General features: G+C 64.5%; 95 protein-coding genes and 2 pseudogenes (1 of these 97 only partly in view). 62 read left to right on the top strand and 35 right to left on the bottom strand.

Going from position 1 to position 108,940, the window contains the following annotated elements:
• On the top strand, positions 1-1,333 hold the 3' portion of the coding sequence (locus K289_RS47765) for a family 16 glycosylhydrolase (protein WP_051310654.1). The gene continues 3,650 nt to the left of window position 1, outside the view; only the last 1,333 of its 4,983 coding nucleotides appear in the window; the start codon falls outside the window, past its left edge; its stop codon occupies positions 1,331-1,333.
• Between the two features lie 610 nt (positions 1,334-1,943).
• Positions 1,944-2,222 (top strand): hypothetical protein, encoded by a 279-nt coding sequence (locus K289_RS0118530; RefSeq protein ID WP_245283950.1) that lies wholly within the window; start codon positions 1,944-1,946, stop codon positions 2,220-2,222.
• 255 nt (positions 2,223-2,477) lie between these two features.
• Here K289_RS0118530 and K289_RS50545 read toward each other — a convergent pair whose 3' ends face one another.
• Entirely contained in the window at positions 2,478-2,768 is a 291-nt protein-coding gene (locus tag K289_RS50545) for a hypothetical protein (RefSeq protein WP_156918043.1), read from the bottom strand.
• 448 nt (positions 2,769-3,216) lie between these two features.
• Here K289_RS50545 and K289_RS50550 point away from each other — a divergent pair, with 448 nt between their 5' ends.
• The 4 genes and pseudogenes from K289_RS50550 to K289_RS0118555 all read left to right on the top strand — a co-directional run bounded on the left by K289_RS50550 (position 3,217) and on the right by K289_RS0118555 (position 6,697).
• Entirely contained in the window at positions 3,217-3,510 is a 294-nt protein-coding gene (locus tag K289_RS50550) for a hypothetical protein (RefSeq protein ID WP_156918044.1), read from the top strand.
• 883 nt (positions 3,511-4,393) lie between these two features.
• Positions 4,394-4,708 (top strand): annotated as a pseudogene (locus tag K289_RS0118545) (GDP-mannose 4,6-dehydratase); the annotation flags it as partial.
• Positions 4,709-4,841: 133 nt separating this feature from the next.
• The gene (locus K289_RS0118550; RefSeq protein WP_027552904.1) at positions 4,842-5,729 is read left to right on the top strand and encodes an aldose 1-epimerase family protein; all 888 of its coding nucleotides are present in this window, start codon (positions 4,842-4,844) and stop codon (positions 5,727-5,729) included.
• 155 nt (positions 5,730-5,884) lie between these two features.
• Complete coding sequence (locus K289_RS0118555; protein ID WP_027552905.1) at positions 5,885-6,697, top strand: response regulator transcription factor; 813 nt, start codon at positions 5,885-5,887, stop codon at positions 6,695-6,697.
• A 41-nt stretch (positions 6,698-6,738) separates the two neighbouring features.
• Here K289_RS0118555 and K289_RS0118560 read toward each other — a convergent pair whose 3' ends face one another.
• Positions 6,739-7,881, bottom strand: coding sequence for a S9 family peptidase (locus tag K289_RS0118560; protein WP_027552906.1), 1,143 nt, complete (start codon positions 7,879-7,881; stop codon positions 6,739-6,741).
• 346 nt (positions 7,882-8,227) lie between these two features.
• Here K289_RS0118560 and pgm point away from each other — a divergent pair, with 346 nt between their 5' ends.
• The 5 genes from pgm to K289_RS0118585 all read left to right on the top strand — a co-directional run bounded on the left by pgm (position 8,228) and on the right by K289_RS0118585 (position 13,775).
• The gene (gene pgm / locus K289_RS0118565; RefSeq protein ID WP_027552907.1) at positions 8,228-9,874 is read left to right on the top strand and encodes a phosphoglucomutase (alpha-D-glucose-1,6-bisphosphate-dependent); all 1,647 of its coding nucleotides are present in this window, start codon (positions 8,228-8,230) and stop codon (positions 9,872-9,874) included.
• A gap of 144 nt (positions 9,875-10,018) precedes the next feature.
• On the top strand, positions 10,019-11,068 hold the full coding sequence (locus tag K289_RS0118570; protein ID WP_027552908.1) for an aromatic ring-hydroxylating dioxygenase subunit alpha: 1,050 nt from the start codon (positions 10,019-10,021) through the stop codon (positions 11,066-11,068).
• Between the two features lie 4 nt (positions 11,069-11,072).
• Complete coding sequence (locus K289_RS0118575) at positions 11,073-11,825, top strand: GntR family transcriptional regulator (protein ID WP_008139252.1); 753 nt, start codon at positions 11,073-11,075, stop codon at positions 11,823-11,825.
• Positions 11,826-11,836: 11 nt separating this feature from the next.
• On the top strand, positions 11,837-12,817 hold the full coding sequence (locus tag K289_RS0118580) for a PDR/VanB family oxidoreductase (RefSeq protein ID WP_027552909.1): 981 nt from the start codon (positions 11,837-11,839) through the stop codon (positions 12,815-12,817).
• A 127-nt stretch (positions 12,818-12,944) separates the two neighbouring features.
• Positions 12,945-13,775 carry an LssY C-terminal domain-containing protein gene (locus tag K289_RS0118585; RefSeq protein ID WP_027552910.1) on the top strand — a complete coding sequence of 277 codons (831 nt, stop codon included), beginning with the start codon at positions 12,945-12,947 and terminating at the stop codon, positions 13,773-13,775.
• A 572-nt stretch (positions 13,776-14,347) separates the two neighbouring features.
• On the opposite strand, the gene K289_RS0118590 is transcribed toward K289_RS0118585, so the two are convergent.
• Entirely contained in the window at positions 14,348-16,309 is a 1,962-nt protein-coding gene (locus K289_RS0118590; RefSeq protein WP_027552911.1) for a bifunctional diguanylate cyclase/phosphodiesterase, read from the bottom strand.
• Positions 16,310-16,716: 407 nt separating this feature from the next.
• Positions 16,717-17,082, bottom strand: coding sequence for a nuclear transport factor 2 family protein (locus K289_RS0118595; RefSeq protein WP_027552912.1), 366 nt, complete (start codon positions 17,080-17,082; stop codon positions 16,717-16,719).
• A gap of 101 nt (positions 17,083-17,183) precedes the next feature.
• Here K289_RS0118595 and K289_RS0118600 point away from each other — a divergent pair, with 101 nt between their 5' ends.
• The 3 genes from K289_RS0118600 (at position 17,184) to hemC (ending at position 20,534) form a co-directional block, all read left to right on the top strand.
• Positions 17,184-17,774 carry a TetR/AcrR family transcriptional regulator gene (locus tag K289_RS0118600; protein WP_027552913.1) on the top strand — a complete coding sequence of 197 codons (591 nt, stop codon included), beginning with the start codon at positions 17,184-17,186 and terminating at the stop codon, positions 17,772-17,774.
• Between the two features lie 53 nt (positions 17,775-17,827).
• On the top strand, positions 17,828-19,453 hold the full coding sequence (locus tag K289_RS0118605; RefSeq protein ID WP_027552914.1) for a GMC family oxidoreductase: 1,626 nt from the start codon (positions 17,828-17,830) through the stop codon (positions 19,451-19,453).
• A gap of 100 nt (positions 19,454-19,553) precedes the next feature.
• Positions 19,554-20,534 (top strand): hydroxymethylbilane synthase, encoded by a 981-nt coding sequence (gene hemC, locus K289_RS0118610; RefSeq protein ID WP_027552915.1) that lies wholly within the window; start codon positions 19,554-19,556, stop codon positions 20,532-20,534.
• A gap of 484 nt (positions 20,535-21,018) precedes the next feature.
• Here the strand turns inward: hemC and hemE are convergent, their stop codons facing one another.
• Positions 21,019-22,053, bottom strand: coding sequence for a uroporphyrinogen decarboxylase (hemE, locus tag K289_RS0118615; RefSeq protein ID WP_027552916.1), 1,035 nt, complete (start codon positions 22,051-22,053; stop codon positions 21,019-21,021).
• A 103-nt stretch (positions 22,054-22,156) separates the two neighbouring features.
• On the opposite strand from hemE, the gene K289_RS0118620 reads away from it, so the two are divergent.
• Both K289_RS0118620 and K289_RS0118625 read left to right on the top strand, forming a co-directional pair.
• A complete protein-coding gene (locus K289_RS0118620; protein ID WP_027552917.1) occupies positions 22,157-22,378 on the top strand; it encodes a hypothetical protein in 222 nt (73 codons plus the stop codon).
• Between the two features lie 174 nt (positions 22,379-22,552).
• The gene (locus K289_RS0118625; RefSeq protein WP_027552918.1) at positions 22,553-24,457 is read left to right on the top strand and encodes a diguanylate cyclase domain-containing protein; all 1,905 of its coding nucleotides are present in this window, start codon (positions 22,553-22,555) and stop codon (positions 24,455-24,457) included.
• A gap of 9 nt (positions 24,458-24,466) precedes the next feature.
• Here K289_RS0118625 and K289_RS0118630 read toward each other — a convergent pair whose 3' ends face one another.
• Both K289_RS0118630 and K289_RS0118635 read right to left on the bottom strand, forming a co-directional pair.
• Positions 24,467-24,685 (bottom strand): SlyX family protein, encoded by a 219-nt coding sequence (locus tag K289_RS0118630; protein WP_027552919.1) that lies wholly within the window; start codon positions 24,683-24,685, stop codon positions 24,467-24,469.
• Positions 24,675-25,457 carry a rhodanese-related sulfurtransferase gene (locus K289_RS0118635; RefSeq protein ID WP_084788645.1) on the bottom strand — a complete coding sequence of 261 codons (783 nt, stop codon included), beginning with the start codon at positions 25,455-25,457 and terminating at the stop codon, positions 24,675-24,677. The genes K289_RS0118630 and K289_RS0118635 overlap by 11 nt, the downstream gene beginning before the upstream one ends.
• A gap of 201 nt (positions 25,458-25,658) precedes the next feature.
• Between K289_RS0118635 and ggt the strand changes: the two genes are divergently transcribed.
• Both ggt and K289_RS0118645 read left to right on the top strand, forming a co-directional pair.
• Complete coding sequence (gene ggt / locus K289_RS0118640) at positions 25,659-27,245, top strand: gamma-glutamyltransferase (protein ID WP_027552921.1); 1,587 nt, start codon at positions 25,659-25,661, stop codon at positions 27,243-27,245.
• Positions 27,246-27,324: 79 nt separating this feature from the next.
• A complete protein-coding gene (locus tag K289_RS0118645; RefSeq protein WP_027552922.1) occupies positions 27,325-27,789 on the top strand; it encodes an FKBP-type peptidyl-prolyl cis-trans isomerase in 465 nt (154 codons plus the stop codon).
• A 186-nt stretch (positions 27,790-27,975) separates the two neighbouring features.
• Here the strand turns inward: K289_RS0118645 and K289_RS0118650 are convergent, their stop codons facing one another.
• Positions 27,976-28,194, bottom strand: a complete 219-nt coding sequence (locus tag K289_RS0118650; RefSeq protein ID WP_027552923.1) for a CsbD family protein — start codon at positions 28,192-28,194, stop codon at positions 27,976-27,978.
• 127 nt (positions 28,195-28,321) lie between these two features.
• Between K289_RS0118650 and K289_RS0118655 the strand changes: the two genes are divergently transcribed.
• The 3 genes from K289_RS0118655 (at position 28,322) to K289_RS0118665 (ending at position 29,863) form a co-directional block, all read left to right on the top strand.
• Positions 28,322-28,831 (top strand): cupin domain-containing protein, encoded by a 510-nt coding sequence (locus K289_RS0118655; RefSeq protein ID WP_027552924.1) that lies wholly within the window; start codon positions 28,322-28,324, stop codon positions 28,829-28,831.
• 86 nt (positions 28,832-28,917) lie between these two features.
• Positions 28,918-29,346: a VOC family protein gene (locus K289_RS0118660; RefSeq protein ID WP_027552925.1), complete on the top strand. Its 429-nt coding sequence runs from the start codon at positions 28,918-28,920 to the stop codon at positions 29,344-29,346.
• A 28-nt stretch (positions 29,347-29,374) separates the two neighbouring features.
• A complete protein-coding gene (locus tag K289_RS0118665) occupies positions 29,375-29,863 on the top strand; it encodes a VOC family protein (RefSeq protein ID WP_027552926.1) in 489 nt (162 codons plus the stop codon).
• A gap of 118 nt (positions 29,864-29,981) precedes the next feature.
• Here K289_RS0118665 and K289_RS0118670 read toward each other — a convergent pair whose 3' ends face one another.
• Together K289_RS0118670 and K289_RS0118675 are read right to left on the bottom strand one after the other, a co-directional pair.
• Positions 29,982-31,094 (bottom strand): hypothetical protein, encoded by a 1,113-nt coding sequence (locus tag K289_RS0118670; RefSeq protein WP_027552927.1) that lies wholly within the window; start codon positions 31,092-31,094, stop codon positions 29,982-29,984.
• A 2-nt stretch (positions 31,095-31,096) separates the two neighbouring features.
• On the bottom strand, positions 31,097-31,795 hold the full coding sequence (locus K289_RS0118675; protein WP_027552928.1) for a FecR domain-containing protein: 699 nt from the start codon (positions 31,793-31,795) through the stop codon (positions 31,097-31,099).
• A 128-nt stretch (positions 31,796-31,923) separates the two neighbouring features.
• Here K289_RS0118675 and K289_RS0118680 point away from each other — a divergent pair, with 128 nt between their 5' ends.
• Positions 31,924-33,276, top strand: a complete 1,353-nt coding sequence (locus K289_RS0118680; protein ID WP_198024734.1) for a phospholipid carrier-dependent glycosyltransferase — start codon at positions 31,924-31,926, stop codon at positions 33,274-33,276.
• A gap of 54 nt (positions 33,277-33,330) precedes the next feature.
• Here K289_RS0118680 and K289_RS0118685 read toward each other — a convergent pair whose 3' ends face one another.
• Complete coding sequence (locus tag K289_RS0118685) at positions 33,331-33,972, bottom strand: OmpA family protein (RefSeq protein WP_027552930.1); 642 nt, start codon at positions 33,970-33,972, stop codon at positions 33,331-33,333.
• A gap of 501 nt (positions 33,973-34,473) precedes the next feature.
• Between K289_RS0118685 and K289_RS0118695 the strand changes: the two genes are divergently transcribed.
• The 3 genes from K289_RS0118695 (at position 34,474) to K289_RS0118710 (ending at position 37,672) form a co-directional block, all read left to right on the top strand.
• On the top strand, positions 34,474-35,898 hold the full coding sequence (locus K289_RS0118695; RefSeq protein ID WP_027552931.1) for a caspase family protein: 1,425 nt from the start codon (positions 34,474-34,476) through the stop codon (positions 35,896-35,898).
• Positions 35,899-36,142: 244 nt separating this feature from the next.
• The gene (locus tag K289_RS0118705) at positions 36,143-36,388 is read left to right on the top strand and encodes a hypothetical protein (RefSeq protein WP_027552932.1); all 246 of its coding nucleotides are present in this window, start codon (positions 36,143-36,145) and stop codon (positions 36,386-36,388) included.
• A 117-nt stretch (positions 36,389-36,505) separates the two neighbouring features.
• The gene (locus K289_RS0118710) at positions 36,506-37,672 is read left to right on the top strand and encodes a winged helix-turn-helix domain-containing protein (RefSeq protein ID WP_027552933.1); all 1,167 of its coding nucleotides are present in this window, start codon (positions 36,506-36,508) and stop codon (positions 37,670-37,672) included.
• 144 nt (positions 37,673-37,816) lie between these two features.
• Here the strand turns inward: K289_RS0118710 and K289_RS0118715 are convergent, their stop codons facing one another.
• Positions 37,817-38,245 carry a DUF2809 domain-containing protein gene (locus tag K289_RS0118715; protein ID WP_027552934.1) on the bottom strand — a complete coding sequence of 143 codons (429 nt, stop codon included), beginning with the start codon at positions 38,243-38,245 and terminating at the stop codon, positions 37,817-37,819.
• 81 nt (positions 38,246-38,326) lie between these two features.
• Here K289_RS0118715 and K289_RS0118720 point away from each other — a divergent pair, with 81 nt between their 5' ends.
• From K289_RS0118720 to K289_RS0118765, 10 genes are all read left to right on the top strand, one after another.
• Entirely contained in the window at positions 38,327-39,658 is a 1,332-nt protein-coding gene (locus K289_RS0118720) for an MFS transporter (RefSeq protein ID WP_027552935.1), read from the top strand.
• 332 nt (positions 39,659-39,990) lie between these two features.
• Complete coding sequence (locus K289_RS0118725; protein ID WP_027552936.1) at positions 39,991-41,097, top strand: efflux RND transporter periplasmic adaptor subunit; 1,107 nt, start codon at positions 39,991-39,993, stop codon at positions 41,095-41,097.
• 234 nt (positions 41,098-41,331) lie between these two features.
• Positions 41,332-44,469 carry an efflux RND transporter permease subunit gene (locus K289_RS0118730; protein WP_027552937.1) on the top strand — a complete coding sequence of 1,046 codons (3,138 nt, stop codon included), beginning with the start codon at positions 41,332-41,334 and terminating at the stop codon, positions 44,467-44,469.
• Between the two features lie 31 nt (positions 44,470-44,500).
• Positions 44,501-45,100: a TetR/AcrR family transcriptional regulator gene (locus K289_RS0118735; RefSeq protein ID WP_027552938.1), complete on the top strand. Its 600-nt coding sequence runs from the start codon at positions 44,501-44,503 to the stop codon at positions 45,098-45,100.
• A 175-nt stretch (positions 45,101-45,275) separates the two neighbouring features.
• The gene (locus K289_RS0118740) at positions 45,276-45,899 is read left to right on the top strand and encodes a flavin reductase family protein (RefSeq protein WP_027552939.1); all 624 of its coding nucleotides are present in this window, start codon (positions 45,276-45,278) and stop codon (positions 45,897-45,899) included.
• Positions 45,900-46,216: 317 nt separating this feature from the next.
• Positions 46,217-48,484, top strand: a complete 2,268-nt coding sequence (locus K289_RS0118745) for an acyl-CoA dehydrogenase (RefSeq protein WP_027552940.1) — start codon at positions 46,217-46,219, stop codon at positions 48,482-48,484.
• Positions 48,484-49,767 carry an acetyl-CoA C-acetyltransferase gene (locus K289_RS0118750; protein WP_027552941.1) on the top strand — a complete coding sequence of 428 codons (1,284 nt, stop codon included), beginning with the start codon at positions 48,484-48,486 and terminating at the stop codon, positions 49,765-49,767. The genes K289_RS0118745 and K289_RS0118750 overlap by 1 nt, the downstream gene beginning before the upstream one ends.
• Before the next feature lie 2 nt (positions 49,768-49,769).
• Positions 49,770-51,866 carry a 3-hydroxyacyl-CoA dehydrogenase NAD-binding domain-containing protein gene (locus K289_RS0118755; RefSeq protein WP_027552942.1) on the top strand — a complete coding sequence of 699 codons (2,097 nt, stop codon included), beginning with the start codon at positions 49,770-49,772 and terminating at the stop codon, positions 51,864-51,866.
• 7 nt (positions 51,867-51,873) lie between these two features.
• The gene (locus K289_RS0118760; protein WP_027552943.1) at positions 51,874-52,284 is read left to right on the top strand and encodes an acyl-CoA thioesterase; all 411 of its coding nucleotides are present in this window, start codon (positions 51,874-51,876) and stop codon (positions 52,282-52,284) included.
• Between the two features lie 220 nt (positions 52,285-52,504).
• Positions 52,505-52,696: a hypothetical protein gene (locus K289_RS0118765; RefSeq protein WP_027552944.1), complete on the top strand. Its 192-nt coding sequence runs from the start codon at positions 52,505-52,507 to the stop codon at positions 52,694-52,696.
• 225 nt (positions 52,697-52,921) lie between these two features.
• Here K289_RS0118765 and K289_RS0118770 read toward each other — a convergent pair whose 3' ends face one another.
• Entirely contained in the window at positions 52,922-53,392 is a 471-nt protein-coding gene (locus K289_RS0118770) for a nuclear transport factor 2 family protein (RefSeq protein ID WP_027552945.1), read from the bottom strand.
• A 154-nt stretch (positions 53,393-53,546) separates the two neighbouring features.
• On the opposite strand from K289_RS0118770, the gene K289_RS0118775 reads away from it, so the two are divergent.
• From K289_RS0118775 to K289_RS0118815, 9 genes are all read left to right on the top strand, one after another.
• Positions 53,547-54,221 (top strand): HAD family phosphatase, encoded by a 675-nt coding sequence (locus K289_RS0118775; protein ID WP_027552946.1) that lies wholly within the window; start codon positions 53,547-53,549, stop codon positions 54,219-54,221.
• A 90-nt stretch (positions 54,222-54,311) separates the two neighbouring features.
• Positions 54,312-55,160 carry a DeoR/GlpR family DNA-binding transcription regulator gene (locus K289_RS0118780; protein ID WP_027552947.1) on the top strand — a complete coding sequence of 283 codons (849 nt, stop codon included), beginning with the start codon at positions 54,312-54,314 and terminating at the stop codon, positions 55,158-55,160.
• A 397-nt stretch (positions 55,161-55,557) separates the two neighbouring features.
• The gene (gene glpD / locus K289_RS0118785; RefSeq protein WP_027552948.1) at positions 55,558-57,108 is read left to right on the top strand and encodes a glycerol-3-phosphate dehydrogenase; all 1,551 of its coding nucleotides are present in this window, start codon (positions 55,558-55,560) and stop codon (positions 57,106-57,108) included.
• Positions 57,105-58,181 (top strand): ABC transporter ATP-binding protein, encoded by a 1,077-nt coding sequence (locus K289_RS0118790; protein WP_027552949.1) that lies wholly within the window; start codon positions 57,105-57,107, stop codon positions 58,179-58,181. The genes glpD and K289_RS0118790 overlap by 4 nt, the downstream gene beginning before the upstream one ends.
• A 12-nt stretch (positions 58,182-58,193) precedes the next feature.
• Complete coding sequence (locus K289_RS0118795; protein ID WP_027552950.1) at positions 58,194-59,279, top strand: ABC transporter ATP-binding protein; 1,086 nt, start codon at positions 58,194-58,196, stop codon at positions 59,277-59,279.
• Entirely contained in the window at positions 59,279-60,259 is a 981-nt protein-coding gene (locus K289_RS0118800; RefSeq protein ID WP_027552951.1) for a carbohydrate ABC transporter permease, read from the top strand. The genes K289_RS0118795 and K289_RS0118800 overlap by 1 nt, the downstream gene beginning before the upstream one ends.
• Positions 60,259-61,065 carry a carbohydrate ABC transporter permease gene (locus tag K289_RS0118805; protein ID WP_027552952.1) on the top strand — a complete coding sequence of 269 codons (807 nt, stop codon included), beginning with the start codon at positions 60,259-60,261 and terminating at the stop codon, positions 61,063-61,065. The genes K289_RS0118800 and K289_RS0118805 overlap by 1 nt, the downstream gene beginning before the upstream one ends.
• Positions 61,066-61,076: 11 nt before the next feature.
• A complete protein-coding gene (locus tag K289_RS0118810; protein WP_027552953.1) occupies positions 61,077-61,406 on the top strand; it encodes a DUF2160 domain-containing protein in 330 nt (109 codons plus the stop codon).
• Positions 61,407-61,535: 129 nt separating this feature from the next.
• Complete coding sequence (locus K289_RS0118815) at positions 61,536-63,278, top strand: ABC transporter substrate-binding protein (protein ID WP_027552954.1); 1,743 nt, start codon at positions 61,536-61,538, stop codon at positions 63,276-63,278.
• A gap of 349 nt (positions 63,279-63,627) precedes the next feature.
• On the opposite strand, the gene K289_RS44670 is transcribed toward K289_RS0118815, so the two are convergent.
• A complete protein-coding gene (locus tag K289_RS44670) occupies positions 63,628-64,329 on the bottom strand; it encodes a TetR/AcrR family transcriptional regulator (protein ID WP_051310659.1) in 702 nt (233 codons plus the stop codon).
• A 152-nt stretch (positions 64,330-64,481) separates the two neighbouring features.
• Between K289_RS44670 and K289_RS0118825 the strand changes: the two genes are divergently transcribed.
• Positions 64,482-65,684 carry an ABC transporter substrate-binding protein gene (locus K289_RS0118825; protein ID WP_027552955.1) on the top strand — a complete coding sequence of 401 codons (1,203 nt, stop codon included), beginning with the start codon at positions 64,482-64,484 and terminating at the stop codon, positions 65,682-65,684.
• Positions 65,685-65,693: 9 nt separating this feature from the next.
• Positions 65,694-66,737 carry an aromatic ring-hydroxylating dioxygenase subunit alpha gene (locus K289_RS0118830; protein ID WP_027552956.1) on the top strand — a complete coding sequence of 348 codons (1,044 nt, stop codon included), beginning with the start codon at positions 65,694-65,696 and terminating at the stop codon, positions 66,735-66,737.
• A 257-nt stretch (positions 66,738-66,994) separates the two neighbouring features.
• On the opposite strand, the gene K289_RS0118835 is transcribed toward K289_RS0118830, so the two are convergent.
• The 6 genes from K289_RS0118835 to K289_RS0118860 all read right to left on the bottom strand — a co-directional run bounded on the left by K289_RS0118835 (position 66,995) and on the right by K289_RS0118860 (position 74,503).
• Positions 66,995-68,098 carry an alkene reductase gene (locus tag K289_RS0118835; RefSeq protein ID WP_027552957.1) on the bottom strand — a complete coding sequence of 368 codons (1,104 nt, stop codon included), beginning with the start codon at positions 68,096-68,098 and terminating at the stop codon, positions 66,995-66,997.
• 188 nt (positions 68,099-68,286) lie between these two features.
• Entirely contained in the window at positions 68,287-68,790 is a 504-nt protein-coding gene (locus tag K289_RS0118840; protein ID WP_027552958.1) for a DUF1993 family protein, read from the bottom strand.
• A 106-nt stretch (positions 68,791-68,896) separates the two neighbouring features.
• On the bottom strand, positions 68,897-70,198 hold the full coding sequence (locus K289_RS0118845) for a lytic murein transglycosylase (protein ID WP_027552959.1): 1,302 nt from the start codon (positions 70,196-70,198) through the stop codon (positions 68,897-68,899).
• A gap of 58 nt (positions 70,199-70,256) precedes the next feature.
• Complete coding sequence (locus K289_RS0118850; RefSeq protein WP_027552960.1) at positions 70,257-71,018, bottom strand: SURF1 family protein; 762 nt, start codon at positions 71,016-71,018, stop codon at positions 70,257-70,259.
• A gap of 186 nt (positions 71,019-71,204) precedes the next feature.
• Positions 71,205-73,145, bottom strand: a complete 1,941-nt coding sequence (locus K289_RS0118855; protein ID WP_027552961.1) for a glycosyltransferase — start codon at positions 73,143-73,145, stop codon at positions 71,205-71,207.
• Entirely contained in the window at positions 73,142-74,503 is a 1,362-nt protein-coding gene (locus K289_RS0118860; RefSeq protein ID WP_035685159.1) for an HlyD family secretion protein, read from the bottom strand. Before K289_RS0118860 ends, K289_RS0118855 begins: the two co-directional genes overlap by 4 nt.
• 291 nt (positions 74,504-74,794) lie before the next feature.
• Between K289_RS0118860 and htpX the strand changes: the two genes are divergently transcribed.
• Positions 74,795-75,730, top strand: a complete 936-nt coding sequence (gene htpX, locus K289_RS0118865; protein ID WP_027552963.1) for a zinc metalloprotease HtpX — start codon at positions 74,795-74,797, stop codon at positions 75,728-75,730.
• Positions 75,731-75,902: 172 nt separating this feature from the next.
• A complete protein-coding gene (locus tag K289_RS0118870; protein WP_027552964.1) occupies positions 75,903-76,544 on the top strand; it encodes a tetratricopeptide repeat protein in 642 nt (213 codons plus the stop codon).
• 921 nt (positions 76,545-77,465) lie between these two features.
• Here K289_RS0118870 and K289_RS0118880 read toward each other — a convergent pair.
• Complete coding sequence (locus K289_RS0118880; RefSeq protein ID WP_027552965.1) at positions 77,466-77,840, bottom strand: hypothetical protein; 375 nt, start codon at positions 77,838-77,840, stop codon at positions 77,466-77,468.
• A 177-nt stretch (positions 77,841-78,017) separates the two neighbouring features.
• A complete protein-coding gene (locus K289_RS0118885) occupies positions 78,018-78,827 on the bottom strand; it encodes a hypothetical protein (RefSeq protein WP_027552966.1) in 810 nt (269 codons plus the stop codon).
• A gap of 230 nt (positions 78,828-79,057) precedes the next feature.
• On the opposite strand from K289_RS0118885, the gene K289_RS0118890 reads away from it, so the two are divergent.
• Positions 79,058-79,351 (top strand): antibiotic biosynthesis monooxygenase, encoded by a 294-nt coding sequence (locus K289_RS0118890; RefSeq protein ID WP_027552967.1) that lies wholly within the window; start codon positions 79,058-79,060, stop codon positions 79,349-79,351.
• 97 nt (positions 79,352-79,448) lie between these two features.
• Here the strand turns inward: K289_RS0118890 and K289_RS0118895 are convergent, their stop codons facing one another.
• The gene (locus K289_RS0118895; RefSeq protein WP_027552968.1) at positions 79,449-80,894 is read right to left on the bottom strand and encodes a short-chain fatty acyl-CoA regulator family protein; all 1,446 of its coding nucleotides are present in this window, start codon (positions 80,892-80,894) and stop codon (positions 79,449-79,451) included.
• A gap of 442 nt (positions 80,895-81,336) precedes the next feature.
• Between K289_RS0118895 and K289_RS0118900 the strand changes: the two genes are divergently transcribed.
• The 3 genes from K289_RS0118900 to K289_RS0118910 all read left to right on the top strand — a co-directional run bounded on the left by K289_RS0118900 (position 81,337) and on the right by K289_RS0118910 (position 83,996).
• Entirely contained in the window at positions 81,337-82,965 is a 1,629-nt protein-coding gene (locus tag K289_RS0118900) for an isocitrate lyase (protein WP_027552969.1), read from the top strand.
• Between the two features lie 70 nt (positions 82,966-83,035).
• Positions 83,036-83,245, top strand: a complete 210-nt coding sequence (locus K289_RS0118905; protein WP_008560963.1) for a hypothetical protein — start codon at positions 83,036-83,038, stop codon at positions 83,243-83,245.
• A gap of 196 nt (positions 83,246-83,441) precedes the next feature.
• The gene (locus K289_RS0118910; protein WP_027552970.1) at positions 83,442-83,996 is read left to right on the top strand and encodes a hypothetical protein; all 555 of its coding nucleotides are present in this window, start codon (positions 83,442-83,444) and stop codon (positions 83,994-83,996) included.
• 139 nt (positions 83,997-84,135) lie between these two features.
• Here the strand turns inward: K289_RS0118910 and K289_RS0118915 are convergent, their stop codons facing one another.
• On the bottom strand, positions 84,136-85,020 hold the full coding sequence (locus K289_RS0118915) for a metallophosphoesterase (protein WP_027552971.1): 885 nt from the start codon (positions 85,018-85,020) through the stop codon (positions 84,136-84,138).
• A 116-nt stretch (positions 85,021-85,136) separates the two neighbouring features.
• On the opposite strand from K289_RS0118915, the gene K289_RS0118920 reads away from it, so the two are divergent.
• Positions 85,137-85,628, top strand: a complete 492-nt coding sequence (locus tag K289_RS0118920) for an NUDIX domain-containing protein (protein WP_027552972.1) — start codon at positions 85,137-85,139, stop codon at positions 85,626-85,628.
• 156 nt (positions 85,629-85,784) lie between these two features.
• Positions 85,785-86,300, top strand: coding sequence for a GNAT family N-acetyltransferase (locus K289_RS0118925; RefSeq protein WP_027552973.1), 516 nt, complete (start codon positions 85,785-85,787; stop codon positions 86,298-86,300).
• 145 nt (positions 86,301-86,445) lie between these two features.
• Here K289_RS0118925 and K289_RS0118930 read toward each other — a convergent pair whose 3' ends face one another.
• Complete coding sequence (locus K289_RS0118930) at positions 86,446-86,817, bottom strand: hypothetical protein (RefSeq protein WP_027552974.1); 372 nt, start codon at positions 86,815-86,817, stop codon at positions 86,446-86,448.
• 571 nt (positions 86,818-87,388) lie between these two features.
• Between K289_RS0118930 and K289_RS0118940 the strand changes: the two genes are divergently transcribed.
• Positions 87,389-90,070: an arylsulfatase gene (locus K289_RS0118940; RefSeq protein WP_035685088.1), complete on the top strand. Its 2,682-nt coding sequence runs from the start codon at positions 87,389-87,391 to the stop codon at positions 90,068-90,070.
• Positions 90,071-90,247: 177 nt separating this feature from the next.
• Here the strand turns inward: K289_RS0118940 and K289_RS0118945 are convergent, their stop codons facing one another.
• The 6 genes from K289_RS0118945 to K289_RS0118975 form a co-directional block, all read right to left on the bottom strand.
• A complete protein-coding gene (locus tag K289_RS0118945) occupies positions 90,248-92,611 on the bottom strand; it encodes a TonB-dependent receptor (protein WP_027552977.1) in 2,364 nt (787 codons plus the stop codon).
• A 152-nt stretch (positions 92,612-92,763) separates the two neighbouring features.
• Positions 92,764-93,168 carry a DUF2946 family protein gene (locus K289_RS0118950; protein WP_027552978.1) on the bottom strand — a complete coding sequence of 135 codons (405 nt, stop codon included), beginning with the start codon at positions 93,166-93,168 and terminating at the stop codon, positions 92,764-92,766.
• 252 nt (positions 93,169-93,420) lie between these two features.
• The gene (locus tag K289_RS0118955; protein WP_027552979.1) at positions 93,421-95,484 is read right to left on the bottom strand and encodes a membrane protein; all 2,064 of its coding nucleotides are present in this window, start codon (positions 95,482-95,484) and stop codon (positions 93,421-93,423) included.
• Positions 95,485-95,626: 142 nt separating this feature from the next.
• The gene (locus K289_RS0118965; protein WP_027552980.1) at positions 95,627-98,434 is read right to left on the bottom strand and encodes a DUF4159 domain-containing protein; all 2,808 of its coding nucleotides are present in this window, start codon (positions 98,432-98,434) and stop codon (positions 95,627-95,629) included.
• Positions 98,431-99,375, bottom strand: a complete 945-nt coding sequence (locus K289_RS0118970) for a DUF58 domain-containing protein (RefSeq protein ID WP_027552981.1) — start codon at positions 99,373-99,375, stop codon at positions 98,431-98,433. The genes K289_RS0118965 and K289_RS0118970 overlap by 4 nt, the downstream gene beginning before the upstream one ends.
• Positions 99,375-100,373 carry a MoxR family ATPase gene (locus K289_RS0118975; RefSeq protein ID WP_027552982.1) on the bottom strand — a complete coding sequence of 333 codons (999 nt, stop codon included), beginning with the start codon at positions 100,371-100,373 and terminating at the stop codon, positions 99,375-99,377. Before K289_RS0118975 ends, K289_RS0118970 begins: the two co-directional genes overlap by 1 nt.
• A 249-nt stretch (positions 100,374-100,622) precedes the next feature.
• Between K289_RS0118975 and K289_RS0118980 the strand changes: the two genes are divergently transcribed.
• The 5 genes from K289_RS0118980 to K289_RS0119000 are packed head-to-tail and all read left to right on the top strand — an operon-like array spanning position 100,623 to position 104,196.
• Positions 100,623-101,234, top strand: coding sequence for a DUF1285 domain-containing protein (locus K289_RS0118980; RefSeq protein ID WP_027552983.1), 612 nt, complete (start codon positions 100,623-100,625; stop codon positions 101,232-101,234).
• Complete coding sequence (locus tag K289_RS0118985; protein ID WP_027552984.1) at positions 101,231-101,902, top strand: CoA pyrophosphatase; 672 nt, start codon at positions 101,231-101,233, stop codon at positions 101,900-101,902. The genes K289_RS0118980 and K289_RS0118985 overlap by 4 nt, the downstream gene beginning before the upstream one ends.
• Positions 101,899-102,162, top strand: a complete 264-nt coding sequence (locus K289_RS0118990; RefSeq protein ID WP_027552985.1) for a DUF6111 family protein — start codon at positions 101,899-101,901, stop codon at positions 102,160-102,162. The genes K289_RS0118985 and K289_RS0118990 overlap by 4 nt, the downstream gene beginning before the upstream one ends.
• A gap of 10 nt (positions 102,163-102,172) precedes the next feature.
• Positions 102,173-103,429 carry a CCA tRNA nucleotidyltransferase gene (locus K289_RS0118995; RefSeq protein WP_027552986.1) on the top strand — a complete coding sequence of 419 codons (1,257 nt, stop codon included), beginning with the start codon at positions 102,173-102,175 and terminating at the stop codon, positions 103,427-103,429.
• Positions 103,426-104,196, top strand: a complete 771-nt coding sequence (locus K289_RS0119000) for a sulfite exporter TauE/SafE family protein (RefSeq protein WP_027552987.1) — start codon at positions 103,426-103,428, stop codon at positions 104,194-104,196. The genes K289_RS0118995 and K289_RS0119000 overlap by 4 nt, the downstream gene beginning before the upstream one ends.
• Positions 104,197-104,268: 72 nt before the next feature.
• Here the strand turns inward: K289_RS0119000 and K289_RS0119005 are convergent, their stop codons facing one another.
• Positions 104,269-104,739 (bottom strand): hypothetical protein, encoded by a 471-nt coding sequence (locus K289_RS0119005; protein WP_027552988.1) that lies wholly within the window; start codon positions 104,737-104,739, stop codon positions 104,269-104,271.
• A gap of 308 nt (positions 104,740-105,047) precedes the next feature.
• On the opposite strand from K289_RS0119005, the gene K289_RS0119010 reads away from it, so the two are divergent.
• Positions 105,048-106,040 (top strand): ABC transporter substrate-binding protein, encoded by a 993-nt coding sequence (locus K289_RS0119010; RefSeq protein WP_027552989.1) that lies wholly within the window; start codon positions 105,048-105,050, stop codon positions 106,038-106,040.
• A 237-nt stretch (positions 106,041-106,277) separates the two neighbouring features.
• Here the strand turns inward: K289_RS0119010 and K289_RS0119015 are convergent, their stop codons facing one another.
• The 3 genes from K289_RS0119015 to K289_RS0119025 form a co-directional block, all read right to left on the bottom strand.
• On the bottom strand, positions 106,278-106,781 hold the full coding sequence (locus K289_RS0119015; protein WP_027552990.1) for a DUF302 domain-containing protein: 504 nt from the start codon (positions 106,779-106,781) through the stop codon (positions 106,278-106,280).
• Between the two features lie 61 nt (positions 106,782-106,842).
• Positions 106,843-107,718, bottom strand: coding sequence for an alpha/beta fold hydrolase (locus K289_RS0119020; protein ID WP_027552991.1), 876 nt, complete (start codon positions 107,716-107,718; stop codon positions 106,843-106,845).
• Between the two features lie 103 nt (positions 107,719-107,821).
• Complete coding sequence (locus tag K289_RS0119025) at positions 107,822-108,595, bottom strand: alpha/beta hydrolase (protein WP_027552992.1); 774 nt, start codon at positions 108,593-108,595, stop codon at positions 107,822-107,824.
• Positions 108,596-108,771: 176 nt separating this feature from the next.
• On the opposite strand from K289_RS0119025, the pseudogene K289_RS52345 reads away from it, so the two are divergent.
• A pseudogene (locus K289_RS52345) lies at positions 108,772-108,940 on the top strand (AraC family transcriptional regulator); the annotation flags it as partial.

The following is a 108,940-nucleotide window of genomic DNA, read 5'->3' on the forward strand; positions in this document are numbered from 1 at the left end:
GGCGGTCACGGCGGGGCAGTTTGGAACATGGTCGCCCGTGGCCGCGGAGGCGACCTCAAGCGGCTATGACGTGGCCTGGAAGGATTCCGTTACCGGAAATTACTCGGTTTGGGCCACTGACAGCAACGGCAACTTTGCGTCCAAAATCCTGAACAACGTGTCGGCCACCAGTTCGTCATTTGAATCGATCGAAACTGTTTTCCACCAGGACCTGAATCGCGATGGTGTGATCGGTGTGCCGCCGGTCACCTCGACCACATCAAACACGACATCAACGGCGACATCGATCGAAGCGTCCGGCTCGACCAGTCTGGATAAACTCGGCAACACCTACTTGCTCGACTCGATTGGTGGCAGTCGGGGACCGTCGTTGAAGTACGCTGGTGCCGCCGTCGTTGCTGGACAGTTCGGCTCCTGGTCGCCAATCGGCGCGGAAGCGACGTCAGGAGGCTATGACGTAGCTTGGAAGGATTCGGTCTCCGGCCAGTACTCCGTCTGGAGCGCCGACAGCAACGGGAACTTCACCTCCAAGATTCTGAACAGTGTCTCCGGAGCCGACGCGTCACTCAAGTCGATTGAGACCGTCTTCCACCAGGACCTCAACGGCGACGGCGTGATCAACACACCATCCACCGTCCTCGATATTTCGGGACAGGTCGTCCTGGCCTTGGGCAATATGAGCCAGTCAGTCACGATCGAGGCCGGGGCCAAGCTCGAATTGACCGGCGCCGTTTCCGGGTCGATCACCTTCAATGCTGCAACTGGAACGCTGGTGCTCGATCATTCATCCCAGTTCGCGGGAAAGCTGATCCATCTGAGCGGCGACGGAACAACGTCCAACTCGAACCAGATCGACCTGAAGGATATTGCCTTCGGATCCGGAACGTCGGCCTCCTATTCGGGTAACACATCCGGAGGCGTGCTGACCGTGGTCGATGCTCAAAACAACGCGGCGCATCTGTCGCTGGTCGGCGACTACACTCACTCGACGTTCAATCTTTCCAGCGACGGAAGCGGCGGCACGTTGGTCATCGATCCTCCCAAGGATGGGTTTGATTTCAACTCAGCTACACCGCAGCCGATGCCGCCTGCACTGGCTCCGATGTCCGTGCGGCTGGCCGGCGACGGCTTTGCCTTCGATCACGCCAATTCATCGGCAGGCGCAACCCATCCAGGCCTTGAGACCTACAATCACCAGGTGGGTCCGGCAGTACCGCTGCACGACAGCCTCCAAACAACATTGCCACCGACTGACCATCCCCAGCTACTCCACTTTGCGACACCGGTGGATGCTCACCTTGCGGAGTTTTACAACTTCATGCTTCACCAATAGCGCTCGGAAGCGCACCTACCGCCACCGACCCCGGTAGGAAGCTGCACGTCGCCGCGAATGCACGGACGAAAAGCGGCGGCGTCTCTTTCACCGATTGGTCCGGTTGCTGTTCAGGTTGGGGTTGACCGATACAGCCGGAGGCACACCCTGGCCGATGGGATTTTGGAAGGGATGGTTGCTCGGCCGGGTTGCTACGGGACTACGCGAACCCGTCGTGACATTCTGTGAGCGGTTCTGAACACCCTGATGTTGCTGCGTGCCTTGCGCAAGTGCTGGCGTTGCCACAGCGAGCGGAGCAATCAGCAGGAGTCTGAGCGTTAGCATCGGAGATCTCCATCTGCCGAACCCGAGGCAGTCAAATGACAAGTCTGTTCATCTCAATTGGTTTCCCCAGCTTCGAGGGGCAAGGTTTCCTGCAGTCGGAGTAAACCGTGTCGACGGTTCAACAATCCGCTCTTTTGCTGCGCCGCTGACTGCACAAATCGCGATGGGATCGACTTGCGGCCCGGAACATGATCTTTCGTTCGGATCAATATCCGCTAAGATCATCGAAGCATTGACGGGGAAAGATGGCGCGCTCAATCGAGCGGTATCAGCACGGAAGGGTGTCATGTTCGCCAACTGGAAGTTTACGTGCGTGCTGGTCGCGCTTATTTGCACGCTGTTTGGCGTGTTGCCGGATCGAGCGACGGCAATTACCGCGGAACTCGCCAGAAAATGCAGTGCTTTGACTGCAAAGCAATTCCCTCCACGCGAGCCCGGAAATCCGGCCGCGGGAAGCGCCAAGGGATCGGGAAGTGATCAGCGCGCTTTTTACAGCAAGTGCGTCGCGAATGACGGCAAGATCGACAATGAGGCCAAGTCATCTGACAAGTCATCTGACAAGTGATCTGACAGGTGATCTGACCAACGTGACCCTCGGAGACGCGGCTCAAACAGACAGGCCGATTGTCTGGCCCAAAAATCCCGGCCGGTTCCCTGATCTGGGCCGCTGTTTACGAAACGGTTAAAAGTGCGCGGGAACCATGGATCATCCGCATCGCACGCTCGTCAGCAGGCTCAGAGCTGGCGCGAATTGAGGCAAGTCGCAATGCAGGCTACTGCCACGCGACGAAATCCTCAGCTATCGCGGCCAACGATTCGGCTAAAACGCGGCTCGTGTTTCAGGCAGCGGTGGAGATGCTTCCGACTGCACACTGTCGATCACCGAGAGGTTTTCGATGAGCAGATATGTCAGCAGGCTGCCGAAATAAAGGAGCTGCATGACGACCGCGCTGATGACGAAGGCCATCACGCCAGTGGCGAAGCCATACTCAAGGCCCAGATACCATGCTGGAACCACAATCAGAGCTGTCGCTGGAATAAGCGCGTATGCACGAATAAAACGTCCCAAAAAAAGACCTGCCGCGCCGCTTGCTATCATCAGCAAGATCAAGATCCGTTACTCCTTGCGTTGGCGACTTCTCGGACCACGGACGTCACCGCATTTCCACCACACAACTGCTAGAAAGATATCACTTTCTGGCTGAGCCGGCTAGCCGATCGGTAAGCTGGCTGGCTTCGTTCGGCGGACAGCGGAGTTGTTTCCCAATACATCCTCAACCGTCTACTAACTTCATCCTGCGGACTGCAGCCACATTAGAGTGCATTTTTTGCGCGAGGCCGTGGGCGGAGGGCACGGGATCCGTTCGGTTCCATTCCTGTCCGCCATCCCGGAACGATACGCAGCGATGTGATCAGCCGGCCCACTGGGCGGACGCAGCACGCGCCGGAAGTAATCGGCGCAACCGCATCACATCGTAGGAAGCATTGACGCTTTTCAACTATGAGACGCGGTTCGGGCCAGAAGATTTATCCGCAAAGCATTTTTTGGACACAAAAATATGACGATCGAAAATTGCGGCGCTCCTTTGGATGTGCACGATGTCCGGCCTCAGCCGACGCACCTCTGCGACGGTCTGGCGCGCCAGCTGGAAGAAGCTCGTGAAGTTTCTGCCGGTGCGTTCGAACGGCGAGATGTGCCTGTCGTCGATCTCGACGAGCTCGCTGCGGTGGAGGGCCGGAACGACGTAGTGAACTTGCCTGAAAGTCGTGCGCTGGAGCGCGTGGAGCTCATTGAAGTAGGTCGCGATACCGCCACGAATGGTCTCGGCAGCATGCAATATCGTCAATGGTAACTGCGTTTCCGCCATGATCAAAGTAGATGCGTGTGTGAACGACGATGAGTCAATCGAGCGCTCTGAAAAAAATTTGAAGCGATCGCACGGAATGGGCCTCTGAGGGTCACGTTTTCGCCGCGAGGAGTAGGCACAGAGAAGGAAGAGGTGTGGCAAGAAGTCAGCGGGCCGCTCCGCTCATCCGAAGCGGCTAAGGCGAAGAAAGTGGCGTTGGTCCGATCCGGCGGACCGGAGTCCGTCTTATCTCGCCGCTGCACCTGGCCTTGCGTTTCGAAACTTCCCGAAACTAGTCATCGCCGAAAGCTGTCGTGACTTTGCGGATTGAGGCGTTGATCTGTCTGCGCAGGTCAGTCTCATCTACTCGCTGCTCCGAAGCCCGGCTCGATTCTCACTGGATATCGAAGTCGCGGGGTTGATGGCTCCAGGCGGATGCCGCAAATCCTGGAATGCACAAGCGACTGCTTGGCGATTGTCGCGGCCTTGTTGCATGTTTGTTTGTCGAATGGAAGCGTCAAGACATCCGACGCATCCTGTGCGTCATGGTTCCGATCCTTTGCGATATAACGTGGCGACATCGAGACGCGTCGAACCAACGCGCGAGCTTTTCAATTCGCATGCTGCTCCTTGCGTGCGATCGCTCGGCGCATTTGCGACCGGCGTCAGCTCGGACGATGTTGGACCGGCGAGTTCGCCGGGGCTGTCGCTCGCAACGGATGACGAGCCGGACCGTCTCGTCCGGCGGCCGTCATCTTGTCCAGGGTTGACCGGAACGGACGACATGTTCCAAGAAAGGCCGCCTGCGTGCGGAATTCGCCCTGCCGGGACGGTCGGTCCGGGCCGTATATTCGCCGGACTTCTTGAAGGAATTGTGAGGCTTCAGGCCATGCGTGAGCGGATCGCTCTGATCACCGGCGTGACCGGCCAGGACGGTGCCTATCTCGCCGAGCACCTGTTGTCGCTCGGCGATGTCGTGCATGACATCAAGCGGCGCTCGTCGTCGTTCAACACTGCGCGCGTCGATCATCTGTATCAGGACCCGCATGTCGGCAACGTGCCGTTCCTGATGCAGTACGGCGACATGGCCGACTCGACCAATCTGATCCGCCTGGTGCAGCAGATCCGGCCGACCGAGATCTACAATCTCGCCGCCCAGAGCCACGTCGCCGTTAGCTTCGAGAGCCCCGAATACAACGTCAACCGTCTCGAAAGGCTTGGATGGCGCGCGACGATCTCGCTCGAGGACGGTTTGAAGCGAGCCTATGAGGCCTACATGTCGAGCCATCCAATCGCCACCCAATAGTTCACCGACGCTGTTTCGGAAACTGCGACCCATGACCGACGACACTCACGTGATCCAAAGTGGAGGCCTCACCGCGACCATCAAGGCGCATGGCGCCGAGCTGTGCTCGCTCAGGGATGAAGACGGCGTCGAGTTCATCTGGCAGGCGGGGCCGGCCTGGCCGCGCCATGCGCCGCTGTTGTTTCCGATCGTCGGTCGCCTGGCCAATGACGAGTTGCGGCACGGGGGCAAGACCTACCGTATGACCCAGCACGGCTTTGCGCGCGACCAGCGCTTTGCGTGGGCCGAGCGCGGCGAGAGCCGCTGCGCGCTGGTGCTCGATGACAGCGAGGCGACGCGTGCGTTCTATCCGTTCGCGTTCCGCCTGATCGTGACCTATGTCCTCGACGCCGCGGGTGTCGAAATCGCGCTCAGGGTCATCAACACCGGCGACGAAACATTGCCGGCTTCGCTCGGCGGTCATCCGGCTTTCAACTGGCCGCTCCGCCCCGGAGTGCCCAAAGAGAGCTACGCGCTGACTTTCGCAGAGGCGGAGCCGTTTCCGGTCCGGCGTCTCGACGGCGGGCTGTTGCGCGCGGCAACCGAGCACAATCCGATCAAGGGAAGAGTGCTCGATCTGTCCGAAGCGCTGTTCGCCGATGACGCAATCATCTTTGACCGGATCAACAGCACGTCGGTCCGTTATGCGGCCGGGCCGGGCGCATCTCGCGGGCCATGGCTCGCGATGTCCTGGTCCGGCTTTCGCGAGCTCGGCGTCTGGTCAAAGCCGTCGGGCGCGCCGTTCCTCTGCATCGAGCCCTGGCACGGCTATGCCAGTCCTTCGGGCTTCGACGGCGAATTCAGCGACAAGCCGGGCTTGATGCACATCGCGCCGGGCGCGGAAGAGATGCTGTCGTTCCGTATCCAGGTCGGAACGTAGCGTCGCGGCCTGTGCTGAAGGTGACGGACGATGATGCGCTCAATGAGAAATGTGGGGTCGTTCATACTTGGTGCGTCGATATCGTGGTCAATATTGTTTGCGCGTCGCAATACGCCTAGTATCGCGGCAGGCTATTTCGGGGGCTCGAATATATTGTGAATGTTCGTTCACATGGCGGCGCGCCACGCGGCGAGCTGAATCTCCAGTCGGGATCGCCTGCACACGGGACACCTATCGTGGCTGATTCCGCAGTTCAGGACGTGCGCCCCGCTGGCCGCGAGAGGCTGGTCGTCGTGGAGGACGATCCGGTGACGCGGACGATGCTGGTCGGCTATTTCAGCGACCACAATTTCGATGTCGTCGGCGCCGGCTCCTGCGCGGAATGCCGTCAGGCCCTGCGGGCCCGCACCGATCTCGTTTTCCTCGATGTGCAATTGCCGGACGGCGACGGTTTCGAGCTCGCCAAGGAAATCCAGGCCATCAGCAATGCCGGCATCATCTTCGTGACCCGCCGCGACACCGACGTCGATCGCATCCTCGGCCTCGAGATCGCAGGCGACCACTACGTCACCAAGCCGATCAATTTGCGCGACCTGCTCGCGCGTGCGCGCAGCGTGCTGCGGCGGCGCTTGATCGACCGCAAGGCCGCGCGCAACCACAATTCAATCGCCTTCGGCGACTGGATCATCGACCTGACGCGGCGCGAACTGCTCGGCAGCGACGGCAAGCCGGTGGCATTGACACGCGCCGAATTCGACCTGCTTGCGGCCCTCGTCGGCGCCGACGGCCGCCCGCTCAGCCGCGACTATCTGATCGAGGTGGTCAGCAACCGCCAGGCCGACGTCGACATCCGCACCGTCGACGCGCTGGTGGCGCGACTGCGCCGCAAGCTCGTCGGCAGCGGCACGCCGGTCATCGCGACCGTCACCGGAGTCGGCTACAAGCTCGCACTCAGCGAACGTCTCTAGCGCAATTCATCGCGCGATCGCGCGCCACGTTCGCCTCGCAACTATCGCGCGCGGGCGCTCTGATCCGTCGACGTCCTTTGTGGACCGGCCAGCCTGTCATCGACTGTATAGAGCGTGCATGTGGGCGACCATTTCATGCAGGCGGCAAGCGAATCGCGCTGGGCGTCGTCGGTCGTCGCGCGCCCCGAGCGCCAGCCGTAGCCGCCGTTAGGTGATACGGCGAAGGCCTTGTGCGGCATCGTGCTGGCGAGATAGCGCGCGAACTCGCTTCTCGCGGCCTCGCCGAGTTGGCTCGGGGGCGGCAGCGGATCCGGCGGGCTCAGGATGTCGCGACCGCCGAGCCCGCGTTCGTGCAGGAAGGCATCGAGGATCGGCGTCCATTGCGGGCGCCCCACCACCGAATAGAGATAGTGGCCGTCATCACCGTAAGGCGGCGCCGCGACGAATTTCGCGTTGCCGCCGGCGGAACGAAAGCCGTCGTAGAAACGGCGCGCGAGATCGGGTCCAAAGAACAGATCGTTGGTCGCGTAGACCCAAAGCATCGGCACGCGCGAGGTCTTGCCGAACGTGGCGAAGGCCTGGACCAGCCCATCGGGATTGCAGACGTCGTTGTCGTCGCGGGAGCCGCGGCCGCCGGCGAAGTTGATCGCGGCGACGAGGCCGGGCGGCGCCTGCGCGGTCAGCGCGATGGTGGCGAGCCCGCCCGCGGAATGGCCGGCCGCGATCATGCCCGTTGTCGTGACGTCGCTCCGCCGCGCCATCGCGTCGATCGCGGCGCGCAGGTCCGCGACCGCGATCGTCGCCGCCGGAAGATAGGCTGCGTTCGCGCAATTGCCGATGCTGTCGAGGCGTCCGCCCGGCGAGGTGCCGTAGCCGCGCCGCATCACGATCAGGGCGGCAAAGCCGCGCCGGGCGTATTCGAGCGCGATGCCGTAATATTTGTGGGCGGACATCGTTGCCCGGTCGTCGAAGCTGCGCGGCGAGCCGTGGCTGAGCAGAGCAAGCGGATAGCGCTTCGGTGTCGCCGGACGGACGAGGAAGGCTTCCAGCCCCCGCGGCCCGGCCTCCGCCATCGGGATGCGCAGGTCCTCGGTGTAGAATTCCGCGGCCACGGCCGGCGCTGCCGCGTTGGCCACGGCAAGGCAGACGATCAGCAGAAGCGGAAGTCTCTGAAACAGAGTCATGAGCGACTCGAATAGCCCCGATGGCGTGGACCATAGCACGATCGCCCGAAATGCGCGGGGGCGCTTGCAGTGATGGCGAGGCTTATACCGCCGTCATTCCGGGGCGCGCGAAGCGCGAGCCCGGAATCCATCGTGCAGCGGACGAGGTGGTGAAATGGATTCCGGGCTCGCGCCAAGTGGCGCGCCCCGGAATGACGGCGGAAAGACCGTGCGCCCGCCCGCTGTTTCGGATCGTAGTCTCGGCCAAGGAACGGCCACCCCATCGCGCGTGTTGTGCCCTTGGCGGGCGCCCGGCCGATGCTATGGTGTCCCACAATCTCTGCACGACAGGACGAGGATATTTCCAGTGGCTGATGTTCACCCCGCGGCGGGCAAGCAGGTCTCGCCAGACGCACTCGCCAACATACCGCGGCTCGTCACCGCCTATTTCGCCAACAAGCCGGATGCCGCCGACCCCGCGCAGCGGGTGGCCTTCGGCACCTCCGGACATCGCGGCACCTCGCTGAAAAACACCTTCAACGAGGGGCACATCCTCGCGACCACACAGGCGATTTGCGACTATCGCCGCGAGAAGGGGCTCAACGGTCCGCTGTTCATCGGCATCGATACCCATGCGCTGGCCGAGCCGGCGCTCGCGAGCGCCATCGAAGTGTTCGCCGCCAACGGCGTCGACATCATGATCGACAAGGACGGCGGCTATACGCCGACACCGGTGATCTCGCACGCAATCCTCACCTACAACAAGGGCCGCACTTCGGGTCTTGCCGACGGCGTCGTCATCACGCCCTCGCACAATCCGCCGGAGGATGGCGGCTACAAATACAATCCGCCGCATGGCGGTCCCGCCGACACCGATGTCACCGGCGTGGTCGAGAAGCGCGCCAACGTGTATCTGGCCGACGGGCTCAAGGGCGTCGCGCGCATGGACTATGCCAAGGCGCGCAGATCCGCGACCGTCCACGCCTACGACTTCATCACGCCCTACGTTGCCGATCTCGGCAGCGTCGTCGATCTCGATCTCGTCAAATCGGCCGGCATCAATATCGGCATCGATCCGCTCGGCGGCGCCGCCGTGCATTACTGGCATCCGATCATCGAACGCTACGGCCTGAAGGCCACTGTGGTGAACGAGGCGATCGATCCGACCTTCCGCTTCATGACGGTCGACTGGGACGGCAAGGTCCGCATGGACTGCTCCTCGCCCTACGCGATGGCGAGCCTGATCCGGATGCGCGACCGCTTCGACATCGCGTTCGCCAACGACACCGATGCCGATCGGCACGGCATCGTGACGCCGACCGGCGGCCTGATGAATCCGAACCACTATCTTGCGACCGCGATCGCCTATCTGTTCGCGCACCGCCCGAACTGGGGCAAGGACGCCGCGATCGGCAAGACGGTGGTGTCGAGCTCGATCATCGATCGTGTCGCGAAGAAGCTCGGCCGCAAGCTGGTCGAGACTCCCGTCGGCTTCAAATGGTTCGTCGATGGTCTCCTCAAGGGCGCCTTCGGCTTCGGCGGCGAGGAGAGTGCGGGGGCCTCGTTCCTCAGGCGCGACGGCGCGGTCTGGACCACCGACAAGGACGGCGTCATCCTCGGCCTGCTCGCCGCGGAGATCATGGCCAAGACCGGCCGCAATCCGAGCCAGCTCTTCAATGATCTCACAGCCGAACTCGGCGTGCCGCATTACGAGCGCATCGATGTCGCGGCGAACGCGGCGCAGAAGAACGTGCTGAAGTCGGTGACGCCGGAGCAGCTTGGCCTGAAAGACCTTGCCGGCGATCCCGTCCGCGCCACACTCAGCAAGGCGCCGGGCAACGGCCAGTCCTTCGGCGGCATCAAGGTCGAGACCGATTTCGGCTGGTTCGCCGCGCGACCCTCCGGAACGGAGGATGTCTACAAGATCTACGCCGAGAGCTTCCGCAGCACGGAGCACCTGAAGCGGATTCAGCAGGAAGCCCAGGCCGGGCTCGCGAAGGTGTTCGGGGCGTAAGCGTTCTTACCGAGGATCTGCTTCAAATTCTGTATACACTCAAAGACAAAGAGGTATTATAATAAGCATTATTTGGCCTTGAACGATTTTTCTCCTCCGTTATTGTATACATAACGTATTCATAAGCCGGTGGGAGAGAGACCAGTGACAAAACCCTTCCCGATGAACGCCTGGTACGCGGCCGCCTGGGATGCCGAGGTGAAGCCGGCGCTGCTGGCGAGGACGATCTGCGGCAAGCATGTCGTGATGTACCGGAAGGCCGATGGCTCGGTGGCCGCACTGGAGGATGCCTGCTGGCATCGTCTGGTGCCGCTGTCCAAGGGACGGCTCGAAGGCGACACCGTCGTCTGCGGCTATCACGGCCTGAAGTACAACGCGCAGGGGCGCTGCACCTTCATGCCCTCGCAGGAAACCATCAACCCGTCGGCCTGCGTCCGCGCCTATCCCGTGGTCGAGCGACACCGCTACATCTGGCTCTGGATGGGCGATCCCGCGCTCGCCGATCCGGCACTCGTTCCCGACATGCACTGGAACCACGATCCGGCCTGGGCCGGCGACGGCAAGACCATTCACGTCAATTGCGACTATCGCCTCGTGCTCGACAATCTCATGGACCTCACCCACGAGACCTTCGTGCACGGCTCATCCATCGGCAACGAGGCCGTCGCCGAAGCGCCGTTCGACGTCACCCATGGCGAGAAGACCGTGACCGTGACGCGCTGGATGCGCGGCATCGAGGCGCCGCCGTTCTGGGCCAAGCAGCTCGGTCAGTCCGGCCTCGTCGACCGCTGGCAGATCATCCGCTTCGAGGCGCCGTGCACCATCGCGATCGACGTCGGCGTGGCGCCGACCGGCACCGGCGCGCCGGAAGGCGACCGCTCGCAGGGCGTCAACGGCTTCGTGCTCAACACCATCACCCCCGAGACCGAGAAGACCTGCCATTATTTCTGGGCCTTCGTGCGCAATTATCGCATCGGCGAGCAGCGCATCACCACCGAGATCCGCGAAGGCGTGTCCGGTATCTTCCACGAGGACGAGCTGATCCTCGAAGCGCAGCAGCGCGCGATGGACGAGAACCCGGATCGCGTCTTCTACAACCTCAACATCGACGCCGGCGCGATGTGGTCGCGCAAGCTGATCGACAAGATGGTGGCGAAGGAAAACGGGCCGCAGCACCTGCAGGCCGCGGAGTAGGGCCATGGCCGAGCGCGAGGTCGACCGCTCCGTCTCGCAGACCGTGAAGGCGCAGCTCGCGCTGCGCGATCAGATCCTGTCGGGCTCCTTGCGTCCGGGCGAGCGCATTTCCGAGCTTCAGGCGGTGGAGACGACCGGTGCCTCGCGCACGCCGGTGCGCATGGCGCTGGTGCGGCTCGAGGAGGAGGGCCTGCTGGAGGCGATCCCCTCCGGCGGCTTCATGGTGAAGGCGTTCTCCGAGCGCGACATCTCCGACTCCATCGAGCTGCGCGGCACGCTGGAAGGGCTCGCCGCGCGTTTCGCCGCCGAGCGCGGCGTCTCGGCGCGCGAGCTCGAGCCGCTGAAGGAGTGCCTCGCGGCGATCGACGAATTGCTGCGCCAGGTGCCGATCTCGGTCGATGCGTTCTCGTCCTATGTCACGCTGAACGCGCGTTTCCACGCGCTGCTCACCGAATTGTCGCGCAGCCCGCCCTTGATAAGGCAGATCGACCGCGCCTCCGCGCTGCCGTTCGCCTCGCCCAGCGGCTTCGTGATGGCGCAATCGGCGCTGCCCGAAGCGCAGCAGATCCTGATCATCGGGCAGGAGCATCATCGCGTCGTGATCGATGCGATCGAGAACCGCGAGGGCGCGCGCGCCGAAGCCGTGATGCGCGAGCACGCGCGGCTCGCCGTGCGCAATTTGCGGCTCGCGCTGCGCAACCGGACCCATCTCGACCTCTTGCCGGCGCTTGCGCTGATCAAGACCGCAACCGATTGAGGGCAGTAGCCATGCGCTTCATCGAAACCTGGACTCCGGCCACGCTCGTCTCGATGCGTGACCTCGCGCCCGGCATCCGCGAATTCCTGATCCTGCCGGATCAATTCGACGGTGCCGCCTATCCGGTCGGCAGCCACATCAATGTCAGCGTCACCATCGACGGCCAGCCGGAGACGCGGTCCTATTCGCTGGTCGGCGAGGCCTCGTCGCGCGGTTTCCGCATCGCGGTGCGCCGCGCCGAGGATTCCCGCGGCGGCTCGCGCTACATGTGGCAGCTGGCGCCGGGGGCGCGGCTCGACATCACCCAGCCCGCCTCGCTGCTCGCGGTCGATTGGGCGCGTGAAAATTACTGCCTGATCGCCGGCGGCATCGGCATCACGCCGATCGTCGGCGCGGCTCAGGCGCTGGCGCGGCGCGGCGCGAAGGTGTCGCTGCACTACGCCGTGCGGTCGCGCGGCGATGCCGCCTATCTCGACGATCTCGCCGCGGTGCTCGGCGATCGCCTGGTCGTCCACGCCGGCGACGAAGGCAAGCGGCTCGATCTCGCTGCGCTGTTTGCGTCGCTGCCGCAAGGCGCGCTCGCGCTGTTCTGCGGCCCGATGCGGATGCTGGACGCCGCGCGCCACGCCTGGATCGCCGCGGGCCATCCGCTTCCCGACCTCCGCTACGAGACCTTCGGTTCCAGCGGTACGCTGCCGACCGAGACGTTCCGCGTGCGCCTGAAGGGCTCCAATGTCGAGCTCGAAATCCCCCGTGAGCGCTCGATGCTGGACGTGCTCAATGCGAGCGGCCACGAGGTGATGTACGACTGCAAGCGCGGCGAATGCGGGCTGTGTGCTGTCGACGTGGTCGAGGTCGATGGCGAGATCGACCACCGCGACGTCTTCTTCAGCGATCATCAGAAGGAGAGCAACCAGAAGATCTGCGCCTGCGTCTCGCGCGCCCGCGGCACCATCACGGTGGACACCCTGCTTCGGGCGGACGCGATCTGACGCAGGGCGCGTACTGATTAATCCGGGATTGTTTGCTCAGACTGCAATACGGGCGTAGTCTGCCGAGCCAAGCCAGCCTCGAGAAGCTGCCAGCCTGAACGGGTTCTCCACTAGGCGGGGCAAGATCATGAGATTGCTCAAGCGTTTCGTGCAACGTTTGCTGATCTTTGGACTGGGGCTCTTCTGCATCTGGTTGATTGTCTTTGTCGTCTTTGAAACCGCGGACCGCAGGCTACCTTGGATTCTGGCCGTCGCTGTTACCTACGGCCTTGCCGCTTATATCGTTCTGCCGCGTGCCATTCGGATCGGCCTGAAGATCCTCCAAAGCAAGCGAGTGCCGAGTTACGCGATTACCGGCGACGGATTGCCTGGAGACCCCGTGAATGTCGTGCTCGTCGGCACGCTCCAGCAGCTTCGCGAAGCCTTCGCAGCGCTCGGCTGGTCGGAAGCCGATCGGCTCGGTCTGGCCAGCTCATGGGGCATGGTCCGAGCCTTTGTGTTCAATACTCCATACCCCACCGCCCCATTCAGCACCCTCTATCTCTTCGGGCGAGGCCAGGACATCGGTTTTCAAAGGGCGATCGACAACAGTCCGCGGAAACGCCACCACATACGGTTCTGGGCTTTGAGCCAAATGCGTGCGCAGGCGACCTGGGGAACGACTGAGTTTTGGCTCAACACCGAACGTCCGCCGGACAATGAAAGCGTTCTTTGGGTGGGAGCCGGCACCAGAGACACCGGCCTATCCCTCACCCGTCTGTCGTTTCAGATCACCCACGCCACGGATTCGGATACCGTTGCAGAGCGCGAGTATATTGTCGGCGAGTTGAGGAGGAACCGATCCATCGAAGCGGTGAAAGTCTATCAAGCCGGCGAGAATCTCCTCACCGAACGGGTCAACCACTACATTACCGATGGCGAGATCACGTTGGCGATCCTGGCAGCAAATAGCGCTTGATGCCACGGCCGCCGTCGTTAGCTCTTAGCCACAATGCGGCGTCACGATGCGCGGTTGTGACTCGGCGTTCCTATTCAGTTCCGCGTCCGTCAGTCGCCGATCACCACCAGTATGGCCACCGCCACCCCTCATAGCGGACCCACGACGACACCAGGGGCGGGCCGTATGGATCGACCCGGTCGTCCTCAGGGCGATAACGATATCGTGGAACAACATAATAATCCCACGGAGTTGGCGTTATCACGGGCGGCGTAACGACAAGCCTCTGCCGTGGTTCACCAACGACCTGGGCCTTTCGCGCCCGGGCTTCAGCACCAGACGTCCCAAGGTTACACAGCACCAGGGCCGTTCCAACAGCACACGCGACGGTCATTTTCTTCATGCATCGGCCTCCTTGCCAGAGAGTGCTAAAGGACTCAAAGCAACGCAAGCTAATTCGCTCTCTGCTTGCTTGAATGACCGCTCTTCGCCCTTGGCGGACTGCCTTCATCCCCACCGACATCCGATTTCGGGGCAGAAATGACATCACCTGCCCAGCGTCGGGAGGGCCATGAGATCGTACAGGCTCTGGATCAAGCCGCGTAGGTCGCGCGGCGCTTCTTCGGGTCGAGCAGCGCCAGCACCTGCTCGGCCGTCGCCGGCCGGCCGATCAGATAGCCCTGGACTTCGTCGCACTGGGTCTGGCGCAGATATTCCAGCTCATCGGCGGTCTCGACCCCTTCCGCGACCACGCCGATCCGCAAGTCCCGCGCGAGGGCGATCACCGATTTGACGATCGCCGCGCAGTCCGGCTGCGCCAGCATGTCGCGGATGAAGGACTGGTCGATCTTGATGCGGCTGAACGGCAGCTTGCGCAAATAGGTCAGCGACGAGAACCCGGTGCCGAAATCGTCGAGCGCCACGGTGACGCCGAGCTGCAAGAGCGCCTTCAGGATCGAGGTCGCTGAACCATATTTCGACAGCAGCATCGACTCCGTGATCTCGATCTCGAGTCGATGTGGGGCGATCTCGGCCTCGGCGAGCGCCTGCACGATGGTCTGCAGGATTGCCGTGTTGTGAAACTGTGCCGCCGAGAAATTCACGGCGACCCTGATGTCCTCCGGCCAGTCCGCGAGCGTCGCGCAGGCGCGGTGGATGACCCATTCGCCGATCTCGTGGATCAGCCCGGTCTCTTCCGCGATCGGAATGAACTCGCTCGGCGGGACCAGTCCGCGCGAGGGATGCTGCCAGCGCAATAGCGCCTCGAAGCCGGTGATGCGGTTTTCGCCGAGATTGAGGAACGGCTGATAGACCAGAAAAAGCTCATCCCGCGCGATCGCCCCCTCGAGATCCGATTGCAGCGCCTTGCGGTCGCGCGATGCCTTGTCGTCGCTGACCTCGAAGAAGCAGACCGTGCCGGGGCCGGCCTTCTTGGCGCGGTAGAGCGCGGTGTCGGCATTCTTCATGATGTCGAGCGTCGTGTTGCCGTCGCGTGGCGCCAGCACGATGCCGACGCTGGTCGCGCCGACGATCTCGCGGCCCTCGATCGTGAACGGCTCGTCGAAGGCCGCGATGAAGCGTTCGGCGATCTCGAGCGCATCTTCCGGCCGTGCCAGGTTGGCCATCACCAGCGCGAACTCGTCGCCGCCGATGCGGGCGACGTGTTCGGCCGCGCGGGTGCAGCGTTGCAGCCGGCTCGCGACCTGGACCAAGAATTCGTCGCCGGCGGGATGGCCGAACTTGTCGTTGACCTCCTTGAAACGATCGAGGTCGAGGAGAAGCACCGCGAATTCCTCGCCGGACAGGCCCAGCCTCTTGAGGGCGGCATCGAGCGTCTCGTTGAACGCGAAGCGGTTGGGCAGGTGGGTCAGAGGGTCCTGCCGGACCGTGCGTTCCGTCTCGATCTGCCGCATCAGGCGTCGCGCGAACGCAAAGGAATTGATGAACACACCGCGCAACAGCACGGTTCCATAGACTGCCACCAGGACAGCGATCAGCAGATAAGCGAGATCGTTGCTGCGGCCGAGACAGATGGCAATGCCGAGGAAGAGGGGGAACGTGAATGCGATTGCCGCGATCGGGATCGTCGCGAAGGCAAGTGCACCGCCGGCCAGCATGCCCGAGCACAGGCAGGTGATGACGAGTTTCCCGCCGGTGTCGGCGTTTGCGAAGAAAGCGACCGGCACGATGCCCCAGGCGGTGCCGAGGACGAAGGCATTCCGCACCAGCCGGTGCACCGCACGGCGGGATACGAATTGCGGCTTGGTGATGCGGCGCGATGCGTGGGATTGCACGCCGAATGCGATCGCGGCGCCGGCCACGACGACGGCCCAGATCGTCGCCAGCTTCCAGTCCGGCGAATGCCACAGCGCGATGGCCAGCACGGCCGCATTGCAGGCATTGGCGAGCATGATGCCGACGGAATAGCCGAGCACGAGCGACATCTGCTCGGCACGGATATGGCCGGCGACGGCTTCGTCGGTTGCGGGTCCGCCGAAAGCGGACAGATCGCCGGCGAACAGTCCGGCGAAATAGGAACTCAGTTGGGTCCGCATTCCAGAGCCTGCAGCAGCATTGGCCGTTTTCCCGGCTCGAGCCGGAAAATTCGCTGCAAACCTTTGACGAACTATGAATTATCCCCGCTGACCGGCATCGGTGCGATCACTTCTAAGTGCCGAAGCATTCGTATCGATAACAAATCGATACAAATGCGCGCCGCTGGCGTTACGGTGTCGCGGGAAGCAAATCGCAGATGGTCCATTAATAGCTGTGAACATGCTCGGCCTCATGGTCCGAGACGCACCGTAAGGCGGCGCTCCTAACCATGAGGGTCTAGGATTTCGCCGCGGAACAAGACCTCATCCTGAGGAGCCCGCCGAAAGCGGCGTCTCGAAGGATGGGCCGCGAGGAGGTTGCCCACCCGTTCTCTTTCAAATGCGATGACCCAGCAATCGCGGCGAGCTCAGCGCCCCAGCTGCTTGGGATCGTAATAGAACCGTTCTTCGATCAGTTCATCGCCCCGCCAGGTCTGCCAGGCGATCTCCTCGAGCGTGCGCGTGACGCCTTCGGCATTGGTGAACGTGAAGATCCAGCGCGAGGCGACGTTGTCGCCCTCGATCAGGCTCGGTCCGACGCGAACGGCCTTGACCTCCTTGAAAGCGGCGAGCACGCCGCGCTCCTTCGCTGCCAGCTTGTCCCGCCCGACCACCGGCGCGGCGTTGTTTTCATAGGTCGCCGCGTCGGGCGTGTAGAATTGCTCGATCGCGCCGACGAAATCCCCGGCCTCCAGCCGCTTTGCAAAGGCTTCCACGATCTCACGGCTCGGCATGCCACACCTCACGATTAAAAACCGACTGACAGTCGGTAAATACCGACCATCAGTCGAAAAGTCAACTGGCCGCCTGTGCCGAATTCGACTAGAGGAAATCCATGGCGAAACAGGCGGAACGGCGGGCGGCGACATCAGAGGCGATCCTGACGGCTGCGCGCCGCCTGTTCGGCGCGCAGGGCTTCGCCGCCACCACCATGGACGAGATCGCCGAGGCCGCCCACATCGCCAAGGGCGCGGTCTATCACCACTTCAAGACCAAGGAGGCGGTGTTCGAGGCGGTGTTCGATTCTGTCTCGCGCGATCTCGTCATCGAGATCGATCGCGCCGCGCGCACCGAGAAGGACGTGCTTGCAGCGATGGTCGCCGGCACCCAGCATTATTTTGCCGCGACCGCCAAGGGCCCGACCGGCCAGATCATCCTGCGTGACGGCCCGGCGGTGCTCGGCTGGGAGCGCTGGCGCGAGATCGACGCGCAGCATTTTGGCGGCAAGCTGCCGCGCGCCATCACTGCGGCCATGGAGGCCGGCCTGATTGCACGGCAGCCGGTCGAGCCGCTGGCGCGGCTGCTGCTCGGCGCGGTGACGGAAGCCGCGGTCGCCTGCGCCGGGCGTGCGGATATCGCAAGGGCCGGCGCGGAATATGCCCGTGCGTTCAAGTCGCTGGTCGAGGCGCTGCGCCTCCACGATTGATTGTGCTAAGTGACGAAAACGGAAACGCCAACCAACAACAAGAACAGCAAGACATGAACGCAAATTCCTCCCTCGCGCCGTCAGATCCCGAATTCGATTACATCATCGTTGGCGCCGGCTCCGCCGGCTGCGTGCTCGCCAACCGGCTCTCCGCGAACGGCAAGCATACCGTGCTGCTGCTCGAAGCGGGGCCGAAGGACGCCAACATCTGGATCCACGTGCCGCTCGGCTACGGCAAGCTGTTCAAGGAGAAGACCGTCAACTGGATGTACCAGACCGAGCCGGAGCCCGAGCTGAAGGGGCGTCAGGTGTTCCAGCCGCGCGGCAAGACGCTGGGCGGATCGAGCTCGATCAACGGCCTGCTCTACGTCCGCGGCCAGCACGAGGACTATGATCGCTGGCGTCAGCTCGGCAACACCGGCTGGGGCTATGACGACGTGCTGCCCTATTTCAAGAAGGCGGAGAACCAGACGCGCGGCGCGAGCGAATTCCACGGCAGCGGCGGCCCGCTGCCGGTATCCGACATGATCATGACCGACCCGCTCTCGAAGGCCTTCATCGACGCCGCCGTCGAGACCGGTCTGCCTTACAACCCCGACTTCAATGGCGCCAAGCAGGAAGGCGTCGGCCTGTTCCAGACCACGACGCGAAACGGTCGCCGCGCCTCGACGGCGGTGGCCTATCTTGGCCCGGCCAGGACCCGCGGCAATCTCAAGATCGAGACTGGCGCGCTCGGCCAGCGCGTCCTGTTCGAGGGCCGCCGCGCCGTCGGCGTCGAGTACCGGCAGGGCGCCCAACTGCGCCGCGCCCGGGCGCGCAGGGAGATCGTGCTGTCGAGCGGGGCCTACAACTCTCCGCAGCTGCTTCAGCTCTCCGGCGTCGGTCCCGCCGACCTCCTGCGCAAGCACGGCATCGACGTGGTGCTGGACGCGCAGGGCGTCGGACACGATCTCCAGGACCACATGCAGGTCCGCATCGTGATGCGCTGCTCGCAGAAGATCACGCTGAACGACACCGTCAATCATCCGATCCGCCGCACGCTCGAAGGCGCGCGCTATGCGCTGTTCCGCAAGGGCTGGCTGACGATTGCGGCGGGTACCGCAGGCGCCTTCTTCAAGACCAGTCCGCGGCTCGCCTCGCCCGATATCCAGGTCCATTTCCTGCCGTTCTCGACCGACAAGATGGGCGAGAAGCTGCACGATTTCTCCGGCTTCACCGCGTCGGTGTGTCAGCTCCGGCCGGAGAGCCGCGGCAGCCTGCGCATCAGGAGCGCCGATCCGACCGTGCCGCCGGAAATCCGCATCAACTACATGTCGACCGAGACTGATCGCACGACCAACGTCGAAGCTCTGAAGATCCTGCGCAAGATCCTGGCCGCGCCGGCGCTGAAGCCGTTCGTGGTCGACGAGGTCGATCCCGGTGCGAAGGTATCCACGGATGCGGAACTCTTGGATTTCTGCCGCGAACGCGGCAGCACCATCTATCATCCGACCTCGACCTGCCGTATGGGCAATGATGCGCTTGCGGTGGTCGATCAGCGGCTGAAGGTGAAGGGCCTCGAGGGCCTTCGCGTCGTCGACGGCTCGGTCATGCCGGACCTCGTGTCCGGCAATACCAACGCGCCGATCATCATGATCGCGGAAAAGGCCTCCGACATGATATTGGAGGATGCGCGGTAGGCATGATCCGGACCCGAAGGGCCGCGTTAGCGCAAAGTGGGAACCGGTTTTCCGAAAATGTCATGCCTAAACAAGAGAACGCGCCAAAGGAGCATACGACTTGGCTACTCGACTAAAGATCGGCACACGCAAGAGCGCGATGGCGCTGGCACAGACGGAAGAGATCGCGCGCCGCCTGACCGCCGCCATGCCCGATCTCGATGTGGAGATCGTCAAGTTCGACACCACGGGCGATCTCGACCAGACCAGCAAGCTGCTGCCGCATGGCGGCAAGGGCGGCGCTTTCGTGGCGCAGATCCGTGCCGCCGTGCTCTCGGGCGAATTGCAGGCGGCCATGCATTCGTTGAAGGACATGCCCGGCAATGAAGACACGCCGGGCCTCGTGATTGGCGCGACGCTCTCGCGCGATCCGCCGAGCGACGCACTGGTGCTGCGCGATGGCGTCACGCTGGAAGCGCTACGCCAGTCGCGTGGCAAGGGTTTCAAGATCGGCACCAACGCCGTGCGGCGTGCGGCCTATGCGCGGCGGCTGTTTCCGCAAGTCGAGGTGATCCACTTCCGCGGCGCCGCCGACACGCGTGTGCGCAAGCTCGACAATGGCGAGAAGCAGCGTCTGCCGGATGGCGGCGCGGTGGGACCGGCGGACGCGCTGATCATGGCGCGCTCGGGGCTCGACCGCGTCGGCCTCGCGAGCCGCATTGCCTACGAGTTCACGCCTGCGGAAATGCTGCCCGCGGCGGGGCAGGGCATCGTCGCGGTGGAATGTGCGGCGCAGGACTGGCAGACGCGGCGCATTCTCGCATCGATCGATGATCCGGCCGCGCATGCCTGCGCCGATGCCGAGCGCGAGGTGCTGTGGGTGCTCAACGGCCACTGCAATTCGCCGGTCGCGGGCTTCTCGACGATCGACGGCGATCAGATGTCGCTCGCCGCATCCGTGCTCGATCTCTCCGGCAACACCATCATCGAAGCCTCGCGCGTTGGCCCTGCCGACCGGCCGCGCGAGCTCGGCCGTGCGGTGGGCCTCGATCTGCTGGCGAAGGGGGCGGCGGAGATCATCGAGCGCAGCCGGCCGCGCTAAGCCTGCCTACGAAATCACAATCGGCGCGATCATACATTCGTGCTCCTGTTTTGCCCGACGTGTCAAACGCCGTCGCTACAGGCTGCAGGGCTCAAGCCATGCCGGACGAAATTCTTCAGTGATTTCTACTTTGCATGGGGTTGTTTTCGCGTTTTTTGTTGGGGCGCACGATCCCGGCTGGAGCCACATCGAGACATTGGTCGTTACGCGGCACACTGCGCCCTCTCCCACCTTGCGGGGTAGGGCTATCGCATATGCCCTTGTGGCGCGAAAGCGCTCGGCCTTCATGGTTCGAGACGCGCCGTAAGGCGGCGCTCCTCACCATGAGGGTCGAGGATTTCGCCCCGAAATAAGACCTCATCCTGAGGTGCCCGCCTACAGCGGGCGTCTCGAAGGATGGGCCGCAAGGAGGCTGCCTGCCAAACTCTCATATGCGATTCCCCTCCCGCGCAAGGGGGAAGGGAACGGATGGCGCTTCGATACGTCAGCCGCGCACGCGCTTCAGCATCTGCTCGACATGGGTGATCGGCGTTTCCGGCTGGATGCCGTGGCCGAGATTGAAGATCAGCCGTCCCTGCGCGAAGTTCGCCAGCACGGTGTCGACGGCGCGGTCGAGCGCATCGCCGCCGGTGATCAGCACCAAGGGATCGAGATTGCCCTGCACGGCGACTTTGCTCTGCACGCGCTCGCGGATGAAGGACGGCTCCGCGGTCCAGTCGATGCTGACGGCGTTGACGCCGGTTGCCTCGACATAGACCGGTAGCTGCGCGCCGGCGCCGCGGGGAAAGCCGATGATCCTGGCGTCCGGCACCTTGGCGCGCACGCCGGCGACGATGCGCCGCGTCGGCTCGATTGACCAGCGCGCGAATTCGGCCGGCGGCAGCACGCCGGCCCAGGTGTCGAAGATCTGCAAGGCGTCGGCGCCGGCAGCGAGTTGTGCGAGCAGATATTCGACCGAATTGTCGACGAGCACGTCGATGATTTTGGAAAACGCCTCCGGATGCCGATAGGCCATCATCCGCGCCGGCGCCTGGTCCGGCGTGCCGTGGCCTGCGACCATGTAGGTTGCGACCGTCCAAGGCGCGCCGCAGAAGCCGATCAGCGCGACTTTCGGATCGAGCGCGCCGCGCACGATGCGTAAGGCTTCGAACACCGGCGCGAGCTTGGCGAAATCGGCGCGCGACGCCAGCGTGGCGACCTTGCCGGGATCATCCAGCGGCTCGAGCCGCGGACCTTCGCCGACCTCGAAGCGCACGGAGCGGCCGAGCGCGTAGGGGATCACCAGAATGTCGGAGAAGATGATCGCCGCGTCGAAGCCGAACCGTCGGATCGGCTGCAGCGTGACTTCCGCGGCGAGTTCCGGGGAAAAGCAGAGATCGAGGAAGCCGCCGGCCTTGGCGCGGACCTCGCGATATTCCGGCAGATATCGGCCGGCCTGCCGCATCATCCAGACCGGCGGGGTGGCCTGGCGCTGGCCGGAGAGCACGTCGATGAAAGGTTTCGTCGGAGACTGGGGCACGAAAAGTCCTGATGGTTGCGGTTCCTGATACACCGCCGCAGGCGTCAGCGAAACAGGGGAACTGCCGCAAATGGGACGCGTTGATCAGCCAATGGAGGAGATCATGGCTGAGAGATTCAATCCGGCGCCGCATGACAAGCACGCCGAGGACCCGCACAGGGCGCTCGCCGCGGATCGCGAGACCCACGCGAAGCTCGACGCCGGGCTGGTCGACACCTTCCCTGCGTCCGATCCCGTCAGTGCCACCCAGCCGACCCCGTCGAAGGCCGACGCGGAGGCGGAAAACGGCTCGCTCTGGGACAAGGTTAAGGCCATCTTCAGCTAAGGGGTCGGCGCCGCCGGTTTCCGACAGGCTTGATAATACCTTGTTAGCGATCCTCGGACGCTGGCGTCCGTAGGACTACGGAAAACCCGCATATCGCTGTGAATCCCAGCGGTTATTTCAGGGTTCAATCATAGAAGCGGCAGAGTTTCCGAAACGATCGGAGAAGCCTGCCGCATGACCGTCGCTACTCACAGAGCCGGATGGAGCCGTCTGCCGTTGCGGGCGGCGGCATTCGTCGTGCTGACTTGCACGGCGATTCTCGGCATCAGTGCCTGGCGCGAATGGACCGCCCGCGATGCCGTGCTCAGAAGCGCCGAGACAGAGATGGCGAACGTCGCCCGCTCGCTGACGCAGCACGCCGAGGACAGCCTCGATCTCCTGGATTCCGGGGTTGTCGGCGTCGTCAGCCGGCTGGAGATGGACGGCACTGATCCGGCCACGGTCGGCAAGCTGCGAAACCTCCTGGAGATACGCAAGAAGGCGATCCCGCGCATTCACAGCCTCGCTATCGTCGACGACAAGGGCAACTGGCTGACCGGCTCGGGCGCGGTCACCTCGACGCTCAGCGACGACGAATTCTTCCGTCATCACCAGTTCTCGCCGAAGCGCGAGGCCTATGTCGGCCGTCCCGTGAAGAGCCTCCTGGACGGCGAATCGGTCGTCACGCTGTCGCGCCGCTTCAACCGGCTGGACGGAAGCTTCGGCGGCGTCGTCCTGGCGACCATCAGCGCCAACTATCTTTCGCGCTTCTACGAGCAGTTCGAGATCGGCCGCAACAGCTCGGTGGCGCTGGTGCATGGCGATGGGATGATCATCGCGCGCAATCCGAGCAATGACAAATTCGTCGGCCGCAGCGTCGCCGACACGCCGCTGTTCCGCGACCCGAGCCTGCAGCGGCCGGGCGGGGCCTATCATTTCAAGTCGCCGCTCGACGGCACTGAGCGCGTCAGCTTCTTCAAGCGCAGCAGCCGCTACCCGCTCGTCCTGCTCGCCACCGTCGACAAGGAGGAGCTGCTCGCGCCCTGGCGCGCGGCGGCGATCTCCCGCATGCTCTACGTGCTCGCGCTGGTGATGCTGATCGCGATCATCGGCGCCGTGCTGGTGCGGCAATTGCAGCGCGGCAAGCGCATGGCGGCGGCACTTGGTGAAAAGGAAGCCCATTTCCGGCTGCTCGCGGAGGGCTCCAGCGACATGGTGACCCGCATCGGGCTCGACCAGCGGCTGCGCTATGTCTCGCCCTCATCGATCCGCGTCGTCGGCTGGCGCGCCAGTCAGCTGATCGGCACGCCCGCGCTCGCGGGCATCCATCCGGACGATCGGCCGCAGGTCCAGGCGATCGTCGATGCCATGAAGCGCGGCGAGAAGGACGAGGCGCGGGTCACCTACCGCAATGCGCACCGGCAGAACGCCGAGGTCTGGCTCGAATCGAGCATGCGGGCGACGCGCAAGGACAATGGCAATGTCGACGGCGTGGTCGCGATCTCGCGCGACATCACCGAGCAGAAGAAGCTGGAGACCAGGCTCGAGACCCTCGCGATCGAGGACAGCCTCACCGGGCTCGCCAATCGCCGCCGTTTCGACGAGCGCCTGAACGAGGAGTGGGCGCGCGCCTATCGCGACCGTTCGAGCCTTGCCTTGCTGATGATCGATGTCGATCACTTCAAGGCCTACAACGATGAATACGGCCATCCCGCGGGCGATGCCTGCCTGCGCGTGGTCGCCAAGATCCTCGCGGCCGAGATGCAGCGCGCCGGCGATCTCGCGGCGCGCTATGGCGGCGAGGAATTCGCGATGCTGCTGCCGAATACCGACGCCGCCGGCTGTGCGCGGATCGGCGAGCGGATCCGCCGGGCGATCCGCGAGGCGGGTCTCGTCCATACGTCCAATCCGGCCTCTAGCTGCGTCACCGCCTCACTTGGAGGCGCCGTCAGCCGGCCGGCGCTCGAGCGCAGTGCAGGCGGGGCGTCGCTGGTTGAGGCCGCCGATCGCGCGCTCTACAGCGCGAAGGAAGCCGGGCGCGACCGGTTGATGATGTCGGGCGAGGTGATGAACCTCCTGCCCAGAGCCTCTGGTTTCTAGTTCATCCGCTCAGTAATGCGGCGGCCGCTCATTCGCGGGCCCCGGCGCATTGGCCTCGGCCTCCTGGAGCCGTTCGGCAAGCTGTGCGATCTGCCGCGTCAGCGTGTCGATCTGCTTCCATTGCGCGGTGATGGTCTGGTTCAGCGTTTCGATGGTGTCATCCTGATAGGCGAGGCGCGTCTCCAGCGTGTCGATGCGCTCGCTCAGCGCCTTGATGTCATTCGTCACGTGCCTGTCCCTTGTCCCGTTCGCGCAGGCCAAGTTCTCGCAAGCCAAGTTCTCGCAAGCCATGGCCGAGCGCCACGCGCTCGTCGAACACGAAGCATTCGCCGCGCCAGCGGCTCTGCGCCTCCGGCACCTCTTCCAGATATTTCAGGATGCCGCCCTTGAGGTGATAGACCTCGGTAAATCCGCGCGCGAGCAGATGCGCGCTCGCCTTCTCGCAGCGGATGCCGCCGGTGCAGAACATCGCGATCCTGCGGTGCTTGGCCGGATCGAGCTGCCGTGCCGCAAAGTCCTTGAACTGGCCGAAGCTCTTGATGCCGGGATCGACCGCGCCCTCGAACGTGCCCATCTCGACCTCGAAAGCGTTGCGGGTGTCGAGCAGCAGCGTATCGGGCGAGGCGATCAGCGCGTTCCACTCGGTGGCGTCGACATAGACGCCCACCTGGCGCGTCGGGTCGGCAGCTTCATCACCAAGCGTGACGATCTCCTTCTTCAGCCGCACCTTGAGCCGGCCGAACGGCATCTCTTCGGCGGTCGAGAATTTCAATTCGAGATTGTCGAGCCTGCCGCCGAACATGGCTCCGTGTGCCAGTTCATGGGCGAACGCGTCGATTGCATCAGGTGCCCCCGCAATCGTGCCGTTGATACCCTCCCGGGCGAGCAGCACGCTGCCTTTCAGGGACAGGCGAGCGCAGAACGCGCGCAGCGGCTCGCGCAGCTCGCGATAATCGGGCAGGGCGGCAAACTGGTAGAAGGCGGCGACCTTGTAAGCCATGTTCTGACAAGTCATGGCGCCCATTTAGCAGGCGGGCGGCGCCCGGAAAACCCGCAAGCGAGCCGTCTATTCCCGCAGCGGATGGCAGCCTTTCGCTGGTATGCCAGCCATTGCCCCGCCGGGCCTGGATGTGTCATGTAGACCCCGGTTTTTCGGACGGCGCGCGGGACGCGCGCCCGCGGCAAGAGAGCAAGAACAGGCATGAGAAACTTCCATTTCCCCGGCAGGTCCACGGTCCACGCCACCAACGCGATGGTGGCAACCTCGCATCCGCAGGCGTCGCTCGCCGCGATCGAGGTGCTGCGCGAGGGCGGCACGGCGGTGGACGCGGCGGTCGCGGGCTCGGCGGTGCTCGGCGTGATCGAGCCGCAATCGACCGGCATCGGGGGCGACTGCTATGCGCTGATCCAGCCGCGCGGCGAAGGCAAGATCATCGCCTATAACGGCTCCGGCCGGGCGCCGAAGGCGGCGAATGCCGACTGGTATCTCGAGCGCAAGATCAACTCGGTGCCGCTGACCTCGGCGCATGCGGTCTCGATCCCCGGCGTGGTCGACGCCTTCGCCACCGTGCTGCGCGACCACGGCAAGTTCGGCTTCGACCGCCTGCTGCAACCCGCGATCAAGGCGGCCGAGGAGGGCTACGTCGTCGCGCCCCGTATCGCCTTCGACTGGAAAAACCAGTTCGAGAAGCTGAAGAACGGCACCAACACCGAGCGCTATCTCCTGCCGCACGGCAAGCCGCCGGTGGCCGGCGACGTCATCCGCCAGGCGGAGCTCGGCAAGACGCTGCGGGCAATCGCCAAGGACGGACGCGACGCCTTCTACAAGGGCCCGATCGCGGAGGACATGGTCGAGACGCTGCGCGGCATCGGCGGCCTGCACACGCTCGACGATTTCGCCGCGCACACCACCGACGTGACGACGCCGATCGGCACCGCGTACAAGGGCTACGACGTCTGGCAGTGCCCGCCGAACGGGCCTGGCGTCACCATGCTGCTGATGCTGAACATCCTGTCGCGATTCGATCTGACCAAGTTCGCGCCGCTCAGCGTCGAGCGCTTCCATCTCGAGGCTGAGGCCGCGCGCATCGCCTACATGAATCGCGAGATGCATATCGCCGATCCCGATCACATGAAGATCAACGTCGCCGAGATGCTCGCCAACGGCTTTGCCGACGAGTACATCAGCAAGATCCGCATGGACGGCATGCTCGACCTGCCGAACGTCGCGCCGCCGATGAATCCCTCGACCATCTACATCACTGTCGTGGACAAGGACCGCAACGTCTGCTCGTTCATCAATTCGATCGCGCATTCCTTCGGCTCGGCGATCGTCTCCAACAAGACCGGCGTTCTGTTCCAGAACCGCGCCGGCGGCTTCCGCATTCAGCCCGGTCATCCCAACTGCATCGCGGGCGGCAAGCGCCCGCTGCACACGATCATGCCGAGCCTCCTGACCAAGGGCGGCCGCTCCGTGATGCCATTCGCCGTGATGGGCGGTCAGTATCAGCCGACCGGCCAGACGCATGTGCTGACCAACATCCTCGACTATGGCTGCGACGTGCAGGAGGCGATCGATATGCCGCGCGGCCTGCACTACGAGGGCCAATATCAGCTCGAGGACAGCGTGCCGGCGGCGATCGTCGAGGGACTGAAGAAGCTCGGGCACAAGACCACGAGCGTGGTCGGCCCGCTCGGCGGCGCCCAGGCGATCTGGATCGATTGGGACAAGGGCACGCTCACGGGCGGTTCCGACCCGCGCAAGGACGGCTGCGCCCTCGGATATTGATCGGCGAAGTTTTCCAGCAAGGCTGGAAACCCCAACCGCGTTGCGCTAGACACCTTCCGCCTCAAATGGAAGGTGTCTTATGCAGCGTTTTCAGCGCGCGCTTCTCGCCCTGATGTCGGCACTCGCGATCACCGTGATCGGCGGCGTGTCGCATTTCGTTTCCACCACGGCCTCGGCCCAGACCGCAGGAAAGACCATGACCACAGCTTCAGGCTTGCAGATCATCGATAACGCCGTCGGCACCGGCGCCTCGCCCAAGCCCGGCCAGATCTGCGTGATGCACTACACCGGCTGGCTCTATGAGAACGGCCAGAAGGGCAAGAAATTCGACTCGTCGGTCGATCGCAACGAGCCGTTCGAGTTTCCGATCGGCAAGGGCCGCGTCATCGCGGGGTGGGACGAGGGTGTCGCCTCGATGAAGGTCGGTGGCAAGCGCACGCTGATCATCCCGCCGCAGCTCGGCTACGGCGCACGCGGCGCCGGCGGCGTGATCCCGCCGAACGCGACGCTGATGTTCGATGTGGAATTGCTCGCGGTGAAGTGACCGCAGGTCGCGACGTAGCGGTCCGAAGGACGGCGTCGCTTCCGCTGGCCTACGCCCGGGCATCCACGTTCTTGCTTCCGTGCGGCCAAGTCGTGGATGGCCGGGACAAGCCCGGCCATGACGGATAGAGATCAACACAAGAGACCGGCCCTTGTGGCCGGTCTTTTCGCTTTCGGCTCTGATGTCCTACTCGGTACCGCGCTTTGCGGCCCCAGCGGCGCGGTCGATCGCATCCTTCGCGGCGTCCTTGGCATCACCCATGGCCTTCTGGCCCTTGCCCTTGACCTCCTGGACCGTGCCTTCGCCCTTCATGCGCTCGGAACCGGTGGCTTCACCGACGCCCTGTTTGGCCTTGCCGATCGCCTCGTTGGTGGTGCCTTTGATCTTGTCGGTCGTGCTACCCATGAAACTCTCCTTGCGATTTGCTCAGGAAAGCAACGCTGGGCGGCTATGAGCGTTCCGATTTTGGTATGGCTTGATGCTGCGGCTTTGGTTAGCTTGCCGCGCACGGAACCAACAGAAAGCAAGACCGATGACCGGCCACGACCACACGCATTCCCACCATCACGATCACGACGATCGCTGGAAACATGATGGCGTGCGCGTCATTCCCGGCAACCAGCTCGATACGAACGTGCCGTCGACGGCAGGTATGGACCGCGCAGCCGCCATCAATTTCGCACGTGTCGGCGCGCAGAAATTGTGGGCGGGCACCGTCAGCATCAAGCCGGATGCCAAGACCGGCGCGCATCACCACGGCCATCTCGAAAGCGTCATCTATGTGGTGAAAGGCAAGGCGCGCATGCGCTGGGGTGAGAGCCTGCAATTCACCGCGGAAGCCGGTCCCGGCGATTTCATTTTCGTGCCGCCTTACGTGCCGCATCAGGAGATCAACGCCAGCCCCGACGAGGTGCTGGAATGCGTGCTGGTGCGCAGCGACGGCGAGGCGGTCGCGATCAATCTTGACATCGAGCCCGTCGAGAAGCCCGAGACGGTGCTGTGGGTCGATCCCATCCACCGGGATCCGAACGAGACGAAGTAGGCCCAGCGCCAAAAAATATTCGGAAGCCGTGTCGGATGGCCGCCTGGCCGTCCGTCCTTGGGCGGAACCCCTCGAAGGAGCTTCCGATGCCCAAGATGATCTTCGTCAGTCTGCCGGTGACCGACCTCAAGCGCGCCACCGCCTTTTATGAGGCGGTCGGCGCGGTCAAGAACCCGCAATTCAGCGACGAGACGGCGTCCTGCATGGTCTTCTCCGAGACCATTTTCGCCATGCTGGTGACCCACGACAAATTCCGCCAGTTTACGCCGAGGCCGATCATGGATGCGAGGGCCGCGAGCCAGGTGCTGCTCTGCCTGTCCGCGGACAGCCGCAGCGAGGTCGACGATATCGTCGGCAAGGCCGTGGTCGCGGGCGGCATGCCCGATCCCAGCCCGAAGGAGGAGTTCAGCTTCATGTACGGCCGGAGCTTCGAGGATCCCGACGGCCATATGTGGGGCGTGACGTGGGTGGACATGGCGGCCGCGCCTGCGCAGCCCGACATGGCGCACGCCTGATCGAAATCCCGAAAGAGGAGCATTCACGATGTCCAAGGTCACGCCATGCCTGTGGTTCAACGGCAATGCCGAGGAGGCCGCGAACTTCTATGTCTCGCTCATGCCCGACTCGGAGATCCTGCACGTTCAGCGCAACGTCGCCGACAATCCGTCCGGCAAGGAAGGCTCGGTGCTCGTCGTCGAGTTCACGCTGGGCGGTCAGCGCCTCGTCGCGCTGAACGGCGGCATGAAGAAAGAGTACACCCACGCGCTCTCGCTGATGATCAAGTGCGACGACCAGGCCCAGGTCGACAGCGTCTGGGACGCCTTCCTCGCCCATGGCGGCAAGGAAGAGCAGTGCGGCTGGCTGAAGGACCGCTACGGCGTGTCCTGGCAGGTGGTGCCGAAGGCGATGTTCGAATTCTTTTCGAGCTCCGACACCGCAGCAGCGAGGCGCGCGATGCAGGCCATGATGAAGATGGTCAAGCTCGATATCGAAGGCGTGCGCCGGGCGTTCGAGAATAAGTCGGCGGCGTGAGGCCAGGACAAGTGCCGTAGGGTGGGCAAAGACGCGTTTGCCGTGCCCACCATTTCGCCCGAACTGAACGAGAGGCGGTGGGCACGCGTCGCTTTGCCCACCCTACGATCGATGGGCGCTAGTAATTGATACGCAGCCCTACGCCGCCGTGAATGGTGTTGCCGACGGGCTGCGGGCCGAGCGTACCGTTCGCGAAGAGGTCCACGATCCAGCCCTTGGAAACGCGGAAGCCGAGCCGGCCGCCATATTCGAACCAGCCCTGGTTGCCGATCGTCGGCACCACCATGCCGTTGCCGGTCACGGTGGCGACGATGCCGCTATGGGCCGCGAACGACTGCACCCAGCCGCCATTGATGTTGGCCTCGACATTGCTGCCGTAGAGATGGGTCCATTGGCCTCCGATCTTGACCAGGTTGGTGCGGTCGGTGCCGGTTGCGATTGCAGCGTCGAACGGGTTGAACGCCACCGCGCCGTCCGTATAGCCGGAGACACGCTGCCAGAGCTGCCAGACTTCGATGGAGGCGGCGACCTCGTCGCGCTGTGACAGGCGGCTCATCCAGCCGGCGCGGCCATAGACGGCGTAGTTCGAGGCGTTGGTCGAACTCGTGACACTCACCGGGCCGAGGCTGGTGTTGTAATTCCGGGTGTAGCGCGCTTTCTCCCACGGCGTCAGAATCGTGCCGATGTCGAAGAACGGCCGGGACGAGCCCCAGTCGGTGAAGTCGTAGCGCAGTGCGAATGCGCCGATCGGCGCGCTGGTGATGTTGTAGCCGCCCTCGCTGTATTGCGTGTAGGCAATGCCGGCGAGCAGCGACAGGTTGTTGGTGAGCTCCTTGCGGCCGTGGACGCCGGCCGAGAACGAGCCGGCCGAGCCGAACGCGCTGATGCAGTCGCTGCAATTGACCTGCTCGTTGACGCCGAGCAGCACCGTGCCGAGCACCCGGTTGGTGATCATCTGGTTGAAGCGCTGGTCGGCGAGGCCGCTGATCGAATTGCCGCTGGAATCCGCGCCTGTCGGGGATGGGTTCGGATAAGGCGACGGATAGGCGTTCGGTGTGTTCGATGTCGGCGTGGAGGTCGGGGCGATCTGCGTCGGCGTCAGCCCGCCGCACTCGGACTCGCAGGCGACCTGGGCTGCGGCCGGGCGCGTATCAAACGCAGCGACCGCCAGCACGGCGGTTGCGGCCAGGATGCCGCCGATCAGGAGATGCATGAAGCCTAGCTTGGCCATCATCAGCGCCCGCACAGCATGCCGTCGTCATGGACGGCAGGCGGGGTGGTCGAGGCGTCCGCATACTGGTTCACGGCGCACAGGCCGGCATTCGCGGCGCAGTTCGCTGCGAACGTCCAGGGCGGCGTGTTGGTCTTGGTAATGCTGACCTTGCCGCCGGCCGAGGTGATGATTGCGGTGTCGCCGGGCTGGGTGAGCTGCACGCATTGGAAGCTCAGCGTGCAGACGCTGGCCGCACCCTCCTGGAGCACGACGACGGAGCGGCCGCGCTGCGACAGGATGTCGAGCGTGGTGCCGCGCACGCCGATGGTCGCGAGCGGCGTCGTGATCTTGTAGGCGGTCTTCTCCGAATGTCCGGTGACGAAGCGGAACGCGCCCGTGGTCATGCGAATCGCGACGTCGCGATAGCTGTGCTCGTCGTTGAAGACGGTGCGGTCGAGCTTCAAGGTCGCGCTCGGCCCCAGCGACAGATTGGTGCTGTCGGCCATGACGAATCGGGCCGCGCTGTCGGCGCCGGTGCGCACGGTCTCGTCGCGCAGCATGCTGTCGCCGACATTGATCTGCGTCGTGGTTGCGGCCACGCGCACCACTTCGTTTTGGACCAGCACCGCTTCGCCGACACGCGTCTGCGCCTGCGCGCCGGACGTCGCGCACAGGACGGACAAGAATACTGCGGGGTAAAGCAAGAAACGCAAATTCATTTCGCAACCGATCGATGTGTCCCTGATCGTACCGGATCGCGCATGCTTGCGATGTGGCGGAATTATCACAAGGGGCGCGGGACTCGCGTTATGCTTAGTGACAGTTGCGGCAGAATGCGTTCAAAGCAATGCGCGAGTTTATTTTGTCCCGGGGTGACGCAGATTTGTCACGCAAAAAATCTCCACAACCACCACTGGAAGTGCGTGCAGCTCCGCCGTTGTCGCGGAGCGCAGTGATCGCTGTCGTTATTTTCCTGGTTGCGCATCTCGCGCTGCTGGTCGGCCTCACCGCGCCGGAGAAATTCGTCTTCGACGAGGTGCATTATGTCCCGGCTGCGCGGCAGATGATTGCACCGGTGATGTCGCAGCCCGTGCTCAACCCGATGCATCCGCCGCTGGCAAAGGAGCTGATCGCGCTGTCGATCGCGACGTTCGGCGACAATGCACTGGGCTGGCGCTATCCGGGGACGCTGTTCGGCGCGCTCGCGATCGTCGCGATCTATCTCTGCGGTCTCGCACTGTTCGCCGCACAAGGACCCGCGATCGCCGCCGCGCTGATCGCGGCGGCGAACCAGTTGGTGTACGTGCAAGCGCGCATAGCGATGCTCGACATCTTTGCGCTCGCCTTCGGCCTGCTCGCGACTGCCGCCTTCATGCATGGATTCCGAAAAGAGCGCCCGCACGCATTGTTCGCGGTCGCCGGCACCCTGTTTGGTCTTGCCGCGGCCTGCAAATGGAGCGGGCTGTTTCCGCTCGGCGTCTGCATCGTCATCGTCGCGGCGATCCGCCTGATGCAAAGCTGGCGCACGCTGTTTGCCGACGCGAAGCCGGACGACTGGTATCGGCCCGACCTCTGGCCCGACTTCAGGCTGCACCATGTCGCGCTGTGCTTCGCGGTGCTGCCGGCGGTGACCTATCTTGCGACCTTCGTGCCGCTTTACGGGCTGTCGCTGTCGGACCTGATCGAGGCGCAGCGCCGCATCTTCGCCGATAACACCACCACCGCGATCGCGGGCCACACCTATATGAGCGCGTGGCCGTCCTGGCCGTTGCTCGCGCGTCCGGTCTGGTTCCTGTTCGACAAGATCGCCGAGGACCACATCTCCGCGATCGTCTTCCTCGGCAATCCGCTGGTGCTGTGGCCGGCGCTGCTCGCGCTCGCCGTCGTGCTGCGCGACTTCATCGTGATGCGCCGCTGGGACGCGTTCCTGATCGCGGCGTTCTATTTCGGCCCATGGCTCGCCTGGGCACTGCTGCCGCGCACGCTCGGCTTCATCTATTACTATCTGCCGGCCGCAAGTGCGGCCTCGCTGGCGCTCGTCTATGTCCTGCGCAGGGGCGGCCTGCCGCGGTGGCTGCTGTGGGCCTATGTCGGCGTTGCGGCCATTGGCTTTGCGGTGATGCTGCCGATCTCGGCGGCATTCGTCGGCACCTCGATGCAGACGTTCAATCGCCTGATGCTGTTTCAGAGCTGGATCTGACAACAGAAAACCGCCTGCCGCTTCGGGCGGCAGGCGGGTTGTCGATTGCGGCGATCACTTCGACGCCGTCTTGGTGTCCATGTTCACGACCTGGACGCGGCGGTTGATCGGGTCGGCGCCGTTGGCGGCATCCTTCAGCTTGGTCTTGCCGTAGCCGACGGTGACGAGATCGCCGCCGCTGAGGCCGTAGTTCTGCACCAGATACTTCTTGATGGTGTCGGCGCGCCGCTCGGAGAGCCCCTGGTTGAACTCCTCGCCGCCGATTGCGTCGGTGTGGCCGGCGACCACGAAGGTCGAGCCCTTCAGCGCCGGATCGGAGAGCGCCTTGCCGAGTGCCTGCACGGAGGCGATCGAGGTCTTGGCGATGTCGGCCGAGTTGTAGTCGAACTGGATCTCCAGATCGATCTTCGGCTTGGTCGCGGCGAGCTCGGCGATCTGCTCGCGCTCGCCCATCGAGAGAGAGCGGGTCGCGCGGTTGCGCACGGTGTTGAGGAAGGTCGATTCCTTGGCCTGCTGGGCCGTGTCGGCCTGCGTCCCGACGGACAGACCGCGGGTCACCGGCTTCGGCTTCAGCGCGTTCAGGATCTGGTCGGCGGAGATGTTGTTGTCGCCGGCGAACGCCAGGCCCGCGGTCATCGACAGCGCGGCCGCAAGGGTAATCGCCTTCAGTCCAAAAAATTTATGAAAACGGGTCATTGTCGTATCCTCGCTGTTACGCCTGATGGCGATTTGATGCTGCGAGCCTAGGCCGGGTTCAAATGCCCTGATGTGATGCGGGTCACATTCACCACACCCGAATTGCAGGCAGATCTTAGCGCCGGCGCGGGTTGGCATCCATGGCATGTCCAGCCAGTGGCAGTGGCCTACCGCCGGGAAGCAGCGCTGTCTCATACGCGCATCGAAAGCAGAGCGCAGCTCCGGCTCACTTGTTCGAAATCGTTGTCCGTGACGCGCTGGACTCCAGGCCCTCGCGGGTACAATCTCTCTGTTATTGCTCGTCACCAGCCGCTATTGCCCGCTGCGTCAGCAGCCCGAAAAGTAACTGTCGCAGCATCTTCAAGCTCGGTTCGAGCAGCAGAAATCCCCGGGTGATCCAGATCACAGTGCGTTGCCGTGAACTGGATCAGACTGCTCTGATCGGATCGGCTCAGGCCGAACCGATGGCAGCGAAGAAGTTTGGATCAGGGGAGAATGATCATGCGCTTCTTGATCGCAGCAATTTCAATCGCAGCATTTATTGTCAGCGGCAACGCGGCTTTCGCGGACAAGCGCGTCGCCTTCGTGGTCGGCAACGCCGCCTACAAGAACGTCCCGCAGCTCCCTAACCCAGCGATCGATTCCAAGGCGATGGCCAGGGTGCTGCGCAATGTCGGCTTCGATGTCGTCGAGGGCTCCAATCTCACCCGCGACGCCATGACGGAAAAGCTTCTGGAGTTCGGCAAGAAAAGCGAGGGCGCCGACGTCGCCGTGTTCTTCTATGCCGGCCACGGGATTGCCGTGAACGGCGTCAACTATTTGTTGCCGATCGACGCCGACCTGAAATCCGAGATGGACGTGAAGCTGGGCGCGGCTATCAATGTCGACCTCACGCTCGATCAGACCATGTCGGACGCGAAGGTGAAGCTCGTGTTCCTGGATGCATGCCGTGACAATCCGTTCGCGGCAAAAATCCGTTCGGCCAAGGCCACCCGCTCCGTCAACGTGCAGACCGGCCTTGCCGAGATGAAGTCGGGCGAGGGCACGCTGATCGCCTTTGCCACCGGCCCCGGCCAGACCGCGCTCGACGGCGAAGCCGGCACCAACAGCCCGTTCACCCGCGCGCTCGTCGCCAACATCGCCCAGCCCGGCGTCGAGATCCAGCAGGCCATGACCAAGGTCCGCGCCCAGGTCAGTGACGAGACCAACAAGGGGCAATTGCCCTGGGGGCACACCAATCTCACCGGCAACGTCTATCTCAATCCGGTCGGCGCACCGGCTGCGGCCACGACCGATGGGGCGAACGCGGCGGTGTCGACCGCGAGCAAGCAAGGCGCCGACGTCGAGCTCGAGTTCTGGCGATCGATCAAGGACTCCAACAAGGTGGAAGAGCTCAACGCCTATCTCACCAATTATCCGAACGGCACGTTCAAATCGATCGCGCTCGCCCGCATCGCGGCCTTGCAGGATGGGCCGTCCAACACCACCCGCAACCTCTCGGCCGGGATCGATCCGGCGACCTTTACCGAAGAAGCCAGCCAGGTATCCGAAGACCAGGTTGGTCTGGACAAGAGCCAGCGCCGTGACGTGCAGCGCCGCCTCACCGGGCTCGGCTTTGACGTGAAGGCGACGGGCAAGTTCGACGACGAGACCCGTTCGGTGATCAAGCGGTGGCAGGCCGCGCGTGGCTATCCCGCGACCGGCTATCTGAACAAGCTCCAGCACAAGGCTCTGCTGTCGGAGATCATCTCGACCCGCGCGGCTTCCTCCGAGCAGGCCGACGACGAGCCGGTGCGTCGCCGTTCCTCCGGTGGTGGTGGCGCCCGGCGCCATTATGGCGGCGGCGGTGGTGGCGGTGGTAATCCGATGGGCGGCCCTGGTGGTCTGCTCGGCGGCATGATGGGTGGGCTGTTCGGCCGCCGCTGAGAGGCAGGCAGGCAAAGGCGGCCCGGTTCGGGCTGCCTTCGCGTTCCTCTTGCTCGCCGATCGTCGCAAAGCCGTCGCGCGATGGCCTGCCTGCGAACAAGAATTCGGCCAGATGCGCGCCTAGCACGACCTCATCATTCGACAATCACCGAGGAAGGGAGCCGAGTTCCGTCCAGTGCCCAGGCCGAGCGACTATCAATCCTATCGTGGCGGCCCGCCGGATCGGACAGCCTTCCTGAGTTCCATGCCCATCTACATCGGTGCCGGGATGATCGCGTTGGCGATCCTGGTGTCGACGCTGATGACGGGTCTCACCAGCCGCTATGTCGGCCTCGAAGCTCCGACCGACGAGAATATGTGGCTGGTCGATCGCCTGACCGGCGATGTCTATCGCTGCCAGGCGTCGGAGCGGGGCAAGGCCTCCTGCGAGCCCGACATCGCCACCGGCAGCGTCGGCGACCGGTCGAGGGCGCCGAAGGGCAGCCGCTGATCGCTCGCGCTTCGTGCGTGCCGCGCTGTCAGCAGATGGCAGCCGCGGCTTTTCTTGCGCTCGCTTGGCGGCCCGCTTCTTTCGCCCGGCGCGAATCCCGCTACATTGCACCTCGCAATGTCACGCGCGCCCAAACCGCTTCCACTCAGCACCACACAGGCCCGGCAGATCTGGCTGCATGCCCAGCGGCTCGACGTGCGCGCGCCGTTCGGGGAGGGGGCGCAAGCCGTTGCGGATGCGACCGCCCATCTCGGCTATGTGCAGATCGACACCATCAACGTGATCGAGCGCTGCCATCATCACATCCTCTATAGCCGCATCCCGTCCTACCGCCGCGCCGATCTGCGCCATGCCCAGAGCGTCGACAGAAGCGTGTTCGAATACTGGACGCATGCGCTGTCCTACGTGCCGACGGGCGATTTCCGCTTCTTCCTGCCGGCGATGCGCGAGCACCGCCGCGACGGGCACAAATGGTATGCCTCGGTGACGCCGGCCGACATGCGCAAGGTGATGCGGCTGGTGCGGGCCGGTCCGCTGACGATCCGCGACATCGAGGATGACGTGCTCACCGAGAAGGAGCATTTGTGGCAGAGCCGCAAACCCTCCAAGCGAGCATTGCAGCTCGCCTTCTATACCGGCGTCGTGACCATCAGCGAGCGCCAGGGCATGCTCAAGACCTATGAGCTGATGACGCGCCATTTCGGCTGGGACAAGCTGCCGAAGCCGGCATCGACAAAGGACATCACGGCCTATCTGCTGGACAGGGCCCTGCGGTCACAGGGCGTCGTGAGCCTCGATTCGGCCTGCCATCTCGACGCACCGCGTAAGAAAGAGGTGGCGCGCCTGATCGCCGCGCGCGTCCGCCGCGGCGAGCTTGTCTCCGTCGCGCTTGATGGCGCCGGCAAGCACGAGCATTGGACAGCGCCAGCCTCGCTCGAGGCGAACGGCGAGGCGATTTCACCCGATCTCGTCCACATCCTCTCGCCGTTCGATCCCCTGATCATCCAGCGCAAGCGCACCAATCTCTTCTTTGGCTACAACCATCTGTTCGAAGCCTATGTGCCGAAGGAGAAGCGCAAGTTCGGCTATTTCGCGTTGCCCGTGTTGGTCGGTGACGAGATCGTCGCGGCCCTCGATCTCAAGACCGATCGGCAGGACAAGAAGCTCCTGATGCAGAAATGGACCTGGGTCGGGGAGGGGAAGAAAACCGCCGGCCGCAAGGAACTGAAGCGGAAGATCGAGGACGAGCTCGATCGGTTTGAGCGGTTTCAACTCGCGGAGTGAGCGCTGGCAGCGAGGGTGTGGTGAGCGGCTTCAACAATCTCGTCATTGCGAGCGCAGCGAAGCAATCCAGAATCTTTCCGCGGTGACAGTCTGGATTGCTTCGCTGCGCTCGCAATGACGGAGGAGAGAGCCGAACTCACGGTGCTAGGGCGCCTTTGCCCACCCTACGATTCTGTCCAGCCAGACGCCAACCGCAATCCCCGCCGCATACGCCACCAAATTCCACAGCGAGAAGATGCGGCCGAGCAGCAAGGCGCCGGCCGTAGTCAGCCGGAATGCATCGAGCCAGGGTGCATGCACCAGGCGGGAGAACTCGACCACGAGCGCAATCGCGGCGGCAATGGCTGCGATCTGCAGTCGCGTCAGGCGCGGCGCCAAAACGCCGACCAGCAGGAACACCATGGTCGCCCACAACAGCGAGCCGCCGTACTTCACGACGAAGGCGGGGAGGCCGAGCGGAAAGCCGTGCCAGCGCAGGGACAGCCCGCCGGCGATCACGACCAGAACGAGTGCAGCGCGGGAGAGCGCCGTCCGCACCGCCGCAACGGGTTCATGCGGCTGCGTCCCGTGCATTGCTCGCTCCATTGACTCTTTGCCCGCGATGCTCAAAACCGCACTTCTGCCCTAAAAAAGCAACAACCCCGGGGGGAAGCCATGAGCCAGACCACGACCTTTGCCGGTTCCGCCGGCGGCGCCAAAAGCGCAATCGAGACCTCGACCATCCGCGCCATCTCCTGGCGCCTGATTCCCTTCCTGGTGCTGGCCTACTTCTTCTCCTATCTCGACCGCGTCAATCTCGGCTTCGCCGCGCTGACCATGAATGCCGAGCTGAAGTTCACACCGCTGATCTTCTCCTGGGGCGCCGGCATCTTCTTCATCGGCTATTTCATCTTCGAGGTGCCCAGCAACCTGGCGCTGGAGAAGTTCGGCGCCAGCCGCTGGATCGCCCGCATCATGGTGACCTGGGGCATCATCTCGGCGCTGATGGCGACGGTGAACGGGGTGACGAGCTTCTACGTTCTGCGATTCTTGCTCGGCGTCGCCGAAGCCGGCTTCTTCCCCGGCATCATTCTTTATCTGACCTACTGGTACCCGGCCGAATACCGCGCGCGCTTCCTTGCGGCCTTCGCCATCGCCGTGCCGGTCTCGACCGTGATCGGCGCGCCGATCTCGGGCCTGCTGCTCGGGCTCGACGGCGTGATGGGTCTGCAGGGCTGGCAGTGGCTGTTCATCATCGAGGGCATCCCCTCGGTGCTGCTCGGCATCGTCACCTGGTTCTATCTCACCGACAAGCCGGAGAAGGCGGACTGGCTCTCGGCCGAGCAGAAGGCCTGGCTCAAGGGGAGGCTTGATTCCGAGATTGCGGCCAAACAGGCCGTGAAGCATCTGTCGCTCGGCGAAGCGCTGTCCTCGCCCAAGGTGATCGCGCTCAGCCTGATCTATTTCGGCTTCGTCGGCGCGCTCTATGGCATGCAGTTCTGGCTGCCGCAGATCGTCAAGGCGTTCGGGCTCACCAACGCGCAGACCGGCTTCGTCACCGCGATCCCGTACCTGTTCGGCACCATTGCGATGATCCTGTGGGCGCGGCATTCCGATGCCACGCGCGAGCGCGTGATGCATGTCGGCGCGCCGCTCCTGCTGACCGCCGTCGCGCTCGGCACCTCCTCGTATCTCACCGATCCCACTCTCACGATGGTGGCGCTGACGGTGGCGGCGATCGGCGTGTTCTGCTGCTTCGGCGTGTTCTGGACCCTGCCGACCGCCTGGCTCTCCGGCATGGCCGCCGCCGGCGCCATCGCCCTGATCAACTCGATCGGCAACCTCGCCGGCTTCGCCGGGCCCTACCTGATCGGCTGGGTCAAGGAAGCCACGGGACAGACCTCGACCGGCCTCCTGGTGCTCGCCATCCTGCCGCTGATCGCCGGCATTTTGGTCTTTGCCGGCGGCCACGAGAGCAAGCACGAATTCGCCGATCAGGGGCGGTGAGGGGACCTTCGTCCGCGTAGGGTGGGCAACGGCGCGCACCTTGCGCGCCTTGCCCACCGTTTTTCCCCGATGGCGACGATGTGGTGGGCACGCTTCGCTTTGCCCACCCTACGAGTTTCGCACCCCAGAATGGCCTGGCGCGACCCGCTTCAGCGTCGCTACGCCGGCCCTCGAGCTCGTGCGACCTGACGTCACACCCAAGCTAACTCTTTGGCCGGTCTCACATCCTTACCATTCCTTAACGATCACGCTTTCCTGATGACTGACGATTATTGACTTTTATCAGTGATTAGTCGACATTTCTCCGGAACACAGAAGCAGGAGTGTCTCCGATGTTCGTCCGGTCCGTTTTGTCGAGCTATTCCAAGCTCTTGGCAGGCGCTTCGTTGGCCCTGATGGCCGTCGCGCTGGCCGGATGTAATGACACCGTCGCCGAGAAGGCCGAGCCGCCGCGGCCGGTTCTCGTCGCACCCGCCCATTATGAGGCCGAAACGCCGGAGCGCAGCTTCGTCGGCACCGTCAGGCCGCGGATCGAGAGCGACCTTGGCTTCCGCGTCGCCGGCAAGGTCGCCAAGCGCCTCGTCGAGGTCGGCCAGACCGTCGAGGTCGGCCAGGCGCTCGCGACCCTCGACGAGGTCGATCTGAAGCTCCAGGCCGAGCAGGCCGTCGCCGAGCAGACCGCCGCAACCGGCGTGCTGGCCCAGGCTGCCGCCGCCGAGCAGCGCGCCAAGGATCTGAAGGCCAAGGGCTGGACCACCGACGCCCAACTCGACCAGAGCCGCGCATCTGCCGATGAGGCCCGCGCGCGCCTCGACCGCGCCGTCCGTTCGGTCGAACTGACCAAGAATTCCCTTTCCTACGCGACGCTCAACGCCGACGCCCGTGGCGTCGTCACCGCAACGCTGATCGAGCCCGGCCAGGTGGTCGCCGCGGGCCAGGCCTCGATCCGTGTCGCCCGCTTTGCCGAGAAGGAAGCGGTCGTCGCGATCCCTGAGACGCTGGTCGAACGCGCCAAGTCGGGCGTCGCCAGCGTCACTCTTTGGTCGGAGCCCAACAAGAAATACGCAGCGAAGCTGCGCGAGATCGCGCCCGCCGCCGATCCGGCGACGCGCACCTATCTCGCAAAGTTCTCGCTGCCCGAAGCCGACGACAAGGTCGCGCTCGGCATGACCGCGACGCTGACGCTGTCGGATGCCGCGACCGAGCGCGTCGCGCGGCTGCCGCTGTCGGCGCTGTTCAACGAAGGCGGCAAGCCCTCGTTCTATGTCGTCGACGACAACGGCGCGGTCACGCTGCAGCCGGTCGCGGTGAAGTCCTATGAGAGCAACGACGTCGTCATCACCGGCGGCGTGCCGGAGGGCGCCAAGATCGTTGCCCTCGGCGTGCAGAAGCTCGATCCGAGTCAGAGGGTGCGGATCGTGTCGTCACTGTCGTTCTAACGCGTAGCGCATGATCCGGAAAAGTGTGCAGCGGTTTTCCGAATAGATCATGCGCAGAAAACAAGAGTTCCGTCGTTGCGAGGCGAGTTTCGGCCTTGGCCCCTACGCGAAGGCTGAAGCGGCGAAGCGATCCAGAACCTGCCCAGCCCCCTGGATTGCTTCGCTGCCTCGCGATGACGGGTTGAACAAAGTAGCTGTCGTTTTTGGCAATTGGATCGTCTTACGGAGAGTGCGATGAAGCGCTTCAATCTTTCGGCCTGGGCCGTCAGCCATCCGACGCTGGTCCTGTTCCTGATGATCGTGCTCGGTGCCGCCGGCTTCTTCTCCTACCAGAAGCTCGGCCGCGCCGAAGATCCGTTCTTCACGGTGAAGGTGGTCAACGTCTCCGTGATCTGGCCGGGCGCGACCGCGCAGGAGATGCAGACGCAGGTCGCCGATCCCATCGAGAAGAAGCTGCAGGAGCTGCCTTACTTCGAGAAGGTGCAGACCTACTCCAAGCCCGCCTTCACCGCGCTCCAGGTCACCTTCCGCGACAACACCCCGCCGAAGGACGTTCCCTATCTCTTCTATCTGCTGCGCAAGAAGCTCGTCGACGTGCAGGGCCAGTTGCCGTCCGGCATCCTCGGGCCCGTGGTCAATGACGAGTTCTCCGACGTCGATTCCATCCTCTACATGATGACCGGCGACGGCGCCGATTACGCGCAGCTCAAGAAGGTCTCCGAAGGTTTCCGCCAGCGCCTTCTGAAGGTGCCCGGCGTGACCAAGGTCGACGTCTACGGCAACCAGGACGAACGCATCTTCGTCGAGTTCTCGCATGCCAAGCTTGCGACGCTGGGCATCACGCCGCAGGCGCTGTTCGACTCGCTCGCCAAGCAGAACAACGTGACCCCGGCCGGCACGGTCGAGACCTCGTCACAGCGCGTGCCGCTGCGCGTCACCGGTGCGCTTGACGGCGCCAAGGCGGTGGCCGAGACGCCGGTCGAGAGCAATGGCCGCGTCTTCCGTCTCGGCGACATCGCGACCGTCACCCATGGCTATGTCGATCCGCCGAGCTTCGTCGTGCGCCAGGAAGGCAAGCCCGCGATCGGCATCGGCGTCGTCACCGCCAAGGGCGCCAACATCCTCGAGCTCGGCAAGGAGGTCGAGAAGGCGACCGCCGAATTCATGAAGGCGGTGCCGCAGGGCGTCAATGTCGATCTGATCGCCGACCAGCCCAAGGTGGTCGAGCACGCGGTGGGCGAGTTCGTGCACTCCTTCATGGAAGCGCTCGTGATCGTGCTGTTCGTGTCGTTCCTCGCGCTCGGCTGGCGCACCGGCATCGTGGTCGCGATGTCCGTGCCGCTGGTGCTCGGCATCGTCTTCATCGTCATGAACACGATGTCGCTCGACCTGCACCGCATCACGCTCGGCGCGCTGATCATCGCGCTCGGCCTGCTCGTGGACGACGCCATCATCGCGGTCGAGATGATGGTGGTGAAGATGGAGCAGGGCTGGGACCGCATGCGCGCTGCGTCCTTTGCCTGGGAATCCACGGCGTTTCCGATGCTCACGGGAACGCTGGTCACGGCCGCTGGCTTCCTCCCCATCGGCTTTGCCAATTCCGCGGTCGGCGAATATGCCGGCAGCATCTTCTGGATCGTGGCGATCGCGCTGGTCGCCTCCTGGTTCGTGGCGGTGATCTTCACGCCCTATATCGGCGTCAAGCTGCTGCCGGACATGAAGCTGCACCATAACCACGATCCGCACGCGGTCTACGAGACCCGCATGTACCGCGGCCTGCGCGCCATCGTGCAGTGGTGCGTCAATCACCGCATCACGGTGGTGGTCGCGACCGTCGGCATCTTCGTCGCCTCGATCGTCGGCTTCGGCCACGTCCAGCAGCAGTTCTTCCCGCTGTCGGAGCGCCCCGAGCTGTTCCTCCAGCTTCGCCTGCCGGAAGGCACCGCCTTCAACGTGACTGAGAAGGCGGTGAAGAAGGCCGAGACGCTGCTCAAGGACGACAAGGACATCGCGACCTACACGGCCTATGTCGGCCAGGGCTCGCCGCGCTTCTGGCTCGGCCTCAATCCGCAGCTCCCGAACGAGGCCTTCGCCGAGATCGTCATCGTCGCCAAGGGCGTCGAGGCGCGCGAGCGCGTCAAGGCCAAGATCGAGAACGCGGTCGCCGACGGCATGCTGACCGAGGCGCGCGTCCGCGTCGACCGCTTCAATTTCGGTCCGCCGGTCGGCTTCCCCGTGCAGTTCCGCGTGATCGGCCCCGACGCCAACAAGGTGCGCGAGATCGCCTATCAGGTCCGCGACGTCATGCGGGAGAACAAGAACGTCAAGGACGTCCAGCTCGACTGGAACGAGCAGTCGCCCTACCTCAAGCTCGTCGTCGACCAGGATCGTGCCCGTGCCATGGGCCTGACGCCGCAGGATGTGTCGCAGGCGCTGTCGATGCTGATCTCGGGCGCGCAGGTCACGACCGTGCGCGACGGCATCGAGAAGGTCGGCGTGGTCGCGCGTGCGATCCCGTCCGAACGCCTCGACCTCGGCGGCGTCGGCGATCTGACCATAACCTCGCGCAACGGCGTTGCCGTGCCGCTCCAGCAGATCGCCAAGATCGAGTACTCGCACGAGGAGCCGATCATGTGGCGGCGCAACCGCGACATGGCGATCACCGTGCGCTCCGACGTCGTCGACGGCGTGCAGGCGCCCGACGTCACCAACCAGATCACGCCGAAGCTGAAGGCGATCAAGGACAACCTCGAGCCGGCCTACCGCATCGAGGCGGGTGGCGCCTTCGAGGAATCCGCCAAGGGCAACGCCTCGATCTTCATCCTCTTCCCGGTGATGGTCATGGTGATGCTGACGCTGCTGATGATCCAGCTCCAGAGCTTCTCGCGCCTGATCCTGGTGTTCCTGACCGCGCCGCTCGGCATCGTCGGCGCCTCGCTCGGCCTCAACGTCGCCAACGCGCCGTTCGGCTTCGTGGCGCTGCTCGGGCTGATCGCGCTCGCGGGCATGATCATGCGCAACACGGTCATCCTGGTCGACCAGATCGAGACCGACGTCTCGCACGGCCTGACCCGCGGCGAGGCGATCGTGGAGGCAACCGTCCGCCGCGCCCGGCCGGTGGTGCTGACGGCGTTGGCGGCCATCCTCGCCATGATCCCGTTGTCGCGCTCGGCGTTCTGGGGCCCGATGGCGATCACGATCATGGGCGGATTGTTCGTTGCAACCTTCCTGACCCTCCTGTACCTGCCGGGTCTCTACGCGCTCTGGTTCCGCAAGAGCCTGGACGAGGCGGGCGCCCCCGAGCTGACCGCTGCGACGCAGCATGGGAGCGATGCCGAGCCGGCAATTCCGCTTGCTCAGGCGGCTGAATAAATGAAGAGTACCGACTAACGAGTCCTGATAGATGACACTGATTGCGGAACATATCGAAGGCGACACCCGGGACCGGATTCTCGAGGTGGCCGAGCGGCTGTTCCGCCAGATCGGGTATCAGAAGACCACGGTCGGGGACATCGCCAAGGAGCTCAGGATGAGCCCCGCCAATGTTTATCGCTTCTTCGAATCGAAGAAGGCGATTCATCAGGCGGTGGCGCGAGGCTTGATGGGCGAGGTCGAACTGGAGGCACAGCGGATCGTGGCGAGGCCCGGTCCGGTGCTGGAGCGCTTCCGCGAGCTGCTCACCACCATCCACCGCATGAACACCGAGCGCTATGTCGGCGATAACAAGCTGCACGAGATGGTCGCGATCGCGATGGAGGAGGACTGGGACGTCTGCGTCGCCCATATGGAGTGCATTGCCGGGGTGATTGGCCAGATGATCGCGCAAGGCGTTGCCTCCGGCGAGTTCGAGGCGCCCGACCTGCCGCTGGCCTCGCTGTGCGCCTGCACCGCCATGATACGGTTCTTCCACCCGCAGATGATCGCCCAGTGCGCCACCAAGCCGGGCCCGACCATCGACCAGATGATCGATTTCGTCATCGCCGGTCTGTCCCCCCGCCACTGACGGGCCGGGGATTTCTTCCCTATAAGCAGCTTCACCGTCATCCCAGGGTGATGGCGGGCAAGGCGGATCAACAGATTCCGTCATTGCGAGCGCAGCGAAGCAATCCAGGCTGTCTCCGCGGTGGGATTCTGGATTGCTTCGCTGCGCTCGCAATGACGATCAGGGAAAAACCAGCGTGACCGACAAAGACCTGCACTTCTACGAGCCTGCCAAGGGCCACGGCCTCAAGCACGATCCCTTCAACGCCATCATCGCGCCGCGGCCGATCGGCTGGATCTCCTCCCGCGACGCCAACGGCCACGTCAACCTCGCTCCCTACAGCTTCTTCAACGCGTTCTGCTACACCCCGCCGATCATCGGTTTCTCCTCCACCAACTGGAAGGACTCGGTCGAGAACATCCAGCAGACCGGCGAATTCGTCTGGAATCTCGCCACCATGGATCTGGCCAAGCACATGAACGCGACCGCGGCGCATGTCGCCCCCGAGGTCGACGAGTTCAAGATCGCAGGCCTCACCGCCGTCCCGGGCAGGCTGGTCAACGTGCCGCGCGTCGGTGAGAGCCCGGTGGCCTTCGAGTGCAAGGTGTCCGACATCGTCCGCCTCAAGGGCGCCGACGGCAAGGAGGCCGATGCCTGGCTGACGCTGGGTGAGGTCGTTGCCGTCCACATCGACAAGGCCATGATCAAGGACGGCGTCTACCAGACCGCCGCCGCCCGCCCGATCGTCCGCGCCGGCCGCCGCGGCGATTATTTCGAGATCAGGCCGGAAAACATGTTCGAGATGGTCCGGCCGGACTGATCTGAGCCGGGTCACGCTCCCCTTTCAATTTTCGTCATTCCGGGGCGACGCGTCAGCGTCGAGCCCGGAATCCATGCGTCCGCGGATACATGGATTCCGGGTTCACGCTTCGCGTGCCCCGGAATGACGGTGAGGGGACGAGCGCGCCCGTTACCCCCTCCCGGAACTGCCACCACGCCCCGGCCGTTATGGCCCTGGGCGGCCGCCTGGCCGCGTCAATTCGCTTCTTTTTGCGGGCGAAGTGTTCACTTCTGCCGGCCACTTTCCGCTAAAATGCCAGTCATCCGCGCGCTCCGTTCTTGCCATGAGGTTCTGCCATGAGCTTCCGCCGCGACACCCTCACCAAGCCGATCTTCGCTCTCGCCCGCGGCGCCTTGCCGGCGATGTCCGACACCGAGCGCGAGGCGCTGGAGGCCGGCGACGTCTGGTGGGACGCCGATCTCTTCACCGGTAATCCCGACTGGTCGAAACTGCTGAACGTTGCGCCTGCGAGGCTGACCGACGAGGAGCGGGCCTTCCTCGACGGCCCCGTCAACGAGCTCTGCGCCATGCTCGACGAGTGGAAGATCTTTTGGGAATGGCGCGACCTGCCGCTCGATGTCTGGCATTTCATCAAGCGCGAGAAGTTCTTCGGCATGATCATCCCGAAGGAGTTCGGCGGCCTCGGCTTCTCGCCTTATGCGCATTCGGAAGTGGTGCGCAAGATCTCGACCCGCTCGATCGCGGCCGCCGTCACGGTGATGGTGCCGAACTCGCTCGGGCCGGGCGAACTTCTCATGCGGTTCGGCACCAAGGAGCAGCAGGAGCGCTGGCTGCCGCGGCTTGCCGACGGCCGCGACATTCCCTGCTTCGGCCTGACCAGCCCCGAAGCCGGCTCCGATGCCGCCTCGATGGTCGACACCGGTATCATCTGCAAGGGCATCTTCGACGGCCGCGAGGTCATCGGTCTCAGGCTCAACTGGCACAAGCGCTACATCACGCTCGGTCCCGTTGCGACGCTCCTGGGCCTCGCCTTCAAGGCCTATGATCCCGATCACCTCGTGGGGAACAAGGAGGAGCTCGGCATCACCGTGGCGCTGATCCCGACCAGCTTGCCTGGCGTCGAGATCGGCCATCGCCATCTGCCGTCGATGCAGGTGTTCCAGAATGGCCCGAACCGGGGACGCGATGTCTTCATTCCGCTCGACCATGTCATCGGTGGCAAGGAGCTGTTAGGGCAGGGCTGGAAGATGTTGATGACGGCGCTTGCCGCCGGCCGCGGCATCTCGCTGCCGTCGCTGTCGGCCGCGGGCGCGGCCTTCGCGGCGCGCACCACCGGCGCCTATGCGCGCATCCGCGAGCAGTTCGGCATCTCCATCTCCAAGTTCGAAGGCGTCGAGGAGCCGCTCGCGCGCATCGTCGCGACCGCCTACCAGCTCGATGCGGCGCGGCGGCTCACCTGCGCGGCGCTGAATGCCGGCGTTCATCCTGCCGTCATCTCCGGCATCATGAAGCTGCACGCGACCGAGCGGATGCGGACCGCGGTCGACGACGCCATGGACATCCATGGCGGCAAGGCCGTGATCGACGGGCCGCAGAACTATCTCGGCAATCTGCATCGCGCCGTGCCGGTCGGCATCACGGTGGAGGGAGCCAACATCCTCACCCGCAATCTCATCGTGTTCGGGCAGGGCGCGATCCGCGCGCATCCCTATCTGCTCGACGAGATGAATGCGCTTGCCGACACCGACCGCGAGCGCGGGCTCACCGCCTTCGACAAGGCGTTCTGGGAGCATGTCGGCCACAGCTTCCAGACGCTGTTCCGCGCCTTCGGTCGCAGCTGGACTTTTGGCGCGTTCGCGCCGGCGCCGGATGCGGGCAAGGCGACGGGGTTCTATCGGCAGCTCTCGCGCTATTCGGCGGGCTTCGCGCTCTGCGCCGACATGGCGCTGCTCACGCTCGGCGGCGCGCTCAAGCGCAAGGAGATGCTGTCGGCGCGCTTCGGCGACATCCTCTCCGAGCTCTATCTGCTCTCGGCCGCGCTGAAGCGCTGGCAGGACGAGGGCCGGCAGAAGGAGGATTTCGCCGCGCTCGAATGGTGCATGGCGACCGGCTTCAAAACCATCGAGAACAGGTTTGCCGAGATCCTCGCCAATCTGCCGAACCGCTTCGTTGCGGTGATCCTCAAGCTCGTGGTCCAGCCCTTCGGCGCCCGCGTGCTCGGTCCAAGTGACCGCGTCGTGCATCAATGTGCAAGCCTTGTGCTGGAGCCCTCGGCGGCACGCGACCGCCTCTCGCCGGATCTGGCCCATGTCGATGATGACAGCGGCTTTGCCCGGCTGGAGCGTGCGTTCGAGCTGGTCGCAGGCGCGGACGCGATCGCAAAGCGCATGCGCGCCGCGCATATCCGCGACTGGAAGGAGGCGGTCATCAAGGGCGTGATCACGCAGGCCGAAGGTGAGCAGCTTGCGGCGGCTCACGAAGCCGTCACAAAAGTGATCGAGGTCGATGATTTTGCGCCGGAGGCGCTGTCGCCGATTTACAAGAAAACCGGCGACGTGCATCAGTTCTTCCAGGAACTGGGTGAACAGAGGGCGGCGAGCTGATGGCACGACCGGTTTTCATCGTCGACGGCAGCCGGACGCCGTTTCTCAAGGCGCGTTCGGGGCCGGGGCCGTTCACACCGGTCGATCTCGCCGTGCAATGCGGCCGGCCGCTGCTGGCGCGTCAGCCGTTCGCGCCGACCGCCTTCGACCAGCTCATCCTCGGCTGCGTCAACGTGATCGCGGACGAGATGAACCCGGCGCGTGTCGCGGCGCTCAGGCTCGGCATGGGCGAGAACATGGTCGCCTTCACCGTGCAGATCAATTGCGGCTCCGGCATGCAGTCGATCGACACGGCGTACCGCTACATCCGCGAAGGACATGCCGACATGATCCTCGCCGGCGGCACCGAGGCGCTGAGCCACGCGCCGCTGGTCTGGCCCAATTCCGGCGTGCGCTGGTTCGCGGGCCTCGCCTCCGCGAAGGGCATGGCGGCGAAGATCGCCGCGGCGCTGAAAGTGCGGCCGCGTTTCCTCAAGCCGATCATTGGCCTCGAGCGCGGGCTGACCGATCCCATCACCGAGCTGAACATGGGTCAGACCGCAGAGGTCGTCGGCCATCTCTTTGGCATCACCCGCGCGCAATCGGATGCCTATGCCGCCGAGAGCCATCGCCGGCTCGCGCATGCGCAGGCGCAAGGCTTCCTCAAGGGCGAGGTCGAGACCGCGTTCTCTCGTGACGGCAAGTTCTTCGACCATGACGACGGCGTGCGGCCTGACTCCACGCCGGAGACGCTGGCGAAGCTGAGGCCGGTATTCGAGCGCCCCTGGGGCCAGGTCACTGCCGGCAATTCCTCGCAGATCACCGACGGTGCCTCCTGGGTGATCCTCGCCTCCGACGAGGCGGTGGTGAAGCACAAGCTGACACCGAAGGCGGTCATCATCGACAGCAACTGGGCCGCGCTCGATCCGAGCATCATGGGGCTCGGCCCCGTGATGTCGGCGACGCCGCTGCTGTCGCGCAATGATCTCACCATCCAGGACGTCGAGACCTGGGAGCTCAACGAGGCCTTCGCCACGCAGGTGCTCGGTTGCCTCGCCGCCTGGAACGACGACAAATTCTGCCGCGAGATCCTCAAGCTCGACGGCGCGGCCGGCGAGATCGATCGCGACAAGCTCAATGTCGATGGCGGCGCGATCTCGCTCGGCCATCCCGTCGGCACCTCCGGCAACCGCATCGTGCTGCATCTCGTCAACGCCATGAAGCGGCTCGGCACGCGGCGCGGCGTTGCTACCGAATGCATCGGCGGCGGGCTCGGCGGCGCCATGCTGATCGAAACGGTGTGACCATGGATTCCAAGATCATGACCGCGCTCGGCGACCGCGTGCTGGCGCTCGGGCCTCAGCCCGCGGCCGACGGGTCCTATCGCCATTTCAAGCTGACGCGCGATGCCGACGGCGTCGCCTGGCTGTTGTTCGACCGTGCGGAGGCCAGCGCCAACACGCTGTCGTCGGATGTGATGGAGGAGTTCGACGCCGTGCTCGCGGCGATCGAAACCGAGCGTCCCGCCGGCCTCGTGATCCGCTCGGCCAAGCCGTCCGGCTTCATTGCCGGCGCCGACGTCAACGAATTCCGCGGCGCGTCCGATCCCGGCATGGTGGAGACGCGCATCCGCAGCGCGCATGCCGTGGTCGATCATCTGGAGGCGCTGCGGCTGCCGACGGTTGCGGTCATTCATGGCTTCTGCCTCGGCGGCGGCCTCGAGGTCGCGCTCGCCTGCCAGTCGCGCATCGCCATCGATGGCGCGCGCTTCGGCTTCCCGGAGGTGATGCTCGGCCTGCATCCTGGCCTCGGCGGCACCGCACGCTTCACCGCGCTGGTCAACCCGACCCAATCGATGGCCTTGATGCTGACCGGCCGCACCATCGATGCGCGCCGCGCCAGATCGCTCGGCCTCGTCGACACCGTGACGCAGGAGCGGCACGTCCGCAACGCGGTAAAGGACGCGCTGTTCGGCCGGCTGAAGCGGGCCCGGCCGGGTCTTCTCACCCGCGCGGCCAATTTCGGCCCCGTGCGCGGGCTGCTTGCCAAGCGCATGCGCTCGGAGGCCGCGAAGGCGGCCTCGCGCGAGCACTATCCCGCGCCGTACGCGCTGATCGATCTCTGGGAGACGCATGGCGGCAGCAAGGCCGCGATGCTGAAGGCCGAGCAGGCCTCCTTCGCCAAGCTGATGGTGACGCCGACGGCGCAGAACCTGATCCGCGTGTTCTTCCTGCGCGAGCAGATGAAGAAGGCCGCGGGCTCCGGCAACACGGTCAAGCATGTCCATGTGATCGGCGCCGGCGCCATGGGCGGCGACATCGCTGCTTGGGTAGCGAGCCAGGGGCTGCGCGTCTCGCTCGCCGACATGAAGGCGGCGCCGATCGCGGGCGCGGTCAAGCGCGCCGCCGAGCTCTACGGCAAGATCATCCGCAAGCCGACCGAGGTGCGCGATGCGCTCGACCGCCTGATCCCGGACATGGACGGTGAGGGCGTCCGCAACGCCGATCTCATCATCGAGGCGGTGCCGGAAAAGCTCGAGCTCAAGCAGAAGGTCTATGCCGGCCTCGAGCCGGTGACGAAGCCGGGCGCGATTCTCGCCACCAACACATCGAGCATCCCGCTCCAGGATCTGCGCAACGGACTGGCGCGGCCGGAACGGCTCGTCGGTCTGCATTTCTTCAACCCGGTGTCACGGCTGCAACTGGTCGAGGTCGTCAGCCATGACGGCAACGATCCGCAAGTTCTGAAGGAGGCGCTCGCCTTCGTCGGCGTGATCGACCGCCTGCCGCTTTCCGTGAAGAGCTCGCCCGGCTTCCTCGTCAACCGCGCGCTGACGCCTTACATGCTGGAGGCGATGGTGATGCTGGACGAGAAGATCGACCAGCGCCTGATCGATGCCGCGGCCGAACAGTTCGGCATGCCGATGGGGCCGATCGAGCTCGCTGATCAGGTCGGGCTCGACATCTGCATCGACGTCGGCGACATGCTGCGCACCAAGTTCGGCGATCTCTTGCCGCCGACGCCGGCCTGGCTGCGCGAGAAGGTTGCCAAGGGCGAGCTCGGCCGCAAGACCGGCAAGGGCTTCTACGTCTGGAAGGACGGCAAGGTGGAGAAGGCGCCGCTGCCGGAGACCGGCCCGCGCGTCACCGACCAGATGATCGACCGGCTGGTGCTGCCGATGTCGAACGTCTGCGTCGCGGCTCTTCGCGAAGGCATCGTCGACGATGCCGATGCGGTCGACGGCGCCATGATCTTCGGTACCGGCTACGCGCCTTTCCGCGGCGGCCCGCTCAACTATGCGCGCACGCGCGGGGTGGAAAATATCGTATCCACCTTGCGTGCGCTGACTGAGCGATTCGGCGGCCGCTTCGCGCCCGATCCGGGCTGGAACAATTTCAAGTGAGAGGCACATGACTGAAAAGGCCGACACCGAGCCGCGCGGCGATCTCTGCATCCGCACGCTGGCGATGCCCGCCGACACCAACGCCAATGGCGACATCTTCGGCGGCTGGCTGCTGAGCCAGATGGACGTCGGCGGCGGCGTGTTCGCGTCGAAGGCGGCGAAGTCGCGCACCGTCACGGTCGCGATCGAGGCGATGAATTTTCGTAAAGCGGTCTATGTCGGCGATCTCGTTTCGGTCTACGCCAATCTCGTGCGTGTGGGACGCACCTCGCTCACCGTGCATCTCGAAGCCTGGGCGCTCCGTCGCGGGGAGGAGCACCCGTTCCTCGTCACCGACGGCAACTTCACCTACGTCTCGATCGACGAACACGGCCGCCCGCAAGCGGTTCGCTCGACCGATCCGTCGATCGCGACGTAATCGCGCGCGACGCCGTGCCTCATGCTCGCTGTCGTTGCTGTTGGCGATCACGGCGCCACTGAGTCATCGCGTCGCGGCTTCGCCAAGAACCAGTCATAAAAGAGATGAGGTCCCGGCGTACTCAATTGCGTGTCGATTCGGGGACAAAAACGGCTGATTTGCCCTAGGAACCTTTGGGCAGGACTGTCGTTATTTGCCCGCACTCAGGACACAACGGGCCATGACGGACAGCTACATCATCGAAGTTAATTCGCAGACCGCAGGTATCGTCGTTCGCAATCAAGGAGGCTACTGCTTCTTCGCCTCATCCCACCAATTCAACCGCCTGGAAGGCCAACTCTTTCGCAACGCCCGCGAAGCCGAGCGCGCCGCAAGCAAGCTCGTTAACGGCGAAGTGAAGGAGGCGGCGTAGCGCCTGGTCATTCCGGGGCGCGCGAAGCGCGAGGTCGGAATCTTTTGCCGAGAATGCTGCTCTTCCCTCTCCCCTTGCGGGAGAAGGTGGCGCGAAGCGCCGGATGAGGGGTTCTATCGGCGTGCTCAAAAGCGCGAGGTCCATTCGCGGAGAGAGTCCCCTCACCCGTCTCGCCGCTGGCGCGGCGAGCCACCCTCTCCCACAGGGGGAGAGGGTGAAGCGCCATCACAGTTTCGTGGCGGCGCGCGACAGCAGCTTCCAGTCGTCGCCCTGCTTCTGCCAGTTCATCAGGATGTGAAGGTTGGTCGGCACTTTTTTCCCATCGGCCGCCATCTCCTGCTCGGCGACCCAGTGGAAGCGCACGATCGCGGCGGGGCCGACGACCTTGATGGTCGGGTCCTTGTATTCGATCGACAGGAATTTTGATTTGCCGTCAGTGGCGTTGGCGATGAAGGTCGCCTTGTCCTCGACCTTGCCGCTGGAATGGCTGTAGCTCAGATCGTCCCAGCAGAGCGCGCCGAGCGCCTTGGGATCGGCCGCGATCTGAGCGAGGCGGAAGGCCTCGACCTTCTTCGCCACAGCCTCTTCGTCCGCCGAACCCGCAAGTGCGCCGGATGCCGTGAAGGCGAGGGTGGAGACGGCCAGGGTCGAGAGAGCCAGGCTTGAGAGAGACAGCTCGCGCCGGTTGATGATCATCGTTTCCTCCTTTTTGATCTTGCCGCGAGTGTTGCAGCCGCGCGCGACTTTGTCGAGTGTCACCTCGTCGTCATGCGCATGCGTCATTGCGCGATCGAGGACGTATTGATACGTCTCGCGTATCGATGCGTCGCGCATTTGGGAAAGTACGGAAATGATCGAGACTATCGGCAGGGCGTTGCTGTTCGATATCGACGGCACGCTCGCCAACACCGACCCGTTGCACCTGAAAGCCTTCAACCAGGTGCTCGGCCCCCGCGGCCATGTCTTCGATCACGCACGCTTCTCGAGAGAGCTGCAGGGCTTCTCCAATGCGTCGATCGGCGAACGCTTTCTCATCGAGGAGGCGCCGGAGCGCCGCGTCGCGATCCTCGGCGAGAAGGAGGAAGTCTTCCGTGCGCTCGTCGCCGGGCAGATCGAGCCGCTGCCCGGTTTGATGGCGCTGCTCGACCGGGCGGATGCCGCCGGCATTCCCATGGTCGCCGTCACCAACGCGCCGCGCCTCAATGCGGAGTTGCTGCTCTCCGGGCTCGGCATCACCAAGCGATTCAAGGCGATCGTGATCGGCGACGAGCTTGCGCATGGCAAGCCGCATCCGCTGCCCTATCATGAGGGGCTTCGCTTCGTCGATGCCGACGCGCGGGCCTCGATCGCGTTCGAGGATTCCCGCTCCGGCGTGCAGTCGGCCACGGCTGCCGGCATTCCGACCATCGGGATACGCACCAGCCTCAGTCATGCTGACCTTGTCGCCGCCGGCGCCGTCGCGTCCGCGAGCGCCTTCGACGATCCGGAGCTGCTCGCGCGTCTCGCCGCCAAGATGGCGTGGTGAGGAGCCTCGTCCGTTAACCGTGATCAGCTCTTGCATTGACCGATCGCGCGAACCGCCGCACCATGCATCCATTGATTTGAGGCCATCGCCGTGACCGGATTGACCCATCGCCAAGCCGAAATCCTCAACATCGCGCGCGCCTCCGGCCGCGTGATGGTCGAAGAACTGGCGCGCCGGTTCGAGGTGTCGGCGCAGACCATCCGGAAAGATCTCAACGATCTCTGCGAGCGCCGGTCGCTGACCCGCATCCATGGCGGCGCCATCATTGCCTCCGGCGTCGAAAATCTCGCCTATGAGGCGCGGCGCTTCGTCGCCGCCGACGAGAAGAAGGCGATCGGGGTGGCGGCCGCATCGCTCATTCCCAACGGCTGCTCGCTCTTCATCAACATCGGCACCACGACCGAGGAGGTCGCGAGCGCGCTCACCTCGCACGAGGACCTCCTCGTCATCACCAACAATCTCAACGTCGCCATGCTGCTCTACCGCCATCCGCGCATCGAGGTGGTGGTCGCCGGCGGCACGGTGCGGCGTGCCGACGGCGCCGTGGTCGGCTCGACCGCGACGCAGCTCATCGGCCAGTTCAAGGTCGACTACGCCATCATCGGCGCCTCCGCGATCGACGAGGAGGGCGCATTGCTCGACTTCGATTATCGCGAGGTCCAGGTCGCGCAGGCCATCATCGCCAATGCCCGCAGCGTCATGCTGGTCGCGGACTCGACGAAGCTTCGCCGCAGCGCGCCGGTGCGCATCGCCCATATCAGCCAGATCCAGACCTTCGTCACCGACCAGGAGTTGCCCGAACGCCTCGCCACCATCTGCCACAGCAAGGGCATCGAGGTGGTGGAGGCGATGCCGAAGACCGCCGATATCGATGACGGGGCAGGGGAAGCTGCGCAGGATGCAGCGCCCGAAGCGGCGCCGGTGGTCAGGCTGAGATAGCGCTCCATTTCACGCTCCCTGGTGGGCAGGGCGATCGCATATGAATGCGAGCGTGGCAGGCAGCCTTCTCGCGGTCCATCCTTCGAGACGCCCGCTGTAGGCGGGCTCCTCAGGATGAGGTCTCGTGTCGGGGCGAAATCCTAGACCCTCATGGTGAGGAGCGCCGCCTTACGGCGCGTCTCGAACCATGGAGGCCAGGTACGCGCCACAAGGTCACAGACGAGACGTCTCCCGGTCCAGTGCAGGATGCACTTCTGCCTACTCCTTCACTCAACTGCCCACAAAAAAAGTTCCGGTTTCGCTTCCTTTCGCTTCTCTTTCGTCTTGCTTTCGTTTTGCGGTGTGATCTAATTAAAAACGAAAGTCGCCGCTGGATGGAACAAGCGGCCGCCGGGGGATGCGTCTGTTGGAGCGTATTTTCGACCTCGCCATTATCGGAGGCGGTGTTAACGGCTGCGGCATCGCGCGCGATGCGGTGGGCCGGGGCAACACGGTTTTCCTGTGTGAAATGAATGATCTGGCGAGCGGGACGTCGTCCTGGTCGACCAAGCTCGTACATGGCGGCCTGCGCTATCTCGAATATTACGAGTTTCGCCTGGTCCGTGAGGCGCTGATCGAGCGCGAGATCCTCTGGGGCATCGCGCCCCACATCATCCGTCCCCTGCGTTTCGTTTTGCCGCATCACGCGGGCCTGCGGCCGGCCTGGCTGCTGCGGCTCGGCCTCTTCCTCTACGACCACATCGGCGGCCGTCATCTCCTGCCGGCGACCCGTTCGGTCGATCTCAGGCGCGATGAGGTCGGCCGCCCGCTGATCCCGAATCGCTATACCCGCGCGTTCGAATATTCCGACTGTTTCGTCGACGATGCCCGCCTCGTCGTGCTCAATGCGCGCGATGCCGCCGACAAGGGCGCCGAGATCCGCACCCGCACCCGCGCCACCGAAATCCGCCAGTCCGACGGCATCTGGACCGTTAGCATGGTCGATACGCTGAGCGGCGCACGCTCATCCATCCAGGCCCGCGCACTCATCAATGCCGGCGGCCCCTGGGTCGAGGACGTCTTGGGCCGCGGCGCCGGCGTCAATGCGAAAGCCAAGGTGCGTCTGGTGCAGGGCTCGCATATCGTGGTGAAAAAGCTCTACGATCACGACCGTGCCTACATGTTCCAGAATGCGGATGGTCGCATCATCTTCGTCATCCCCTACCAGGACGATTTCACGCTGATCGGCACCACCGATCGCGACTATGACGGCGATCCGTCCAAGGTGAAGGCGACGCCGGAGGAGATCCACTATCTCTGCACCGCCGCGAGCGAATATCTGGCCAAGCCGGTGACACCGGAGGACGTGGTCTGGACCTATTCCGGCGTGCGTCCGCTTTATGACGACGGCGCCAACGAAGCCAAGGCCGCGACCCGCGACTACGTGTTCGAGCTCGATACGCCCGGCGGCGTGCCGCTGCTGTCGATCTATGGCGGCAAGATCACCACCTACCGCCGCCTCGCCGAGGAGGCGCTGGAGCGGCTCGCGCCCTATCTTCGCAGCGCGAAAGCGCGCGAGGGCTGGACCGGCAAATGGCCGCTGCCCGGCGGCGACATGGATGTGTCGGCCGTCGACGGCCTGATCGCCGAGCTGCAACGCGGCTATTCCTTCCTCAGCCACGAGCATGCGCGGCGCCTCGCGCGCGCCTACGGCACCCGCGCGATCAAGCTGCTTGGCGATGCGAAATCGACCGCCGATCTCGGCCAGGCTTTTGGCGCGACGCTGACCGAGCGCGAGGTCCGCTACCTCATGGCCAACGAATGGGCGGTTACCGCCGAGGACATCGTCTGGCGTCGTTCCAAGCTTGGCCTGCGACTAAGTGCCGAGGAGATCGCGGCGCTTGACGACTGGATCAGGACCCACGCCGTGCAGCAAAGTCCCCTGCTGGAAGCAGGAGGCCGCTCATGACCGTGACGCTCGATCACGTGACCCGGACCGTCGATGGGATCCCGCACATCCGCGACGTTTCGCTGACGCTCGAGAGCGGTACGCTCAACGTGCTGCTCGGGCCGACGCTGTCGGGCAAGACCTCGATCATGCGGCTGCTCGCGGGCCTCGACAAGCCGACCACGGGCAAGGTGCTGGTCAACGGCAAGGACGTCACCGGCGCCGACGTGCGCCAGCGCTCGGTGGCGATGGTCTACCAGCAGTTCATCAACTACCCCTCGCTCTCGGTCTATGAGAACATCGCTTCGCCGCTGCGCGTGCAGGGCAAGCCACGCGAGGAGATCGAGAAGCGGGTGGCGGAGGCCGCAAAACTGCTCAGGCTCGAGCCGTTCCTCAAGCGCACGCCGCTCCAGCTCTCCGGCGGCCAGCAGCAGCGCACCGCGATCGCGCGCGCCCTGGTGAAGGGCGCCGATCTCGTCCTGCTCGACGAGCCGCTCGCCAATCTCGACTACAAGCTGCGCGAGGAGCTGCGCGCCGAACTGCCGCGCATCTTCGAGGCCTCGGGCGCGATTTTCGTCTATGCCACCACCGAGCCCAGCGAAGCGCTGCTGCTCGGCGGCAACACTGTTTGCATGTGGGAAGGCCGGGCGCTCCAGATCGGCGAGACCTCCAACGTCTACCGCCGGCCGCAGACCCTGCGGGTCGCTCAGGTGTTCTCCGATCCGCCGCTCAACCTCGTCGGCATCGAGAAGAAGAACGGCTCCGTGCGATATGCCGGCGGCACCACGTCGCCGGCCTCGGGCCTCTATGCCGGGCTCGCCGACGGCGCCTATCGCGTCGGCTTTCGCGCGCATCAGCTCGGGCTTGCCAATGGTGAGGCCGACCGCCACGCCTTCCATGCCACGGTGACGGTGACGGAGATCACCGGTTCGGAGAGTTTCGTGCATCTGACCCGCGACGGCTTGAATTGGGTTGCGGTCCTGCACGGCGTGCACGAGTTCGAGCCCGGCCAGACCATCGACGCCGTGCTCGATCCCAACGACGTCTTCGTCTTCGATGCGGCCGACCGCCTGGTCGCCGCGCCGATCTCGTGAAGGAGGCGCTCGATGGCCCGCATTGACCTCGTCGATCTCGCGCACTCCTACACCGGCAATGACGCAGCCCCGGAAAGCTTTGCGCTGAAGCCGGTGACCATGACCTGGCGGCAGGGCGGTGCCTATGCGCTGCTTGGGCCGTCCGGCTGCGGCAAGACCACGCTGCTCAACGTCATCTCCGGCATCATCACGCCTTCGCGCGGGAAAATCCTGTTCGACGGCAAGGACATCACACCGCTGTCAACCCAGAAGCGCAACATCGCCCAGGTGTTCCAGTTTCCGGTGATCTACGACACCATGACTGTGGGGCAGAACCTGGCGTTTCCGCTGAAGAACCGAGGCGTGCCGAAAGCCGAGATCGACAAGCGCGTTGCCGAGATCGGCCGCCTGCTCGATCTCGAACCCTATCTGAACCGCAAGGCGACGCGGCTCACGGCCGACGCCAAGCAGAAGATCTCGCTCGGCCGCGGCCTCGTCCGCTCCGACGTCGCCGCCGTGCTGTTCGACGAGCCTTTGACCGTCATCGATCCCGAGCTGAAATGGCAGCTTCGCTCCAAGCTGAAGGCGCTGCATCGCGAGCTCGACCTCACGATGATCTACGTCACCCACGACCAGACCGAGGCGCTGACCTTTGCCGATACCGTGGTCGTCATGCATGACGGCCGCGTGGTGCAGAGCGGCACGCCGGCCGAGCTGTTCGACAAGCCGGCCCACACCTTCGTTGGCTATTTCATCGGCTCGCCGGGCATGAACATCCTGCCGGCCGAGGTCAGGGGCCGCGAGGCGCGGATCGGCGGCCATGTCATCGCGCTCGACCGCAGCTACGACAATCTGCCGGCGGGCGCCAAGATCGAGATCGGGGTGCGTCCGGAGTTCGTCGACGTCGTCGCGCCGGCACCGGGCCTGCTCACGGCGAAGATCGACCGCATCGACGACCTCGGCCGCATCCGCTTCGCCCGCGTCCGCGTCGGCGACGCCAAGTTGGCGGCGCGCGCACGCGCTGGTTTCACCAGCGGCGATGGCAGCGCCGGCCTGAAGTTCGATCCGTCGCACGTCCACGTCTATGCCGACAGCCTTCTGGTGGAGGGAGCCGCCTGATGGACAAGACCATCAACCAAAAAGCCTGGTTCCTGGTGCTGCCGGTGTTCCTGGTGGTGGCCTTCTCGGCGGTGCTGCCGCTGATGACGGTCGTGAACTATTCGATGCAGGACACCTTCGGCAACAACCAGTTCTTCTGGAACGGTGTCGGCTGGTTCAAGGAATTGCTCGATCCCTCGACCGATCTCGGCGGCCGCTTCCTCGCTTCGCTCGGGCGCAACCTGTTCTTCTCGCTCGTCATCCTCGCCATCGAGGTGCCGCTCGGCATCGTCGTCGCGCTGTCGATGCCGCGCCAGGGCTGGACGGTGGCAGCCTGCCTCGTCATCCTCGCTCTGCCGCTCCTGATTCCGTGGAACGTGGTTGGGACGATCTGGCAGATCTTCGGCCGGCCCGATATCGGCCTGCTCGGCTATACGCTCAATGCGATGGGCATCGAGTACAACTACGTCTCCAACGATATCGATGCCTGGGTCACCGTCATCGTGATGGACGTCTGGCACTGGACGAGCCTGGTTGCGCTGCTCTGCTACGCCGGCCTGAAGTCGATCCCCGAGGCCTATTACCAGGCCGCGCAGATCGACGGCGCTTCGCGCTGGGCGGTGTTCAAGGCGATCCAGCTGCCGAAGATGAACCGCGTGCTCCTGATTGCGGTGCTGCTGCGCTTCATGGACTCTTTCATGATCTACACCGAGCCGTTCGTCGTCACCGGCGGCGGGCCCGGCAACTCGACCACCTTCGTGTCGATCGAGCTCGTCAAGATCGCGCTCGGCCAGTTCGATCTCGGCAAGGCGGCGGCGCTGTCGCTGGTCTACAATTTGATCATCCTGATCGTCTGCTGGGTCTTCTACACCGTCATGACCAATGCCGGCGTTGAGCGTAAGGCGCAGGCGGAAGAGGAGCCGGCGGCGGAGCGCAAGCCCGCAGGCGCGCTCCAGCCAGCGCCCGCGCCCGCGCTCAAGCCGAAGGAAGGAGTGGCCTGATGCACTCGATTCCCGGACGCCGCGTCATCATGGCGCTGTTCCTGATCTTCCTGTTGTTGCCGATCTACTGGCTCGTCAACATGAGCTTCAAGACCAACAGCGAGATCGTCTCGACGATGACGCTGTGGCCGCACACGCCGACGCTCCAGCACTACAGGCGCATCTTCACCGACGAGAGCTGGTATTCCGGCTATATCAACTCGCTCGAATACGTCGTCCTTAACACCATTATCTCGATCTCGGTGGCGCTGCCGGCGGCCTACGCGTTCTCGCGCTACCGCTTCCTCGGCGACAAGCATCTGTTCTTCTGGCTGCTGTCGAACCGCATGGCGCCGGCCGCGGTCTATGCGCTGCCGTTCTTCAACCTCTATTCGGCGATCGGGCTCTTTGATACGCCTTGGGCCGTTGCGCTCGCGCACTGCATCTTCAACGTGCCGCTCGCGGTGTGGATCCTGGAAGGCTTCGTCTCCGGCGTGCCGCGCGAGATCGACGAGACCGCCTTCCTCGACGGCTATTCCTTCCCGCGCTTCTTCATCAAGATCCTGGTGCCGCTGATCGCGAGCGGCATCGGCGTTGCCGCCTTCTTTTGCTTCATGTTCTCCTGGGTCGAGCTGCTGCTCGCGCGCACGCTGACCTCGGTGCAGGCCAAGCCGATCGCGGCGATCATGACGCGCACGGTGTCGGCGGCCGGCATGGATTGGGGGCTGCTCGCGGCCGCCGGCGTGCTCACCATCATTCCGGGCGCGCTCGTGATCTGGTTCGTCCGCAACTACATCGCGCGCGGCTTTGCGCTCGGCAGAGTCTAGAGGAGGCGAGGATGGAATCCATCGCATGGATGGCCTGGACGCTGCCGACGGCGATCTTCTTCATAGCGCTCGCCTGCACGCTGGCGGTGATGACCTGGCTTGCTGCGGTCTATCCCGAGGCCGAGCGCGTCGGCGTGCTGCGTATCCCGACCACGCGCGGCGACCGCCTGTTCGTCTCGCTGATCGCGGCCGCCGTCATCCACCTCCTGTGGATCGCCTTCCTCGGCACCGACGCGATCGCGACGCTGCCGATCGGCGAGGACGGCTTTGAAATCTCGAGCCTGTGGCTCGCAAGTGGAATTTCGCTTGTCACGGCCGTGCTCATTTTCCGCACGGTCTGAAGCTCGCGAAGAGACGGCCAGATCCGGGATCAACCCGGGCCTGTATAAGGTTTGTCGCTGCAACGGAGGAACAACATGCGACAGTTTAGGAGAAGGAAAGGTCCATTGACCAAGAACAATTTTCTGACCATGTCCAGCGCCGCCGCCCTCGTTGCGGTGTCGTTCGCCGTCTCGGCGCCGGTTCGCGCCGCCGACGACGCCGTGATCCAGAAGTGGATCGCGGAATTCCAGCCCTCGACGCTGTCGAAGGACGACCAGAAGAAGGAGTTGGAGTGGTTCGCCAAGGCGGCCGAGCCGTTCAAGGGCATGGAGATCAACGTCGTCTCCGAGACGATCACGACCCACGAATACGAGTCGCAGACGCTCGCCAAGGCGTTCTCCGAGCTCACCGGCATCAAGCTCAAGCACGACATCATCCAGGAAGGTGACGTCGTCGAGAAGCTGCAGACCCAGATGCAGTCCGGCAAGAACGTGTATGACGGCTGGATCAACGACTCCGACCTGATCGGCACGCACTTCCGCTACGGCCAGACCATCGTGCTGTCCGACTACATGAAGGGCGAGGGCAAGGACGTCACCGATCCCATGCTCGACGTCAACGACTTCATCGGCAAGTCGTTCACGACCGCGCCGGACGGCAAGCTCTACCAGCTGCCCGACCAGCAGTTCGCGAACCTCTATTGGTTCCGCTACGACTGGTTCACCAACCCCGACTACAAGGCCAAGTTCAAGGCCAAGTATGGCTACGAGCTCGGCGTGCCCGTGAACTGGTCGGCCTATGAGGACATCGCCGAGTTCTTCACCAACGACATCAAGGAGATCAACGGCGTCAAGGTCTACGGCCATATGGACTATGGCAAGAAGGACCCCTCGCTCGGATGGCGATTCACCGACGCCTGGCTGTCGATGGCCGGCAACGGTGACAAGGGCATTCCGAACGGTCTGCCGGTCGACGAGTGGGGCATCCGCATGGAAGGCTGCCGCCCGGTCGGCTCGAGCATCGATCGTGGCGGCGACACCAACGGTCCCGCCGCGGTCTACGCCATCACGAAGTATCTCGACTGGCTGAAGAAGTACGCGCCGCCGCAGGCGCAGGGCATGACCTTCTCGGAGGCAGGTCCGGTGCCGGCGCAGGGCAACATCGCCCAGCAGATCTTCTGGTACACCGCCTTCACCGCCGACATGGTGAAGCCCGGCATCGCCGTGATGAACGCGGACGGTACGCCGAAGTGGCGTATGGCCCCGTCGCCGCACGGTTCGTACTGGAAGGAAGGCATGAAGCTCGGCTACCAGGACGCCGGCTCCGTGACGCTTCTGAAGTCGACCCCGGCTGATCGCCGCAAGGCAGCCTGGCTCTATCTCCAGTTCATCATCTCCAAGACGGTGTCGCTGAAGAAGAGCCATGTCGGTCTCACGTTCATCCGTGAATCCGACATCTGGGACAAGTCGTTCACCGAGCGTGCGCCGAAGCTCGGCGGCCTGATCGAGTTCTACCGCTCGCCCGCGCGCGTGCAGTGGACCCCGACCGGCAACAACGTGCCTGACTATCCGAAGCTCGCGCAGCTCTGGTGGCAGAACATCGGCGATGCGTCGTCCGGTACGAAGACGCCGCAAGCTGCGATGGATGCACTCGCGGCCGCCCAGGACTCCGTGATGGAGCGTCTGGAGAAGTCGGGCGTGCAGGGCGCCTGCGGTCCGAAGCTGCACAAGAAGGAGTCGGCCGAGTACTGGTTCGCGAAGGCCGAGAAGGACGGCACCATCGCGCCGCAGCGCAAGCTCGCCAACGAGAAGCCGAAGGGCGAGACGGTCGACTACGACACCCTGATCAAGTCGTGGCCGGCGACCCCGCCCAAGCGCGCGGAAGCGAAGTAAGCCTCGCGCACAGCGCCATCAAACGCGAAAGGCCGGGAGCGATCCCGGCCTTTTTCTTTTCTGCGAACGCACTCTGCAACCACATCGTCATTGCGAGCGCAGCGAAGCAATCCAGGCTGCCACCGCGGAAAAGACTCTGGATTGCTTCGCTAGGTTCGCAATGACGAGCTTGTGGCGCGGCCGTCCCTCATTCTCGACGGCATCGCCCGCCTTGTGCGCAATTGCGCACTGGGCGGGCGATCGATAAATACGGAGAAGCCGCGGCGCGCTGGATCTCCCGCTTTCACGGGGCACAACGACGAGGTTGTGGCGCCAGATTTACGGATTCGCGCTTGCGCGCCGGCCGCGCTCACTCCTTGCGCTTCACCATATCCTCGATCATCGCCTGCACATGCGCGAGCCAGGCCCTCCGCATCTCCTGATCCGCAAGGTCGATCTGCGTATAGCTTGACAACGTGTAGAGGTTGGCGCGGTAGAAATAGGTGAGTGAGAGGATCGACAGATAAAGATGGAAGCGGTCGCAGTCCGGCCTGAACTCGCGACGCTCGATGCCGCACTGGAGGACGCGCTCCAGCATGCCCAGCTGCGTATTGGCGAAGCTGCGGCGGATGTTGTTCCTGACGTGACGGCCCTTGAACAGATTCTCCGACGCGAGAATGCTGAGCAGCTCTGGGTGAGCCCAGTAGTAGTTCCAATTGAAGGCGACCAGCGCGGCGAGCGCTTGGCGTGGCCTGGAGAAATCGAGATCGAGCGCCTCTTCCGACGCAACCAGGTCGGCATAGCAATGCTCGATGACCTGATGGAAGAGCTTCTCCTTGCTCTTGAAATAGTAGTAGAGCATCCGGTCGTTGCTCTTGGCGGCCTTGCTGATGCGATCGACCCGCGCGCCGCCATAGCCTTCGCGGGCAAACTCGGCGACGGCCGCGCGCAGAATGGCCTCGCGGGTCTGATCGGGCGCCCGCGTCCGCCGGGCCGTTGAGGCCCGTTTCCGCTTGGCCGCCCTTCGCGGCGCGGCGAGAGTGCGGACTGGCAGCTCTGTATCGTTGGCCATCGCGTATCCCTGGAATCACGACCAGCAGGATGGGGCCTGCCGCTTTTTTGGCAAGCCCGCCGATTTTTCGTCATTGACAACCCGGCGCGCCTGATATTCGCTATGTAGTAAGTACTACATACAATAGCTATTCCCAATGGCGGGAGGCTCATATGCGTGTTCCGGTTGTCCTGACGCTCGTTGGAATTGTCCTCGCAGTCGCCTGCAGTGCGGCGCAGGCGGCCGAACCGCCGCCGATCAAGATTGGTGAGATCTCGAGCTATTCGGCTCTCCCCGTGGGTACCCACGGCTATCGCCAGGGCTGGGAGCTCGCGCGCGACGAGATCAACGGGAAGGGCGGCGTGCTCGGCCGCAAGCTCGAGATCATCGCCCGAGACGACGCCGGCAAGCCGGACGTGGCCATCACCGCTGCCGGTCAGCTGGTCGACGGCGAGCAGGTCGATCTCCTGACCGGCACGATCCTCTCCCATATCGGTCTGGCGGTCGCCGATTTCGCGAGGCAGAAGCAGAAATTCTTCCTCGCCTCTCAACCGCTGACGGATGCCCTGATCTGGGAAAAGGGCAATCGATATACCTTCAGGCTGCGGCCGAGCACGTACACGCAGGCCGCCATCCTGGCAAAGGAGGCGGCCAAATTTCCGGCGCGGCGCTGGGCGACGATCGCGCCGAACTATGAGTTCGGCCAGGCCGCGGTGGCGAGCTTCAAGCGCGAGCTGAAGCGATTGAAGCCCGACGTCGAATTCGTCTCCGAGCAGTGGCCGCCGCTCGGCAAGATCGACGCGGGTGCGGTCGTACAGGCGATGATGGCCGAGAATCCGGATGCCATATTCAACGCGACATTCGGGGCCGACCTTGCCAAGCTCGTGCGCGAGGGCTCAACGCGGAATGCGTTCACGAACCGTGCCGTCGTCAGCATCCTCTCGGGCGAGCCGGAGTATCTCGCCCCGCTCAAGGACGAGGCGCCGCCCGGCTGGGTGGTCACCGGATATCCCTGGAGCGAGATCAAGACGCCGGCCCATGACGCATTCCTGAAAGCCTATGTCGCGCGCTTCAAGGAACCGCCGAATATCGGTGCGCTGATCGGTTACACGAACATGCTGGTGCTGGCGAGCGCGATCGAGCAGGCCGGTTCGACCAATGCCGATGATCTCATCAAGTCGATGGAGCATCTGAAGGTCGATACGCCGGTAGGCCCGATTGCTTTCCGTGCGATCGATCACCAGTCGACCATGGGTGTCTATATCGGCGAGCTCGCGGTGCGCGACGGCCAGGGGGTGATGACCGACTGGCGCTATGTCGACGGGGCGGACTACCAGCCCGCAGACGCCGAGGTGTTGGCCAAGCTGAAGAACTAGAGGTGTCCCATGAACCTGCTCGCTCCGCGCAATAATTGGTATCCGCTCACCTGGTCACGCAACATCACGCGCAAGCTCGCCTGCCACCGCATCCTCGGCATGGACCTCGTGGTTTACCGCAGCGAGGGGGGTGAGGTGATCGCGCTCGATGATGCCTGCCCGCACCGGCTCGCGCCGTTGTCGATGGGCAAGCTCAGGGGTGATGCCATCGAATGCGGCTATCATGGCATGACCTTTGGCCCCGACGGGCGCTGTATCCGGATTCCTGGCCAACCGATGATTCCGCCGAACGCGCGGGTGCCGTCCTATCCACTCCGGGAGAAGATGGGCCTGATCTGGATCTGGCCGGGCGATCCGGCCCTGGCCGATCCATCGCTGATCTACAACCTGCCGCAGTTCGGCGAGGCCGGCTGGCATGCTGCCGAGGGCGACGCGCTGCGGATCGAGACCAACTACCTCAACCTCGCCGACAATCTCTGCGATCCCGCGCATGTCAGCTTCGTGCACCTGTCGACGCTCGGCAATGCCGCGAGCGAAGAGATTCCGGTGGAGCACAGCTTTGGCGATCGCGGCGTGCTGGTATGGCGGTGGATCCGAAATGCGCCGCCAATCCCGCTGTTCGGGAAATACGGTAATTTCAGCGGTCATGTCGACCGCTGGCACTATTACGACTACATCGCCCCCTGCATTGCGGTGATCGACTTCGGCAGCGCCGATGCCGGTGCGATCGCCGATCCGGAAGACCGTGGCAGAGGACTGCGCATCTTCGCCTGCCACTTCATCACGCCGGTTGACGACAATGTCTGCATCGACCACTGGCTCCATGTCCGCAATTTCGCGCTTGACGATGCCGATGTCGATCAGCGCCTGCACGCCGATTTCCGTATCGCGTTCAACGAGGACAAGGAGATTCTGGAGCGCATCGAGGATGTCGTGCAGGCCCGCCCCAACGCCAAGACCATCCGCCTCGCCATCGACGCCGCCCCACAGCGCATGCGCCGCATCGTGGAGCGCATGGTGGCGGGCGAAGCAGAAGCACGCGCATCGGCGTGAGCGAGGATTTACGGAGAGCGCCGCCAAGTGCGCGGAAGCGAAGCAAGCGTCGCGCATAGCGCCGTCAAAACACGAAAGACCGGGAGCGATCCTGGCCCTTTTTTCTTCGCCTCTCCCCGCTTGCGGGGAGAGGCCGGATCGCATCGTGGATGCGATCCGGGTGAGGGGGACTCTCCGCGAGTCCAACAACCACCGACCTCGCGGAGACTCCCCCTCACCCCAACCCTCTCCCTGCAAGCGGGGAGAGGGAGAAGAAACTACTGCGCCGCGTCGGCCGCTTCCAGCGTCGGGTAGTCCGTGTACCCCTTGGCGCCACCGCCATAGAACGTGTTCTTGTCCCAGTCGTTCAGCGCCGCGCCCTTCTTCAACCGCTCGACCAGGTCGGGGTTGGAGATGAACGGCTTGCCGAACGCGATGAGGTCGGCGCTGCCTGATTCCAGCACCTTGGTCGCGAGATCGAAATCGTAGCCGTTGTTGGCGATGTAGGCGCCGGAGAAGCGCTTGCGCAGGCTCGCATAGTCGAACGGCGCGAAATCGCGCGGGCCGCCGGTGGCGCCTTCGACGACGTGGAGATAGACCAGCTTGAGCGCGCTGAGGCCGTCGACGATGTGATCGAACAGGGCTTGCGGATTGGAGTCGGAGACGTCGTTGGCCGGCGTCACCGGCGAGATGCGGATGCCGGTGCGGTCGGCGCCGGCTTCAGTGGCGACGGCCTTGGAGACCTCCAGCATCAGTCGCGCGCGGTTCTCGATCGAGCCGCCATAGGCATCTAGGCGCTTGTTGGCGCCGTCCTTGGCGAACTGGTCGAGCAGATAGCCGTTGGCGCCGTGGATCTCGACGCCGTCGAAGCCGGCCTCGAGCGCATTGCGCGTCGCGCGCTTGAAGTCGTCGATGATCCCGGGGATTTCGGAAAGCTCGAGCGCGCGCGGCTCGGAGACGTCGGCGAAGGTGCCGTTGACGAAGGTCTTGCCCTTGGCCCGGATCGCGCTCGGCGCTACCGGAGCTGCGCCATTGGCCTGGAGCGCGGTGTGGGAGATGCGCCCGACGTGCCAGAGCTGGATGAAGATGCGCCCGCCGCGCTCATGGACGCTGTCGGTGACCTTGCGCCAGCCGCTGACCTGGTCCTTCGAATAGATGCCTGGGGTGTCCTGGTAGCCCTGACCCTGTTGCGAGATCTGGCTGGCTTCGGTGACCAGGAGGCCCGCGGAGGCGCGCTGGCCGTAGTAATCGGCGGCGAGCGGGCTCGGGACGAACGTCCCGGGTGCCGCGCGATTGCGCGTCAGCGGCGCCATCACGAAACGGTTGGCCAGCGTGATCGGGCCGAGCTGGTAGGTCTCAAACAATTTGGTCGGACGGCTCATGGGGAATGTTTCCAGGCGGTGATAAGGTCAGGAACACTTGTGCATCGCGGCGATCGGCACAAGGGAGGAGCCATACGGAAAGTGCAGGCGAGCTGCGCGCTGAGGCCCGCGTAGGAAAAATGACGTGCAATTTGGGCCGCGGCAGCAGAATCCCGCTGCCGTGGCTCTATGGCTTGGCCCGAGGAATCTCAGTTCAGGCCGAGGAAATCGCGCTTGCCGATCTCGACGCCGTTATGGCGCAGGATGCCGTGCGCGGTGGTGGCATGGAAATAGAAGTTCGGCAGCGACACCGAGCTGAAGAATTGCTGGCCCTTCAAAGTCACGGATCGGTCGGGACCAGCCGGGAATGTGACATCCTTGGCGTCGGCACCCTCGAATTGTTCGGGCTTGAACGATTTCACGAAGTCGATCGTCTTCGCCAGCCGCTGCTTCAATTCCGCGAACGTTGTCTCGGTGTCCGGCGTCGACGGCACCTCGGTATGTGTGAGCCGTGCGCAGCCCTTGGCCGCAAAGTCGCTGACGAGCTGGATCTGCTTGCCGAACGGCAGCATGTCCGGGAACAGCCGCGATCCGATCAGCACGCTGGGCTCGATCTTTTTGGCCGCGCAGTGGGCTTCTGCCTTGTTGAGCAGGCCGGTGAGGCTGTTCAGCATCTGCAGATAGGCGGGGACGACGGCGTCGTAAAAGGACATATGATGCTCTCTTCTCGTTGAGGTCTCAGGAGAGGCCCTGATCCCCAGACATGGGAGCACCACGGAAAAATGCAATCGCGCGAGCGGCTCGCGCGAGGCAAAAATTCTACCGCACCGTCGCCTGTGGCTGCGCCTGCGCGGTGCCGCCGCGCATGCGCGCGAGCAGCTCCGCCGTCGGCCATGAATCGGCCGGCAGGCCATACTTGATCTGCATCGCCTTCACCGCCGAGCGGCTTTGCTGGCCCAGCACGCCGTCGACCTTGCCGACATTGAAGCCGGCGCGCACCAGGAGCTGCTGGAGCTCCTTGAGCTGGTTGAACGGCAATTGCGCGACCGGCGCCGACGGCCTGCGCATCGGCGCAGCGCCCGCGATGCGCGAGGCGAGATAGCCCGCGGTGGTCGAGTAGATCAGCGAGTTATTCCATTCGGTGTAGGCCGCAAAATTCGGATAGGCCATGAAGGCCGGCCCGGTGCGTCCCATCGGCAGCAGCACCGAGGCCGCGAGATTGTCGTTCGGCAATGGCCGGCCGTCCGGATAAGTGACACCCAACTGCGCCCATTTCGAGCGCGGCTGCTGCACGCTGAGATCGGTCTGCTCCCACGGCAGGTCCTGCGGCACCTTGATCTCCTCGAGCCACGGCTCGCCGCGCCGCCACTTCAGGCCATTGGCGATGTAGTTCGCGGTCGAGCCGATCACGTCGGGCCCGCTGCGCAGGAGATCGCGCCGGCCGTCGCCGTCATAGTCGACGGCGTAGTTGACGTAATGCACGGGCAAGAACTGCGTCTGCCCGAGCTCGCCGGCCCAGGAGCCGATCATCTCGTCGGGCGTGAGATCACCGCGGTCGATGATCTTCAGCGCGGCGATGGTCTCGTTCACGAACATCTCCGAGCGGCGGCAATCATAGGCGAGCGACACCAGCGATTTCAGCGTCGGCAGATTGCCCATGTTGGCGCCGAAATCGCTCTCCAGTCCCCAGAACGCGGCGATCACTGCCGGCGGCACACCATATTCCTTCTCGGCGCGCGCGAACGCCGCCGCATATTGCTTGATATGCTGCTGGCCGTTCTGCATGCGATAAGGCGCGGCCATGCGGCCGGCGAATTCGGTGAAGAGCTGACCGAACACCCGCTGGCCACGGTCTCGGTTGACGATGCCCTGGTCGTAGACGAGGTAGGGCGAGGCCTCCGCGATCGTCCGCTGCGATACGCCGGCGGCGACTGCCTGCTGCTTCACGTCGGCGAGGAAGCGATCGAAGCTCGCCCCGTTGTGACACGAGGCCGCGCGCGGTGACGGCGCAGTTGCCTTGGGGGCCGCGGGCTTGACGGGCGGTGGCAGGAACTGGGCGGAGGCGGGGACGGAGAGCGCGAGAAGCGTGACGGCCGCGATCGCAAATCGGGTCTGGACCATGGGGGTTCCGGGGGAGGGGGAGCGTGGATTCGGGCGAAGTCTAGGGGAAGTGGCGGCCTCAGGCCATCCCTTCGATGCCCCGCCGGCGACGCAGCCAGACGGCAAACGCGATCAGCACCAAGCCTGCCAGGGAAAAACAGGTGATCGCAAATTTCAATTGATCGTCGGGCAAATGCACCTGAAGCGGCCCGGGTTTCGGGATGCCGCCCGGCGGTACCGGCGCCTCGAGATCAATGTAGAAAGGCGCGACACGATCCCAGCCGAGCGCCTGCGCCATCGCGAGATGATCGCGGGTGAACCACAGCCGCTTGGCGCGCTCTACGTCAGGCGCGAACCAGCCGGCTGACACCGGGAAACGGAGGTAGCCGGTCAGCATGACAGGCTTGTTGGTGATGAGCTGCGCCACCGCGCTATCCTGCCGGCCGCGGTCCTGCGTCGTATTCGGCACGAATCCCGCATTGACCGCGAGGGTCTCGCCGTTTGGCAGGCGGGCAGGCAGGAAAGCCCAAGTGCCGGGGACGGAAATATCGTCGCGCATACCCGTACCGGAGCTGTAGACCATCGCATCCAGACGGGACTCATAAGTCGCACTAAAGCTGACGCGCCGGAACTCGTCTCGTTCCGCAGTCAAGGCGTGCCACTGCGAGGGATCTGGCAAAGGCATCGGCGCTGCGGCGAGGCGTTCATTGAGCACCGCATTGAGGGCGTGGGTCTCGACGCGGCGCTGCAATTGCCAGATGCCGAGGCCAACAAACAACGCAAGCATCACAACCGCGAAAACGGCGAAGCCGCTGGTACGGCGTTTGATTTGGTCTGCCATCGTGACGCGCCAAAAAGCCTATCGCCTGCGCAAACGCAAAGGATGTTACAAAACCTTACTCGGGTCGATACGCACTTATAAAACCGAAACAGCCGTTGGCTATCAGAAGCGCACGGCGCCGTGCGGTACGTCCAATCAAATAACCCTATGACCCCGATAATCGAGCGCTGGGGAACCGTGACGGTCCTAGCCGAACAGCCGCATCAGCAGGGCCTTGCCGACCGGCAGCGCTTTGACGCCGCGATAGGCGCGGACATATTCGCCGGCATAGAACGCCCTGATCGCATGGACGCGCGAGTCCATGCTTTCCTCGAACCGCACCGCGAAGCCGTCCCTGGTCCGCCGCACCACGATGGCCGTGATGGAGCGGCCATAGATGCGGCATTCGATCGTGCTGCCGATGATGGGCGGATCGGGATCGATCAGCCGCGCGCCGGTGATGGAGAGATCGGCGAGCCGCGCGAGGTGCGACCTTCCGTCCTGACGCAAGAGAATCGGTTCGTTGCGATCGAAGCGCTCCGCCTTGCGCTTGCGCGGCTGCTCGATGCAGACGACGCAGACCACGATCAGGATGACGGCGTTGTACAGGCTCCAGGCCAGCGCCAGCCCGCCATAGGCAATGTTCTCGCCGCGCAGATGCACGATGAAGGCATAGGCGATGGCCGCGAGCGTGATGGCAAGCGCGCTGCCATAGAGCCGCAGCAGCGGCCACTCCACGAATTTCCTGCCGCGGTCGCCGCCTTTCGCGGTCACCTTGAACTTGTGTCCCTTTGGCCTCGACAGGCCGATGCTCACCGCCTTGAGGACTGCAGGTGCGGCGATGAGCTGCGACACGTCGCTCATCATGGCAAGCGCACGGCCACGCGACAACCAGGCCATGCTGAGGCCGTGCCAGACGTAGAACGGCAGGAAGAATTTCAACAGTTCGGACAAGTCCGCCTGCACCGCCTTGATGCCGAACAGCAGGAACAGCCAGGGTACCACGAGTCCCGCCACCCTCGACGGGTAGACCGCGGTCCAGCTCATAAAGGAATCGATCAGCGAGAGGCGGTCGATGAAGGAAAGCTTCGAACGCCGCGACAGCGGCCCGCTGCGGCCGCGCACGATCTGCATCAGGCCGAGGCACCAGCGGCCGCGCTGTGTGATGTATTCCTTCAGCCCTTCCGGCGCGAGCCCGATCGTTAGCCGCTCGTTGAGATAGACCGTCCTGAGGCCGCGCTCCTTCAGGCGCAGCGTGACGAGATAGTCCTCCGTGACCGAGTCGATCGGAAAGCCGCCGATCTGCACCAGCCCGGCATAGCGAATGAGGGACGATGTGCCGCAGCAGAAGGCGACGCCCCAGGCATCCTTCGCCGGCAACAGGATGTCGAAGAAGAAGCGCTGCTCATCGGGCCACACATCGGTCGCGGCAAGGTTGGTCTGGATCGGATCGGGGTTGATGAAGTGCTGCGGCGTCTGCACGACGCCCACGGAAGCATCGTCCATGAGCGAGATGGTCCGCGCCAGGAAGTCTGGCCGCGGCACGAAGTCGGCATCGAGGATGGCGACGAAGGCGGGTGGCCCCGGTAGCCCGCCGACATGCCCGAGTGCATGGTTGATGTTGCCGGCCTTGGCATGGCGGTTGTCGGGCCGCACGAGATAATGGCAGCCGAGCTCACCGGCGAGCCGCCGCAGCCAGGGTCTGCGGCCGTCGTCGAGCACCCAGACGCGATAATTGCCATACTCCATTCCGGTCGCCCCGATGATCGTGCGTTCGAGGATCGATCGCTCCTCGTTGTAGGTGCAGATGAAGACGTCGATCAGCGGCGCCTGCGGGTCGGTGGCGCGACCATCGATCCGTGCCGTCGCGGAACGATCCATCGTCCGGCTGAGGAACAGAAGCGACAACGCGACCGCGACGAGCGAGGCCGCTTCCACCAGCATGAAGGGATAACCGATCAGCGCGTCCGCGGTCAGATGAGGCGGTGGAAGCGTCGCCGTGACACGCCAAGACAGATAGCGGAGCAGCAGGACCACCGAGACGGCGGCCAGGAGGGAGCGTGCCAACGTGCTGTCGCGCCTGAGCAGCGGCACGATCGCCATGAAGGCGCCGAGCGCAATGAGGCCGGGCGCCAGCGCGGCCGTCACGGCGCGGTCTCGTTGCGGGCAAACACCACGCGGCCGGTTCGCCCCACCGTGCAGGCGTGCGCGGCGGCGTCGCCGAGCGCCACCGTCACGCGATACGGCTCCTTGCTGAGCGCATCGGGATTGATGGCGAGATTGGCGGGCGCGCCGGCGGCGCCGGTCAGGTTGACCACGGTGCCGGAGATCGGCTCCCCGCCGTCATTCGGCTCGAACGTGGCGTGATCGCCGAGCTGCAAGCGGTTGTACACGCTTTCGGTGACGTTGGCCGTGATGACGGCGCCACTGCAGTCGAGCACCTTGAGCCGCGGCTGGCCGGCCTGCACGTCCTCGCCCGGCGAGGTCATCATCTCCCAGACGCGGCCTGCGACCGGCGTCGTGATGTTGGCTTCGGAGAGATCGGCGACGCGGACTTCCTCGGTGATGATCTCGTTGGCGAGCCACGCGATCTCGGTATCGATGCGCGCGAGATCGGCCTCCAGATCGCTCGCGCGCTGGCGCATCTCCTCTTCGCGCTGCACCGAGCTCGGCCGGTCGTTGTAGCTGTCGCCGAGGAACGAGCCGTTCTTCGCCGCGGTGAGCTCGACCTTGGCCGCATCCAGGCGCTTGCGCGCGCCGAGCTCGGTCTGCTGCGCCACCGAAAGCTCGCGCGTCAGCCGCGCCAGTTCGACCGTCGAGACATTGCCGGTCTTCGCGAGTGACGAGGCGCGGTCGACGGCCGCGCTGGCTTCATCCCGCCGCGCCGCGGCCGCCTCGATCGAGGTCTGGATTTCGGCAATGCGCGCCTCGAGCTGGAGCACGCGTCCGTCGCGGAATTGAGCGGCCTGCCGCGCCAGATCCTGTTGCGCGGCCTGGGCGGAGGCAAGCTTGGCGGCAAGGCTCGGCCGCTCGTTCTCCAGACGCGACTTCTGCCGCCGGAGATCGTCGAGCCGGGTGCGATCGCTGCGCGAGTTCACGACACGCAAGATCACGGTCCCGGCCTCGAGCTTGGCTTGGTCGTCCATGCGGTGGGCGGCGGCGACGCGGCCGCCGATCGGCGTGCGCAGGGTGACGAGGCGGGAGTTCAGCACGGCCTCGACGCTGGAGTTTTCCCAGATCGCGCGCAGGGGCAGCCAGCCGAACACGGCGATGATGGCAAGGCCTGCGGCGATCTTGATGCCGCGCCTCAGATGCGGCCAGCGCCGCTCTGGTTCCGGCGGCGCGATCTGCGTGTCAGGCCCGTGCCCGGGCTCATCATTGGCGAATAGCTGTTCCAGCAGCGCCTCCTGCAATCCCTCCTGCAGTCCCTTGGCGTCACTCCTGGTGTCCTGAGGGGAGGGAGCGGATGGCTGGTCGACGGAAGCGGCGCTCGAGCGGTCCATCATGACGATCACCTTGCTGACGGGGATGCCAATGGAACCGGTCAACGCACAAGGACCGCGCGGCGTGCCCGTTACCGCGGATTTAGCCGGAGCTGCGCTTTCCAAGCCGCTAAGCGTCGGCGTGTGTTTTTGCGTAAATGTCCGTCAAGGTTTAGTGACGCCGCAAAGACTGTCCGCGCTTTTTTCGCGTCTGCGGCCCGGCGACGCACCTCGCTGACCTTGCGGCACCCGGCAGCGTCCATACGTCGAGGGCGCCGGCCGAAGGCGTGCCGGCAGCCGGCTCGGGAGACGGCCATGAACTATCTTCGCACCGCAATTCTTCTCGCAGGCCTCACCGCCCTGTTCATGGGCGTCGGCTATCTCATCGGTGGTGCCGCCGGCGCCATGATCGCGCTCGTCGTCGCAGCGGCGACCAATCTCTTCACCTACTGGAACTCCGACCGCATGGTGCTCAGCATGTACGGTGCCCATGAGGTCGACCGTACCAGCGCGCCGGACCTCGTCGGCCTGGTTGCCGAGCTCGCGGGCCGTGCCGGCCTGCCGATGCCGCGCGTGTTCGTGATGGACGAGCCGCAGCCCAACGCGTTCGCAACCGGGCGCAATCCCGAGAACGCCGCGGTCGCCGTCACCACCGGTCTGATGCACCAGCTCAGCCGCGAGGAGCTCGCCGGCGTGATCGCGCACGAGCTCGCGCACATCAAGCATCACGACACGCTGCTCATGACCATCACCGCGACCATCGCCGGTGCCATCTCGATGCTGGCGCAGTTCGGCATGTTCTTCGGCGGCCATCGCAACAACAACAGCGGTCCCGGCATCGTCGGCTCGATCCTGCTGATGATCCTGGCGCCGCTCGGCGCCATGCTGGTGCAGATGGCGATCAGCCGCACCCGCGAATACGCCGCCGACAATCTCGGCGGGCGCATCGTCGGCCAGCCGATGTGGCTCGCCTCCGCGCTCGTCAAGATCGAGAACGCCGCGCATCAGGTCCCGAATGTCGAGGCCGAGCGCAATCCCGCGACCGCGCACATGTTTATCATCAATCCGCTGTCGGGCCACGGCGTCGACAATCTCTTCACCACCCATCCTTCGACGCAGAACCGCATCGCGGCGCTCCAGCAGCTTGCCGCCGAGCTCGGCGCGCATGCGGCGCCGTCCGTCAGTGCCAACGAAAACTATCCGCCGCGCGGTCCCTGGGGCCGCTCCTCCTCGCGCGGGCCTTGGGGATGAGCTTGGGCGGGAACTTGAGATTGAGGCGGATCTGCGGCCGGTGCGTCCGGAAATCGCGACCGGCTTTGTGACCTGGCGCACACAGGATCGTCCCGCCGGGTGCTAACACCCCGTCGTGAATGTTTCTTCGAAAGGGGATGCGCGGCCGGCGCTTCGCCGGGCGCGGTCAACGATGACCCGAGCAGCCGTGCCGGTGTTGATTGCCGTGAGCATCCTCGTCGGCCTGTCCACGCACATGGTCGTCAATTGCGGCGACGAGGATGATCCGGACATCTGTTCGGCCGTGATCGGATTCAGCCCGTTTCGCGGCTCGGTGATCGCCTTCGCCTATGAGGGGCGTGGACGGATAGCGCTGCGTCACGGCGACTGGCGGCGGGCGATCGTCGATTTCGACGAGGCCATCCACCTCAACCCCAACCGTGCCTCGTTCTATCGCGACCGCGGCCTCGCCCGCCGGCAGAACGGCGAGCTGCAGCTTGCGATTGCCGACTTCGACGAAGCCATCGCGCTCAACCCGAAACTCGCTGCGCCCTATCACGAACGCGGCCTCGCGCTCGCTGCGAGCGGCGATCTCGATCGTGCTATCCTGAGCTACACCACGGCCATGCGCCTTGCACCGTCCGACGCGGAGATACGGCTGGACCGCGGCCTTGCCTACCTCGCGCGCGGACAGGCTGACGACGCCCGTGCCGATTTCGAAGCCGCCCTGGCGCTGCCGCCCGGCAAGGACGATCGCGTCCGCCAGATCGCACGCGCGCGCCTGGCCGAGCTGTCGAGTGCCGGGCCAACCCCGGTCTCCGCGCCGCGGCGGTGAGATCGTGCACGATGCGGAACAAGATCGCGCGATCCAGCGACAAAGACGCCGCACAGGTTTCGGTTCGGGCGATACAGGAACTCGAATGACGTTGAAGTCAGCGCCGGTCGCATCGCGCGCGTTCTGCCGTTTGGAACCGAAACATTTTCCGACCTGAATGAATTGACCGTAGGGGCTTCGCAAAACGCGAGGCTGGTCATGGATCCGATATCGGCGAGCGACGTATTTCTGACTGTCGCCATCATGAGCACGACCTTCCTGATCGAGATCGGGTTTTTCATCCTGCTCGGAATGTTCTGAAAAGAGCGCGCAGCGGATGTGAAGTTGCGAAGGGTCTTCGTCCATGCTGCGCGACGGCGATGTTCCATTCGAAGGAAGGAACCTAGGAGCGGCAATGCGGGCGAAGGCGTCGTGCAGTGCGGCGTTTCGGGAACCATTTTGGAGAGTGCGCGGTTAGTTTGTGGGGAGGGTCCGATGAGGCGACCATTGCCATGAGGACCGGATTTCTCGCTGCGATTGTGATAGCCGTTCTAGCCACCGGTACCGGGCTGGCAGTCAATTCTGTCGGCTCTCTATCTTCCGAAAAACAGTCCATGCCGGGTGCCGTGCAAGTAGCGGACCGACTGGCTGAGGCCGTGGATCAGCTTCGGTCTGGTGGCTAACAGCCTGCGTATCTCAAACGCCTTGATAGGCCCGTGGATTGGGCAAGGTGAATGCGGCCCCGGTCTGCGCGCCGCGACGATGATCTAAAGCCACATTCGAGGCTGAGGGGGCTCGCCGCGATAGCGGCGAGAAGGGTGAGGGGTCTCTCTCCGCGTGCAAATCTCTAGCGACGAATTTGCGGATAGAACCCCTCATCCGGCGCGGACCAAGGTCCGCGCCACCTTCTCCCACAAGAAGGGGAGAAGGAAGAAGGGGCCGTTACTTGGCCTTCTTCGCTTTCGCCGGCTTAGCCTCTTTGGCCTTCTTCGCCGGCTTCTCCTTCACCGGCTTCTCCTTCGCCGCGGCCTTCTTCTCGGCCTTGTCCGCGACGGGCGTGCTGGCGGCGAGCCGCACCGAGCGCGCATAGCTGTCGGCGACGTTGTCGGCGGACATCTGCAGGCGCCTGGCGGCGGAGGTCGCCAGCTCCATTGTGGCCTTGGCCATCATCTTGAAGCGGTCCCGGGCGTCGTTGCCCTTGGCCTTGGCCGCGAGGCCGTTGAAGCGATCCCGCCGCTCCTTGGCGCGGGTCATCAGGCCCGTATGCAGTTGTCTGGCCAGTTGCCGGATCACGACATCCAGGTCGGCGTCCGCCATGTTCTTCTATCCTCTTCGAAACTTCACCAAATCGATGCGCGCGGGACTATGCAGATCGGGCCCCGCCTTGGCAATTCCCGGTGATGCGCCATCCGCATCTTCCGGTTTACAAAACAAGAAAGCCGCGCTTGTCGCGCGGCTCTTGGCGTGGTTTGGCGCCGGGGCGCCGTTTCTGCCTCACTTCAGCGAGGCGACCGGTCCGCTTGACGCTGCCGGGTCGGGGTCGAAGCCGAAGACGCCGACCAGATATTTGTAGTAGTCGGGCATCTTCTCTTTGAGCGCTTCGCGGGACTTGGGATCGTGGAAATCGCTCTTTCCGGCCAGGAAAATGCTTGCGGTCACGGCAAAGAATTCCATGTGATTCTTCATCGCATAGGCGTCCTTGGGCAGCAGGTCCTTGGACTTGGCATAAGCGTAATAGCTGATCACGCCCTTGTTGGCGTAGCCGTCCGGCAACAGCCGCGCGTGATAGGCGTGCAAGAGCTCGTGGAGCAGCACGGCTTCCTTTTCGTACCGCATCATGTCGGGCCGGAGCATGATCACGCCAAGCCCCGAATCGACCGCGAGGTCGACGGCATTCGGATTGGTCCATTGCTGCTTGTCATGGTCCCACACGGTCAGCGTCCGCGGGACGCGGCGCTCCACGTTCGGGGTGACCCGGCCGTAGCACGCGGTTGCAGCGCCTTCGTCGAGGCAGGCGAGCTCGCTCGCGATGATCGGAACGGTATGGAAGAAGCGCATCACGCGCGGGGAGAGGCCGACACCTTCGACGACGTCGATCTGCTGCTTCAGATTCTCGGTGAGCTTGTCGACATCCTTGCGGTCGGAGTTCTCCGTCAAGTCGAACATGTAACCGCGGTAGCTCTGGAAGCCGGGCGGCAACGGCTGCGCTGCATCGGCGGACGCAGCCTCGAGTGGCCCGGCATTGGATGGATTGGCAAAGAGCGCGCCGACAATGGTCGCGGTCAGCAGCAACGCAATGCGCATGATGAACCCCCTGATGTCACTTCACGCGGCAGAATAAGCCACCGTTGTTTGCGAAAAGTGAGTGAGGCGAGACTAAGGCGCCGATGTTGAGGCGTGCTTAATGGTTTGTTGCAGACCGCGGGGGACGGGTTAGTCCGGGGTTAACCAAGGAGGGATGACCGGGCTGATGTTGAGGTGTAGATTCCATGGAAGGGCACCAGGCCCACATCAGCAGCCGGAAGGAGGACCCCATGTATGCCGCCATCCGTCAGGCCAAGGCGAAAAGCGGGAGCGCGGAAGAGCTGGCGCGCCGCATCAAGGACGGCGCCGTTCCGATCATCAGCGACGTTGACGGTTTCCGCGCCTATTACGTCGTCTATGCCGGCGACGACACCGTCACGGCGATCTCGATCTTCGACAAGTTCGAGCAGGCGGAGGAAGCGAACCGGCGCGCGATCGCCTGGATCGAGAAGGATTTGGGCGGGCTGCTCGCCGGCCACGCCAGCGCTGCTGCGGGGCCGGTGATCGTGCACACGCTGGCGTAGGAGACGGTCGCGACGCTCTCTCCCCAATGTCGTCCTGGCTTTGGCCAGGGCGACAGCGAGTTTGGGACGCCCATCTATCGTCAAACGTGCGCCGCCCTCACAGCTCCCGCGCATTCGAGAACGCGAACGAGCTCACGCGCCGCGTCGTCTCGTCCAGGATCAGTGTGCGCGTGATCGGCGGCTCGGCGCGCTGCGCGCAGTTCTCACGTTCGCAGAGCCGGCAGTTGACGCCGATCGGGGTACCTTCCGCCTTCTCAAGGTCCATGCCGGCGGCATAGACGAGGCGCGCGGCGTGACGCATCTCGCATCCAAGCCCGATGGCAAAGCGCGGCTGCGGCAGCGGATGCGGCGCCACCGGCCGCCGCACCATCTGCGCGATCGAGAAATAGCGCGTGCCGTCGGGCAGCTCGATCACCTGTTTCAAGAGGCGATCGGGCGTGTCGAAGGTCGAGTGCACGTTCCACAGCGGACAGGTGCCACCGAATTTCGAGAACGGAAAGGTGCCTGACGAGAACCGCTTCGACACGTTGCCGGCATTGTCGACGCGGAGCAGGAAGAACGGAATGCCGCGCGCGTTCGGCCGCTGCAACGTGGTAAGGCGGTGGCAAACCTGCTCGAAGCCGGCATTGAAGCGCTGCGCCAGCACGTGGATGTCGTAATTCAGCGCCTCGGCTGCGGCGAGGAAAGCCGGGTAGGGCATCATCACGCTGGCTGCGAAGTAATTGCCGAGCGTGATGCGGAACAGCCGCCGTGGCGCGTCGTCGAGCGGGCCGGCGCGCCCGATGATGGCCTCCAGATGCTGCGCGCATTCGCCTAAGCCGAGCTGGAAGGCGAGCTGGAACGCGCGGCCGGGCGGATCGACCAGCTCCGAGATCAGGAGCTGGCGGCGGTGGCGATCGAAGCGCCGCAGCGTCTCGCGCATCACGTCCACCGGCATGATGCGGGTCTGGATCGAATGCTTTTCCCGCAGTCGCGCCGCGAGCGCTGCATAGAGTCCTTCGGCGGGCACGTTCAGTTCGTCGCGCAAATTCTCCGCGGCCTGCTCGAGCTCCGGAAAATAGTTGCGGTTGGCCTCGATCAATTCGCGCACGCGCTCCACCGGATTGGCTTCATAGCGCGTGCCGACGTCGCGGTCGGCCATCTGCGCCGCCGCCAGCGTCTCGCCCTGGCGAGCCTCGGTATAGGCGGCGTAGAGCCGCTGCAGCGCGTGGGTGACGCCCGGGCAGAGCTCGGCGAGGTCGCGCAGCTCCTGCTTGGGCACGTCGATCTGGCGGAACAAGGGATCGGAGAAGATCTCGTTGAGTTCCGCGAAGAAGCGGTCCTCGTCGGCGGTGGCAAGGTCCCTGAGATCGAGGTCGTAGGTCTCGGCGAGCCGCAGCAGGATCTGGGCGGTCACCGGGCGCTGGTTGCGCTCGATCAGGTTGATGTAACTCGGCGAGATGCCGAGCCCCTCGGCGATCTGGGTCTGCGACAGCCCCAATTGCTGCCGGATCCGCCGGAAGCGCGGGCCAACGAACAGTTTCTTCCCGGAATCGGCGGCCATTAGTGGCTCCCCTCTTCGCCTCTCCCCGCTTGCGGGGAGAGGCCGACGCGCGCCGACCGATGCGAAGCATCGTCCGGAGCGCGGCGGGTGAGGGGGAGCTTCCGCGGGGGCGGTGAAAGCTGGACTCGCGGAGAGAGCCCCTCACCCCGACCCTCTCCCCGTAAGGACGGGGAGAGGGGGAAAAAGCAGGAATCGGCGGCCATTTGGGAAGTCTCCATAGGCGTTAAGGACAGTCTGACTGACCTATAATTTTACAAAATTTACAAAATAACATCTATTACATGTTCTGATGTTACATGACATCACCATTCAAATACAAGCCCCCTGTACGAGCTTCGCTTTCTCGCGTTTAGCTCTAGCCACGCATTTCGCAATGCACTGTCAAGAATGTCGAAGGCGAAGACAAATACTCAGATTTGTCGTCACCGAAAGGATCACGAACATGAACTTCCAACCGCGCGGAATCATCCAGGGCCCGGCTTCGTATCAGAGCGAGATCAAGGCGGCCCAGGCGCTCCTCGACACCCAGCCGACCTGGAACGGGGTGACGGCCGAGGCCGTCGCGCGCATGCGCCTGCAGAACCGCTTCAAGACCGGCCTCGACGTCGCCCGCTACACCGCGGCGCTGATGCGGGCCGACATGGCCGCCTATGACGCCGACCCCACCAAGTACACCCAGTCGCTGGGCTGCTGGCATGGCTTCATCGCCCAGCAGAAGCTGATCTCGGTCAAGAAGCATTTCGGCGGTAAGACCGATCGCACCTATCTGTACCTCTCGGGCTGGATGATCGCGGCGCTCCGTTCCGAGTTCGGACCGCTGCCCGACCAGTCGATGCACGAGAAGACCTCGGTGCCGGCGCTGATCGAGGAGCTCTACACCTTCCTGCGTCAGGCCGACTCGCGTGAGCTGAACGATATCTTCCGCAGCTTAGATGCCGCCCGCAAGGAAGGCGACAAGGCGAAGGAAAAGGCGCTGATCGAGAAGATCGACAACTTCCAGACCCATGTCGTGCCCGTCATCGCCGACATCGATGCCGGCTTCGGCAACGCGGAGGCGACCTATCTGCTCGCCAAGAAGATGATCGAAGCGGGCGCCTGCGCGCTGCAGATCGAAAACCAGGTCTCGGACGAGAAGCAGTGCGGACACCAGGACGGCAAGGTGACCGTGCCGCACGACGTCTTCCTCGCGAAGATCCGTGCCTGCCGCCACGCGTTCCTTGAACTCGGCGTCGAAGACGGCGTCGTCGTGACCCGCACCGACTCGCTCGGCGCCGGCCTCACGCAGCAGATCGCTGTCAGCCACAAGCCCGGTGACATCGGCGACCAGTACAACAGCTTCCTGGATTGTGAGGAAGTGACGGCGGAGAACGCCCGCAACGGTGATGTCATCATCAACCGGAACGGCAAGATGATGCGTCCGAAGCGGCTGCCCTCCAACCTCTATCAGTTCCGCCCGGGCACGGGCGAGGACCGCTGCGTGCTGGACTGCGTCACCTCGCTGCAGAACGGCGCCGACTTGCTGTGGATCGAAACCGAGAAGCCGCATATCGAGCAGATCGCCAAGATGGTCGATCGGATCCGCAAGGTGGTCCCGAACGCGAAGCTGGCCTACAACAACTCGCCGTCGTTCAACTGGACGCTCAACTTCCGTTGGCAGGTCTACGACGCGATGAAGGAAGCCGGCAAGGACGTCAGCAAGTACAATCGTGCCGAGCTGATGAAGGCGGAGTACGACGACACGCCGCTGGCGCAGGAAGCCGACGAGCGTATCCGCACCTTCCAGGCGGATTCGGCCAAGCGCGCCGGCATCTTCCACCATCTGATCACGTTGCCGACCTATCACACGGCGGCGCTCTCGACCGACAATCTGGCGAGGGAGTACTTCGGCGAGCAGGGCATGCTCGGCTATGTGAAGAACGTCCAGCGCGCCGAGATCCGTCAGGGCATCGCCTGCGTGAAGCATCAGAACATGGCTGGCTCCGACATCGGCGACGATCACAAGGAGTACTTCGCCGGCGAGGCTGCCCTGAAGGCGGGCGGCGCCCACAACACGATGAACCAGTTCGGCTAACGGCGGAATTGATCAGTCTGGGGTCTGCTCGGAGTCCAGACTGATCACGCTACTCAACAGGAGACTGACAATGACCAAAGGCAGCAATTTCTGGGTGATCGGCGGTGAGTTCGGCTCGATGAACTTCCACAAGCTCGTGGAAGGCTCGGCCCAGGTCAAAGGCCCGTTCAAGACCCGCAAGGAAGCCGAGGACTGCTGGCGCGAAGTATCGGAAGAGAGCCGCCACAAGGCCGGCGTCCGCTTCTCGATCGTCGAAGAGCCCTCGCGCGTCTCGGCCTGACGGCGTTGCTGCCGCCCTGAATCAAGAAGACGTCCAAGGACGGATGGTCCCATCCAGGCCCTGCCTGGGTGGGATCGTCTGTTTTTGGCACAGGTGAACCGGCTGTGGGCGGCGTAAGTATCTGGAATTGTGGACCCTTTGCGGACGTTGTGGTTGCTGATAGGTTAACGGCCGTTGTCGAGTAGCGAGGCCGAGAATGTCAGAGCCCGAGACGAGCGGGACCCATGCCAGCCAACCGCGCCCGGTGCGGCTGCGCGACGCGCTGCTGCGGGCGCGGATCGAGGCCGCCGACCGGACCGGGGTGGTCGTCGATTTGCGCGATGCCGAGGTCGCGCGGCTCGAAATCCTCAACGACGCGCTCGATCCGCTGTTCGCCCAGGTGCCCGAGCAGATCGACCTGTTCGACCGTGGCATCAGCCAGGGCGATACGCCCAGACTCTGGATCGACGTCGTCGCGCACATCATGATGGGGCGCGACAAGCGGATGTACCGATTCGTCCAGGACACTCGCTTCGGCCGCATCGTGCTGGCCGAATCGCACGACACGGCCGTGATCGTCGAGGCGGTCACCGACTATGTCGCCCGCCGCATGGTCGAGCGCGAGCATGCGATGGTCGTTCTGCCCGAGCCGAAGCCCACGACGCCGGAGCCGCCGCGCCGCTCGCGCATCTGGCCGTTCGTGTTCGGCTTCATCCTCGGCGCCGCCGCCCTGTTCGGTGTCGCCGCGCTTGCTGTTCTGCAGAGCTGGTGAAAAGCTCTCCGTCATTCCGGGGCGCGCGAAGCGCGAACCCGGAATCCATTCATCCACGTATGCTGCGGCCCGATGGATTCTCTGATGCGCGATTGCGCATCAGAGCTCGCGCTGCCGCGCGCCCCGGAATGACAGGGCTTCAAATCAGCCGCGTGTGCTTGATCTCCCGGACCTGCAAGCCATGATCGAGGCTCCGCACCGTCTGCTCGCAGCGCCAGCCGGCATTGTCCTTCTCGATGGCGAACAGATTATATGCCGCCGCCGGATAACGTCCATGCGCGAGCGCGGAGGCCGACGGCACGCCGATCGCGGGAACGTTGCCGTTCGGCCCGTCGAACCACATCGTCGAGTGCACATGGTCGTGGCCGTGCAGGATCAGCTCGACGCCGTGCCGCCTGATCAGGGTCAAGAGATCCGCCGAATCGGTCAGCCGCTTGTGGCGCGAGTTCGAGCGCAGCGGATGATGCACAAGGAGGACGCGGAAGACGTCCTCGCTCGCAAGCTGCGCGAGCACCTGCTCGAGGGCCGCGAGCTGGTCGCGGCCGAGCGTACCCGTCGCCATCAAGGGCAGGGTCGGCACGGCCGTGGACAGGCTGATCAGCGCCGCGGGTCCGCGGCGACGGACGGCGGGGAAGGCCGCTTCCGCCGGAGCATCGCCGGCGATGTAGTGCAGGAAGGTCTCGCCGAAGCGGTGGCTCGTCGCGCTGACATAGGCGTCGTGATTGCCGGGGATGGCCGTGACGCAATCCGGCGGGCCGACGCCTTCAAGCCAGGCCAGCGCCGGCGCAAACTCCGCCTCCAGCGCCAGGTTGACGAAATCGCCGGTTACGGCGATGTGGTCCGGCGCCTGGGCCCGGATGTCGGCGACCACCACGTCGAGCACCTCGCGACGCTGGTATTTGTGGCGGTTGCGCGTCCAGTTGACGTAGCCGAGCGCGCGCTTGCCCGCGAGCTCGATCAGGCGCGGCCTCGGCAGCGGCGGCAGATGCGGGTCGGAGAGATGGGCGAGCGTGAACGGTGCCATGGAGCGCGATTGCCTCGCTATTGCTCCGCTGTAATGGCAAGGTCGGGCGGTGGAGGCAAGGACGGCTTAGAGGACGGCTTGAAGGACGGTTTGAAGGGAGCTTCGCGGGCGGCGTGATGGGGGGACGTCTCGACCAGATGCGACGGAGGTGCGAGCCGCTGCTGCGGCGAATCTTCCACGCCTATTTCCTGCTCGTCCGCGGCATGACCCTGGGCGTCCGCGCCGTGGTGCTGGACGCCGACAACAAGGTGTTCCTGGTCAAGCACAGCTATGTCAGCGGCTGGTATCTCCCCGGCGGCGGCGTCGATTACGGCGAGACCATGGAGGAGGCGATGCGGCGCGAGCTCAAGGAGGAGGGGGATATCGACCTCACGGGCGAACCGGCGCTGCACGGCATCTTCCTCAACAGCCATATCTCCCGCCGCGACCACGTCGCGGTCTATGTGGTCAGGCATTTCCGGCAGGACCGCTTGCCCGAGCCCAACCACGAGATCATCGAATGCGGATTTTTCGCAAGCACCGACCTGCCCGAGGAGACCACGCCCGGCACGCGGCTGCGGATCGCCGAGGTGCTCGACGGCAAGCCGGCGATTGCGACGTGGCGGTGAGGGCGGCCTGTGCTGACGTCGGAATGCGTCAAAGGAACTGAAGCGGCGGGCGGCCGCCATGGACCTGCGCATCGCCAGATGCTACTCCGCCTCCTGTATTGACGCGTTTTCTGAACGCGAACCGGGGCCCACTTCGCTCGAAAACGCTGTGCTGACATGAACGATCTCTCACTCACCATCCTTCCCGAAGCTGCCGGCGACGCCCAGGCGATCGAGCGGCTGCACGAGCGCACGTTCGGCCCGGGCCGCTTCGTCCTCAGCGCCTACCGGATCCGCGAGCACGTCGACCATCTGCTCGAACTCTCCTTCACCGCCCGCATCGGCACGCTGCTGGTCGGCTCGGTGCGGCAATTGCCGGTGCTGATCGGCGAGACGCCCGCGCTGCTGCTCGGGCCGCTCACCGTCGAGCCGCCGTTCCGCGGCCGCGGCGTCGGCCGGCTCCTGATGGAGCGCGCGCTGAAGGACGCAAAGGAAAGAGGCCACCGGCTGGTGCTGCTGGTCGGCGACGAGCCCTATTACAGCCGCGTCGGCTTCAAGCCGGTGCCGAAGGGCCGCGTCATCATGCCGGGCCCGGTGGATGCCAGCCGCATCCTGGTGTTCGAGCTCGTGGACGGTGCGTTCGAGGGTGTGTCGGGAGCCCTGGGCCCCGACTGGAGCAAGGCGCGAGGCTAGGCCGAGCCAGCTTCGCTTTCGCGCCGGATGCTGCTGCATGACGGAGCAAGGCCAACCCCTCGGGTTTCTCCGGGCCCGGTCTTCCGATGCAGGCGTAGCTATCGTCGTCGTCCGGCCGGCGACGGAGCCGCAGCAATGTCGCGTCCTACTGCTTGTTTCGATTCTTGCTTGCGCCTCTGAGCGGCGGCGTCGATGCCATCGCGCTTGCCGTCTCCGTCATCTGGATGCAGGTGAGAAGATCGACATAGCTTTGGGTTCCGAGTGATGTCGCCTCGCCCTCGCATGTGTCACGGACGGCGGGTTTGGCCGTCGCCCATACCGTGCCGAGCTGCTGCCGCGCTGCCGTCTCGTCGCGCATACAATCGGCAAAGCTCTGCGCCAACGCCAATCCCATCGCCTTGTCCGTCTGGGACGTCGATTCGCAGAGCGCTTCGACCTTCAGTTCGGGCACGCGATCGGACACGGGTATCAACGAATGGCTTGCCAGTAATCCGAGTGAGAAAATGATTGCTTTCATCTATCTCTCCATCTCTAGAACTGTCCGGGCTGCGCCGGCGGGCTGGGCCAATCAGACCTGAGATTGTTGGGATTGCTGCGATCGAACAGATCCTGTCGCAACACGTAGCCGCGCCTGGCAGAATGGCCATTGAGGACGAAAGGTGGTGGCGCCTCGGGCTTGGCTGCGCCGATCGCGTTCTGCGTTGAAACATGACGGGGAGCAGCGGCTTGGGCAGATGCGGTGCCCGTCATCGTGAAAGCGGCAACAGCAAGAATGAGGACGCACGATGCATTGGAGAACATATGAACTCTCCTGCAATCAATAACCGTCACGCGCAGAGGGCCACGGTATCTCGTGACGGGTGTTGATCCAGATCAACGCCGACAGGCGCAGAAGATTCAGCCTGTCGGGCATTGTTCCAAAGAGTGAGGTCTACTGCGGCTTCAAGCGCCGCGGAGTTCGATACCGCGCTCTTTTGCCCATCATCATTCCGAAGTACCTCCTCGGAGTGGTTTTGATCTGCATCAACGTCACCGGCTCAAGCAGCTCTTCAGGTAGAGCACGTCTGCGTGCCGCGGAGGATTTTGCAATGAGTATTCGCAGGACCATTGTCGCGCTGATCCTGACATCAGCCCTGTCCGCTCCCGCAATTGGCCAACAAGCACAACAGGGCGCACCGCCGCCTGGATCTCCTGCCGCAACGATCACCATTCCCGGCAACCAGCTTCCGCCACCGCCGCAAAAGTTCGGCGGCAAGATTGAGCGCGATGCCAGGGAGTCCAAGCCTTACTGGCCGTCACGTGTCGTGCCGCCGAAGGGCGCGCCGAACGTGCTTCTCATCATCACCGATGATGCCGGTTACGGCGTGCCGAGCACTTTTGGCGGCGTGATCCCGACCCCCGCGCTCGACCGCATCGCCAATGATGGATTGCGCTACACCAATTTCCACTCGACTGCTCTGTGCTCGCCGACGCGCGCCGCGCTCATCACCGGACGCAATCATCACTCTGCCGGATATGGCGTGGTCGCCGAGCAGGCCACCGGCTATCCCGGCTACGACAGTATCATCACCAAGGACAAGGCCACGATCGGTCGGATTCTGACTGACAACGGCTATCACACAGCCTGGTTCGGCAAGAACCACAACACGCCCGAATACCAGGCGAGCCAGGCCGGGCCGTTCGACCAGTGGCCGACCGGCATGGGCTTCGAATATTTCTACGGCTTCATGGGCGGTGACACCAATCAATGGGAGCCGGGCAATCTCGTCCGTAACACCACGCCGATCTATCCCTTCCAGGGAAAACCCGGCTGGAATCTGGTGACCGCCATGGCGGACGAAGCGATCGATTATGTGAATCGCATGAACGCGCTCTCGCCGGACGCGCCCTTCTTCGTGAAGTTTGCTCCCGGCGCAACCCACGCGCCGCACCACCCGACGCCGGAGTGGGTCAAGAAGATCAGCGATATGCATCTGTTCGACCAGGGCTGGAACAAGCTGCGCGATACGATCTTCGAGAACCAGAAGCGGCTCGGCGTCATTCCGCAGAATGCGAAGCTGACGCCGTGGCCGAAGGATCTGATCAAGGAATGGGATCAGCTTTCGGCCGACGAGAAGAAGCTGTTCATCCGTCAGGCCGAAGTGTTTGCCGCTTTTGCGGCCTACGCCGACAATGAGATCGGCCGGGTGATTCAATCCATTCAGGACATTGGCAAGCTCGACAACACGTTGATCATCTATATCGAGGGCGACAACGGGACGAGCGCGGAAGGCCAACCGAACGGCACGCCGAACGAAGTGGCGATGTTCAACCAGATCAACCCGTCGGTGGAGGATCAGCTCAAATATTTCTACGACGTCTGGGGCACCGACCGCACCTACAACCACATGTCGATCGGCTGGGCCTGGGCGTTCGACACGCCGTTCTCCTGGACCAAGCAGATCGTCTCCCACTTCGGCGGCACGCGCCAGGGCATGGCAATCTCCTGGCCGGCGGTGATCAAGGACAAGGGTGGCATCCGGACCCAGTTCCACCACGTTATCGACATCGTGCCGACCATCCTCGAGGCCGCCCAGATCAAGCAGCCTGACACCGTCGATGGCATCAAGCAAAGCCCCATCGAAGGCGTTAGCATGATGTACACGTTCGACGCCAAGAACGCGAATGCGCCATCGACGCACACGACGCAATATTTCGAGATGTTTGCCGACCGCGCGCTCTACAACGACGGTTGGATCGCAAGCACCAAGGTCCTGCGGCCGCCGTGGGTGACGATTGCGAAACTGCCGAGCCCGCAGGATTACCCGTGGGAGCTCTATGATCTCCGCAACGATTGGACGCAGGCCGAGGACGTCGCGGCCAAGTATCCGGACAAGCTGAAGGAACTGCAGGCGCTGTTCTGGAAGGAAGCAGAAAAATATCAGGTGCTGCCGCTCGATTCATCGGTGGCCGCCCGGCTTATCACGCCGCGTCCAAGCCTGAGCGCCGGCCGCACGAGCTTCGCCTGGACGCGGCCGATGACCGGCACGCCCAATGGTGATGCGCCGAGCCTGCTCAACTCGTCCTACACTTTCAAGGCCGACGTGGACATTCCGCAAGGAGGCGCTGAGGGCATGCTGGTGACGCAAGGCGGCCGCTTCGCCGGCTATGGCCTTTATGTTCTGAAGAACAAGCCCGTGTTCACGTGGAATCTCGTCGATCTCAAGCGCGTGCGCTGGGAAGGGCCTGAGCTGACGCCCGGCAGGCACGTGATCGAGTTCGACTTCAGATATGACGGCCTCGGCGCTGCCACCATGGTGTTCGGAAACTATAGCGGCATCGGACAGGGCGGCACCGGAACGTTGAAGGTCGACGGCAACACGGTTGCCACGGAGAAGATGGAGCACACGCTTCCCCTCATCCTGCAGTGGGACGAGGCGTTCGACATCGGCTCCGACACCGGCACGCCGGTCGACGACAACGACTATCAGGCGCCGTTCGCCTTCACCGGAAAGATCAACAGGATCACGCTGGATATCGACCGGCCAAAGCTGAGCCCGGAGGACGTCAAGCGGCTGCAGGAGGCCGCGCGTGCGGCCGGCGACGGCCCGTCTGCCGACGACGGAAAGACGGCTTCGGCCGAGCCACAAATCGGCACGGTCGGCCTGAGCCTGGTCGACAAGATCCAGTTGCGGATCGACAAGCGCGAAGGCTGCCGCAAGCAGGCCGAAGCGCAGGGGCTTGGCATGGTGGACCGCATCAAGTTCGTTCAGCAATGCGTCCAGCAGTGATGCCGGCGCACAAGCTGGCAGAAACCGATTGGAGAGGGTGGGCGTTGCCCGCCCTCGTCTCGATGGGAGCCGTTGGATTCCAGCCGTTTCCGGATTTTTGGTGAGCGCGCGTAACCGGAGGTGCAGTGCACCGCCGGCGCGGTTCGCAAAGTCAGGCCTGTTTTCGTCGCGCCTCGGCTAGAACTTGAAGTTCGCGAACGCCCGCACGCCGATGCCGGGCATCAAGACCTGGTCCTTGGTGTAGGACACCGAGTTGCGGATGCTCTCGTTGAGGAGATTGTTGCCGGTGATGCCGGCCATCATCTCGCGCGCGCCGAACGGATTCGGACCGAGCGTGGTCTTGTAGCTGATCTCGGCCTTCAGGAGATTGTAGCCCGGCGTCGGCGTCTCCGCGATTGCGGCGACGTTGTTCTGCGGGAAGGCGTGCAACAGGTTGACGCGCAGCAGCCAGTTGTCGTCGCGCCAGAACACGCCGCCGCCCATCCGCAACGGCGGAATGCGCGGCACGTTGGTGCCGTCGGTGAAGGTGGCGCGGACCACGTCGAGCTGGTTCTCGATGCCCCAGATGCCGCCATGGAACGCGCCGACATCGAGCTGCGACTGGAATTCGCCGCCGCGGAAATTCGCATCGCGTTGCGAATAGACGGCCTGGAGCAGCTCGGCGCCGGGTGTGCCGCAGGACGCGAAATCGTCGTCGCACGTCAGGCCGGTCAGGCGACGAAAAATGAAATTGTTGAAGTGCGTGTAGTAGACGGTGGCCTCGAAGCGGAGCGGTCCCGCCGCCTTGCGCAGGCCCATCTCGACCGACTTCGCGGTCTCGATGGAGAGGTTCGGGTTGCCGATGTCGAAGGTCGAGGTCGCATCGTGCGCGCCGCGCGAGAACAATTCGGCGGCCTTCGGCGCGCGCTCGACATATTGCGCGGTGATGCTGCCGACCATGCCGCCCGGCAGGTCCTGCAGCAGGCCGATGCTGCCGCTCTTCGGCGTAAAGGACGGATTGCGCGGGATGCCCGCCTGCGGCGTGCCGTCAGGCAGGAAGTCCGCCGGGAAGTTCGGCATCGTGCCGTGCAGCTCGACATGCTCGATGCGGCCGGCGATCTGCGCCCGCGTTGCTTCCGTGAACTTGAACTCGTTGAAGGCGTAGCCGGCGACGCGGGTGCTATTGTTGGGGTCCCACAGGCCGTTGAACAGCGTGCCGGGATTGTCGGGACTCGGCGCGGTCAATTCCTGGTGGCCGACCTGGACGCCGAACGCCGTGGTCACCTCGGCGAAACGCGCGTTGAACGGCATCAGCTGCACCTCGGTGCGGATCTCCTGCTCCTTGTTGGTGAAGGTCTGCCGCACGCCGTCGCTGGTGGGGTCAGTGGGATCGGCAAGGCCGATCTCGTTGTGCCGATAATCGGTGGCGCCGGCCCAGAAGCGGACGGTGTCGATCGCGGCGGCATCTGGCCGGTACTCGCCCTTGACGTTGATCTTGGTCTGGTGACCGTCGATCCGGGTGTCGTGGTCGGCGCCGTCGATGCCGGGGATATGGTAGAGCGAGTCGTTCTGCGTGATCGCCGCGCCGATATAGCCGCCGTGGAAGAAGTAGGAGCCGCCGATCGAGGCGCCGTCCGAACGCGCCGCCGAATTGGGCTGGCGGCCGTTTGTGATGGTCCGCGTCTGGTCGAACAGATACGGGTAGCTCGGGATGTTGTAGTCCGTGGTGTTGCGGCCATAGACGTCGGCATGGAAAGCGTAGTTGCCGCCGCCGGTATCGAGCAGCACACCGCTTTCGACGCCGCGATCGACCGTGCTGAAGGCCGAGCGGGTCTCGGCGGTGACGCACGGCGAGGTCTCGGCTGTCGCGAGTGGCGCCTTTGTCGGCATGCCGTAGCTCTGGAACGGCGCGGCGCAGGTCGGCACCGCATCGGGAATCCGGTTGTTGGTGGCGCTGACGACGCCGCCGATCGAGGTCGAGCCGTAGCGCAGGGCCGCAGGTCCGCGCACCACTTCGACCTGGTTGGTCGCAAGCGTATCGATCGGGACGAAGTGATCCTCGCCGAGGTCGGATGCGCCGCCCGAATTGGTGCCGTTCTCGACGATGCCGACGCGATTGACGTCGAGACCCCGGATGACCGGCCGGCTCGATGCGCCCGGTGCGAAGCTCGACCCGGTAATGCCGGGCTTGGAGAACAGGAGGTCGCCGAGCTGTCCGCCGCCTTCGCGGCGGATCTCCTCGTTCGGCACGACGGTGACGGTGGCGAACTGGTTGGTCACGATCGGCAGCACGCCTTGCTGAGGTGCCGCGGGCGAGGTCGGGGCCGGCGCGGGTTCGGCGGCACGTTCGCGTTGGCGTGCCGGCGCGGCGCGCGCGACGCGGCTCGGCGCGCGTGACGGTACGACCGCCCTGCGCTGGATGGGGCTTGGCGCCGTCACGTCGATGGCGGGAAGCTCGGTGGCGGCCGGCTTGTCCTGAGCGAGCGCCGCAGTGGCGGCGGCGCCGAGCAGGAGCAGGCTCGCTCCGCCCAGACGCTGCACGCGTCGGAGTTCAAATGTCATTGTCCTGATTCCAGTCAGGCGCCATCCGGAAGATGCTTGTTGATCGGAGGCGACCTGCCGCCGCGGTGCGACGGAATTCGACTTCAATGGCTCCCAGTCGATCGCCGCGGCTGGAGGCCGCAACGAGTCCGGGCATGATCAAGCGTTGGAGATCAGGAGGCGGGAGGGGCGCGGGGCTGGAACGCCGTGGAGGCCGACTTCAGATGGATGAATTCGGCGTCGGTGGTGCGGTAGAGCAGCTCGACGGCTTGCGGCAGGAGCAGCAAGGGCGGTGTCGCGAACACGACGGTGCCGGCCATCGCCACCACGGCGCAGATTGCGCAATTGTCGTCGCCGGGCTGCTCCCGGTCGGGACTCGCCGGCGATTGCTTCTGGACCGCAGCGCGGTCGATCGAGACGGCGCCCTTCTGGCCGTCAGCCTGCTGGAGCGATTGCTGGGCGAGGGGGGCTGCCTGGGCGAACCAGTGGCTGTGGCCGAAGGTCAGCGCGAACTGCACCAGCAGCGCGAAGAGCGCGAGCCGAGCGCCGTGCCTGATGTTCGACCGGAACCATTTCATCTGTGAACGCACCCCACACCGCGAGGCGTCAATCCCCGGCCACTGCGATGTTATAATGTAACATCGCAGGAACGCTCAGCAGATGTCAACCGCCGCCGGACCGGCCAGGGCGGGCCGGCCGCGCGATGTGCTGTTCGTGCAACGGCGGAGCATGATCCGGAGCGGCTTTCCCTCGCGACAAACGCGGAACGCGTTTGCGCGGAGATCATGCTCAAAAATACGTCAAAGTGCGATGGCATCGCGCTTGAGAGATCAGCGTCCTTCGCGGACCCAGGTCGCGGCGAATGCGCCGAGCAGCAGCAGGAGCCCGATCAGGCCGGCGAAGATCGGCAGCACGCCGACGCCCTTCACCACGCTGGCGTCGCGCATCCTGACGCCCATCCAGCCATCGCCACTGAAGACGCTCGACGACCGCACCGGCACGATGCGGGGCAGCTCGACGCTGGAGCCGTCGACCACCCGCACGGCGTTGCCGCCGGTCGCCTGCGTCAGCGGCTTCAAGGTCTCGGTGGTGGAGGTGACTTCCGAAAACTCCTTGGGATTGGTCGGGCCGACATTGATCAACGCCTTCAGCGTGCCGTCGGTCGCCTGCCACAGGCCGAGCTCGTTGGCCGGCAGGCTGGCGCGCCATTCGCCGGGCTCGCCGGCGCTTAAGGTGAGATCGTGGCTGACGCCGGAGGGCGAGGTGACGGTGACCGGCTGGACGCTGTCCGACATGGTCTGGCGCACCACCACGAGATCCTTGCCCTGCACCTGCAGGCGCAGCGCTTCCTCGTCGAGGTCGGGCTGCTTCATCAGCCAGTGCGACATCCGCCGCAGCAGATCGAGATGCGGGCCGCCGCCTTCATAGCCGCGCGCCCATAGCCAGATGTGATCGGACAGCAGCAGCGCGACGCGGCCCTCGCCGAAGCGCGACAGGAACAACAGCGGCTTGCCGTCGACGCCCGTCATCACCGGCGGGTTGACTGCATTGCGTGTGTCGACGGTGCGGAAGAATCGGCTCCAATGCGGCGGCTCGCTGGCGGAGCCTTCCAGTCCGCGTGTGACCGGGTGGCGTTTGCCGATGTCGGACAGATGCGCATAGAACGGCTTCTCGGTCACGCCGACCGGCTCGGCCGGCAGCACCGAATCCAGCGGCGTGCGCCAGATGCTGGTGTTCGAGGCGTAATCGGGGCCGGCCGAAACCAGCACCGCGCCACCCGAGCGCACATAGCGCGCGATGTTGTCGAAATAGGCGATCGGCAGCACGCCCTGGCGGGCATAGCGGTCGAAGATGATCAGCTGGAATTCGTTGATCTTCTGCTGGAACAATTCGCGGGTCGGAAACGCGATCAGCGACAATTCGTTGATCGGCGTGCCGTCCTGCTTCTCCGGCGGCCGGAGAATGGTGAAGTGCACGAGATCGACGCTGGCGTCGGATTTGAGCAGGTTGCGCCAGGTGCGCTCGCCGGAATGCGGCTCGCCGGAGACCAGCAGCACGCGCAGCTTGTCGCGCACGCCGTCGATGGCGACGACGGCGCGGTTGTTCACCGGGGTCAGCTCCCGCTCGAGCGGCGAGGCCTCGATCTCGACGATGTTCGGCCCGGCATGCTTGATGTCGACGTCGGCGCTCGCGCTCTGTCCGCTCGACAGCGTGCGTTCGTTGATGACCTCGCCGTCCCTGCGGATCGTGACCTTGGCGCGCTCGCCGCTGACGCCCTGATCGTCGAGGCGGTAGGTGATGGTCTGGATCTGGCCGACGATACCGAAGCGCGGCGTCGCCGTGATCGCGATGCGGCGATCGCGCTCGTCCTTCTGCCCGGTGACCAGCGCATGCACCGGCGCCTGGAAGCCGAGCGCGGCTGAATTGGCCGGGATGTCGTGGACGCGGCCGTCGGTGATCAGGAACGCGCCGGCAACGCGGTCGACCGGAACGTCCGCGAGCGCCGAGGCGAGGGCGCCGAACAGGCGGGTGCCGTCGGTTTCGCCGTCGGCCTGTCCGGCTTCGACGACGCGGACTTCGAGGCCCTTGATCTTCTTCAGGCTGTCGACCAGCGATTGCTGCGCCTGCGCGGCCTCGCTGGTGCGGTTGCCGAAATTCTGGCTCGGGCTCTTGTCGACGACGACGGCCGCAACCGAGGTGAGGGGATCGCGGTCCTCGCGCGTGAAGGAGGGGTTGGCGAGCGCCAGCAGGAACAGCGCCAGCGCGGCGACGCGCACGGCCGCACCGCGCGCGCGGGCGAGCAGCAGGATGGCCGCGATCACCACGATCGCGGCAAGCGCGACCCACAGCACGATCGCAGGGACAAGCGGCGTAAACGCGATGCCGTAGTTCATATGACAAACCTATCCGCATCGTCATGCCCGGGCTTGTCCCGGGCATCCACGTCCTCCGTGCCGTGCGGCAAGGCGTGGATGGCCGGGACAAGCCCGGCAATGACGGCTTCATTTTGGCGGGTGTCCAGTTTCAATACCCGCATCATTGCCCCAGCCGCTCGATCAGGGCCGGCGCGTGCACCTGGTCGGCCTTGTAGTTGCCGGTCAGCGTGTACATCACGATGTTGACGCCGGCGCGGAAGGCGAATTCGCGCTGGCGCGGCTCGCCCGGCGAGAGCGGCAGCATCGGCTGGCCGTCGGGACGGATCGCCCAGGCTCCCGCAAGATCGTTCGAGGTGATGATAATCGGCGAGACGCCGTCGCCGCCGCGCGCGGGCCGCTGCGCGCTCTCCTCGTCGTCCTCGCGCGGCAGCGTCTCAACCCAGGTCTGGCCCGAGTTGAAGCGCCCGGGGAAGTCGCGCAGCAGGTAGAAGGTCTTGGTCAGCACGTGCTCGCGTGGCACCGGCTCGAGCTCGGGCACGTCGAGCGAGGACAGGATCTCGCGCAGCGCCTGCATGCCTGGCGTCTGCGACTGGCCGTTCTCGCCGGGCGGCGCCTCGACCGCGTCACGGGTGTCGAAGATCACCGTCCCGCCCTGCTTCATATAGGCGTCGATCTTGTTGATCGCGTCCTGCGGCGGCTTCGGCGCGCCCGGCACGATCGGCCAGTAGATCAGCGGGAAGAAGGCGAGCTCGTCGCGCGCCGGATCGACACCGACGGGATCGCCGGCCTCGAGCGCGGTGCGCTGCGCCAGGAACAGCGTCAAGCCGCCCATGCCGGCCTTGACGATGGAATCGACGTCGGCATTGCCGGTGACGACATAGGCAAGGCGGGTCTGCGATACCGCCTTCATCGCGAACTCGTCCGAGGCGCTGTCGGCGCGCGTCGGAGCGGGCGAGAACAGGCCTGCGAAGACGAGGCCGATCGCGAGCACGGCCGTCGCGGCGCGCCGGCGCAGCAGCGCGGCGAGGCTGCCGCCGAGCAGCGCAACGATGAGAGCGTCGATCAGGAACAGCGCGAGTGCCGACGACAGCAGCCATCCGCGCAAGTCCCGCGGCTCGGCATTGGTGTAGGTGGCGTGCCGGGCACGCAGGCTCGCCGTGTTGAGTGGCGCGATGCGGTCGGCGGCAGCAAGTGTGTTCACGGCGAGCGGTCCTTCGGCGGGGCCATAGAAGCCGGGCGGATGGTCCGGCGTGGCGCGGTCGCGATAGTCCGCGGGCAGAGGCTTTGCGGTCGCCGGCGGCGGGCCAAAGGCGCCGAAGCCGTCGAGGATGTGCAGCGGCGCCACCGTCTCGCTGCTCGCCTCGCCGGCAACTCCGGGGCCCGGCTTCGATGTGTAGCCGGACATGTCGACGATCCGTCGGAGCATTTCGACGAAGGTGCCGGACATCGGCAGGTCCGACCAGCGCATATCCGCACTGACGTGGAACAGGCTGACCAGGCCCTTGCCGCGATGCTCGCCGGTCACGAGCGGCGTGCCGTCTTCGAGCGAGGCCCAGCTCTTGGTCGCGAGCACCGCATCAGGCTCGGCCAGAACCTGGCGGCTCACGGTGACGTCCTTCGGGACGGCAACGCCGGCAAATGGTCCGTCGCCTGCGAAGGCTGCGAGATGCTGCGGCTTCTCCCAGGTCAGGCTGCCGCCCAGCGTTCGGCCGCCCTTGCGCAGCTTGACCGGGACGAGATCGTCCTCGGCCTGCGCGAGCCGCGCACCTGCAAACCGCACCAGCACGCCGCCCTGGTCGAGCCAGGCGTTGAGACGCTCGCGCAATTCAGGCGCGATGGTGCCGACATCGGCCAGGATGATCATCGGCAGCTTCTGGTCGAGGAACTGGGTGATGCCCTGCTGCGGCGAGCCCTTGTCGGCCAGCCGAACGTCGGCGAACGGCGCCAGCGCGCGGGTCAGATAGAAGGTCGGCGCCAGCAGCGGCTGTGCAGTCTCGCTGGTCGCGCCCGAGACGATGCCGATGGCACGGCGACGCCAGCGCTTGTCCAAGAGTTGCACCGCGCCGGCAGAACGCTCGCCGGAGATTTCGAGCCGGGTGATGTCGTTGCGCAGCTCGACCGGCAGGTCGAACGCGGCTTCAGTCTCCTTGTCCTGCGGGCTGAACGTGTAGCGCGCTTCGCCGATCGGCGAGCCCTTCTGGTCCAGCGCTCGAACAGTACCGGCCGCGATGCCGCTGTCGGTGCGCAGCACCTTCACCGTCATCTTGGCGGCCGCATTCTCCGCCGCCACGAGCGCCAGCGGTGAGGACGTGCCGCCCTCGAACACGGTCAAGCTGCGGTCTCCGATCGTCTTGCCGAGGCCTTGCAGGAATTCCTCGCCGCGTCCGGTGTCGACGCCGTCCGACAGCCAGGCGATCTCACAGTCGCCGGTCGCCTTGAGGAAGCGGTCGACCGCGGTCAGGGTTTCGACGCGCTCGATCGAATAGGGCTTTGGCGCGAGCTGCCGCAGCGCAACGCGCGCGGCGCCGGCCGGCATCAGGGTGATGTCGCGGTTCGGCTCCGACAGCGGCACCAGCGCGATGGCGCGGCGGTCGTTGTCGGCATTGGCGATCAGCTCATCGGCGGCCCTGATCCGGGTCTCCCAGTTCGAGGCGGCGCTCCAGCCGTCGTCGAACATGATCATCAGTGGCGCCTTGCTGCCGGCGATCCCGGTTTGCGGGTTCCAGATCGGGCCGGCGGCGGCGAAGATCACCAGCGCCGCGGCCAAGAGGCGCAGCGCGGTCAGCCACCATGGCGTTCGCGACGGCGTCTCTTCCCTGGGCGCGATGTCGAACAACAGGCGCGTCGGCGGAAACTCGATGCGGCGCGGCCGCGGCGGCATGACGCGCAGCAGCCACCACAGCATCGGCAGGCTGACGAGCCCGATCAGGAGCAGCGGTTCGGTGAAAGCGAGGGGCAATCCCATCATGCGGCCGGCCCTGCCTTGATCGTGCTGGTGCGCGCGCCCGACTTGCTCACCTGCATGCCGGCATGCAGGAACAGCAGCAGTTCGGCGGCCGAGCGGTCGGTCGCATGCGTCGTGAACAGCCAGTCGAGCTTGTTGGTCTCGGCGCGGATCTGATCGCGATGCAGCGCCAGCCGCGCGGTGTAATCCTGCGCCCAGCTTTCGGCGCGGCCGGCGGTGATCACGCCAAAACCTTCGGGCTCGACGAATTCGACACGGCCGGAATAAGGGAAGGTCTCTTCCGCGGGATCGACGATCTGCACCAGCGTGCCATGCGCGCCGGAGCCGGACAGCCCGGCAAGCATGGTCCTGATCTCGGCGATCGGCGACCAGAAATCGGACAGCACGACGGTCTCGGCGAGTGCCGAGGGAATGAAGGACGGCGGCAGGCTCGGGCGTTCGGCATCGTCATGCAGCATCGCCTGCGCCATCTTGTCGATCACGCTGCGGCTCGCGGTCGGCGCCATCAGGCCGGGAATGCCGACGCGCTCGCCGCCGGCGACCAAGAGCTCGGCCAGCGCAAAGGCCACGATCAGCGTGCGTTCGAGCTTGGACTCACGCGCCTGCTTCGAGGCGAACGCCATCGACGGCGAGCGGTCGGGCCAGATCCAGACCGTGTGCGCGGCCTCCCATTCCTGCTCGCGGACATAGAGATGGTCGTCGCGCGCCGAGCGCCGCCAGTCGACATTCTGCGCCGGCTCGCCGGAGACGAAGCGGCGGTACTGCCAGAAGCTTTCGCCGGAGCCGGCGCGGCGACGGCCATGCAGGCCGTGGATGACGTTGGCGGCGATGCGGCGGGCTTCCAGCACCAGGCGCGGCAGCGATGCGGCGAGCGTGCGGCTTTCGCCATCGGCACGTCGGATCGCTATCGTCTCCTTCGCTGTGTGCCCGTTATCTGCGGCCATCAACCAATCCGTGTCTTCAATTGCCGGATCACGTCCGGAATCGTGCGCCCTTCGGCGCGCGCCTGGAAGGTCAGTGCCATGCGGTGCTTGAGCACAGGCTCGGCGAGGTCGAGCACGTCGTCGATCGAGGGCGCGAGACGTCCGTCGATCAGCGCGCGGGCGCGCACCGCGAGCATCAAGGATTGGCTGGCGCGCGGACCCGGTCCCCAGGCGATGAATTTGCCGGCCTCGCCGCTCTCCGGCCCCGGACGGGCCGAGCGCACCAGCGACAGGATCGCTTCCACCACGGAATCGCCGACCGGCAGGCGGCGCACCAGCCGCTGCGCGGTGATCAGCGCGTCCGCCGTCATCGCGCCCTTCGCCAGCGTTTCTTCCGCGCCGGTGGTCTCGAACAGGATGCGCCGTTCGGCGTCACGATCGGGATAGTCGACGTCGATCTCCATCAGGAAGCGGTCGAGCTGCGCCTCGGGCAGCGGATAGGTACCTTCCTGCTCCAGAGGGTTCTGCGTCGCGAGCACGTGGAACGGCTTCGGCAGATCGTGGCGTGCTCCGGCAACGGTGATGTGCTGCTCCTGCATTGCCTGCAGCAGCGCCGATTGCGTACGCGGGCTGGCGCGGTTGATCTCGTCGGCCATCAGGAGCTGCGCGAACACGGGACCCGCGATGAAACGGAACGAGCGCTTGCCGGCGGTGCTCTCGTCCAGCACTTCGGCGCCGAGAATGTCCGACGGCATCAGGTCGGGCGTGAACTGGATGCGCTTGGCATCGAGGCCGAGCGTGACGCCGAGCGTCTCCACCAGCTTGGTCTTGGCAAGGCCCGGCACGCCGATCAGGAGCGCGTGGCCGCCGGAGAGGATCGTGACCAGCGTGTTCTCAATCACGCGATCCTGGCCGAAGATGACGGTCGCGATCGCGTCTTTCGCCGCGCGAATCTCGCTCGACACCTGCTCGGCCGAACGGACGATCCCGTCCTCGAGTTTCTCGACACTTTCCGCCATCCGTCAGCTCCTTGAACCTGCCATGCGGCTCGCTTGCGTCGTCATGCCATGACATGGGCCCCATGCTAGACTCGCAGGGAAGACCATGTATTCGTTGAATTAACCTATCCCCACCTTATCGGCTTCGAGGTATGTACGGCATCACGAAGTGGCGACCTCCCATACCGGACTAATCCGGGGTGGAACCGCGCACCCACGTACAACGTAGACCTGCACCAAACGTGCCAAATGACAGAGTCAGGGCAAACCATGGCGAAGCAAGGGCAGAGCGCCGATCGTGGTCTCGAAGGGCTGACCGCCGCGGCCAAAAGTGCTGCCAGCACGCAAGGCGCCCAAAAAGGGCTGCCGCCCGTGCATCTCTGGAATCCGCCATTCTGCGGCGATCTCGATATTCGAATCGCCGCAGATGGTACATGGTACTATATGGGCACGCCGATCGGGCGGCCTGCGCTCGTCCGTCTGTTCTCGACGATCCTGAAGCGCGAGGATGGCAAGCATTTCCTCGTCACGCCGGTGGAGAAGGTCGGTATCCGCGTCGACGATGCACCGTTCATGGCGGTCGAGATGCAGAAGGACGGCGACGACAACCATCGCGTGCTGCACTTTCGAACCAATGTCGACGATTGGGTCACCTGCGATGCCGCGCACCGGCTCCGTTTCGAACAGGCTGACGACGGCGGGCTGACACCCTATCTGCATGTGCGTGCCGATCTCTGGGCCAAGGTCACCCGCGCGCTCTACTACGATCTGGTTGACATGGGCGAGGAGCGGATGGTCGATGGCCAGCCGATGTTCGGCGTCGAGTCGGCCGGCGAATTCTTCGCCATGGCCGACGCGGAGCAGGTGAGGGCCGCGCTTTGAACAAGCCTATCCTGAAGAATGAGCCCGTCGCGACCAGCGCGGCGGAATTCTTTGCCCGCTCCAGGGCGCGCCTCGGTTTCGACGTTCCGCCCGGCCTCTACGATCCGAACATCATTCCGGCCTCCGGTGATCCCGGTACCGACAAGATGCTCGAGATCATCGCGCGCGAGCAGCCGGTGCGGCCGGCCGCGGTGCTGATCGCGGTGGTCGACCGCCCCGAGCCGACCGTGCTGCTGACACAGCGCTCGGCGAATCTCAATGACCACGCCGGACAGATCGCTTTTCCCGGCGGCAAGATCGACGCGATGGACGCCTCCCCGCTCGATGCGGCGCTGCGCGAGGCCGAGGAAGAGGTCGGGCTGTCGCGCGGCTTCGTCGAGCCGATCGGCTATCTCGACCTCTACGGCACCGGCTTCGGTTTCCGCATCCTGCCGACGGTCGCCAAGGTGCGGCCGGGCTTTGAGCTCACCATCAACCATTCCGAGGTTGATGATGCGTTCGAGGTGCCGCTATCCTTCCTGATGAACCCGGCGAACCACCAGCTGCACAGCAAGGAATTCCGCGGCATGGAGCGGTTTTACTACGCAATGCCGTTCGCGGAACGCTACATCTGGGGTGCGACGGCCGGAATGCTGCGTGTGCTTTATGAGCGGATTTACTCGTCATGATCCGGCCGGCGCTGACCGAGATCGGAATCTTCCTCATTCCCTTCGCCGTCTATGCGCTTTTCCTGGTTGCCACCCGCTCCGGCCTGTTCGTGCAATCGTCCTGGCAGATCTACACTATTGCTCGCCTTGCGCTGGTAGCGGTCGTCCTGGTGATCGCGGGCCTGATCGGGCTTGCGCATTTCTCCGGCGCCGCACCGGATTCGACCTACGTTCCCGCCCACGTCGAGCATGGCAAGCTCGTGCCGGGCGTGGAGAAATAGGGGCCAAAGCATGAGCGCGGAGCCGTTACTTGCCGAAGCGCCCTGGCTGACCTCCGGCGGGACCGCGCGCGTCCTGCAACTGCTCAACGCCAATGGCGAGGAAGCGCGCGTGGTCGGCGGCGCCGTGCGCAATGCGCTGCTCGCCCTGGTACCGGGCGACATCGACATCGCGACCACGGCGCTGCCGGAGGAGGTGATGCGGCGCGCTAAGAGCGCCGGCATCAAGAGCGTCCCGACCGGCGTCGACCACGGCACCGTCACGCTCGTCATCGACGGGCATCCCTACGAGATCACGACGCTGCGCGAGGACACCGAGACGTTCGGCCGCAAGGCCAAGGTCGCCTTCGGCCGCGACTGGGTGAGGGACGCCGAGCGGCGCGACTTCACCATGAACGGCCTGTCGGTCGATGCGCGCGGCGTCGTGCACGACTATGTCGGCGGGCTCGCCGACGTTGCCGCGCGCCGCGTGCGCTTCATCGGCGATCCCGACCGGCGCATCGCCGAGGATTATTTGCGCATCCTGCGCTTCTTCCGCATTCAAGCCGCCTTCGGCGCCGGCGAGCCCGACCGCGACGGCTATCTCGCCTGCATCCGTGGCCGCGCCGGCCTTGCGAGCCTTTCGGCCGAGCGCGTGCGCATGGAGATGCTGAAGCTGCTGCTGGCGGGCGGCGCATCCGCGGCGACCGATGCAATGGCCGAGAGCGGCTTGCTGCAATCCCTGATCGGCGGCGTCGCTTATACCGGGCCACTGTCGGCGATGATCGCGATCGAGGCCGCGCTCGGTCTGCCGGCGAGTGCGACCCGGCGCCTCGCCGCACTGACGGTGGCCGTGACCGAGGATGCGAAGCGCCTCGCCGCGCGCTTGAGGCTCTCCAATGCAGAAGCCAAGGCGCTGGATTCGATGGGGCATCGCTGGTGGCGTTTTGCCGCCAAGGACGAGGCCCACGCGCGGCGGCTGCTCTACCGGCTGGGTGCGGAGCGCTATCACGATCGCGTGTTGCTGGCCTGGTCGAGAGACGGCGGCGACGTAACGTCGTCGCGCTGGCGCGAGCTTGCCGAACTGCCGCAGCACTGGACTGCGCCGAAATTCCCGCTCAAGGCGGCCGACTTCATCGCGCGTGGCCTCGCCGAAGGACCGGCGCTCGGACATGTGCTCACGCTCGCCGAGGACGCTTGGCTTGCGGCCGATTTTCCCCTAGACGAGGCGGCGCTCGCCTCCATCGCAGATCAAGCTGCGGCACGCGTCAGCCGCGATCAGAAAACGTGACCATCGTCTCAGGCTTCGCCGACATCTCGATTTCCGGGCTTTTGCTGGTCGCGTTGATGGCGTTGTTTGCTTCGATCATCGGTGGTCTTGCCGGCTACGGCACCGGCGCGTTGATGCCGCTGGTGCTGGTGCCGCTGGTCGGTGCCGAGCCCGTGGTGCCGATCATCGCGATCTCCGCGATCTTCACCAATCTCAGCCGCGCGGCCGCCTATCTCCGCTATGCCGATCGCCGCCGCGCGCTGATCGTGCTCGCCTGCGCGGCAGTGACGACCGCGCTCGGCGCCTACGGCTATACGCGCCTCACCAATGCCGGCGCAGCGCTCGTGATCGGCACCATGCTGATCCTGAGCGTGCCGCTGCGCCGCGTGCTCCGCCGCCGCCAGGTCAAGATCGGCGACAGCGGCCTTGCGGCCGGCTCGGTCGGCTATGGCGTGCTGGTCGGCGGCACCTCGGGCTCCGGCGTGATCCTGCTCTCGCTGCTGATGGCTGCGGGCCTCGAAGGCGCTGCCGTGATCGCGACCGATGCGATGATCTCGCTCGGCACCGGCCTCATCAAGATCTCGGTGTTCGGCCTCGCCGGCGCCGTGACCGCGCAGGTGCTCGCCTTTGCCCTGCTGATCGGCGGAATGGCAGTGCCTGGGGCATTCCTCGCCAAAGCCTTCGTCGAGCGGATGCCGGTGCATATTCACGCCGCGATCCTCGATGTCGCCGTGATCACCGGCGGCTTGGTGATGATTTCGGCGGCGGCCAGGCAGTTCATCGCGTAGATGACTCTTCCGCGCCACAGCCGACCGCGAACACAGATTGTTCGACCCCGATCAGCCATGCTCACAGGCCCCTCAGATTTCGCAGCCGGTTGAATTCAAAGCCCTACGTAAGCCACCAAACGCCTTGAGCCGACAGGGCTCGGTATCGCTGGCGGCCTTTGGACGCTCGGCAATGGCAGTCCGCCTGATAACGGTTGCCTTTGGCTTCGACTTGGACCGTGCAGCGATAGTGACCTTCTTCGGATTGTGCCGATGACGGGCGATCGGCCCCGCAGGCTCTGAAGGAGCAGGACTGATGTCTTCCGGCGGAGCAATGCGTTCGTCGACCGAAGCAGTCTGAGCCGGCCCTTCGCTGCTCAGAGCGGCGACTTCAAGGCGATCGGCCTTTGCCAACACGCTCTGTGACTCGGAAATGTCCGCGTTTGGACCGGCAGGGGGCTGGATGACCGCGACTGCACTGCGCGGTGGAGCTCTGAGCTCCATTGCCGACAGCACGCCTACACACAACGGGATAAGCAGGCCCAACAACACCATTCTCAGCATGATGCGCCTCTAACCTTGAGTTAGTGCCGCTTAAAATTCTCCGCTCCAATGAGGCAACTTGTCGGCGGCTGCCGGCCCACGCACGGATCATTTGCCGACAGGGTTAACGCCGGCGATACTCTCAGACGTAGCGAGACCGCCGCTGCCGAGTCGGCTTCCGGGAGTAAACCGGACCTGGTTCAGCTCATGGCAGAAGGTCTGTTAGTGGACCCAACTCGGACATCAGTGCGAATTCTTGCTGTGATCCACATTACACTTGGAACTTGAGGCATGTGCTAGGCCATGTCGCTCGGCCTGAAGGGCGACGAATGCGACGACGCAAGTTCATTGCACTTTCAGCGGGCGCGGCCGCGAGCTGGTCGTTGGCGTCGTGCGCGCAGCAGGCGACGGCCATGCGTCGTGTTGCTTTCCTCCATCCATATCTCGAGAACGATAATGAAGTGCTGATCCGCGTCGTTGCGTTTCGGAAGGGTCTCGAGGCGCTCGGGTGGATCGAGAACCGCAATATTCGAATTGAGCATCGATACTCCGGCGGAGATCCGGGCCGAATCCGAGCCTACGCGACCGAGCTGGTGCAATCGGCGCCGGACGTCATCGTCGGAAGCGGGACGCCAATCACCGCAGCACTGAAAGAGGCGACCAGCACCATTCCGATCGTATTCAACCTCGTCAACGATCCGGTCGGACAGGGTTTCGTGGCCAGCCTGTCGCGGCCGGGCGGCAACATCACCGGCTTCACCTTCATCGACTTCCTGATGATCGGGAAATGGATGGAGATGATTGAGGAGATTGCTCCCGGGGTCAGACGTGTAGCGCTCATTTTCAATCCCGACACGACGCCGTTTTACCCGGCATTCCTGCAGGAGCTCGAAGCAGCCCGCACATCGCTCGCCCTCGAGCTCTCCGCATCTCCCGTGCACGACGAGGCGGAGGTCGAGGCAGCCATCACGGCGCTCGCACGCGAGCCTGGCGGCGGTCTGATCGCCGCACCGGACGCATTCATCAACAACCACCGCCGGGCGGTGATTACATTGACGGAACGACATCGACTTCCTGCGATATACGGCTTCCGGCAGTTCGTTGCGGAAGGGGCACTGATCTCCTATGGACCGAATACTGCCGACATAGTCCGACGCTCGGCTGGGTACGTCGATCGTGTCCTCAAAGGTGAAAGACCAGCGGACCTTCCGGTGCAGGCGCCGACGAAATACGAGTTAGTCATCAATCTGAAAACTGCGAAAGCGCTTGGCATTGCACCGGCTCCTGGGCTGCTCGCCCGCGCCGACGGGGTTATCCAATAGAAGTTCCTTGTTGCGATGCATGAGTCAGGGAATGGCCCATCATCGAAGTGGCGGCACGTCTCGTTGAGGTCCGGATAGTGGGCATTGCGGACTCGATTTGCTCAAGTTGATGAGCGGACCTGCCGCCGGAGGCGTCGATGCCGAACAGTCGAAGCCTCGCGCCTAGTCCTTCGCGGCCGGTACGGGCGTCGCGTTCGTCGATTGGTGTGAGTTACCCTCTTCCATCGACCCAAGACGTCATCCGCTTGAGCTCGCACATTCGCGTAGCAAGGTCGTGATCTTCGTATCGAGATCTCGGGCGACGGCAAGGGCTTCGGCGCTGCCATAATGCAGCAGATAGCTCTCCATTTTGTCATAAGAGATGTGCACGCCATCGGGACGCTCATCGATCAGCACTGTGACTGGAGCATAGGAGCCAGCATCGGGCACGTGCTTGATCATTTCTTTCATGATGAGCGGATTGCCGACCACAAGCCGTATGATCTTGGGCGTCCTGGATCCAGTTTCGCGACGCAGAATGTCGCCCAGGTCGAATTCCGCGAAGAGCATGAGGTTCGTTCGGCCGAGGCCGCGCTGTACAACGCGCTCCAAATCCGGGAAGGAATTTGTCGCCCTCGTCTCTTTGAAAAAGTTGACCATGTCAGGCTGCCCGATCGCGGACTTGATGCCGGTCACAATAGCCTCGAACGGTTTGGCGCTCGTGAGGCTGAAACGTTCCACCTCGACTTTAGCGATTGTCATTTTGTTCTCCGTAACAAGTCTCATCGATGGGTGCGTCCGATGACGTCGGAACGCGCCGGCATCATGCGGCCGCGGACTGTGCTTGCAGGAAGGTCCGGACGTGGCTGACGAATATCTCGTGGTGCTGAAACAGGGCGCCGTGCCCTGAATCGGGATAGAGGACCAGCTGGGCGTTACTGAGTTCCTTGAACATTGCGTAGGCGTTGCTCGCCGGCAGCATGGTGTCGTGGCTGCCGCTGACCACAAGAGCGGGCTGACGGATGGCGCGCAGAATGGCGTGCTCGGGATCAGGTGTGGCGCACCAGGTGATCAGAGCCTTGGCCTGCGGATCGGTGACCGCTTTGCCGTTGTCGGTGTCTCGATCGTCCTTGCGCGACTTCGTCCGCTTTAGGAAGGCCAAGCCGGAAGACTGGCTGGCGGACGACTTCGTGAAGAACAGCGGCAGACGGGGGTCCGGCGCATCGGATTGGGAAAACGCCTGCTGCAGAACCGCCAGCAGGTGTTCTTCTCCACCTTTCGGCGCGGTGCCCACAAGGATGAGCTTGCGGACCAGCCGTCCGTGGTCGGCGGCAATCTGCTGGGCGATGCAGCCGCCGAGAGAAAAGCCCAGCAGGTCGACCTCAGGAAGGCCCAGCAGATTGATGAAGGCGACTGCATCTCTCGCCATTGCTTCGATATTATCAGGCGTTTGGCCGGTTGAGCGACCGACCCCGGCGTTGTCGAATGCGATGACGGGGCGGTCGGCGGCGAGAGCGTTGACGACGGCGGGATCCCACGCATCGATGTTGCCCGAGAAGTGCTGCAGGAGAACCAGCGGCGTTCCGGTAGCGGGGCCGAGCAGGCGATAGGCGAAGCGGATTCCGTTGCCTTCGACGTAACGGGTCAGCGCGGTTTCGAGCGTGGCGACGTGCTGGCGCACGATGTCGAGTTGAGTCATGTCATCCTCCGGATGCTTGAAATATTTGAATTGGGAGACCGGTGTGGCGCAGCGATGCTTTGAGCGACCCGCTCCCGGCGCGAAAACGCCGGGAGCGGTACTGTCACTTTGCGAGTGTGGCCTTCTCAATCACCTCGGCGACTTCCTTGGCATGAACGACGAGCGAAGCATGACTGCCGGCGACGTCCGTTATCTGAGCCTTCATCCTGTCGGCGAAAAACTTCTGGGCCTCGGGTGCGATCACTCTGTCCTTGGTGGTGATCACGTAGAACGTCGGCCTGTCCCGCCAGGCGGTCGTATCGACCGGAGCCTCGAACGCCTTGTCGCTCAACGGCAGCTGATGGTTCGCAAGGGATTCGGCAATCTTCAGGGGAAGGTCAGCCGCGACCGCCGAAGGAAATACCTTGGGATCAATGTAGAGGTTGCCCTTGTCGTCAGGATGGATCGCCGCGGCGCCTTCGGTAGCCGGACCGCTCTTCGCGAGGGTCGCCAGAGATTGGCCCACGTCAGGCGCGAAAGCGGAGACGTAGACCAGCGCCGACACCTTGGGATCGTTACCGGCTTCCGTGATGACCACGCCACCCCAGGAATGGCCGACGAGAACGGTTTTGCCGTCCTGCTTCGCGAGCGCCTGTTTGGTGGCATCGACGTCGGCGGCAAGCGAGGTGAGCGGATTTTCGACAAGCGTGACGTTGTAGCCCTTCTTCGTGAGAATATCGGCAACGGGCTGCCAGCTCGTCTGATCCACGAAAGCGCCGTGCACGAGCACGATGTTGTGGGCCGCTCCCTTGGGCAATTCGGCGGAACGGACGGAGCCCATCAATGTCGTTCCGGCCAGAAGTACGGTGGCGGCTAGTGAGAGGAGGATATTTAGCATTGATTGTTCCTGTTGGCATGTCGGACGAACACAGTCCGAGGGAATGGACAGGCGTTTCCAGCTAGGTCGCGGTTCTTCCATCTGCCATTGGCGAAATGGTTGCCGCTCGTAACGTCGGCCCGCCGCGGCATGACCTATTCCGCGGACCTTCCGGACGATAGAGATCAATCGTCCAGATGTTGTGTCTGATCGTCCACCGGTCTAATCTTGGCGGCATGGCTCGGCCATCCCTGGCATCTTGAGTTGCCGGCGCGCCCCTACGCTCTATTTCACTATCTCAGCCAGGGCTCCGCGACCCTTGCGCTCGGACAAGGACAGGAAATCCAGATGACTGAGGGCGACTTT

The organism is Bradyrhizobium sp. Cp5.3 (genome assembly GCF_000426265.1).
In the GTDB taxonomy this organism is placed as follows: domain Bacteria; phylum Pseudomonadota; class Alphaproteobacteria; order Rhizobiales; family Xanthobacteraceae; genus Bradyrhizobium; species Bradyrhizobium neotropicale.

What these genes read in the sequence shown, in the direction of transcription:
- K289_RS0118945 (WP_027552977.1), bottom strand. Translation starts at nt 92,611, where the DNA reads ATGACATTTGAACTCCGACGCGTGCAGCGTCTGGGCGGAGCGAGCCTG.
- K289_RS0118590 (WP_027552911.1), bottom strand. Translation starts at nt 16,309, where the DNA reads ATGCGGACCCAACTGAGTTCCTATTTCGCCGGACTGTTCGCCGGCGAT.
- K289_RS0118810 (WP_027552953.1), top strand. Translation starts at nt 61,077, where the DNA reads ATGGAATCCATCGCATGGATGGCCTGGACGCTGCCGACGGCGATCTTC.
- K289_RS0118835 (WP_027552957.1), bottom strand. Translation starts at nt 68,098, where the DNA reads ATGAGCCGTCCGACCAAATTGTTTGAGACCTACCAGCTCGGCCCGATC.
- K289_RS0118980 (WP_027552983.1), top strand. Translation starts at nt 100,623, where the DNA reads ATGGCGAAGCAAGGGCAGAGCGCCGATCGTGGTCTCGAAGGGCTGACC.
- K289_RS0118585 (WP_027552910.1), top strand. Translation starts at nt 12,945, where the DNA reads ATGAGATTGCTCAAGCGTTTCGTGCAACGTTTGCTGATCTTTGGACTG.
- K289_RS0118685 (WP_027552930.1), bottom strand. Translation starts at nt 33,972, where the DNA reads ATGACCCGTTTTCATAAATTTTTTGGACTGAAGGCGATTACCCTTGCG.
- K289_RS0118750 (WP_027552941.1), top strand. Translation starts at nt 48,484, where the DNA reads ATGGCACGACCGGTTTTCATCGTCGACGGCAGCCGGACGCCGTTTCTC.
- K289_RS0118580 (WP_027552909.1), top strand. Translation starts at nt 11,837, where the DNA reads ATGCGCTTCATCGAAACCTGGACTCCGGCCACGCTCGTCTCGATGCGT.
- K289_RS0118840 (WP_027552958.1), bottom strand. Translation starts at nt 68,790, where the DNA reads ATGTCCTTTTACGACGCCGTCGTCCCCGCCTATCTGCAGATGCTGAAC.
- K289_RS0118550 (WP_027552904.1), top strand. Translation starts at nt 4,842, where the DNA reads ATGACCGACGACACTCACGTGATCCAAAGTGGAGGCCTCACCGCGACC.
- K289_RS50550 (WP_156918044.1), top strand. Translation starts at nt 3,217, where the DNA reads ATGACGATCGAAAATTGCGGCGCTCCTTTGGATGTGCACGATGTCCGG.
- K289_RS0118695 (WP_027552931.1), top strand. Translation starts at nt 34,474, where the DNA reads ATGCGCTTCTTGATCGCAGCAATTTCAATCGCAGCATTTATTGTCAGC.
- K289_RS0118645 (WP_027552922.1), top strand. Translation starts at nt 27,325, where the DNA reads ATGCAGCGTTTTCAGCGCGCGCTTCTCGCCCTGATGTCGGCACTCGCG.
- K289_RS0118620 (WP_027552917.1), top strand. Translation starts at nt 22,157, where the DNA reads ATGGCTGAGAGATTCAATCCGGCGCCGCATGACAAGCACGCCGAGGAC.
- K289_RS0118655 (WP_027552924.1), top strand. Translation starts at nt 28,322, where the DNA reads ATGACCGGCCACGACCACACGCATTCCCACCATCACGATCACGACGAT.
- K289_RS0118800 (WP_027552951.1), top strand. Translation starts at nt 59,279, where the DNA reads ATGGACAAGACCATCAACCAAAAAGCCTGGTTCCTGGTGCTGCCGGTG.
- K289_RS0119005 (WP_027552988.1), bottom strand. Translation starts at nt 104,739, where the DNA reads ATGCTGAGAATGGTGTTGTTGGGCCTGCTTATCCCGTTGTGTGTAGGC.
- K289_RS0118775 (WP_027552946.1), top strand. Translation starts at nt 53,547, where the DNA reads ATGATCGAGACTATCGGCAGGGCGTTGCTGTTCGATATCGACGGCACG.
- K289_RS0118560 (WP_027552906.1), bottom strand. Translation starts at nt 7,881, where the DNA reads ATGACTCTGTTTCAGAGACTTCCGCTTCTGCTGATCGTCTGCCTTGCC.
- K289_RS0118575 (WP_008139252.1), top strand. Translation starts at nt 11,073, where the DNA reads ATGGCCGAGCGCGAGGTCGACCGCTCCGTCTCGCAGACCGTGAAGGCG.
- K289_RS0118795 (WP_027552950.1), top strand. Translation starts at nt 58,194, where the DNA reads ATGGCCCGCATTGACCTCGTCGATCTCGCGCACTCCTACACCGGCAAT.
- K289_RS0118950 (WP_027552978.1), bottom strand. Translation starts at nt 93,168, where the DNA reads ATGAAATGGTTCCGGTCGAACATCAGGCACGGCGCTCGGCTCGCGCTC.
- K289_RS0118605 (WP_027552914.1), top strand. Translation starts at nt 17,828, where the DNA reads ATGAACGCAAATTCCTCCCTCGCGCCGTCAGATCCCGAATTCGATTAC.
- K289_RS0118650 (WP_027552923.1), bottom strand. Translation starts at nt 28,194, where the DNA reads ATGGGTAGCACGACCGACAAGATCAAAGGCACCACCAACGAGGCGATC.
- ggt (WP_027552921.1), top strand. Translation starts at nt 25,659, where the DNA reads ATGAGAAACTTCCATTTCCCCGGCAGGTCCACGGTCCACGCCACCAAC.
- K289_RS0118765 (WP_027552944.1), top strand. Translation starts at nt 52,505, where the DNA reads ATGACGGACAGCTACATCATCGAAGTTAATTCGCAGACCGCAGGTATC.
- K289_RS0118825 (WP_027552955.1), top strand. Translation starts at nt 64,482, where the DNA reads ATGCGTGTTCCGGTTGTCCTGACGCTCGTTGGAATTGTCCTCGCAGTC.
- K289_RS0118915 (WP_027552971.1), bottom strand. Translation starts at nt 85,020, where the DNA reads ATGGCACCGTTCACGCTCGCCCATCTCTCCGACCCGCATCTGCCGCCG.
- K289_RS0118635 (WP_084788645.1), bottom strand. Translation starts at nt 25,457, where the DNA reads ATGGCTTACAAGGTCGCCGCCTTCTACCAGTTTGCCGCCCTGCCCGAT.
- K289_RS0118885 (WP_027552966.1), bottom strand. Translation starts at nt 78,827, where the DNA reads ATGCGCATTGCGTTGCTGCTGACCGCGACCATTGTCGGCGCGCTCTTT.
- K289_RS0118710 (WP_027552933.1), top strand. Translation starts at nt 36,506, where the DNA reads ATGTCACGCGCGCCCAAACCGCTTCCACTCAGCACCACACAGGCCCGG.
- K289_RS0118625 (WP_027552918.1), top strand. Translation starts at nt 22,553, where the DNA reads ATGACCGTCGCTACTCACAGAGCCGGATGGAGCCGTCTGCCGTTGCGG.
- K289_RS0118845 (WP_027552959.1), bottom strand. Translation starts at nt 70,198, where the DNA reads ATGGTCCAGACCCGATTTGCGATCGCGGCCGTCACGCTTCTCGCGCTC.
- K289_RS0118675 (WP_027552928.1), bottom strand. Translation starts at nt 31,795, where the DNA reads ATGAATTTGCGTTTCTTGCTTTACCCCGCAGTATTCTTGTCCGTCCTG.
- K289_RS0118930 (WP_027552974.1), bottom strand. Translation starts at nt 86,817, where the DNA reads ATGAAAGCAATCATTTTCTCACTCGGATTACTGGCAAGCCATTCGTTG.
- K289_RS0118530 (WP_245283950.1), top strand. Translation starts at nt 1,944, where the DNA reads ATGTTCGCCAACTGGAAGTTTACGTGCGTGCTGGTCGCGCTTATTTGC.
- K289_RS0118860 (WP_035685159.1), bottom strand. Translation starts at nt 74,503, where the DNA reads ATGATGGACCGCTCGAGCGCCGCTTCCGTCGACCAGCCATCCGCTCCC.
- K289_RS0118665 (WP_027552926.1), top strand. Translation starts at nt 29,375, where the DNA reads ATGTCCAAGGTCACGCCATGCCTGTGGTTCAACGGCAATGCCGAGGAG.
- K289_RS0118830 (WP_027552956.1), top strand. Translation starts at nt 65,694, where the DNA reads ATGAACCTGCTCGCTCCGCGCAATAATTGGTATCCGCTCACCTGGTCA.
- K289_RS0118790 (WP_027552949.1), top strand. Translation starts at nt 57,105, where the DNA reads ATGACCGTGACGCTCGATCACGTGACCCGGACCGTCGATGGGATCCCG.
- K289_RS0118965 (WP_027552980.1), bottom strand. Translation starts at nt 98,434, where the DNA reads ATGATGGGATTGCCCCTCGCTTTCACCGAACCGCTGCTCCTGATCGGG.
- K289_RS0118725 (WP_027552936.1), top strand. Translation starts at nt 39,991, where the DNA reads ATGTTCGTCCGGTCCGTTTTGTCGAGCTATTCCAAGCTCTTGGCAGGC.
- K289_RS0118970 (WP_027552981.1), bottom strand. Translation starts at nt 99,375, where the DNA reads ATGGCCGCAGATAACGGGCACACAGCGAAGGAGACGATAGCGATCCGA.
- K289_RS0118595 (WP_027552912.1), bottom strand. Translation starts at nt 17,082, where the DNA reads ATGCCGAGCCGTGAGATCGTGGAAGCCTTTGCAAAGCGGCTGGAGGCC.
- K289_RS0118975 (WP_027552982.1), bottom strand. Translation starts at nt 100,373, where the DNA reads ATGGCGGAAAGTGTCGAGAAACTCGAGGACGGGATCGTCCGTTCGGCC.
- K289_RS0118720 (WP_027552935.1), top strand. Translation starts at nt 38,327, where the DNA reads ATGAGCCAGACCACGACCTTTGCCGGTTCCGCCGGCGGCGCCAAAAGC.
- K289_RS0118805 (WP_027552952.1), top strand. Translation starts at nt 60,259, where the DNA reads ATGCACTCGATTCCCGGACGCCGCGTCATCATGGCGCTGTTCCTGATC.
- K289_RS0118895 (WP_027552968.1), bottom strand. Translation starts at nt 80,894, where the DNA reads ATGGCCGCCGATTCCGGGAAGAAACTGTTCGTTGGCCCGCGCTTCCGG.
- glpD (WP_027552948.1), top strand. Translation starts at nt 55,558, where the DNA reads ATGCGTCTGTTGGAGCGTATTTTCGACCTCGCCATTATCGGAGGCGGT.
- htpX (WP_027552963.1), top strand. Translation starts at nt 74,795, where the DNA reads ATGAACTATCTTCGCACCGCAATTCTTCTCGCAGGCCTCACCGCCCTG.
- K289_RS0119010 (WP_027552989.1), top strand. Translation starts at nt 105,048, where the DNA reads ATGCGACGACGCAAGTTCATTGCACTTTCAGCGGGCGCGGCCGCGAGC.
- K289_RS0118600 (WP_027552913.1), top strand. Translation starts at nt 17,184, where the DNA reads ATGGCGAAACAGGCGGAACGGCGGGCGGCGACATCAGAGGCGATCCTG.
- K289_RS0118755 (WP_027552942.1), top strand. Translation starts at nt 49,770, where the DNA reads ATGGATTCCAAGATCATGACCGCGCTCGGCGACCGCGTGCTGGCGCTC.
- K289_RS0118745 (WP_027552940.1), top strand. Translation starts at nt 46,217, where the DNA reads ATGAGCTTCCGCCGCGACACCCTCACCAAGCCGATCTTCGCTCTCGCC.
- K289_RS0118715 (WP_027552934.1), bottom strand. Translation starts at nt 38,245, where the DNA reads ATGCACGGGACGCAGCCGCATGAACCCGTTGCGGCGGTGCGGACGGCG.
- K289_RS0119020 (WP_027552991.1), bottom strand. Translation starts at nt 107,718, where the DNA reads ATGACTCAACTCGACATCGTGCGCCAGCACGTCGCCACGCTCGAAACC.
- K289_RS0118990 (WP_027552985.1), top strand. Translation starts at nt 101,899, where the DNA reads ATGATCCGGCCGGCGCTGACCGAGATCGGAATCTTCCTCATTCCCTTC.
- K289_RS0118680 (WP_198024734.1), top strand. Translation starts at nt 31,924, where the DNA reads ATGCGCGAGTTTATTTTGTCCCGGGGTGACGCAGATTTGTCACGCAAA.
- K289_RS0118955 (WP_027552979.1), bottom strand. Translation starts at nt 95,484, where the DNA reads ATGAACTACGGCATCGCGTTTACGCCGCTTGTCCCTGCGATCGTGCTG.
- K289_RS0118760 (WP_027552943.1), top strand. Translation starts at nt 51,874, where the DNA reads ATGACTGAAAAGGCCGACACCGAGCCGCGCGGCGATCTCTGCATCCGC.
- K289_RS0119025 (WP_027552992.1), bottom strand. Translation starts at nt 108,595, where the DNA reads ATGCTAAATATCCTCCTCTCACTAGCCGCCACCGTACTTCTGGCCGGA.
- K289_RS0118770 (WP_027552945.1), bottom strand. Translation starts at nt 53,392, where the DNA reads ATGATCATCAACCGGCGCGAGCTGTCTCTCTCAAGCCTGGCTCTCTCG.
- K289_RS0118890 (WP_027552967.1), top strand. Translation starts at nt 79,058, where the DNA reads ATGTATGCCGCCATCCGTCAGGCCAAGGCGAAAAGCGGGAGCGCGGAA.
- K289_RS44670 (WP_051310659.1), bottom strand. Translation starts at nt 64,329, where the DNA reads ATGGCCAACGATACAGAGCTGCCAGTCCGCACTCTCGCCGCGCCGCGA.
- K289_RS0119015 (WP_027552990.1), bottom strand. Translation starts at nt 106,781, where the DNA reads ATGACAATCGCTAAAGTCGAGGTGGAACGTTTCAGCCTCACGAGCGCC.
- K289_RS0118940 (WP_035685088.1), top strand. Translation starts at nt 87,389, where the DNA reads ATGAGTATTCGCAGGACCATTGTCGCGCTGATCCTGACATCAGCCCTG.
- K289_RS0118815 (WP_027552954.1), top strand. Translation starts at nt 61,536, where the DNA reads ATGTCCAGCGCCGCCGCCCTCGTTGCGGTGTCGTTCGCCGTCTCGGCG.
- K289_RS0118730 (WP_027552937.1), top strand. Translation starts at nt 41,332, where the DNA reads ATGAAGCGCTTCAATCTTTCGGCCTGGGCCGTCAGCCATCCGACGCTG.
- K289_RS0118900 (WP_027552969.1), top strand. Translation starts at nt 81,337, where the DNA reads ATGAACTTCCAACCGCGCGGAATCATCCAGGGCCCGGCTTCGTATCAG.
- K289_RS0118850 (WP_027552960.1), bottom strand. Translation starts at nt 71,018, where the DNA reads ATGGCAGACCAAATCAAACGCCGTACCAGCGGCTTCGCCGTTTTCGCG.
- K289_RS0118870 (WP_027552964.1), top strand. Translation starts at nt 75,903, where the DNA reads ATGACCCGAGCAGCCGTGCCGGTGTTGATTGCCGTGAGCATCCTCGTC.
- K289_RS0118705 (WP_027552932.1), top strand. Translation starts at nt 36,143, where the DNA reads ATGCCCATCTACATCGGTGCCGGGATGATCGCGTTGGCGATCCTGGTG.
- K289_RS0118920 (WP_027552972.1), top strand. Translation starts at nt 85,137, where the DNA reads ATGGGGGGACGTCTCGACCAGATGCGACGGAGGTGCGAGCCGCTGCTG.
- K289_RS0118910 (WP_027552970.1), top strand. Translation starts at nt 83,442, where the DNA reads ATGTCAGAGCCCGAGACGAGCGGGACCCATGCCAGCCAACCGCGCCCG.
- K289_RS0118660 (WP_027552925.1), top strand. Translation starts at nt 28,918, where the DNA reads ATGCCCAAGATGATCTTCGTCAGTCTGCCGGTGACCGACCTCAAGCGC.
- K289_RS0118925 (WP_027552973.1), top strand. Translation starts at nt 85,785, where the DNA reads ATGAACGATCTCTCACTCACCATCCTTCCCGAAGCTGCCGGCGACGCC.
- K289_RS0118670 (WP_027552927.1), bottom strand. Translation starts at nt 31,094, where the DNA reads ATGGCCAAGCTAGGCTTCATGCATCTCCTGATCGGCGGCATCCTGGCC.
- K289_RS0118995 (WP_027552986.1), top strand. Translation starts at nt 102,173, where the DNA reads ATGAGCGCGGAGCCGTTACTTGCCGAAGCGCCCTGGCTGACCTCCGGC.
- K289_RS0118880 (WP_027552965.1), bottom strand. Translation starts at nt 77,840, where the DNA reads ATGGCGGACGCCGACCTGGATGTCGTGATCCGGCAACTGGCCAGACAA.
- K289_RS0118905 (WP_008560963.1), top strand. Translation starts at nt 83,036, where the DNA reads ATGACCAAAGGCAGCAATTTCTGGGTGATCGGCGGTGAGTTCGGCTCG.
- K289_RS0118735 (WP_027552938.1), top strand. Translation starts at nt 44,501, where the DNA reads ATGACACTGATTGCGGAACATATCGAAGGCGACACCCGGGACCGGATT.